At 42.0% G+C, this 115,343-nt stretch carries 103 protein-coding genes and 1 tRNA gene (1 of these 104 running past the window's edge); 52 read left to right on the forward strand and 52 right to left on the reverse strand.

What is annotated here, in order from left to right; all coding sequences use genetic code 11:
- Positions 1-238: 238 nt before the first annotated feature.
- Positions 239-811: a DNA glycosylase gene (locus tag ACTXGH_RS10565; RefSeq protein WP_439263186.1), complete on the reverse strand. Its 573-nt coding sequence runs from the start codon at positions 809-811 to the stop codon at positions 239-241.
- Positions 812-1,168: 357 nt separating this feature from the next.
- Between ACTXGH_RS10565 and upp the strand changes: the two genes are divergently transcribed.
- A complete protein-coding gene (gene upp / locus ACTXGH_RS10570) occupies positions 1,169-1,816 on the forward strand; it encodes a uracil phosphoribosyltransferase (RefSeq protein ID WP_299220918.1) in 648 nt (215 codons plus the stop codon).
- Positions 1,817-1,880: 64 nt separating this feature from the next.
- Positions 1,881-2,633 (forward strand): SDR family NAD(P)-dependent oxidoreductase, encoded by a 753-nt coding sequence (locus ACTXGH_RS10575; RefSeq protein ID WP_439263170.1) that lies wholly within the window; start codon positions 1,881-1,883, stop codon positions 2,631-2,633.
- Positions 2,634-2,658: 25 nt separating this feature from the next.
- Here ACTXGH_RS10575 and ACTXGH_RS10580 read toward each other — a convergent pair whose 3' ends face one another.
- Entirely contained in the window at positions 2,659-3,339 is a 681-nt protein-coding gene (locus tag ACTXGH_RS10580; protein ID WP_439263168.1) for a hypothetical protein, read from the reverse strand.
- Positions 3,340-3,542: 203 nt separating this feature from the next.
- Here ACTXGH_RS10580 and ACTXGH_RS10585 point away from each other — a divergent pair, with 203 nt between their 5' ends.
- Complete coding sequence (locus ACTXGH_RS10585) at positions 3,543-4,499, forward strand: alpha/beta fold hydrolase (protein ID WP_439296521.1); 957 nt, start codon at positions 3,543-3,545, stop codon at positions 4,497-4,499.
- Between the two features lie 244 nt (positions 4,500-4,743).
- The gene (locus tag ACTXGH_RS10590) at positions 4,744-6,084 is read left to right on the forward strand and encodes a hypothetical protein (RefSeq protein ID WP_439296520.1); all 1,341 of its coding nucleotides are present in this window, start codon (positions 4,744-4,746) and stop codon (positions 6,082-6,084) included.
- A gap of 95 nt (positions 6,085-6,179) precedes the next feature.
- Here the strand turns inward: ACTXGH_RS10590 and ACTXGH_RS10595 are convergent, their stop codons facing one another.
- Together ACTXGH_RS10595 and tyrS are read right to left on the reverse strand one after the other, a co-directional pair.
- A complete protein-coding gene (locus ACTXGH_RS10595) occupies positions 6,180-6,407 on the reverse strand; it encodes a DUF1653 domain-containing protein (protein WP_439296519.1) in 228 nt (75 codons plus the stop codon).
- A 127-nt stretch (positions 6,408-6,534) separates the two neighbouring features.
- Positions 6,535-7,746 carry a tyrosine--tRNA ligase gene (gene tyrS / locus ACTXGH_RS10600; RefSeq protein WP_439296518.1) on the reverse strand — a complete coding sequence of 404 codons (1,212 nt, stop codon included), beginning with the start codon at positions 7,744-7,746 and terminating at the stop codon, positions 6,535-6,537.
- A gap of 119 nt (positions 7,747-7,865) precedes the next feature.
- On the opposite strand from tyrS, the gene ACTXGH_RS10605 reads away from it, so the two are divergent.
- The 3 genes from ACTXGH_RS10605 (at position 7,866) to ACTXGH_RS10615 (ending at position 11,752) form a co-directional block, all read left to right on the forward strand.
- Positions 7,866-9,182: an anhydro-N-acetylmuramic acid kinase gene (locus tag ACTXGH_RS10605; RefSeq protein ID WP_439296517.1), complete on the forward strand. Its 1,317-nt coding sequence runs from the start codon at positions 7,866-7,868 to the stop codon at positions 9,180-9,182.
- A gap of 263 nt (positions 9,183-9,445) precedes the next feature.
- Positions 9,446-10,801 (forward strand): beta-ketoacyl-ACP synthase II, encoded by a 1,356-nt coding sequence (fabF, locus tag ACTXGH_RS10610; RefSeq protein ID WP_439263159.1) that lies wholly within the window; start codon positions 9,446-9,448, stop codon positions 10,799-10,801.
- Positions 10,802-10,975: 174 nt separating this feature from the next.
- The gene (locus tag ACTXGH_RS10615) at positions 10,976-11,752 is read left to right on the forward strand and encodes a hypothetical protein (protein ID WP_439263157.1); all 777 of its coding nucleotides are present in this window, start codon (positions 10,976-10,978) and stop codon (positions 11,750-11,752) included.
- A gap of 119 nt (positions 11,753-11,871) precedes the next feature.
- Here the strand turns inward: ACTXGH_RS10615 and ACTXGH_RS10620 are convergent, their stop codons facing one another.
- The 5 genes from ACTXGH_RS10620 to ACTXGH_RS10640 all read right to left on the reverse strand — a co-directional run bounded on the left by ACTXGH_RS10620 (position 11,872) and on the right by ACTXGH_RS10640 (position 19,312).
- On the reverse strand, positions 11,872-13,689 hold the full coding sequence (locus tag ACTXGH_RS10620; RefSeq protein ID WP_439296516.1) for an aminopeptidase P family protein: 1,818 nt from the start codon (positions 13,687-13,689) through the stop codon (positions 11,872-11,874).
- Between the two features lie 353 nt (positions 13,690-14,042).
- Entirely contained in the window at positions 14,043-15,608 is a 1,566-nt protein-coding gene (locus tag ACTXGH_RS10625) for a peptide MFS transporter (RefSeq protein ID WP_439263155.1), read from the reverse strand.
- A gap of 276 nt (positions 15,609-15,884) precedes the next feature.
- On the reverse strand, positions 15,885-16,364 hold the full coding sequence (locus ACTXGH_RS10630; protein ID WP_439296515.1) for a hypothetical protein: 480 nt from the start codon (positions 16,362-16,364) through the stop codon (positions 15,885-15,887).
- A gap of 135 nt (positions 16,365-16,499) precedes the next feature.
- The gene (lnt, locus tag ACTXGH_RS10635; protein ID WP_439296514.1) at positions 16,500-18,074 is read right to left on the reverse strand and encodes an apolipoprotein N-acyltransferase; all 1,575 of its coding nucleotides are present in this window, start codon (positions 18,072-18,074) and stop codon (positions 16,500-16,502) included.
- A 338-nt stretch (positions 18,075-18,412) separates the two neighbouring features.
- Positions 18,413-19,312 (reverse strand): CBS domain-containing protein, encoded by a 900-nt coding sequence (locus ACTXGH_RS10640; protein WP_439263149.1) that lies wholly within the window; start codon positions 19,310-19,312, stop codon positions 18,413-18,415.
- Positions 19,313-19,599: 287 nt separating this feature from the next.
- On the opposite strand from ACTXGH_RS10640, the gene ACTXGH_RS10645 reads away from it, so the two are divergent.
- Entirely contained in the window at positions 19,600-20,874 is a 1,275-nt protein-coding gene (locus ACTXGH_RS10645; protein ID WP_439296513.1) for an Lnb N-terminal periplasmic domain-containing protein, read from the forward strand.
- Positions 20,875-20,919: 45 nt separating this feature from the next.
- Here ACTXGH_RS10645 and ACTXGH_RS10650 read toward each other — a convergent pair whose 3' ends face one another.
- Positions 20,920-21,477, reverse strand: a complete 558-nt coding sequence (locus ACTXGH_RS10650) for a YcgN family cysteine cluster protein (protein WP_439296512.1) — start codon at positions 21,475-21,477, stop codon at positions 20,920-20,922.
- A 165-nt stretch (positions 21,478-21,642) separates the two neighbouring features.
- Here ACTXGH_RS10650 and ACTXGH_RS10655 point away from each other — a divergent pair, with 165 nt between their 5' ends.
- The 4 genes from ACTXGH_RS10655 to mutY all read left to right on the forward strand — a co-directional run bounded on the left by ACTXGH_RS10655 (position 21,643) and on the right by mutY (position 25,760).
- The gene (locus ACTXGH_RS10655) at positions 21,643-22,380 is read left to right on the forward strand and encodes a dienelactone hydrolase family protein (protein WP_439296511.1); all 738 of its coding nucleotides are present in this window, start codon (positions 21,643-21,645) and stop codon (positions 22,378-22,380) included.
- A 295-nt stretch (positions 22,381-22,675) separates the two neighbouring features.
- Complete coding sequence (ylqF, locus tag ACTXGH_RS10660; protein WP_439296510.1) at positions 22,676-23,629, forward strand: ribosome biogenesis GTPase YlqF; 954 nt, start codon at positions 22,676-22,678, stop codon at positions 23,627-23,629.
- A gap of 474 nt (positions 23,630-24,103) precedes the next feature.
- Positions 24,104-24,352 carry a hypothetical protein gene (locus ACTXGH_RS10665; protein WP_439296509.1) on the forward strand — a complete coding sequence of 83 codons (249 nt, stop codon included), beginning with the start codon at positions 24,104-24,106 and terminating at the stop codon, positions 24,350-24,352.
- A 142-nt stretch (positions 24,353-24,494) separates the two neighbouring features.
- Positions 24,495-25,760: an A/G-specific adenine glycosylase gene (gene mutY / locus ACTXGH_RS10670; RefSeq protein ID WP_439296508.1), complete on the forward strand. Its 1,266-nt coding sequence runs from the start codon at positions 24,495-24,497 to the stop codon at positions 25,758-25,760.
- A gap of 106 nt (positions 25,761-25,866) precedes the next feature.
- On the opposite strand, the gene ACTXGH_RS10675 is transcribed toward mutY, so the two are convergent.
- Together ACTXGH_RS10675 and rapA are read right to left on the reverse strand one after the other, a co-directional pair.
- Positions 25,867-26,769 carry an acyl-CoA thioesterase gene (locus ACTXGH_RS10675; protein ID WP_299220966.1) on the reverse strand — a complete coding sequence of 301 codons (903 nt, stop codon included), beginning with the start codon at positions 26,767-26,769 and terminating at the stop codon, positions 25,867-25,869.
- 311 nt (positions 26,770-27,080) lie between these two features.
- Positions 27,081-29,969 carry an RNA polymerase-associated protein RapA gene (rapA, locus tag ACTXGH_RS10680; protein ID WP_439296507.1) on the reverse strand — a complete coding sequence of 963 codons (2,889 nt, stop codon included), beginning with the start codon at positions 29,967-29,969 and terminating at the stop codon, positions 27,081-27,083.
- 561 nt (positions 29,970-30,530) lie between these two features.
- Between rapA and ACTXGH_RS10685 the strand changes: the two genes are divergently transcribed.
- Complete coding sequence (locus ACTXGH_RS10685; protein WP_439263132.1) at positions 30,531-31,475, forward strand: D-2-hydroxyacid dehydrogenase; 945 nt, start codon at positions 30,531-30,533, stop codon at positions 31,473-31,475.
- 4 nt (positions 31,476-31,479) lie between these two features.
- On the opposite strand, the gene ACTXGH_RS10690 is transcribed toward ACTXGH_RS10685, so the two are convergent.
- Together ACTXGH_RS10690 and ACTXGH_RS10695 are read right to left on the reverse strand one after the other, a co-directional pair.
- Positions 31,480-33,018: a flavin-containing monooxygenase gene (locus ACTXGH_RS10690; RefSeq protein WP_439296527.1), complete on the reverse strand. Its 1,539-nt coding sequence runs from the start codon at positions 33,016-33,018 to the stop codon at positions 31,480-31,482.
- 203 nt (positions 33,019-33,221) lie between these two features.
- Positions 33,222-33,935, reverse strand: a complete 714-nt coding sequence (locus tag ACTXGH_RS10695) for an RluA family pseudouridine synthase (RefSeq protein WP_439263130.1) — start codon at positions 33,933-33,935, stop codon at positions 33,222-33,224.
- A gap of 374 nt (positions 33,936-34,309) precedes the next feature.
- Between ACTXGH_RS10695 and trxA the strand changes: the two genes are divergently transcribed.
- The 3 genes from trxA (at position 34,310) to ACTXGH_RS10710 (ending at position 37,001) form a co-directional block, all read left to right on the forward strand.
- Positions 34,310-34,636 (forward strand): thioredoxin, encoded by a 327-nt coding sequence (trxA, locus tag ACTXGH_RS10700; protein WP_439296506.1) that lies wholly within the window; start codon positions 34,310-34,312, stop codon positions 34,634-34,636.
- 513 nt (positions 34,637-35,149) lie between these two features.
- Complete coding sequence (rho, locus tag ACTXGH_RS10705; protein WP_075103494.1) at positions 35,150-36,418, forward strand: transcription termination factor Rho; 1,269 nt, start codon at positions 35,150-35,152, stop codon at positions 36,416-36,418.
- Positions 36,419-36,749: 331 nt separating this feature from the next.
- The gene (locus tag ACTXGH_RS10710) at positions 36,750-37,001 is read left to right on the forward strand and encodes a hypothetical protein (RefSeq protein ID WP_299220979.1); all 252 of its coding nucleotides are present in this window, start codon (positions 36,750-36,752) and stop codon (positions 36,999-37,001) included.
- 163 nt (positions 37,002-37,164) lie between these two features.
- Here the strand turns inward: ACTXGH_RS10710 and ypfJ are convergent, their stop codons facing one another.
- The gene (gene ypfJ / locus ACTXGH_RS10715) at positions 37,165-38,052 is read right to left on the reverse strand and encodes a KPN_02809 family neutral zinc metallopeptidase (protein ID WP_439263126.1); all 888 of its coding nucleotides are present in this window, start codon (positions 38,050-38,052) and stop codon (positions 37,165-37,167) included.
- A 562-nt stretch (positions 38,053-38,614) separates the two neighbouring features.
- Between ypfJ and ACTXGH_RS10720 the strand changes: the two genes are divergently transcribed.
- Entirely contained in the window at positions 38,615-38,980 is a 366-nt protein-coding gene (locus ACTXGH_RS10720) for a hypothetical protein (RefSeq protein WP_439263125.1), read from the forward strand.
- 193 nt (positions 38,981-39,173) lie between these two features.
- Here ACTXGH_RS10720 and ACTXGH_RS10725 read toward each other — a convergent pair whose 3' ends face one another.
- From ACTXGH_RS10725 to rpmI, 5 genes are all read right to left on the reverse strand, one after another.
- Positions 39,174-39,473: an integration host factor subunit alpha gene (locus tag ACTXGH_RS10725; protein ID WP_299220987.1), complete on the reverse strand. Its 300-nt coding sequence runs from the start codon at positions 39,471-39,473 to the stop codon at positions 39,174-39,176.
- A gap of 204 nt (positions 39,474-39,677) precedes the next feature.
- Positions 39,678-42,080: a phenylalanine--tRNA ligase subunit beta gene (gene pheT, locus ACTXGH_RS10730; RefSeq protein WP_439296505.1), complete on the reverse strand. Its 2,403-nt coding sequence runs from the start codon at positions 42,078-42,080 to the stop codon at positions 39,678-39,680.
- A 73-nt stretch (positions 42,081-42,153) separates the two neighbouring features.
- On the reverse strand, positions 42,154-43,209 hold the full coding sequence (gene pheS, locus ACTXGH_RS10735; protein ID WP_439263122.1) for a phenylalanine--tRNA ligase subunit alpha: 1,056 nt from the start codon (positions 43,207-43,209) through the stop codon (positions 42,154-42,156).
- 267 nt (positions 43,210-43,476) lie between these two features.
- Positions 43,477-43,833, reverse strand: coding sequence for a 50S ribosomal protein L20 (rplT, locus tag ACTXGH_RS10740; protein ID WP_299220996.1), 357 nt, complete (start codon positions 43,831-43,833; stop codon positions 43,477-43,479).
- Positions 43,834-43,946: 113 nt separating this feature from the next.
- Positions 43,947-44,144 (reverse strand): 50S ribosomal protein L35, encoded by a 198-nt coding sequence (rpmI, locus tag ACTXGH_RS10745; RefSeq protein WP_058369592.1) that lies wholly within the window; start codon positions 44,142-44,144, stop codon positions 43,947-43,949.
- A 421-nt stretch (positions 44,145-44,565) separates the two neighbouring features.
- On the opposite strand from rpmI, the gene ACTXGH_RS10750 reads away from it, so the two are divergent.
- The 7 genes from ACTXGH_RS10750 (at position 44,566) to ACTXGH_RS10780 (ending at position 50,975) form a co-directional block, all read left to right on the forward strand.
- On the forward strand, positions 44,566-45,012 hold the full coding sequence (locus ACTXGH_RS10750; protein ID WP_299220998.1) for an acyl-CoA thioesterase: 447 nt from the start codon (positions 44,566-44,568) through the stop codon (positions 45,010-45,012).
- Positions 45,013-45,097: 85 nt separating this feature from the next.
- Positions 45,098-45,937: a phosphoribosyl-AMP cyclohydrolase gene (gene hisI, locus ACTXGH_RS10755; protein ID WP_439296504.1), complete on the forward strand. Its 840-nt coding sequence runs from the start codon at positions 45,098-45,100 to the stop codon at positions 45,935-45,937.
- A 177-nt stretch (positions 45,938-46,114) separates the two neighbouring features.
- Complete coding sequence (gene tatA, locus ACTXGH_RS10760; protein ID WP_439296503.1) at positions 46,115-46,402, forward strand: Sec-independent protein translocase subunit TatA; 288 nt, start codon at positions 46,115-46,117, stop codon at positions 46,400-46,402.
- A 59-nt stretch (positions 46,403-46,461) separates the two neighbouring features.
- Entirely contained in the window at positions 46,462-47,358 is an 897-nt protein-coding gene (tatB, locus tag ACTXGH_RS10765) for a Sec-independent protein translocase protein TatB (RefSeq protein ID WP_439296526.1), read from the forward strand.
- Positions 47,355-48,215 (forward strand): twin-arginine translocase subunit TatC, encoded by an 861-nt coding sequence (gene tatC, locus ACTXGH_RS10770; RefSeq protein ID WP_439296502.1) that lies wholly within the window; start codon positions 47,355-47,357, stop codon positions 48,213-48,215. Before tatB ends, tatC begins: the two co-directional genes overlap by 4 nt.
- Positions 48,216-48,493: 278 nt before the next feature.
- Positions 48,494-49,990: a UvrD-helicase domain-containing protein gene (locus tag ACTXGH_RS10775; protein WP_299221011.1), complete on the forward strand. Its 1,497-nt coding sequence runs from the start codon at positions 48,494-48,496 to the stop codon at positions 49,988-49,990.
- Positions 49,980-50,975 carry a tRNA dihydrouridine synthase gene (locus ACTXGH_RS10780; RefSeq protein ID WP_439296501.1) on the forward strand — a complete coding sequence of 332 codons (996 nt, stop codon included), beginning with the start codon at positions 49,980-49,982 and terminating at the stop codon, positions 50,973-50,975. Before ACTXGH_RS10775 ends, ACTXGH_RS10780 begins: the two co-directional genes overlap by 11 nt.
- Positions 50,976-51,065: 90 nt before the next feature.
- On the opposite strand, the gene ACTXGH_RS10785 is transcribed toward ACTXGH_RS10780, so the two are convergent.
- Together ACTXGH_RS10785 and ACTXGH_RS10790 are read right to left on the reverse strand one after the other, a co-directional pair.
- Complete coding sequence (locus ACTXGH_RS10785; RefSeq protein WP_439296500.1) at positions 51,066-51,491, reverse strand: MAPEG family protein; 426 nt, start codon at positions 51,489-51,491, stop codon at positions 51,066-51,068.
- Between the two features lie 14 nt (positions 51,492-51,505).
- Entirely contained in the window at positions 51,506-51,919 is a 414-nt protein-coding gene (locus ACTXGH_RS10790) for an OsmC family protein (RefSeq protein WP_439296499.1), read from the reverse strand.
- A 432-nt stretch (positions 51,920-52,351) separates the two neighbouring features.
- Between ACTXGH_RS10790 and ACTXGH_RS10795 the strand changes: the two genes are divergently transcribed.
- Positions 52,352-52,873, forward strand: coding sequence for an RNA pyrophosphohydrolase (locus tag ACTXGH_RS10795; RefSeq protein ID WP_068038310.1), 522 nt, complete (start codon positions 52,352-52,354; stop codon positions 52,871-52,873).
- Positions 52,874-52,951: 78 nt separating this feature from the next.
- Here the strand turns inward: ACTXGH_RS10795 and ACTXGH_RS10800 are convergent, their stop codons facing one another.
- Both ACTXGH_RS10800 and ACTXGH_RS10805 read right to left on the reverse strand, forming a co-directional pair.
- Positions 52,952-53,770 carry an NRDE family protein gene (locus tag ACTXGH_RS10800; protein ID WP_439296498.1) on the reverse strand — a complete coding sequence of 273 codons (819 nt, stop codon included), beginning with the start codon at positions 53,768-53,770 and terminating at the stop codon, positions 52,952-52,954.
- A 79-nt stretch (positions 53,771-53,849) separates the two neighbouring features.
- A complete protein-coding gene (locus ACTXGH_RS10805; protein ID WP_439296497.1) occupies positions 53,850-55,385 on the reverse strand; it encodes a DUF4139 domain-containing protein in 1,536 nt (511 codons plus the stop codon).
- Between the two features lie 432 nt (positions 55,386-55,817).
- Here ACTXGH_RS10805 and lgt point away from each other — a divergent pair, with 432 nt between their 5' ends.
- The 3 genes from lgt (at position 55,818) to ACTXGH_RS10820 (ending at position 58,252) form a co-directional block, all read left to right on the forward strand.
- A complete protein-coding gene (gene lgt, locus ACTXGH_RS10810; protein ID WP_439296496.1) occupies positions 55,818-56,702 on the forward strand; it encodes a prolipoprotein diacylglyceryl transferase in 885 nt (294 codons plus the stop codon).
- Positions 56,703-56,772: 70 nt separating this feature from the next.
- Positions 56,773-57,633, forward strand: coding sequence for a thymidylate synthase (locus tag ACTXGH_RS10815; RefSeq protein WP_439296495.1), 861 nt, complete (start codon positions 56,773-56,775; stop codon positions 57,631-57,633).
- Positions 57,634-57,682: 49 nt separating this feature from the next.
- A complete protein-coding gene (locus tag ACTXGH_RS10820) occupies positions 57,683-58,252 on the forward strand; it encodes a dihydrofolate reductase (RefSeq protein WP_439296494.1) in 570 nt (189 codons plus the stop codon).
- 454 nt (positions 58,253-58,706) lie between these two features.
- Here ACTXGH_RS10820 and uvrC read toward each other — a convergent pair whose 3' ends face one another.
- Both uvrC and ACTXGH_RS10830 read right to left on the reverse strand, forming a co-directional pair.
- Positions 58,707-60,551, reverse strand: a complete 1,845-nt coding sequence (uvrC, locus tag ACTXGH_RS10825; RefSeq protein WP_439263097.1) for an excinuclease ABC subunit UvrC — start codon at positions 60,549-60,551, stop codon at positions 58,707-58,709.
- 142 nt (positions 60,552-60,693) lie between these two features.
- Entirely contained in the window at positions 60,694-62,220 is a 1,527-nt protein-coding gene (locus tag ACTXGH_RS10830; RefSeq protein ID WP_439296493.1) for a DUF3360 family protein, read from the reverse strand.
- 446 nt (positions 62,221-62,666) lie between these two features.
- Here ACTXGH_RS10830 and ACTXGH_RS10835 point away from each other — a divergent pair, with 446 nt between their 5' ends.
- Positions 62,667-63,224: a DUF4442 domain-containing protein gene (locus ACTXGH_RS10835; protein ID WP_439263093.1), complete on the forward strand. Its 558-nt coding sequence runs from the start codon at positions 62,667-62,669 to the stop codon at positions 63,222-63,224.
- 192 nt (positions 63,225-63,416) lie between these two features.
- On the opposite strand, the gene rplS is transcribed toward ACTXGH_RS10835, so the two are convergent.
- The 4 genes from rplS to rpsP all read right to left on the reverse strand — a co-directional run bounded on the left by rplS (position 63,417) and on the right by rpsP (position 65,812).
- The gene (rplS, locus tag ACTXGH_RS10840; protein WP_299221044.1) at positions 63,417-63,839 is read right to left on the reverse strand and encodes a 50S ribosomal protein L19; all 423 of its coding nucleotides are present in this window, start codon (positions 63,837-63,839) and stop codon (positions 63,417-63,419) included.
- Positions 63,840-63,975: 136 nt separating this feature from the next.
- Positions 63,976-64,770: a tRNA (guanosine(37)-N1)-methyltransferase TrmD gene (gene trmD / locus ACTXGH_RS10845; RefSeq protein ID WP_439263180.1), complete on the reverse strand. Its 795-nt coding sequence runs from the start codon at positions 64,768-64,770 to the stop codon at positions 63,976-63,978.
- Positions 64,771-64,845: 75 nt separating this feature from the next.
- Positions 64,846-65,379: a ribosome maturation factor RimM gene (gene rimM, locus ACTXGH_RS10850; RefSeq protein ID WP_439296492.1), complete on the reverse strand. Its 534-nt coding sequence runs from the start codon at positions 65,377-65,379 to the stop codon at positions 64,846-64,848.
- Positions 65,380-65,539: 160 nt separating this feature from the next.
- Positions 65,540-65,812, reverse strand: a complete 273-nt coding sequence (gene rpsP, locus ACTXGH_RS10855) for a 30S ribosomal protein S16 (RefSeq protein ID WP_299221048.1) — start codon at positions 65,810-65,812, stop codon at positions 65,540-65,542.
- 250 nt (positions 65,813-66,062) lie between these two features.
- Between rpsP and ACTXGH_RS10860 the strand changes: the two genes are divergently transcribed.
- Positions 66,063-67,523 carry an ATP-binding protein gene (locus ACTXGH_RS10860; protein WP_439296491.1) on the forward strand — a complete coding sequence of 487 codons (1,461 nt, stop codon included), beginning with the start codon at positions 66,063-66,065 and terminating at the stop codon, positions 67,521-67,523.
- A 64-nt stretch (positions 67,524-67,587) separates the two neighbouring features.
- Here the strand turns inward: ACTXGH_RS10860 and ACTXGH_RS10865 are convergent, their stop codons facing one another.
- The 13 genes from ACTXGH_RS10865 to ACTXGH_RS10925 form a co-directional block, all read right to left on the reverse strand.
- The gene (locus tag ACTXGH_RS10865) at positions 67,588-67,767 is read right to left on the reverse strand and encodes a hypothetical protein (protein ID WP_299221050.1); all 180 of its coding nucleotides are present in this window, start codon (positions 67,765-67,767) and stop codon (positions 67,588-67,590) included.
- Between the two features lie 196 nt (positions 67,768-67,963).
- Positions 67,964-69,652, reverse strand: a complete 1,689-nt coding sequence (locus ACTXGH_RS10870) for an ATP-binding protein (RefSeq protein WP_439296490.1) — start codon at positions 69,650-69,652, stop codon at positions 67,964-67,966.
- 353 nt (positions 69,653-70,005) lie between these two features.
- Positions 70,006-70,722: a response regulator gene (locus tag ACTXGH_RS10875; protein WP_075103509.1), complete on the reverse strand. Its 717-nt coding sequence runs from the start codon at positions 70,720-70,722 to the stop codon at positions 70,006-70,008.
- 546 nt (positions 70,723-71,268) lie between these two features.
- Positions 71,269-71,685, reverse strand: a complete 417-nt coding sequence (locus tag ACTXGH_RS10880) for a F0F1 ATP synthase subunit epsilon (RefSeq protein WP_021812807.1) — start codon at positions 71,683-71,685, stop codon at positions 71,269-71,271.
- A gap of 93 nt (positions 71,686-71,778) precedes the next feature.
- The gene (gene atpD / locus ACTXGH_RS10885) at positions 71,779-73,212 is read right to left on the reverse strand and encodes a F0F1 ATP synthase subunit beta (RefSeq protein ID WP_299221054.1); all 1,434 of its coding nucleotides are present in this window, start codon (positions 73,210-73,212) and stop codon (positions 71,779-71,781) included.
- Between the two features lie 50 nt (positions 73,213-73,262).
- Positions 73,263-74,144, reverse strand: a complete 882-nt coding sequence (atpG, locus tag ACTXGH_RS10890) for a F0F1 ATP synthase subunit gamma (RefSeq protein WP_439263086.1) — start codon at positions 74,142-74,144, stop codon at positions 73,263-73,265.
- A gap of 206 nt (positions 74,145-74,350) precedes the next feature.
- Positions 74,351-75,895, reverse strand: coding sequence for a F0F1 ATP synthase subunit alpha (gene atpA, locus ACTXGH_RS10895; RefSeq protein WP_439263084.1), 1,545 nt, complete (start codon positions 75,893-75,895; stop codon positions 74,351-74,353).
- A 93-nt stretch (positions 75,896-75,988) separates the two neighbouring features.
- Positions 75,989-76,612 (reverse strand): F0F1 ATP synthase subunit delta, encoded by a 624-nt coding sequence (locus ACTXGH_RS10900; protein ID WP_299221060.1) that lies wholly within the window; start codon positions 76,610-76,612, stop codon positions 75,989-75,991.
- A 13-nt stretch (positions 76,613-76,625) separates the two neighbouring features.
- Positions 76,626-77,096, reverse strand: a complete 471-nt coding sequence (locus ACTXGH_RS10905) for a F0F1 ATP synthase subunit B (RefSeq protein WP_439263083.1) — start codon at positions 77,094-77,096, stop codon at positions 76,626-76,628.
- Between the two features lie 117 nt (positions 77,097-77,213).
- On the reverse strand, positions 77,214-77,462 hold the full coding sequence (gene atpE, locus ACTXGH_RS10910; RefSeq protein WP_010197960.1) for a F0F1 ATP synthase subunit C: 249 nt from the start codon (positions 77,460-77,462) through the stop codon (positions 77,214-77,216).
- Positions 77,463-77,495: 33 nt separating this feature from the next.
- A complete protein-coding gene (atpB, locus tag ACTXGH_RS10915) occupies positions 77,496-78,365 on the reverse strand; it encodes a F0F1 ATP synthase subunit A (RefSeq protein ID WP_058369621.1) in 870 nt (289 codons plus the stop codon).
- A 728-nt stretch (positions 78,366-79,093) separates the two neighbouring features.
- On the reverse strand, positions 79,094-79,492 hold the full coding sequence (locus tag ACTXGH_RS10920) for an ATP synthase subunit I (RefSeq protein ID WP_299221064.1): 399 nt from the start codon (positions 79,490-79,492) through the stop codon (positions 79,094-79,096).
- 283 nt (positions 79,493-79,775) lie between these two features.
- Positions 79,776-80,567, reverse strand: coding sequence for a metal ABC transporter solute-binding protein, Zn/Mn family (locus tag ACTXGH_RS10925; protein WP_439296489.1), 792 nt, complete (start codon positions 80,565-80,567; stop codon positions 79,776-79,778).
- A 355-nt stretch (positions 80,568-80,922) separates the two neighbouring features.
- On the opposite strand from ACTXGH_RS10925, the gene ACTXGH_RS10930 reads away from it, so the two are divergent.
- From ACTXGH_RS10930 to gluQRS, 6 genes are all read left to right on the forward strand, one after another.
- Positions 80,923-81,450, forward strand: a complete 528-nt coding sequence (locus tag ACTXGH_RS10930) for a transcriptional repressor (RefSeq protein ID WP_439263079.1) — start codon at positions 80,923-80,925, stop codon at positions 81,448-81,450.
- A 60-nt stretch (positions 81,451-81,510) separates the two neighbouring features.
- The gene (locus ACTXGH_RS10935; RefSeq protein ID WP_439263078.1) at positions 81,511-82,284 is read left to right on the forward strand and encodes a metal ABC transporter ATP-binding protein; all 774 of its coding nucleotides are present in this window, start codon (positions 81,511-81,513) and stop codon (positions 82,282-82,284) included.
- Positions 82,285-82,373: 89 nt separating this feature from the next.
- A complete protein-coding gene (locus ACTXGH_RS10940) occupies positions 82,374-83,180 on the forward strand; it encodes a metal ABC transporter permease (protein WP_439263076.1) in 807 nt (268 codons plus the stop codon).
- 192 nt (positions 83,181-83,372) lie between these two features.
- Positions 83,373-84,218 carry a metallophosphoesterase gene (locus ACTXGH_RS10945; protein WP_439296488.1) on the forward strand — a complete coding sequence of 282 codons (846 nt, stop codon included), beginning with the start codon at positions 83,373-83,375 and terminating at the stop codon, positions 84,216-84,218.
- A 511-nt stretch (positions 84,219-84,729) separates the two neighbouring features.
- Complete coding sequence (gene dksA / locus ACTXGH_RS10950) at positions 84,730-85,170, forward strand: RNA polymerase-binding protein DksA (protein WP_439263072.1); 441 nt, start codon at positions 84,730-84,732, stop codon at positions 85,168-85,170.
- A gap of 275 nt (positions 85,171-85,445) precedes the next feature.
- Positions 85,446-86,417, forward strand: coding sequence for a tRNA glutamyl-Q(34) synthetase GluQRS (gene gluQRS, locus ACTXGH_RS10955; protein ID WP_439296525.1), 972 nt, complete (start codon positions 85,446-85,448; stop codon positions 86,415-86,417).
- Positions 86,418-86,548: 131 nt separating this feature from the next.
- Here the strand turns inward: gluQRS and ftsW are convergent, their stop codons facing one another.
- Together ftsW and murD are read right to left on the reverse strand one after the other, a co-directional pair.
- Positions 86,549-87,745: a putative lipid II flippase FtsW gene (gene ftsW / locus ACTXGH_RS10960; RefSeq protein ID WP_299221077.1), complete on the reverse strand. Its 1,197-nt coding sequence runs from the start codon at positions 87,743-87,745 to the stop codon at positions 86,549-86,551.
- Positions 87,746-87,986: 241 nt separating this feature from the next.
- On the reverse strand, positions 87,987-89,423 hold the full coding sequence (gene murD / locus ACTXGH_RS10965; RefSeq protein WP_439296487.1) for a UDP-N-acetylmuramoyl-L-alanine--D-glutamate ligase: 1,437 nt from the start codon (positions 89,421-89,423) through the stop codon (positions 87,987-87,989).
- Positions 89,424-90,076: 653 nt separating this feature from the next.
- Between murD and ACTXGH_RS10970 the strand changes: the two genes are divergently transcribed.
- The 4 genes from ACTXGH_RS10970 to ACTXGH_RS10985 all read left to right on the forward strand — a co-directional run bounded on the left by ACTXGH_RS10970 (position 90,077) and on the right by ACTXGH_RS10985 (position 94,909).
- Positions 90,077-91,576: a SulP family inorganic anion transporter gene (locus tag ACTXGH_RS10970; protein WP_439263067.1), complete on the forward strand. Its 1,500-nt coding sequence runs from the start codon at positions 90,077-90,079 to the stop codon at positions 91,574-91,576.
- Between the two features lie 124 nt (positions 91,577-91,700).
- Entirely contained in the window at positions 91,701-92,555 is an 855-nt protein-coding gene (locus ACTXGH_RS10975) for a universal stress protein (RefSeq protein WP_439263065.1), read from the forward strand.
- A gap of 602 nt (positions 92,556-93,157) precedes the next feature.
- Complete coding sequence (locus ACTXGH_RS10980) at positions 93,158-93,496, forward strand: P-II family nitrogen regulator (protein ID WP_058369633.1); 339 nt, start codon at positions 93,158-93,160, stop codon at positions 93,494-93,496.
- A 150-nt stretch (positions 93,497-93,646) separates the two neighbouring features.
- The gene (locus tag ACTXGH_RS10985) at positions 93,647-94,909 is read left to right on the forward strand and encodes an ammonium transporter (RefSeq protein WP_439296486.1); all 1,263 of its coding nucleotides are present in this window, start codon (positions 93,647-93,649) and stop codon (positions 94,907-94,909) included.
- Positions 94,910-95,056: 147 nt separating this feature from the next.
- Here the strand turns inward: ACTXGH_RS10985 and ACTXGH_RS10990 are convergent, their stop codons facing one another.
- From ACTXGH_RS10990 to ACTXGH_RS11000, 3 genes are all read right to left on the reverse strand, one after another.
- Positions 95,057-95,440: a DUF2147 domain-containing protein gene (locus ACTXGH_RS10990; protein ID WP_439263061.1), complete on the reverse strand. Its 384-nt coding sequence runs from the start codon at positions 95,438-95,440 to the stop codon at positions 95,057-95,059.
- A gap of 208 nt (positions 95,441-95,648) precedes the next feature.
- The gene (locus tag ACTXGH_RS10995) at positions 95,649-95,912 is read right to left on the reverse strand and encodes a hypothetical protein (protein WP_439263059.1); all 264 of its coding nucleotides are present in this window, start codon (positions 95,910-95,912) and stop codon (positions 95,649-95,651) included.
- Between the two features lie 75 nt (positions 95,913-95,987).
- Positions 95,988-96,884, reverse strand: a complete 897-nt coding sequence (locus ACTXGH_RS11000; RefSeq protein ID WP_439296485.1) for a DNA/RNA non-specific endonuclease — start codon at positions 96,882-96,884, stop codon at positions 95,988-95,990.
- Between the two features lie 128 nt (positions 96,885-97,012).
- Between ACTXGH_RS11000 and ACTXGH_RS11005 the strand changes: the two genes are divergently transcribed.
- Positions 97,013-97,103 (forward strand) — tRNA-Ser (locus ACTXGH_RS11005).
- Between the two features lie 283 nt (positions 97,104-97,386).
- Positions 97,387-98,763 carry a tyrosine-type recombinase/integrase gene (locus ACTXGH_RS11010; protein WP_299187937.1) on the forward strand — a complete coding sequence of 459 codons (1,377 nt, stop codon included), beginning with the start codon at positions 97,387-97,389 and terminating at the stop codon, positions 98,761-98,763.
- 25 nt (positions 98,764-98,788) lie between these two features.
- Here ACTXGH_RS11010 and ACTXGH_RS11015 read toward each other — a convergent pair whose 3' ends face one another.
- Positions 98,789-99,820 carry a hypothetical protein gene (locus ACTXGH_RS11015; protein WP_299187939.1) on the reverse strand — a complete coding sequence of 344 codons (1,032 nt, stop codon included), beginning with the start codon at positions 99,818-99,820 and terminating at the stop codon, positions 98,789-98,791.
- A gap of 534 nt (positions 99,821-100,354) precedes the next feature.
- Between ACTXGH_RS11015 and ACTXGH_RS11020 the strand changes: the two genes are divergently transcribed.
- From ACTXGH_RS11020 to ACTXGH_RS11045, 6 genes are all read left to right on the forward strand, one after another.
- On the forward strand, positions 100,355-101,239 hold the full coding sequence (locus ACTXGH_RS11020) for a YagK/YfjJ domain-containing protein (RefSeq protein ID WP_299187941.1): 885 nt from the start codon (positions 100,355-100,357) through the stop codon (positions 101,237-101,239).
- 145 nt (positions 101,240-101,384) lie between these two features.
- Positions 101,385-101,666 carry a hypothetical protein gene (locus tag ACTXGH_RS11025; protein WP_299187944.1) on the forward strand — a complete coding sequence of 94 codons (282 nt, stop codon included), beginning with the start codon at positions 101,385-101,387 and terminating at the stop codon, positions 101,664-101,666.
- Between the two features lie 61 nt (positions 101,667-101,727).
- Positions 101,728-102,720: a DUF932 domain-containing protein gene (locus tag ACTXGH_RS11030; protein WP_439296484.1), complete on the forward strand. Its 993-nt coding sequence runs from the start codon at positions 101,728-101,730 to the stop codon at positions 102,718-102,720.
- 95 nt (positions 102,721-102,815) lie between these two features.
- Positions 102,816-103,928, forward strand: coding sequence for a YqaJ viral recombinase family nuclease (locus ACTXGH_RS11035; RefSeq protein ID WP_439296483.1), 1,113 nt, complete (start codon positions 102,816-102,818; stop codon positions 103,926-103,928).
- Positions 103,929-104,047: 119 nt separating this feature from the next.
- Positions 104,048-104,959 carry a recombination directionality factor gene (locus ACTXGH_RS11040; protein WP_439296482.1) on the forward strand — a complete coding sequence of 304 codons (912 nt, stop codon included), beginning with the start codon at positions 104,048-104,050 and terminating at the stop codon, positions 104,957-104,959.
- 151 nt (positions 104,960-105,110) lie between these two features.
- On the forward strand, positions 105,111-105,377 hold the full coding sequence (locus ACTXGH_RS11045) for a helix-turn-helix transcriptional regulator (RefSeq protein WP_439296481.1): 267 nt from the start codon (positions 105,111-105,113) through the stop codon (positions 105,375-105,377).
- An 82-nt stretch (positions 105,378-105,459) separates the two neighbouring features.
- Here ACTXGH_RS11045 and ACTXGH_RS11050 read toward each other — a convergent pair whose 3' ends face one another.
- Complete coding sequence (locus ACTXGH_RS11050) at positions 105,460-106,512, reverse strand: TRAP transporter substrate-binding protein (RefSeq protein WP_299187953.1); 1,053 nt, start codon at positions 106,510-106,512, stop codon at positions 105,460-105,462.
- Between the two features lie 301 nt (positions 106,513-106,813).
- Between ACTXGH_RS11050 and ACTXGH_RS11055 the strand changes: the two genes are divergently transcribed.
- Positions 106,814-107,977 carry an iron-containing alcohol dehydrogenase gene (locus ACTXGH_RS11055; RefSeq protein WP_075103518.1) on the forward strand — a complete coding sequence of 388 codons (1,164 nt, stop codon included), beginning with the start codon at positions 106,814-106,816 and terminating at the stop codon, positions 107,975-107,977.
- A 73-nt stretch (positions 107,978-108,050) separates the two neighbouring features.
- Positions 108,051-108,950: an SMP-30/gluconolactonase/LRE family protein gene (locus ACTXGH_RS11060; RefSeq protein WP_299187959.1), complete on the forward strand. Its 900-nt coding sequence runs from the start codon at positions 108,051-108,053 to the stop codon at positions 108,948-108,950.
- Between the two features lie 91 nt (positions 108,951-109,041).
- Here ACTXGH_RS11060 and ACTXGH_RS11065 read toward each other — a convergent pair whose 3' ends face one another.
- Entirely contained in the window at positions 109,042-110,694 is a 1,653-nt protein-coding gene (locus tag ACTXGH_RS11065) for an RNA-binding domain-containing protein (protein ID WP_439296480.1), read from the reverse strand.
- Between the two features lie 186 nt (positions 110,695-110,880).
- On the opposite strand from ACTXGH_RS11065, the gene ACTXGH_RS11070 reads away from it, so the two are divergent.
- Both ACTXGH_RS11070 and ACTXGH_RS11075 read left to right on the forward strand, forming a co-directional pair.
- Positions 110,881-111,723 (forward strand): hypothetical protein, encoded by an 843-nt coding sequence (locus ACTXGH_RS11070; protein WP_439296479.1) that lies wholly within the window; start codon positions 110,881-110,883, stop codon positions 111,721-111,723.
- Entirely contained in the window at positions 111,701-112,150 is a 450-nt protein-coding gene (locus ACTXGH_RS11075; protein ID WP_439296478.1) for a hypothetical protein, read from the forward strand. The genes ACTXGH_RS11070 and ACTXGH_RS11075 overlap by 23 nt, the downstream gene beginning before the upstream one ends.
- A gap of 203 nt (positions 112,151-112,353) precedes the next feature.
- On the opposite strand, the gene ACTXGH_RS11080 is transcribed toward ACTXGH_RS11075, so the two are convergent.
- Positions 112,354-115,343, reverse strand: the 3' portion of a protein-coding gene (locus ACTXGH_RS11080; protein ID WP_439296477.1) for a type I restriction endonuclease subunit R. 217 nt of this gene lie beyond the right edge of the window; the window shows 2,990 of its 3,207 coding nt (coding positions 218-3,207); its start codon lies off the right edge, out of view; its stop codon occupies positions 112,354-112,356.

Consider the following 115,343-nt stretch of genomic DNA (forward strand, 5'->3'; position numbering starts at 1 on the left):
AAGGACCGATTTGTTCAGTGGTAAACCACTCTCCAATCACCCTTCCCTTTCGACTGGGTGGCATTATACGCGCTTTTAATAGGGGGTCAAGAAGATTATATATTGTTTTTATTATTATTCGATAATACAACCAATATCTTATTCTTATCAATAAGTTAGCAATAAAAATATTTTTATTCTACTTTATATACGATTTTATCAAAGGATATTCTTCTTACAACCTTCGTAATAGAGCACTTTATACTTTACCTACCTTTTCAAAAAACGCTTTATAGGCAGCAATTTTTTTATCTAATGCTAATGGATAAGCGCGTGAAGTAGAAGGTAGTCGATATAAGGTTAAGTCATCCACTGTAGTCGCTGTTAGATCAGAATTTTCGCTTTGCCCCTTATAAGGGTAAGCCATACTTTGATTGGTCTTTGGATGTTTCGACTTTGGTAATGAGCTATCCAGTAAATCAATTAAAACTTCTGTGGCTTTGCCGCCTGTTGTAAACAGCGCCTGCACTTTGGGAACTCTTGGCAAAATGTCATCTAAATTAACGGGAGTGACGACGGTTAAATTTTTGTCAGAAGCATTACCCGTTTCTCGAATCGCTTGCTTGACCGTTGGGCACGAAGCAATGCCACGTTCAAACAAAAAGTTGCGAATACGCTCAGGATCAAAACGCTTTTCATCCCCTACTCTAAAATAGTTTACATCGTCAAAAAATACGCCACCATAAATGCGCCACATATCATTATAGAAGTTGGGATAATGAAAGCGCATAGCCCATTTGTCAGCGGTAGGCGGAAATGTCCCCATCATCATGACCGTAGCATTGGGTGGCAAGACAGGCTCGAAAGGGTGGGTTTCTATCGGTGTTGCTATTGATTTTGTCGATATTGGGCTAGGATTTGACTGGTTTTGGATACCAGATGGTTGTTTGGTCATAAGATTCTTCATCGGAAAAGTGGTTTTTTTGCTATCATAACAGGCCTAAACACGACTTCACTTGTCATAGCGCTATATAGCCGAATAGGTTTGGCTTAAAACTGGTTATTTAAGCCTCAATCTTACTATTTCTACGCTTGGTATAGCGTTAAGTGCGGTAAGTGTTTGTATCTTTTATACTAATAGCAATCGCAGTAACTGCGTGTGCATCAGCCTACAACCAAGAGAGTATTTATGAGTGACTTAAAAATTACTGTAATTGATCATCCGTTAGTCCGTCATAAACTCAGCCTAATGCGTGAAAAAGACTGTAGTACTTATAAATTTCGTACATTGACCAAAGAGCTTGCTCGTTTAATGGCTTATGAGGCAAGTCGCGATTTTGAAATTGAAACTTTTCCTATGCAGGGTTGGTGCGGTGAGATAGAGGGTGAGCAAATCATCGGCAAAACGGCAACCATCGTTCCTATATTACGTGCTGGTATTGGCATGCTTGATGGCGTACTTGACTTAATCCCTACTGCAAAAATCTCTGTCGTAGGTTTACAGCGCGATGAAGAGACCTTACAACCAGTGCCATTTTTTGAAAAGTTCGTCAGCCATATGGACAAACGCCCAGCGCTTATCGTTGATCCCATGCTTGCCACTGGCGGTTCGATGGTTGCTACTATTGATATGTTAAAAAGAAATGGCTGTAAGAGTATCAAGGCTCTCGTATTGGTTGCGGCACCTGAAGGCGTACGTTTGGTGAATGAAGCTCATCCTGACGTGACTATCTATACGGCTGCATTGGATAGTCATTTGGATGAACACGGTTATATCATCCCGGGTCTTGGTGATGCAGGCGATAAAATCTTTGGTAAGCAGTTATTTAACAAATAATCCAAAAAGTAGTCGTTATAAGAATCGTGACTACAGCTTACGACAGCAATGATAAGGATATAAAATGAACGTATTGATTACAGGCGCAAGTGCTGGTTTTGGTAAAGCGCTGGCTGAACGTTTGGTTGCCGAAGGTCATCACGTAATTGGCTGTGCCAGACGACTTGATAAACTAACTGCAATGGCTGAAACGTTAGGCGATTTATTTTTACCGGTCGTCATGGATGTCGATGATACGGCCTCTATTCCAAAAATTATTGCGGATTTGCCCGATGGCTTTAATCAGCTAGATGTCTTGGTCAATAATGCAGGTCTAGCACTTGGTACAGAGCCTGCCCAAAGTGCCAATCTTGATGATTGGATGAGAATGGTCGATACCAATGTTAAAGGATTAATAGCTCTGACCCATGCGGTGTTGCCAGCGATGGTCGCACGCGATAGTGGCTATATTATCAACGTCGGCTCTATAGCTGGTAGCTGGCCTTACCTTGGTGGGAACGTCTACGGCGCGACCAAAGCATTTGTAAAACAGTTCAGCTTAAACTTACGCGCGGATCTGATTGGCACCCAAGTACGCGTAACCAATCTTGAACCAGGCAATGTAGCAGGTACGGAGTTTTCAAACGTCCGCTATCATGGCGATGACGATAAAGCGGCCAAGGTCTATGACGGCTTTACAACCATGACGGGTGAAGATATTGGCGATATTTTACTATGGCTGATTGAGTCGCCTGCGCACATTAATATCAACCGTTTAGAAGTCATGCCAGTCGCGCAAACTTTTAATGGTTTAACGATAGCTAAGCAAAACTCTTAGTCTATAAAGTTTTATATATAAACCATCAACGCAATTCATAATAACGCAGTACTACGGCGGTGTCATTTAGCATCGCCGTAGTAGTTGGCGTCTCATTATCTAAAACTTGCTCATCAACCAAACGCAAATCATTAAAATCCAGGATAAGTACTTCATTGCGGGTGCGCTCACTGGTACGCTTATTATGACGTATTGGAAACCCGACCACTTGCTTACCAATGACCTTTATCTGATTTATGATCAAGGTTTGACTGTCTTGTTGTCCTAATTTTAGCGCATTCTGCTTGGCTTTTTGAGCACCCAAGACGGCGGTAGCAGGATTAACAGTGGTGGTAAATAACTTATCGAGTCGTGCGCTTTTTGGCATAGTACCTGCGATAAATAATACTTGTTCTAACGGTAGATACTGCGCATGACGTAACAGCTCAGCGCGAAACAGCGCTGGCATATCCATATTAAAGCTGTCTTCAGTTTGACGATAAAATGCTTCAAAACTACGCTGAATATAGCGCCCAAATACGGTAGCATTAATCCAATCTTGATACGTATCATTTGCCAGTAATCGTTTGGTAAAGTCGTTGGGTTCTAACGCCAGATCACCCGTCAAAAGCGCCATTAATAAACCATGTGGATCCGTAAAAGTCAGCTGGCTCCAGACCTGAGGATAAAGGCTACTATCAAGACTGGATAAGGTCGCTCTACTCATAAATTTTTATTTCCTTCTTACATTGAATTATTATTTTGACGACATGGCTCTAATAGATATTTTTATACTTATATTATTGTTAAATAGGCTTTTTTTACTATAACACGCCTTACTAATATAAAAATGTTTTGTGCTGAGCATTTTAATATTAAAATTATAAAATGAACCTCCATAAATGAAATGAAAATAAGAAGCTGCCGCCCATGATAAAAGACTGGCTAAAAATACCGTCACAATACCAATTACAGACTTTGAGCATCATCAAGACTGACGATACCATTATTCCTGTCTCTGTGATTGGCAAAGGCAGACCTGTCATTTTGCTCCATGCGTATGGCATGGATGCGCGCGAGTTTTTACCTTTTATATTGCCGCTTACTGGCAAATACAGGTTTTATCTTCCGCATTTTAGAGGCTTTGGAGAAGCGAAGTCTATTCATTTGACGCAATTTGATTTTGTACGCCAGTATGCTGACGATATCAACACCGTGATTGAGCAAATTTGTCACGACCTTAAAATAGAATCTTTACCGGTTGCTGCTATCTCTATGGGCGCGCAAGTAATGTGGGGATATTTTGAGCGTTTTGGTATGTCACGGGTCAGCCGTTATATGAATATCGACCAAAGTCCTGCGATTCATAATCAGGCTGATTGGCAAGGCGGCTTATTTGGTGAGCGGCAGCAAGAAGTGTTTGATATATTTCATGAAGTGGTAGATATGACACTGCCTTATGCTAATGTTGACAGCTTTACGCACCTACCATTTACGATTAAACGTCAGGTCACAGATATTGAGCGGCTATTTTCTTTACTATCAGTAAATCGTACACGCTCAAAAGCCATCGTCCAGCTTTTAACGCATCAAAATGATCATAAGCTGGTGTTTTATAACCACAGTACTTGGCAACATAAGATGCGCTGCTTACAAGCGTATTTAAAGTTAGAGTACGATTTTCGAGCCGTTATAGAAAAAGTTACCATTCCAGTGGTGAACTTAGTTGGAGGTCGCTCAACGCTCTATGATTCTAAGTGGCAGCAAGAAGTGACCCGTATGCTACCTAATGCAACTGAAATCGTTTTGCCGCGCTCTGGTCATGCGGTGCCGATGGATGAGCCGATTGCCTTTTATCAGGCATTAAAGGTGTTTTTAGAGAGTTAGTTCTGAATATATAAAGTCATATTTTTATTGTAAGATGGCAAATTAATTAAAAGTATTTGACTAATGTTCAACTTAATGTTTAAATACTATTATCTTCTGAAAAGAAGGTTGAGAAGTACTGGATAGTACACAAGTGTAAAATGTATGAATAAATGGCTGCTACTTTCAGGCCATATCTAATCAACGCGTCTACTGCTTTCTATTCAGCTTCTTATAATTAACTTTAATTATATGAGGCAGTCCTATGATAAATCATAATTCACAAGTTCTTAAAACAGTCAATAGCGCTGATTTTAGTTTTAATGGTATAAATAAAACTTTATGTACCATCGATCCTAAAAATATGGCTGAACTTTTAGATCATCTTGACCTTACGGCTAATCCACGCAGTGCCACAAAAAATCAAATAGTTAAATCTATTGGTGATTCTCTAAAAAACTCTCCTGAATACATGGTCTTTAAAACAAAAGGTCTTCTTATTGCTTGTCAAAATTTCGAAATATTGCAAAGAGGAAGGTATCGCCTAAACTTTGATGAGAATTCAGTTACAGATGGTCTTTTAGATGGAGGGCATAATGTACTTGCGATCGGCATCTTTATTCTAGAAGAGTACTTCGCACAGAAAGATAAACCTATCCCTAAAGATGTTAGAAAGATAAAAAGATGGGTTGATTTTGTCGAAGTCTGGCAGAAATACAAAAACGATTTAACTGATTTTATATCTACCTTAGAGTTCCAAATACCAGTGGAAATAATATATCCGCAACACGGCTCTGAAGATGTATTTGCAGACAAAGTTTTCGAGATTTCAGATGCTAGAAACAATAACAACTCACTAACCGATGGAACTATGGCTGATCATCGTGGTTATTATGACATATTAAAGAAATTTGTTGATCCAGTAATTAATGATTGTATCGAATGGAAGGACGGCGAAGCAGGAAAATATATTAAGAGAGATGATATTGTTGCATTATCCTTGATTCCTTTCATAGCTCTTCAGCGTGCTGGAAAACTAGATCACATAAACGTTGGGAATATCAATCCTATAAGTATTTATAGTAGTAAAGGAAGTTGTACTGCAACCTTCTCAAAACTTATTGAAGAGTTAAAATTAAATGATGATATCGTCGATGACTTGGAATTACCTCCTTTAATAGAAAGTGCCTTCTCTCTTATGAAGGATATTCCTTATCTTTATGACTTAATATATTCAAAATTTCCTAACGCTTATAATGATGTATCTCCAGGATTTGGTCGGATTTCGAAAGTGAAAGAGACTAAAGAGAAAAAATCAAAGACTAAATACTATAAGTCTGATAGTGATTATCGCTATCCTGATGGCTTTATAGTACCGATTGTAGTGGCTTTGCATACTTTAATCGGTATTGATGGTGATAAAGTATATTGGAAAGTCGAAAATATAAGAGAGTTTGTTGAGAAAAACCTAAAAGGTAATTGTGAGATGTTAGTCAGTACCATTAAAGATAACTCCTACGATCCTCAAAATGTAGGTAAGAGTGCTGCTTCTTATAAAGGTATGGAAATGCAGTTCAACTTTGCTGTAATGAAAAGCAAATATTGAAAACATGAAAGTAAAGTATTAACTAAAGGCAGGGCTTTTAAACAAGCCCTGCCTTTATTCATTTAGAAAATTAAAAATATTTTTTGAGCTATAAACTAATCTGCTAGAGTCTTAATCAGCTCAAATCTTGGTATGGTCTTACCATCGCGAGTGATGGTTTCGCTAAACATCGAAAGTGGTCGTACCCATACGCCATACTCACCATATAGACAGCGATAAACCACTAGCCTTTCTTCCGTTTCGGAATGCTGCGCGGTATGCAACACTTGGTATAGGTTACCTTTGTAGTGGCGGTAGATGCCTTGTGGAATAGATTGGTTCATAAGTAACTCTTAGCCTTCCCTATAAATGTATGAGCTAAATACTGTCTCGTTATGTTCAAATAATAGAAATAGATAAGGCCGACAATCAATGTCGACCTTATTTATGCTCTTGATATTAAAAGCCCTATTATTCTACCGTTACTTTTGCATAGGCCTTTTTGCCTGCTTGAATAACAGCCGTCTGACCTGATGTTAAGCTAAAGCTAGCATCGACTACGTCACCATCTACTTTTACCGCACCACGTTTTACCATATCTTTGGCTGCTGAGTTGTTTTTGGCAAGTGCTGCCTGGTTTAAGACTTGGGTGATAAATAGCGCATCTTGCCCTTCTAGATCTAGCATAATTTCTGGCAGGTCGACTGGTAATTCGCCATCAGCTAAAACGTTGCCTGCAGATTTGTGCGCATTAGCTGCCGCATCAGCATCGTGGAAACGCTCGATTAATTCTTCGGCAAGGATACGTTTGATTTCTTGGGGATTGCGCCCGTTTTCCATCTCTGACATCAACGCTTCGACTTCTTCCATCGGCTTAAAGCTTAAAAACTCAAAGTAGCGACGAATTAAGGTGTCTGGCATAGATAGCAGTTTTTGGTACATGGTACCTGGTGCATCATAGATACCGACGTAATTGTTCAAGGATTTAGACATTTTATTAACGCCGTCTAACCCTTCTAAGATTGGCACTGTGATACAAACTTGCGGCTCTTGTCCATAACGACCTTGCAAAGTACGCCCCATGAGGATATTAAAGGTCTGATCAGTACCGCCAAGCTCAATGTCAGCCTTAAGCGCGATAGAATCATAGCCTTGTACCAATGGGTATAAAAACTCATGAATAGCAATGGGCGTTTGGGCGGCATAACGTTTAGAGAAATCATCACGCTCAAGCATACGCGAGACGGTAAGCTGGCTTGACAGCTGAATCATATCTCCTGCTGACATATCATTAAACCATTCAGAGTTAAAAACAATCTTGGTTTTTTCTTTATCCAAGATTTTAAAGACTTGCTCGGCATAGGTCTGAGCATTGGTTTTGATTTGCTCATCAGTCAATGGCGGGCGCGTGCTGTTCTTACCAGAAGGATCGCCAATCTTGGCCGTATAATCACCGATCAAAAAGTAAATCTCATGACCCAAATCTTGAAAATGCTTAAGCTTATTAATCAATACCGTATGACCCAAATGCAGGTCAGGCGCGGTAGGATCAAAGCCTGCCTTGATACGTAGCGGACGGCCCAGTTTGAGTTTCGCAACCAAATCCTCTTCTGATAAGATTTCTTGCGTACCGCGTTGCACAAGGGCAATTTGTTCTTCTAGGGTGTATGAATGGTCTGTCATGATGCTCTCTTTATTGTCTTTATTAAAAGGGTAACGCGTTTAGGCTATTTAAGACTTCGTAGCCTGTAAAAGATGTTAGAATTTGACGGATATACTAGCGTTTTTTAAGGTAAATTGCCATGACCAACCCTGCTCAGACCACGAATGATCCTGAAAACACCGAATTTTTAGCTGACTCATCTGATTCAGTAGGTAGTGACGACGATACAAACTACGCTGCACTGACTGAGGCGCTGGAGCAAACAGTGTTTGAAAGCTTTGACGACGGTCTATATATCGGTATGATGTCAGGCACTAGCTTGGACGGTATGGATGCAGTGCTTTGTCAGTTTAATAATGCAGGCAATACTCAACCACCGATGCAACTGTTGGCAACTTATAATCAAGATTTTCCGCCGCGACTGCGTGAGGTGCTCTTAGCGTTGTGCCAACCTAACGGTATCCAAGAGTTAACGTCAACCGCTGATGAACCAAACAGCGAATTGGACTGGTTTGGCTGGGTAAGTAAAGAATATGCTGAATTTGCAAGCGACGTGGTTAATACATTATTGAAGCAGTCAAATACTGATGGTGAGTCGGTGCTGGCAATTGGTTGTCATGGGCAGACGGTACGTCATCGTCCGCAATTGGGCTTTAGCTTACAACTACTCGATGCCAATGTCATCGCTGAGCGCACTGGCATTAGCGTGGTCAGCGACTTTCGTCGCCGTGATATGGCAGTCGGTGGACAAGGCGCGCCTTTGGTTCCTGCTTTTCATCAAGCATTGTTTGCCGCACCTGATAGCACACGCGTGTTATTAAATTTGGGCGGTATTGCCAATATAACCGTCTTGCCAGCCAATGATAGCCCTGTTGTTGGTTATGATACTGGCCCTGCCAATTTATTACTTGATGCGTGGACCGCGCTACATACCGATCACAGCTATGACGCGGGCGGCGCATGGGCGCAGTCTGGACAGGTCATTGAACCGCTACTCAATCAATTATTAGAGTACCCGTTTTTTGCGAAACCTTATCCCAAAAGTACAGGGCGTGAGGACTTTAACCTAGCGTGGCTACAAAGCGAGCTACAACACTTTGATCAGATTTCTGCCTCTACTCGCTACTCATCAGCAGATGTACAAGCGACCTTGACGGAGCTTACGGCTATCAGTGCTAGCATGCAAATTAACATGTTTATTAATGCACATGTAGATGGTTCGGTATATGTCTGCGGGGGCGGTGCATTGAATAATTACTTAATGACCCGCTTGCAAGCGCATCTGCCCCATTGCACAGTAGAGACTACGGCAAGTCTAGGACTTGAGCCAACTTGGTTAGAGTCTGTGGCCTTCGCTTGGCTGGCACGCCAAACTTTGATGGGTGAAACAGGTAACTTGCCAGCAGTAACAGGCGCAAGTAAAAGCGTGGTATTAGGGCAAGTATGTTTTGCCTAATAAGTAAATAAGTTGTTAGATTTAAAGAATATTTAAACGCGCAATGACTAGTAATTCAACAATATTGTGCTAACTTTTTGTTTTATCTTACTCTTGCGTCATCATTCTATGAATTATTAAGTTTACAGACGTGCACTTATGTGCTTTATAATAGTTGCTAAAGTAGCGGGATAACGCTATAAATAATATTGCGTAATTTTAGAATATTTACAATAAAACAAGTAGTCTCACCCTTTTAGGATCGCAAGTACAGGATATATCACATGAGCCAAAACAGCAGTTCACCGATACCGCAACATACCAACGCTGAATCAAAACGGCGTCGTAAGCCTCCTCATCATGAACGTCCTGATGAGATGCGTGTCGTCGTTACTGGTATGGGGGCTGTTACCCCGCTAGGTGTGGATGTTGAGAGCACATGGACACGGTTGCTCAATGGCGAAAGTGGTATTTCAACCATTTCACACTTTGATGCGACTGATTACCGTGCCCAAATCGCAGGTGTGATCAAAGACTTTGATACTACGCCATATATGAGCCCTAAAGATGCACGCCGTTATGATGCATTCATGCACTATGGTGTCGCGGCTACTGCAATGGCATTAAAAGAGGCTGGCTTTATTGAAGAAGTTAGCGCTAATGATACGCCAGTACAAAATGTCGATCAGGAGCGTTTCGGTGTCATATTAGGCTCTGGTATCGGTGGTATTCAGACTATTGAAGACAGCTGCGCTATGCTAACTGAAAAAGGCGCTAAAAAAGTATCACCATTTATCGTACCGGGTTCTATTGCCAATATGGCAGCTGGACTGGTAGCTATCAAACACAAACTTAAAGGTCCCAATCTTGCTACTGCAACTGCGTGTACGACAGGGACGCACGCTATCGGTTTGGCTGCACGTCTAATCGCTTACGGCGATGCTGATGTCATGATTGCTGGCGGTAGCGAGAGGGGTTCAAGCCCATTAGGTATGGCAGGTTTTGCGGCGATGCATGCGCTCTCTACCCGTAATGATGAGCCTACCAAAGCATCACGCCCATTCGATAAAGATCGTGATGGTTTTGTGATGGGTGATGGCGCAGGCGTATTGGTACTTGAAAGCCTTGCCCATGCTAAAGAACGCGGTGCAACTATCCTTGCTGAAGTCGTCGGCTTCGGTATGAGTGACGATGCCAGCCACATTACGGCACCTCCTGAAGATGGTAATGGTGCTGCTCGCGCCATGCAAAGTGCCCTTGATGATGCTGGTATCGAACCGTCAAGCGTCGGTTATGTCAATGCTCATGGTACTAGTACCCCTGCTGGTGACGTCGCTGAATCGATCGCTATTGAAACTGTTTTTGCATCCGTTAAAGACAGCATCTTGGTTAGCTCCACCAAATCTATGACTGGACACTTACTGGGCGCAGCTGGTGGTGTTGAAGCTATCTTTACGATATTGGCTTTGCAAAATCAGCACGTACCGCCAACGATTAATTTAGATAATGTCGAGGATAACTGTAATCTAGACTACGTGGCCAATCAATCACGTAAGGTTGATAATCTCAATTATGCAGTATCCAATAGCTTTGGCTTTGGCGGTACCAATGGCTCAGTGATTTTTGCACGTTGGTCATAATTAACGTAGTTGTTACAGTTATTGGGTCTTAGATGCATCCTATAATATCCATAAAAGCGAATAGGGCCATTGATGTAACGTCGGTAGCAGTTTTGCTACGTTTGTCCGCTTGCAACCCCTTATCATAGTTGCGTATGATAAGGGGTAATTTTTAGAAAATTTATGGAAGAGTCTATGTCAAGCTATTCGTTTTCGCATCAATTCTATCAGCGTTGGACGCGCGCGCCAGAGCAGATACGGGCCGCCATCGTCCAAGAGTTAACGGATATCACGACTCTGCTGCAAACAGACACCCCCTACGAAAGCTTTACCTTTAGTTTGCCAGACTTAGATGCACACCTTGATGAGCTATATAGTGCGCATAAAGCTGAGCAAGCGGCTGCAAAAGCGCTTGCTGATAAGCAAGCAGAACAACGTGCCGCTGCGGAACAACAACGCTTAGCTGAAGAAAAAAAGCTTGAAGAAGAAAAAGCACGTGATGTTGCAAAAATTGAACAAGAAGAAGCTAAAAAAGAAAAACAACAAGCAGAACAAGCTCAGAAAGAAGCGGATGAACAAAGCGGTGCTGAGCAAGAGAAGAGCGATACCGAAGCCGCTACGAACGACAAGCAAACTACGAGCGATGCACACAGTCCTACCAACAACGAAAAAAACGGTGTCAATGATCACTCTTATACGGTCAGTCAGACTGAAAACACTATCGTAAAACCTCAAAAAGGCGCAGCAATTGATTTGTCTTTTAAAAACCCAGAACTGACTGCTGCCCACGAGAGCTTAATTCAAGAGCTAGAGATGCATGTAGATGACTATCTGAGTGAGCAAATGATGCAAATATCTGAGGACTTAAAATCATGGTTACGAGCGGAAGTGGGTCAGCAGCTTGCCGGAATCACAGAAAAAAACCAAGCGGTTGAAGATATTGTTCAAGAAAATATGGCTAAAAAACACTAGTCTATTAACTGATTTATCGACAGCTTTTAGATATCCGTTAAAGAGCTCCATTAAAAAAGCCCCGTAAATATTTTTACGGGGCTTTTTGTATTTCAATCAAGCATTAACCAGTCTTTATTTTAAATAGCTTGTGTACGTTCGGTCAGCCATTCAAGTGCTGCACCTTCAACACGATCCTTTAGCTCAGCATAGACTTGGCTGTGATAATCATTGAGCCAATCGACCTCTACTTGGTTGAGCAAAGTTGTATCGAGCAAACGGGTATCAATCGGGCAATAGGTAATGGTTTCAAAGTTTAAAAATTCACCAAACTCAGTCTCAGTAGCATTTGCCACCGGCATATTGACTACTAAGTTTTCAATACGAATGCCCCACTTACCTTCACGGTATAATCCTGGCTCATTACTAGAAATCATCCCCTCTTTCATCGCACGCTCTTTTGGCGTACTGGCACTATAAGCGATGACTTGCGGGCCTTCGTGGACGTTTAAGAAGTAACCAACGCCGTGACCGGTACCATGACCGTAGTCCATTTGTGCCTGCCATAATGGTGCACGGCAGATTGCATCAATGAATGGCGAGGCAATACCATCAGGGAAGCTTGCACGCGCCAAAGCAATATGGGCTTTGAGCACCGTAGTAAAGTCGCGTTTGTGCTCATTGGTGACTGTACCAATGCCGACCACACGAGTGATATCAGTAGTGCCGTTTTGGTACTGAGCGCCCGAATCAATCAGTAGTAAGCCGCCCTCGCCCTCACTTACATCAAGGTAGCTAAACTTCTCTGGCGTCGCACGGTAATGCGGCAATGCACCATTTTCATTGAAGCCTGCAATCGTTGGAAAGCTTGGCGAGACATAATGCGGCTGCTGACTACGTACCTCAATCAGCATGCTATCCACGTCCAGCTCACTTAAACGTTCACCGTCTGCTAGACGCTGCTCAAAAGCAGCAAAAAACTCACTCAATGCTGCGCCATCTTGACGCATTGCCTCACGTACATGCTCAATATCAGCATCAGACTTAACAGATTTGAGTAATGTACTTGGTGCCATTTGCTCGATAAAGCCCACATCATCCGCCATTTTTGATAGCGTACCCACAGCAACTTTGCTTGGATCTAATAACAGTAGGTCTTCTGGTGTCATCTCGCTCAATGCGCCTTGTACGGCATCATAATCAGCTAACATGATACCACTATCTTTTAGGGATTTTTCAATATCGCTGCTGACTTTGTTATTATCAACGAATAGCGTCGCCTTATCGTCACTGATGAGCATATGTGATAAAAATACGGGGTTATAATCGACGTCAGCGCCGCGCAAATTGGTGAGCCAAGCTATATCATCTAGGCTTGATAGCAAATGATGCGTCGCGCCTGCCTCAGCCATACCTTCACGCACTGCAGCAAGTTTTGAGCTAGCGGACTGTGCAACGAACTGCGCACTATGCTGATATAAATCTGCTGATGGTAGCGCTGGACGATCTGTCCATATCTCTGTCAACACATCACGCTCGGTGATTAAGGTAATGTCGTTAGCATCGAATGCATTTAATAGCTTATCTTGCTCAGCGATAGACAGCACATTGCCATCCACGGCCACGCTATCACCCTCTGCCAAATGCGTAGCTAACCAGTCGATATGGTTTGGCTGACCAGGAGCAAGCTTTTCTAAGCTAATACCAGTACCTTCTAGCTGGTCAGCGGCGTGTACCCAATAGCGACTATCAGTCCATAGACCTGCAAAATCGGCCGTGACAACGAGTGTACCAACTGAGCCTGTAAACCCTGACAACCATAACCGCGCTTGCCAATATTCCGGTAAATACTCAGATAAATGCGGATCGGCTGACGGTACAATAATGGCGGTAAGGTCTTGTGCGACTAAAGTTTTACGTAAGCTATCGATACGATCATGTATGGCTTGTTTATTCATCGAATGTTTCCTTATTGATTTTAGAGAGGTTTTATCGTGAGGCGACTATGGTTAGTCGTCTTATTCGAGCGGGTAAATCTTGAGCATTAAGTAAACGATCAGTATTTAGATCATTTATATCTAGCACTAAGTTTTCATAAAAATTCAAATAAACGAGGCTAACTGCTACAAAGAGTAGTATAGTATTTTAGTAGAACATCATTAGATGTTTGGGCACAGCGCAGGCTTTCAATAGCTTAGACAAATATCTTAACAAGTAAACCAATAAGACGCGTTCCCACAACTGGTAACACGTCTTAAATTTGTCTTTTATTGAGCGTATAGCCTGTACAAAAGTAACGTTAAAGCGCTATTTATTGGACAGCCTTATCAGCATGCTCGCTCTTTTTGAGCATATTATTGATAGGCTTTGCTAATATTAACAAGATGGCAGCCGTCACCACCAAAAAGACGGTCATTGTAGTAAATAATGTTGGTAGACCTTCAATTTTATCAGCTGACACATTGCCGCCGAAGAATGCCGCAACCAAATTACCCATCGCTAAAGATGCAAAGAAAAGCCCCATCATCTGTCCTTGCATGCCCTTTGGTGCAAGTTTCGTCATTGACGACAGACCTACAGGACTAAGTGCCAACTCGCCAAGTGTCAAGAGCAGCAAGCTACCAACTAGCCATAAAGGCGATGCTAGGCCCGTATCATTGGTCAAAATACTTTTTGAGGCGATAATCATCAGACCAAAGCCTGCCGCAGCGAGTAACATCCCAAGGGCAAACTTCACCATACTACTTGGCTCAAGACCTCGGTTACCAAGCTTGACCCAAACAATACTAATGATGGGTGCTAAAAGAAGAATAAATAAAGGGTTAAGTGACTGGAACCAAATGCTTGGTATCTCAAAACCCAAAACGTTTAGATCAGTATAGCGATCAGCAAATAGATTAAATGATGTTGGCTGCTGCTCAAAACTTGACCAAAACAGCGTTGAGCCGATAATCAAAATGAAGCAAATCAGCAAACGCAGCTTATCGGTTTTATCCAGCCTTGGTGAAATAAACATAATCGCAAAATACAGTATCACCACACTTGCGATGATATAGGTCATATACTCTGCCACCATTTGCGGCTCAAACGGCATTATACCAGACGCGACCAGCACAACGACTGCGACCAGTAAAGCCACAAATCCTATGACCCAGCGACCGATGTTGTTAAAACGGTCATTTGAGCGCTCCCACTCAGCAGCGATGCCTTTTGCTTGTGCATAGCGTGTCAATGTCTTTTGAGCAGAAAAACGATAGATGAGTAGCGAGACCAACATACCCAGTCCACCAACCCCAAAGCCGACATGCCACATGCCTTGCTCTTTAAATACCCCAACGATAAGGGCAGCTAATAAAGCGCCGATATTGATACCCATATAAAATAGAGTAAAGCCACTGTCACGGCGCACATCACCCTTAGAGTATAACGCCCCAACCATCACCGAAATACAGGTTTTAAATAACCCCGACCCCAACACGATACAGATGAGACCAACGAAGAATAATGTCATACCGAACATTGCGGAGAGCGCGATACATAAATGGCCAAGCGCGATAATAATACTGCCCCACCATAATGCACGCTCTTGACCAAGCCAGTTATCAGCAAGCCAGCCACCTGGTACCGCTGCCAAGTACAAAGAGCCTGCAAAAATACCATAGATAGCAGAAGCGGTAACTTCATCGAAACCAAAGCCACCGCTTCCCACCGTCGCCACCATAAATAATACCAACAGCGGACGGATACTATAGTAAGAGAACCGCTCCCACATCTCAGTAAAGAATAAAGGGCGCAGCGGTTTGGGATGGCCCATAAACCCATTATCTAGTGCTTCTAGCTCAGTAGCACTAACCTCTGATTTTACTTCCGTGCTCATAAGTTTATTCCTTTGCGATACTACGATAGAGATGACCAAGTCCATCGCTAGTAAGACAGACAGTCATAAATGCGCGTTATTGTTTCATCAGATTACAAATATGTAAAGGAAAAGAATGTTCATTAATTGAACAGTCACTTACGAAAACATGAGACAAAAAAGCACCGAGCTATTAAAAATAATAGCTCGGTGCTTTTTAAAAACGCTACTACTTAACTATCTATCATGAAATACTAACGATAGTATTTAACCATTTTATCAAACAGTCTCATTAGTTTATTGAGCAGTAGTCGTATCTTCAGTTGTACCAGCCTCCAGATCACCGTCAGCTTGTTCTGCGGTGAGTTCGGTATCTTCAACCGCAGCTTGGCTCACTGTGCCAGAAGCAGTGGCTGTACCAGCTTCAGCGCTAACCACTGCACCGCTTGTGTCTTCAGCAGGCGTAACCGTAGCATCAGCGGCAGCTTCAGTCGCACTCTCGCCAGCACCTACTGCTGCATCGGTATCAGTGTCTGCTGACGCGGCTTCTGCAGTAGCAACAGCAGTATCAGTCACTACTGGCTCTTCAACAGCGATCGCTTCTGCTTCATCAGCCGCTGCCGAGGCTTCAGTCGTTTCAGCTGTGATGTGCTCACCTGCTGGACGCAAGAATGCTGAGATACCAATAAGTAAGACAATACCCAAGAACAAGGCAATGCCGCCCAAAGCATATATAAACTCTTTTTTTGGATTGTTGTTGACGATATCTTCTGACATACCTTATCCACCTTGCGCAAAATATTTGAAATTTTAGCCTATTATATCGCAATTTGTACCAATGTGTTAAAACCCTTAACTATTTGAAGGAATTATTATTTAGTACCTGCTTATAAGCCATTGACGATGTCCTTTTTATTTACCAAGACGAGCACGAGCGGCGGCGCGTTTGCCAAGGTAGCTCAGCAGTAATAATAGCGCAATGATGAATAAAATTGGATAATTACCAAAACGCATAAATGGTGTATTGCCAACCCGCGCTTGCACATCACCTCGTAATACGGTGCGCTCAAACTGCGGTGCGCGCTCAACGATACGGCCTTTATGATCGATGATAGCAGTCACACCTGTGTTGGTGGCTCGCATAAACCAGCGGCCATTTTCTAACGCCCGCATTTGTACCATTTGTAGATGCTGCAATGGACCTGCCGACGTACCAAACCAAGCATCGTTTGAGATGGTCAATAAAAAGTCGGTACTGATGGCGTTTTTACGAGTGGTATCAGGGTAAGCAACCTCGTAACAAACCGCCGCGCCTAGATTGTGTCCGCGTACCTGTAACGGTAATTGCTCATCACTACCGCGACTATAGCTCATGATGTCTTGGCTACCTGCCAAATTGGGTAGTATATCTAATAACCCCTCAAATGGAATATACTCACCAAACGGCACTAAACGCTGTTTTTTATACAAGCCTTCTGCATCCGCACCTAACGCAACGACACTATTATAAAATGGTGGGTACTTATCTTGAGTTGCATCAAACGCCGCCTCATCCTTATAAGGAATTCCTGTCACCCATGTAGTATCAGTGGCTTTGGCCATCTTTACCATCTCGCTGATAAAACCAACGGCCTCTGTCTGAAACATTGGAATCGATGATTCAGGCCAAAGGATAAGATCGCGTCCCCATTCCGTGCTGGTTAATTTGGCATAAATATTGAGCGTTTCTACTTGATATTCGGTCAACCATTTGAGATCTTGCGGAATATTGCCTTGAATTAATGATACGGACAAATCAGGCGTGCCTTTAGGCTTTGTCCACTGCGGGTTAATCAGCCACAATGACGTACTGATGATTAACAAGGCGATGGCAGCCACCATGTAACCGCCGCGACGGCGCAGCAGCTCAACGATACTTGCTGCCAATAGGATGGCGACAAAGGAGATGGCAAATACCCCAGCGATGGGTGCAAGTGACGACAACCAATACTGTTCAGTAAAGGCATAGCCGACGAACAACCACGGAAACCCTGTAAATAGCCATGTTTTCGTCCATTCTTGTAGTACCCAAAGCGCGGCAAACGATAAAGGCTGCTTACCGACTACACGATTAAACAACAACGCTAAAAAGCCATGGAACAACCCCATGCCTAGGCCCATAAGCGCAATCATAATGAGTGCAAGCCATGCAGGCGTCGCTCCATAAACGTGAATGGAGGTATACAGCCAAAATGCGCCGACGCACCAAAGCCCCGTACCGTATGCTTGTCCGATAATAAACGCACGTTTGCCAGTCATCGCTGGTAACAATAGACCATATAAGATAGCAGGTGACACTAGCGCTAGTGGCCAAATATCATAAGGTGCAAGTGCAAATATAAATATCGCACCTGCGAGCCAAGCTATCAAAATAGACAACCCAAGCGATAGTTGCTTGGGCTTAGTGGGGTTCAAACGCTTTTGTAAATCAACAGTAGACAGGCGCATAGCTATTATCCGAAACCTTATTATTCAAAACGTTAAATCTGAGATTATTTGTCCGACAACGGCTGTTTTTGACAGTGGTTGGCTGTCAATTCTCAAAATTAAGAATGCTTAAAATTAAATGCGCCCATGATACCAGTCTGTATTCATTAATGGGTAAATTTGCGTAGCAAAAAAAGCATAGGCTAAAAAGCAAAAAACACGACCGAAGTCGTGCTGTTGTCATATAAGCTCAATATAAATGCTCATGGCGTTTATCAGATATCAGATATTATATTGACTATCTAATAGTCGTCTACCTTAATAAACGTCTATCTCATCATCATACTATCATCGATACACTAATGGCTACCTATTAACAGGCGCTGAGTGTCGGTGGTCTTGGTCAGCTCTAGATTTTGAATAAAGCGTCCTTCTGCATCGATTACTTTGATTTCCCAATCATCTATTTGTACGCTCTCACCTTCTAGATCACCCACATAGCCAAGTGTTTGCATGACAAGACCGCCCATCGTATCGACATCGGTATCATCAAAATGGCTGCCCAGCTCATCGTTACAGTCTTCAATCACCGTAGACGCTTGTACTCGCCAAGTGTTAGGCTTTTCAGGATCGGCGATAATATTATTAATATCACTGTCTTCATCAAAGTCATCGTGCTCATCGACGATGTCACCGACGATTTCTTCTAACAAGTCCTCCATCGTGACTACGCCTGCAAAATTTCCAAACTCATCGACCACAATCGCCATGTGTACTTGAGTGCGCTGTAATGAGCGCAGTAACGTATCAGAGCGCGCAGTTTCACTAATATAGAGAGGTTGACGTACCAAGTCTTTTAGACGTTTGCTGTCGATTTTATCTTCTTGATCGCGCACCATATGAACAAGAATAGGAATCAAATCTTTGGCAAGTAAAATACCAATAACGGCATCATCGTCTTGACTGTCAAAAACAGGATAGCGTGAATGCGTGGTATCAAGGATAATGTCCATCACATCAGCAAGGTTGTTGCTTTCGTGCAAGCCAATCACTTGCGGACGCGGTGTCATAATTTCACGTACTTGTGTGGCTGGCAAGTCCAGTACACCTTCGAGCATATCAACTGTGTCTGGCTCTAAGAACTGACGGGAGTCTTGTACCAAACGAATCAATTCATCACGGGTTTCAGGGGCGGTCGATAGCCAGCGTTTTAAGCCGCGCATCGACCAACTACTCGGGCTTGGAGCGTCGTCAGACATGGCGATATGAGTTAACCTCTTTAGTTTAGTATAATTAATATATTAATAGATTGCGTCGTGAAGAGTAAAATAAACAAGCCTAGGTATCATTAATTACAAGTATCGTTAGTCACAAATATCACTAATAATAGGTAACATTGATCATTAAGGATAAATAGACCAGTCTAAATTAGCTTCACTTTATCGCAAGCCAATCAGACATTCAACGACAAATTTATCCAAATTGTATTGTCAGTGTGTTATAAACTTTGCTATCGTCAACGACTTTACTTACCTAGCCCACACTTATGTCGCTTCGCTCTCTTTTTTCTCGGCTTCGATCATCACGAAAAACCCCTCTTGACGCTTTTAAAGACAAGCACAACCTTGCACGTCAGACAAACGACTGGCGATACTATCTTGTTTCTTTTTTGGTCATTCTTGGTCTGTTGTTATCAGCATTATGGTTGCTGATGTTAATCTGGTATCAGCTTGGCGCATATAATCCTATAACTTGGGTGGCGTATGCGTTAGTTATCGGTTTGCTTACATCGCTACTGCTTGTAAAGACCAAACCAAGGCTTCCAAGTAAAGTTATTAACAACACGTTTAATCAGTCCTTTAAACAAAGAACCATCGTTACTTGGCTAGGTGGACTGTATGCGGCTGTCTGGCTGCTGGGTCTTGGGTGGTTTTTTTCTATTGAAGCCAAACAAAACCGCGACTGGATGCCTGAGGTTAGTCAAAGGGTCGCCTATAAGCGCGATGCGGCCAATCCTAATTTGATTACCTTTACCAATGTGCGTAATTTTGATTGGCATACTGACGAGGACGCGACTGCGCACTGGGAGACGCGTACAGTTGATATGTCTAAATTGTCCGGAGTCGATGTCATTAACTCTTATTGGATGGGACCTCTCATTGCTCATACCTTAGTCAGTTTTCGTTTTGAAGATGATCGCCCGCTTGCCTTTTCTTTTGAGATTCGTAAAGAAGATGGTGAATCGTTTTCGGCACTAGCGGGCTTTTTTAGACGTTACGAGCTTAGCCTCATTGCCTCTGAAGAGCGCGATATTATTTATACTCGTAGCAATGCGCGCGGTGAGCAAGTGTATTTGTTGCCTGTTAGCCATTTGCAGCAGTCGGAAGTCAGATCATTGTTTGAGTCGTACTTGATTGCAGCCGATGAGCTCAATGCTAAGCCCGCTTGGTATAATACCTTAACCAGTAACTGCACCAATATTATTTTTTATATGGCGCGCATCGTTAGCGGCGAACGTCTGCCATGGGATTATCGAATTTGGGTATCTGGCTGGTTACCAAACTATCTGTATGATGTCGGTATGCTAGATGCCAATCCCAAGAACAGTGGCCAGCCTTGGTCAATGGCTACCTGGTATGAGCATGCCCATATTAACCCAAAGGTTAGAGGTTTTGACAATCAGGCCGATCTAGACACTCAGGCTAATGGTAGCAGGTTTTCAGCTCAGATTCGCCAAGGTATTCCCATACCGCCGCTAGCAGACTCACAAGCCAAAGCTGACGCAGAAGCTAAGTCTGCTGCCAAGGCTTCTAATGATTAATGTTTTTGATAGCTAAAGATTTTGACAAACAAGGCGTCAAGACAACTAAGGCGTAACCCAGTTAACCACTCGCGTCTCCATCTCCTCATCAGAGATACCAATCTCAGAGATGCAGCGCCCTGCTACCCCGACATTGACCGCGCGCATTTGCTGCTGCGTTATGACGGCATCTTGAGTTAATAGTAGATGCCAGTCTGGTAGCGTTTGACCTTTATACAAACGTTTGTACGCGCAGTGCGCTGGCAACCACATCATATTGGGCAAATTCTCAATCGTCAGTTGAATACAATCAGGTACGTACTCTTGGCGCGTATCATAATGTCTACAATAGCCTGTCGCACAGTCCATGAGCTGACAGGTCACATCCGTATATTCGACCAGTTCTTCCTCATCATCATCGTCCATATATTTAATCAAACAACAACTGCCACAACCATCACACAATGCTTCCCATTCACTATGATTTAATTCATCTAGATTAAATCGGGTCCAAAACTGTGGACGTAGCGTTGCACTATCGGCCTCGTCGGGCTTTGTATTGGATGTTTTATCAGATACTTTTTTTGAAAATGAACTTGATGGATCTAACAAGTTTGGCCTCATGGAGTCATAGTAGGGTTTTATAAAGTCACAGTATCATTTTGATAAAGAGCGTTACAGTATTATAGCTGTTTTTGTTGGTCGTGGGCGTTAAGGTAGGACGAGTCAAACAATTGAACATGTACAAACCCCCTAAATAAAACTCACAATATAAAAAAGGATAATAATATGTCTATTCAAACTTATGAATTAGTCAGCACGACAGACAATGGCGTTGAGCTTATTAGCTATATTGCACTGCCAGAAGATGCTTCTGATACCAATCCAGCGCCTGGTATTATGGTCGCACCAGAGTGGTGGGGTGTGGTTGACCATCCTAAGACCATCACCGAAAATTTGGCTAAGGCTGGTTATGCAGCGGTGGCAATGGATGTCTACGGTGAAGGCAAACTGACTGCAGATGCTGCTATGGCCAATATGTGGATGGAACAAGTACTTGCAGACCAAAATATGCTAATGGCACGCTGCCGCTTAATCCTTAATGACTTTAGTAGCCAACTGGCAGTCAATGGCGATAACCTAGGCGCGATTGGTTATTGCTTCGGTGGTAAAGTCGTTCTTGATATGGCACGCGAGGGCATGCCATTAAAAGCAGTCGCTACTTTCCACGGTAACCCAGCAGCGAAACAACCTGCAGACAGTAACTTTAAAGCCAAAGTACTGGTTGCCCATGGTCGTGATGATTCTATGGTATCAATGGATGCAATAGAAGATCTAAAATCTGAATTGGACGCAGCTGACGTAGACTATACGGTTGATGTCTATGATAATGCTAAGCACGGCTTTACCAATCCAAATGCAGATGAGCGTGCCGCTAAAAATGATATCGATTTAGGCTACAACGAAAGCGCAGCTAAGCAAAGTTGGGAAAATATGCTCGAGTTTATGAAAGCAAATTTAGGGTAATTATTTAACAGTTTCAACTGATTACAGTGATCATAAAATTCAAAGCGGAGCATGATATTCATGCTTCGCTTTTTTTGTATAAAAAGCCCTTTATTAAGCGTGTAAATTCTTACCTGATCAAAGCTTTTTTTAAGACGCACTTTTGCAATAATACGTTTAGGCAAATTAAAATAAAGCGAGCAATCTACTTTAGGCGCATTCAACCCCTCATTGTGTAGTAAACTTGACCTCATCACAAAAGTAAAAATTTATTGTTCTACTTTTGGCACTCCATTTAAAGAAGGTTGTGATATCAATGAGTAACGCTAGTATCCAGTGGTTCCCTGGACATATGAACAAAGCCCGTAACGAGATTAAAGAAATTATGCCAGAGATGGATGTCGTCATCGAGGTCATCGATGCACGCATTCCATACAGTAGCGAAAACCCTATGGTCGCAGCGCTACGTGGACAAAAACCCGTCATCAAAATACTCAATAAAGCAGACCTCGCCGACCCTGATCAAACGCAAGCGTGGATTGAGTATTTAGAAAGTCAGGATCAAGTAAAAGCCATCGCTTTTGATGATAACAAAACCAACGACGTACATAAAATTGTCGAGCTGTGTAAGCGGCTAATCCCCAATAAAGTCGGCACTGGTAGGCAAATCAAGGTGCTTATCATGGGCATACCAAACGTTGGCAAATCGACTTTGATTAACAGCTTGGCTGGACGTAGCATCGCTAAAACAGGCGATGAACCTGCCGTGACTAAATCTCAACAGCTGATCAAAATCGATAACGACATCATGCTTTATGATACCCCTGGTATGCTTTGGCCAAAGATTGAAAACCCAAATTCAGGCTATCGCTTGGCGGCTACAGGTGGTATCAAAGACACCGCATTTGATTTCGCTGATGTGGCTGGTTACACCGCTGAATATTTAATTGAAGCTTATCCTGAGCTGCTTAAAGAACGCTATAAAATCGAAGATTTGCCCCAAACTGATTGGGAGCTTTTCGAAGTTGCTGGACGTAACCGAGGCCTGCTAAAAAGAGGCGGCATCGTTGATACTTACCGTATGTCTGAGATTTTGGTCAATGAGCTGCGCAGTGGCACCCTAGGGCGCATTACGTTAGAGACACCAAAAATGCGTGAAGTGGAGCTATTATTAGTAGAAGAGATACGCGCACAAGCGGAAGCGAAAAAAGAAGCCAAACTAGAAGAAAAGCGCTTACGCAAAAAACGGGCAAGAAAGAATCGGAAGTAATTCTTAAGATTATTTATCAGCGCGCTGGGTTCATCCTACAAAAATTTGAGTTTAGATATGACTTACGAGCTTAAGTGGTGGTTCCATGAAAATAGATTTTCATTAACTTATTATGGACTTAGTTTGGGTTTATTTCTAATTTTGAGAAGTGTTTTTTATAATACTGCATTGTATACAACTCTGTTCTTAACCTTTATTCCACCATTTATTATGTATTTCGTCGCAAAAAATGAGTCAGATGTTGGGAAAACAGTTTTTTATACTTGGCTGCTCACTTTACTATTTTTTATAACTATTCTTGTTTTAGTAGTCAAATTTCTTTACATGATGTTTGTTATAGCGTTGATAGTTGCTCAGGACATTGCATACAAAATAGTGCATTATCTCAAATTTAGGGAGTTATTCAAAGTTTATGAGTCACACCCTATTAGCGATTATATTTTATACTCGATCCCCCTTTTAAGTATCGTAGCAATGGCTGCATTCAATTACCCAAGTGATATTATCGAACAAATAAATATAACTTCATTAAGTGAAATTGTTATTAATAACTTTGAAATTGAAGCATTATCTGATTTAGCCAATGTTGTTCATAAGTATGGTATAGATAACCTTAAATCTTTACGAGAGAATATTCTTAAAATTTCTGGTTACGCAGCATTAATAAGCGTTTTGACGTATGGCTTCAAATTCATCAATCCTTTTGAAAACTTTAGTATGTAAGCTGCATAGAGAGCATGGTGCTTTACTAATAACAGTACAGTATTTAATCATTAATTCTCATAGTAAATCATACAAACCCAACTCATAGAATATGTAGTGGTAAAATAGGATTAATAACCTCAAGTGATAATTAAAAAATCCTATGACTCAGACAACCGTTAACTCAGAACCTAATTTCAACTATGCATCCAAATCACTAAACTCCTTCGCCCCACGCTTATTAGATTGGTTTGCCGAAAACGGTCGCCACGATTTACCTTGGCAACAACATCAGACCGATACGCCCAATCCTTATGTCGTTTGGTTATCGGAAGTCATGCTCCAGCAAACACAAGTAACGACTGTACTGCCCTACTTTGCGCGTTTTATGAACTCGTTTCCGACGGTGCAGGATTTAGCAGCAGCGGATTGGGATACTATCGCTGAGCATTGGGCGGGCATGGGCTATTACGCTCGCGCACGGAATTTGCATAAAGGCGCAAAGCAATTGATCGACATAATTGATGAGACTGGCGACTTTCCTCAAACTTTAGAGGGTTGGGAAGCGATATCTGGCGTTGGCCCTTCTACCGCTGGGGCGATTATGGCAATGGGGCTGCATCGATATGGCGTCATCTGTGATGGTAACGTCAAACGCGTGCTGACACGCTGGGCAGCGATTGATGGTGATATTACCAAGTCTGCGACGACTAAAGAGCTATGGGCATTGGCTGAACGTTTGACCCCTAGAGAGAGTTCAGGGCTGTTTGCACAAGCTATGATGGATATGGGCGCAACCTTATGTACGCGTAGCAAGCCTGCTTGCTTATTGTGTCCACTACAAGATGATTGCTTGGCACATGCACAAGGTCGCGAAACGGATTATCCCGTCAAAGCAAAAAAACAGCCCAAACCAAGCAAGTTTAGCAATGCTCTACTAATTAAAGATGCAGGTGGCAGCATCTTATGGCTACAGCGCCCTGATAACGGTATTTGGGGCGGATTATGGAGTTTGCCTTTGCGGTTTGTAGAAAAAATTGAAGGCAAAGCCAGTGTTAAGACGACTGATAAAAAGCAAGTTGCGAACGATGATAAGTTATCAAACGTAGCAAATGATGTCCGTAGTAAAGAAAAAATATACGAAGCAGAGTTTACTACCGCTGAGCAGATTATCAATGAATGGCTAATAAAAAACGACTTGGTAACGGAATCATTCAGTAATTCTTTATTGAATGACGCACCGATTAAACACTCACTGACGCATTTTCATTGGTATTTGCAGCCGCATTCATTGACTTTAGACGCCAAACAAAAGGCTGAAATAAGCAAAGCCTTACAAGCAGCTGATGTTAATATTAATTGGTTAAATACTGATGATGCGCGGGCAACGCTTGGATTGCCACGAGCGATGATCAAAGTTTTAGAATAAACCTTCATACTTGACTGTCTAAAAAACTACATATGCCATAAAAAAAGCGACTCACAATTAATCATGAGTCGCTTTTTTTTGATGATTATAACAAAGATATATAGTGCTAAGACTTTGGCACGCGCAGACGCATCAAGCCCTCTTGCTGCACGGTGGCAACCAGCTTGCCATCTTGCCAAAACTGTCCGTGGTTTAGCCCCATCGCATTGGATGTCGTATCACTCCACATGTCATATAACAGCCAATCATTTATATCAAAACTGCGATGAAAATGCATTGAATGATCAATGCTAGCCGCTTGTAGTCCACTGGTCATAAAGCTGATGCCATGAGACATAAGCCCCGTTCCTACTAAATAAAAATCAGAAGAAAACGCCAAGAGTGCTTGCTGAATCGCAACTGGCTGCGAGCCCAGTTCACGGATGCGTAACCAATTGGCTTGCTTCGGTTTCGTTGGCTCTGGATGTATAGGATCGCGCGGCTTGACAGGCTTAATCTCCACATGACGACGACGCATAAAACGACCCTTAAGCGCATCTGGTACTTTACCCACGTAGCTCTCTTTTAGGTCTTGCTCAGTCTGTAAATCTTCAGGTGGTGGATAAACAGGCATATTTTCTTGATATTCTAAACCCTCTTCCATCGGTGCAAATGAAGCAATCATCGAAAATATCACTTGTTCAACAGGCGGCTTACCACGGACTTGTTTATACTGAATCGCCGTCACTTCGCGTGCTGACAAACTACGACCGTCCCGTAAGCGCCTTACTTGATAAATCACCGGTTGATTGATATCGCCACCGCGCAAAAAATAACCATGTAGCGAGTGACAAGGCTTATCTGTATCCAGTGTATGAGCTGCAGCCATCATAGCTTGAGCCAGTACTTGCCCGCCAAATATACGCTTACCAACGTAGTCATGGCTTTTGCCTTCAAATACATCAGGACTGACTTCAATAAGTGCCACCGTAGCGAGCAGCTCATCAATCAGTTGTGGATAATCAGACATGGCAGTAATTTTCCTTATTTTTGAGCGACTATTACTGAAAAGCCGTACTAATGCGTTAACGCTTAAAACCGCTTGTTTGGCACCTAAAAATGATACTAGATCTTTAAAATAGAAAACATCTTAACCAATATTGTAAGCTTTGACCAGTTGCTACAGACTTACTTGCCCGCATTAACTTGACTACTTAGGTTAGATTTTATTTATACGAATATAGGAATAACCAAATGTTGTTTTAAACTTAAACGACCAAATGATTAATTGTGTAAAAAAGAGGCGTTATATAACACCTCTTTTAGCAATACTGGTGATAGCTACGGCTTTACCGTGACGAGCACACGGATAGAATCCGGTACCAATGATAAGTTCGCTAATGCTTGCTCACCTTGCGCTTGCAATTGCTCTAGGCGCTCAACTTCTTCTGGGCGCACATTTGGATTAATGGTTTGCAAATGCTTGAGGCGTTTAATCTCACGTGACCATTGCTGATTAAAGCGCGCCCTTGCTTGCTCACCAATGTCAGCCAGCTGTGCTCGTGCAATCTCCTCGGCCTCGTAATAACGACTCTCAATCACATCACTACGCACTTTAACCACCTGACGCGCGCGGGTTTTGTCCAAACGATCAATATGCGGCATAATCATCTCGCTACTGATACGTGCGGATAAATCACTTCCTTGCTCACTGATAAAGACACGAATGTTTTGAGTCGGTAGAGTCGCTGGCAGGTTAAGTAGCTTTGGCGCGATCGCTTCGACCCTAAAATGAACCTCAAGCATAATCATACCTTGAGGAATGGCATTGCTCTTGAGCATTGCCACCGTCGTATTACCAAAGGTACTCGTGCTCGCAAGCTCGTAGATCGATCGCATCAATGGATGTTCATGGGTGACAAAATCGATGTCCTCACGCTGCAGTGCAAGCTCGCGATCAAAGGTCAACGTCATACCTTCTTCATCGCCAAGTGGCAGCCCCTCAATATACTCACTAACTTCAGTGCTATCGAGTGGCGCAAGCACCCAAGAACCATCACGCTGAATACTATAATCGACATTTGCTGATGCCAAAAAGCGCTCAATAAAGGGCGGTAGCACATTATTATCATCAAAATCACGCATCGCATCTGCAATACGCCCAGCGACGCGTGGACGGCATGAGTTGTATTCAAGTAGACGATCACGTCCTGCCTGTAGCTGTGCTTCTAGCGCCAAGCGCATTTGTAACGCCTCAGCGATGAGAGCTTTTAACTCATCGCGACTCTCTGCAGTATCGGCACCTTCAAGTAGCGGTTTGAGCGTTTGAATATACTGTTCTTGCACACTTTGGGCCGTGGGAGATATCTGATTGAACATATTTAGGGCGCTGTTATACCAGTGATATAAGCGTTCTTGTGCGGTCTTTTGTACATAAGGGACATGCAGTGTGATTTGCTGCGTCTGCCCAATACGATCTAGACGACCGATACGCTGCTCTAGCGTATCTGGATTGGCCGGCAGGTCCCACAGTATCAGCTGACTTGCAAACTGAAAATTACGACCCTCAGAGCCAATTTCTGAACATAGTAATATCTGCGCGCCTTCACTATCGGCGAAGAATGCGGCTGCTTGGTCACGTTCAAGCAACGTCATTTGCTCGGTAAAGATAGCAGTCTTAATACCAGCATGTAAGCGTAATACCGCCTCTAAACTCTCTACGGTTGCCCCACTACGAGCGATCAGTAAGACTTTTTCTTGTTTAAGCTCACTTTTTAAGATATCAATCAACCATGGGACACGTGGATCATCTTCTAACCAGCCGCCATCAGGCTGATTTTCCTCGCTCCACAGCTGTTCGCGCAGCTTGCCCTTGGTTTGATAGCTGTCCTGCCACGCTTCAGGTAATGGCAATGGATACGCCTGACTGCTACGTCCATAGAACCCCTGAACACTCTCACGGGTATTACGGAATAACACCCGCCCTGTGCCATGACGATCCAATAGCTCATTAAGGGCATACGTACGTAGTTTATCATCTTCATTAATCGTTGCCAGCTCATCGTCATTTAAATTCAACAGGGCAGTTAGAGCAGCGATTTGTCCGTCATTTAACGACTTATCTTCTATCAATACACCAGCCACGGCCGCAGTTTCCGCAAAGGCTTCTTGACCGGCAATAAACTCATCCAAATCATCAAAGCGATCAGAGTCGAGCAAACGCAAGCGCGCAAAATGGCTTTGAACACCCAGCTGTTCAGGCGTAGCCGTTAGTAACATCACCCCAGGCGTCTCTTCAGCGAAGTCAGCCACTAAGTCATATTTTTCGTTGCCGCCCGCTGCTTCATCCCAATGCAAATGATGCGCTTCATCGACGACTAACAAATCAAAACCTGCTTCTATCGCTTGATCATATAAGTCAGGATGGTCAAGTAGCAGATCCATACCAGCGATAATACATTGCTCAGTAGCAAACACATTTTGCTCAGGATCATGCTCTTTAATCGCCGCAGTACGGACCAGATCAAACAAAGCAAAGTTTAGGTTAAAGCGACGGCGTAACTCAACCATCCATTGGTATTGCAAACTATCAGGCACCAATACTAAGACGCGCTCAGCTTTACCGGTTAAGAGCTGCTGATGAATAATAAGACCTGCCTCGATGGTTTTACCCAGACCGACTTCATCAGCAAGCAGTACACGCGGCGCAATACGTTTGCCAACTTCGTGGGCAATATACAGCTGATGCTCGATGATATCGACACGCGCTCCCATGAGACCCTTCAGTGGATGTCCTGCCAGCGCTGATTGCATACGCAATATATCTTGACGCAGCTCGTACCAGTCTCCGCGTTCAATACGACCCGCCAACAGTCTTTCAAGCGGCTTTGCCAAGGTAATATTTGCTGCAAGACGCGTTTCCATAATGCCTTTTTCGTGCTCATCGACACTATACTTGAGCACGCCCATCACCTCATCAACCGCAGTGACCGTATAGCTATTTCCTTGTTGGTCACTGATACTATCACCAACCTTAAACACGACACGTGACAACGGTGCAGAGTTTTTTGCATACACGCGCGTCTCCTCGCTTTGCGGGAATAAAATATGTACACAGCGGTCGTCGACATCGATAACCACACCCAAGCCAAGCTCGGACTCGGTGTCAGATAAATGGCGTTGACCAACGGCGAATTCGGTACTATGCAATGAGGCGATGGAGATAGTCATAAGGCGATGTCTTTTGTACTCAGATGATAAGAAAATGGGCGACAACAACATCGTACTACTCTTAAGTAAAGCACAATGAAGTTGTTACGATAGTCAGCACTATCGTTTAAAGATGCATATATTAACTTAGTTAAGCGACTTTTTAGCAAAACCAGTCAAGTGCACTATTATATAACGTTACCGGCTAAATGCGTGCAATAAGTTGGTTTTTCAAGAGCAGATCGATGAGGAATACAGATAATAAAATGAGCGGCGTTTTATGAAACTTATAGTGAAGACCATACCTAAAGTAATAAGTTGCCAATAGTTGGTAGTATCTGTAACTATTAGAGCAACTAATATCTTTACGCTTACTGACGTATTTTTCAATTTTTGCTCAAAGCATGCTACATTGAGTCGATACTAGCAAGAACAGCAAACAGCTGGCTTGATACCCAAACTTGACGCCCGAAGTAGTATGCTTCGTTTTATGAAAAAACGTCCAAGCATCTATTCTACTTACCTTAATAAAAACAAGATAAAAACTTTCTAAATCAAAATTTTTATAAATAAGGATTAATTATGCAAGCGGTTTTTTTAGATAAAGGAACATTTTCTGATGGCGTAGATTTGTCAGTACCTGCAGGCGTGACTGACTATATCACTTACGATGATACACCTGCAGATTCCGACCTTATTATTGAGCGCTGCCAAGAAGCTGACATTATATTTACCAATAAAGTTCAGATTAACGCAGAGGTGATTGCTAAGCTCCCTAAGCTCAAACTTATTCAACTGACCGCCACTGGTATGAACAACGTTGATCAAGAAGCTTGCAAGACGCACAACGTTGCTTTATATAACGTGGCAGGTTACGCGGTCAAAAGCGTGCCTGAACATACCTTTATGCTAATGCTCAATGCAATGCGTGCTGGCATTTATTATCATCAAAAAGTAGCGGATGGTACGTGGCGAGACAACGGTAACTTTTGTCTGCTTGATACGTCTCTTGTAGATTTAGAAGATAAGACCCTAGGTATCATTGGTGTCGGTACTATCGGTAAGCGTGTGACCGAGATAGCCCGTGCGTTCGGTATGACGGTATTGTGGGCGGATCACCAAGGTCATACACCGCGTAACGATGACTATACGGCTTTTGATGAGGTACTTGATCGATCTGATGTCATAAGCTTGCACTGTCCATTAAATGAGCAGACTAAACACCTTATCAATCGAAACACCTTAGCCAAAATGAGCAAACAACCTTTACTGGTGAATGTCGCTCGCGGCGGTATTGTCGATAGCCAGGCCCTGGCAGATGCTATCCATAATCAACAAATCCTTGGTTATGCCACGGATGTCTTTGAACAAGAACCTATTACAGCAGATGACCCCCTATTGAGCTTGAGCGATCATCCACGCGTAATATTTAGCCCGCATAATGCTTGGGGTAGCAAAAGTGCGCAAGAGACTTTATGGCAAATGTTGAGTAAACAAGTGGCAGATTTCGTCAACGATTCTCAATAAATATCTAGCGAGTAAAATGTAGCCAGTTGTCTTCTATTTTACGGTATTTGAGCATAATACGGTCACTTAGGTAATTGTTCGTCACACGCCATGGATAGCGATCGCCCTGCTTGGGTAGCTTATCTTTTGCACGGCGTACATAGCCTGCTGATAGCGCACCAAGTACCGTATCTGGCTGCATTTGCACCTGCTCTTGCTCCGTTGTAGCCTGCGGAAAAACTACACTATAACGGTGCTTTTTCATATAGTTAAGCATTCTGACTACATATTGACACGCTAGATCTATTTTTAGCGTCCATGAAGCATTGGTGTAGCCAAACATCATGGCAATATTGGGTACGCCCTCAAGCATCACAGCTTTATAAGTCATGCGCGCACCGACATCGATAAGCTCACCATCGACATATAGCGCAGCTCCGCCTAGTATCTGGAGCTTAAGCCCTGTTGCAGTCACAATAATATCTGCTTCTATATGCTTGCCAGATGTTAAGGCGATACCAGTCTTGGTAAAATGACTGATTTGATCGGTCACAACCTCTGCTCTTTTGCCATGCAATGCAGTAAATAAGTCGCTATCAGGTACCGCACATAGACGCTCATCCCATGGATTATAAGTAGGCATAAAATGAGCAACATCGACACCGCTGCCTTTTAACTCTTTTTTGACGCCATGCTTTAATGCTGCTTTTAGGACATTGGGCGCATGGGTGGCAAATTGATACAGACCTTGTTGCATCAGAACATTGCGTGTACGTAGTAAGGTATATGCCTGATGCTTTGATAAAGGTGAAAACTTACCCGCTAGCCAGTCAAGTGCATAATCATCGCCCGGCACACTGGCTACATAAGTCGGTGAGCGCTGTAGCATGGTTACATGACGCGCACATTGCTCACCATTTTCATCGACTAGCGCTGGTACTAAGGTCATCGCAGTCGCACCACTACCAATCACTACGATATTTTTATCGTTATAATCCACATCTTGCCAATACTGTGGATGCACGATATCACCTTGGAATTGCTCTTCACTTTCAAAATGTGGTCGATATCCTGCATCATAGTCATAATAACCAGTTGCACCAACGATAAATTTCGCTGTCATCGTATATACTTCACCGCTAGCATGGTTTTTGACCACGACAGTCCACTGTTTAGCAATACTTGACCAAGATAGTTGCTGCACGTCATGTTGATAGCGTATATGTTTTTCAACCTCAAACTCGCGCGCAGTCTCTGCTATGTAGCTTTTGATGTCATCACCTTTGGCTAACATCTTATGATCTAACCATGGACGAAAACTATAACCAAAAGTCAAAGCATCAGAGTCCGAACGAATACCAGGGTAAGTAAACAAATCCCATGTACCGCCCAAGTCTGCACGCTTCTCTAATATAATAAATGGCTTGGTAGCTTTATCTTTATTGCGCTTCTTTGCCTTCAAATAATGATTGAACAGCTTTTGATAGTTTTGCTGCAAGCGACATGCCATACCAATTCCAGAGATACCAGCGCCAATGATTAAGACCTCATAATCCGCCGTCACGTTCGGTTGAGATTTTGAGCGCATCAGGGAGTGCGTCAGGCGAGCTTTGGTCATATTTTTTATAGAATCAACACCGATCATCATCTCATCCTATGTTAGTAACTGATTACCCTCGATTTATACTTCGTTTGTATAGCTGCTACTCTCTACACGACTAAATTTAGGCATTAAGCTTGGTTTGTTATTTTTAAAATGTGCCACGTCTAAAACGGTACCGCGCTTTCCCAGTCCATCCAAGCGCCAAGTACAGGATGCTTTAGACGTAGCTGCTGGGCATGCAAATTTAGACGCGGTGCCATCTGCAATGCCAGTCCTTCTGCATAAATAGGATCACCGATAATGACGTGCCCTGCATGTACCATATGCACGCGCAACTGATGGCTACGTCCTGTCACCGGTTTTAGCGCAACACGAGTGGCTGCTTGACCGTTACATTGTTCATAAGCGAGTACCTCATACAAGGTCAAGGCGTTCTTACTCCAATCATGGTCAACGATATGCCGCGGCTTGGTTGTCGGCTCATATCTTACGGGCACAGATATTTTCCCCGTGGCTCCTATTGTCTCCCAAGTACCAAAAACCCGTGCTTGATAAGTCTTTTGCGGCAATCTGTCAATGAATTGTTTACTAATATTGGTCTGAGCGGCCGCATTTTTTGCAAAGATAAGCAGGCCTGAGGTATCCATATCCAACCGATGAATGAGTTTTACGTCAGGATTTGCGCGTTCAAGTCGTGCCAATAGACTGACCTTTAAAGTCTTACCATCGACACTTAATAACCCTGCAGGTTTGTCTACTACCCAAATATCGTCATCTTCATAAACGGTAATCTCGCGCGCAAATTTTTGAAAAAACTCTACTGGATACTGAGTTTCTTGTAAATTCATGGCAGCGATGTCTTCATCGGTAAAAGGCATAAAAAATAGCTACTTCTGTAAATGGGTTTAAATACGGCAAAAAAGCATAGTAGGTTATGTATACGTTTTTACCAGGCGAATTATAAAGACAATCTACTACCAAGATATAGCCTGTGTTAATTTGTGTTTCGATTTATTGTACTAATACTAGTTGTTAAGCATTTTAACCACCCTTTGTCTGTCAAGACGTGGCAAACATGCTAATATAATGGCACATTTTCACTTTCATTCCATACTTCTTAGGCTGTAACTGGGTAATTTGTTAGACAGATAAATAGGACTGGCTCATATAGCAGATATATGTTTCCACCCAATTTATCAAACTATTTTTATCTATTACTAGCCAAAAGATGATACAACAAGAGAGAATAATTATGTCAGACCTTATTGTTAATACCACCGATGCAGACTTTGACCAAGACGTACTACAATCTGATGTCCCAGTCCTAGTAGACTTTTGGGCGACTTGGTGTGGTCCTTGTAAGTCGATAGCGCCTATCTTAGAAGATTTAGCCAACGACTATAAAGGCAAAGTAAAAATCGTCAAAGTCGATGTAGACAACAATCCACAGGCAGCAAGCCGCTTTGGTATTCGTAACATACCAACTTTATTCGTCTTTAAAGACGGCGAAAAAGTAGACTCAGTAATGGGTTTACAGCCAAAATCTGAACTTGCTAAAGTACTTGATAAGCATTTATAAATTATATATCAATACCCTCGATTGTTTGAATAAATGATCAAAATTGGCCATTATCTGTACAAGATGATGGCTTTTTTGCATTTTTATTGGTCAAAAAGCAAATTATGCAAATTTTTTAACAAAAATAATTGACAAGCCTGACTTTAAAACCGTATAGTCTGCTGTCAAGAGAAACATAAAATTTCCTGATGCGTCTTAACGCTATTCTCCTCGTGTTTATCAACACAAAACACAATTGTATACTGAACGAAACTACTAACTATAATTATTGATATAGAGCTTTCATTGCAAGCTTTTATATCCCAAACTCTTATATAGTCCTCTTTATATTCACATTTGTCATCCTGACACAGTTTTGCGCAGCTGATGATAATCTGATACATAAAAATCAATGCTATATAAATCTTAACTCTGTGCACACATCCTATCGCTACACTATCGTTGTTTTAATCAATGTCGTGGGTTGTGCTGCTAATGGCAGTTCTCACCCGATAAATCGTTAATGACCTACCTATGAATTTAACTGAATTAAAGAAAAAATCAATCACTGAGCTATTGGCTATTGCTAAAGAAATGGGTCTTGATAATATGGCACGTAGCCGTAAACAAGACATAATCTTTGCCATATTAAAAACGCATGCTCGTAACGGCGAAGCTATCTATGGTGATGGCGTACTAGAAGTCCTACCAGATGGTTTTGGCTTTTTACGCTCATCAGAAGGCTCTTATTTGGCTGGCCCTGACGATATTTATGTCAGCCCAAGTCAAATCAGACGCTTTAGCCTAAAAACAGGCGATAGTATCGCTGGTACCATTCGCCCACCAAAAGACTCTGAACGTTATTTTGCTTTACTAAAAGTAGGTGAAGTCAACTTCGATACGCCAGATCGTTCGCGCCATAAGCTCATTTTTGAAAATCTAACCCCGCTATTTCCTACCGAGCATCTTAAGCTTGAGCTTGGCAACGGCACAACAGAAGACTTAACTGGACGTATCATTGATCTGATTGCGCCGATTGGTAAGGGTCAACGCTCTATTATTGTCGCTCCACCAAAAGCAGGTAAAACCGTACTGTTACAGACGATTGCACAGTCCATTACGCGTAACAACCCTGAATGTTATCTGATTGTTTTACTGATTGATGAGCGTCCAGAAGAAGTGACAGAGATGGTACGCACAGTGCGCGGTGAAGTGGTTGCCTCAACGTTTGATGAGCCGCCGCAGCGCCATGTACAAGTCGCTGAGATGGTCATCGAAAAAGCCAAGCGTTTGGTTGAACACAAACAAGATGTTGTCGTTCTGCTGGACTCTATCACGCGCCTTGCTCGCGCTTATAACACAGTTATCCCTTCATCCGGTAAAGTATTGACTGGTGGTCTTGATGCTACTGCTCTTGAGCGCCCAAAACGTTTTTTTGGTGCAGCACGTAACGTTGAAGAAGGAGGGAGCTTGACGATTATTGCTAGTGCCCTTATCGATACTGGTAGCAAGATGGATAGCGTCATTTTTGAAGAGTTTAAAGGTACTGGTAACCAAGAAATCACTCTTGAACGTGATTTGGCCGAAAAACGCGTCTTTCCAGCCATCAATATCAAAAAGTCAGGCACTCGTCGTGAAGAGCGTATTCTTGATGAAGATAAGCTACGTAAAGTTTGGATATTACGTAAGTTATTACAACCAATGGATGGTGTTCAAGCAACTGAGTTTTTATTAGATCGTTTAAAAGAAGCTAAGACGAACGATGAGTTTTTTGAACAAATGAAACGTAAATCTCAAAACTAAGCAATTATTATTTATCAATTTGACTTCTATTATTTCATTTATTTTATACAAGATAGTTCTATCAGATATTAATAGTTAAAGTTTAATGAGTTCTATTATCTTTAACCTGATAAAAAAGTCCAAAAGTGTTAGCTTAATAGTTTAATAAATACAAGAATTATAAGTAAAAGCACTACCAATGACACAGTGGGGCAACATAAATTACAAAGTGTTTGTAAAGCTTAGCCAATCTACTACGACTATATAAATATTATGAGTATATTATTAACTACAGTATAAATAAGCTTTACATAATATACTTTTTAATTTTGATTATTTAATAGGTGATAATATGAAATTTGCTAAATCTATCGCGATGACTGCTATTGCAAGTTCAGCTTTGATCATGACTGGTTGCAACTCAACTGGTGGATATGGTGGATATAATAGCGGTGTCAGTAATACCGCTAAAGGTGCAGCTGCAGGCGCTGCGGCTGGTGCACTTATTAGAAGTGGTGGTGATAGTAAAGATATCGCTCGTGGTGCACTTGGTGGTGCAGCTGTTGGTGGTGCTGGTGCGTATATCCTTGAAAACAGCAGATAATAAATAAGTCGTTATTTTCTCTATTCTATGTTTTGAATATTTTTTATTTAAAATGTATTTAATTTATAAGATATGAGTTAATTTTATAAAAGGCCTGCAATTGATATTGCAGGCCTTTTATTGTTTGTTGTCTATTATAAATAAGCTTTTACATTGTCATTAATTATAAAGCACCACTAAAGGTATCACATGATTGTACATTACCACTCTCCAAACCGCGCGTGAACCATTGCACACGTTGTTGACTGGTGCCATGAGTAAAGCTGTCTGGTGTCACTGCACGACCGCTTGCACGCGCAAGACGATCATCACCGATTTGACTTGCAGCGTTGATTGCTTCATCAATATCACCTGACTCCAAAAATTGTACACGCTGTTGGTTGCGCTGCGCCCAAACCCCTGCAAAGCAATCGGCCTGCAATTCTTGTAATACAGAAAGCTTGTTAGCCTGCGTGCGAGTCACCTGACGACTTGCTTCATTGACTTGCTGAGTGATACCAAGCAATGTCTGTACGTGATGACCTACTTCATGCGATATGACATAAGCCTGTGCAAAATCGCCAGCTCTACCTTGGTTTTCATCATCACCTGAGCCTTGCTGATCTCCAGAGATGCCAAGATTTTGGCGCATTTCTGCAAAAAATGATGTATCTAAATAGACAGTCTGGTCGCTTGGGCAGTAGAAAGGACCTGTAGCAGCAGTAGCACTACCACAAGCTGAGCTTACTTGACCATTAAAGAGGATAAGTGAAGGCTCTTGGTAAGTTTGACCACCTTCATTAAATACTTGATGCCAAACCTCTTCTGTGTCAGCCAGTACTACCTTAACAAACTGTGTATCACGATCGTCACTTGTGGCTGGTTCAGTTGAGGTACTGGTACCACCACCTGTTATCACTTGACCAGTCTGTAGAGCAGTCATTGGATTTACGCCAAAAACTAACCACAAGATACCAGCTATAATGATGCCGCCAATACCGCCACCGATCATTTTTCCACCGCCACTACTGGTACGAACGTTAGAGCTCCCTCGTCTGCCTCGCCATTTCATAATACATCCCCTAAATTTATGATAAATATTGTTATGATTACAACTATCACTATTGATAAGTCAAAAATTATACTTCTTTCAGAACCTATCTTTTAGATAATTAATATTATTACCTAATTATTAATATAGATTTTATTAAAAATATTCTTTCTTGATATGATTTTTTCACTGTTTGTCTGCCCATCTCTTGAATAATCGAACAACGAATAATATATGTAAAACCAGTCTGTTACATTCTTTTATCGCTAACAAAGAATTTTACGACTCCTTAACCTTAGTTACAAAATTTATCTATTAGTTGTTTATTATTCTATGTTTCAATTAATTATACGGAAAACACTTTTGTAAGTTGTATTAAAAATTATATCAAAGTGACATTGCCCAAGTTTCTTCACTATTTTATTGTTACTTAATTGTACATTCTCTTCTCATTTGAAAAGAAAACATATAGAATGCGTGAAAGCTGAGTAGCTGCACTTAGTATTAGTTGACTTTCGAAATAATTCGAACGTTCAACCTTTTGTTGTGGCTACTGCTCATTTTATTTTACGGAGATTATCTTATGAAACTTAAATTACTTGCTCTTGCTGGTATCATGACTGCTTCTATGGGCTTAACTGCTTGCGACAGCAGCACAGAAAACGCTGCTGAAGACTTATCTGATGCACAAGAAGAAGTTCAAGACGCACAAGAAGAGCTTAACGAAGCTGATGCTGAAGGCGAAGCTGTTCCTGCTGATGCCGAAGCTGCTGCTGCCGATGCCGAAGCTGACATTGCTGAAGCACAAGCTGCAACTGCTACTGACGAAATGGACGCTGAAGTTCCTGTAGACGGCGATACTACTAGCATGGACGTAGCTAGCGAAACTGATACTGCTGCTGTTGATGCTGCTGACGAAGTTGTAGTTGTTGAAGAGCCAGCTCAGTAATTTTTGCTACTCATATAATAGAATATACTAATAAAAAAAGAGAGCCGATGCTCTCTTTTTTTATGCATGATATTTATACTTTTCAATAATAAATTAATTAAAATTATAAATATTTAACCTTCAGTATGACCACATAAGAGTGACTATCCACTCTTTCACTCATCATCCTCAAACTCAGTCATTAAACTTAATATTATTGATCAAATAGATGCTGATCAACTTGTTGACGGAATTTTTGCCCAGTTTTAAACGTCACTACACGGCGCGCAGATACTGCAACAGGCTCTCCAGTTTTAGGGTTACGACCTGGACGGCTGTTTTTATCTTTAAGCTCAAAATTGCCAAAGCCTGAAAGCTTGACTTCTTTGCCTTCAATCAAACTATCTGACAACTCATCAAAAAAGTTCTCAACCAGACAGCGTCCTTCTTGTCTTGTCAAGTTAAGATGATTCATCAAATGCTCGATCATGTCAGATTTGGTTAAGGTACTCACAAGTACGACTCCTATGCTATGTCGAGATATCGGGTATCATGGTTTAGCGGTATGACTACTATATAAAGATAAATGACTCACTGATTACAATCATTAAATCACCGAGTCTTTAATTCAAGTGTAGGTATTATAAAGTATTTTTACTCTATTTTTAACAAATCTCGAAATAAATCTCTTTATTAATAGTCACTTAGCTAAATATAGTTAACTATCGCGTAATTGAGCACTATGTTGTTGAACTAATGATTCAATAACTTTATCCGTTGCTATTTTTACTACTTCATCAGATAGAGTCTGAATATTATCTTGCCATACTAAAGCAAAGGCTAACGAACGCTGACCTGCTGGCACTTTGTCCCCTTGATAAACATCAAACAACCATAGATTAGTCAGTAACGTACCTGCAGCTTTACGTATTGTCGACTCTAGCGTTTGCAAGCTGATGTCACTATCTACCAAAATAGCAATATCACGGCGCACTTGTGGAAATTTACTTGGGGTAGCGATAACTTGCTGCTCACGAGCCAAGTCTAACAATGGTGCAAGCGATAATTGTGCAACCCAAGTCATAGGCATGTCTAACTGTTTAGCAGTGCTAGGATGCAGCTGACCCAACCAGCCGATATAAATATCGTCGATATAGAGTTTGGCGCTTTGACCTGGGTGCAAAAAGGCCAGCGCGCTACGCTCATAGCGAACACGCGCAGGATCAATCTGAGCTGGTAACAGCTGTTCGATATCATGCTTGAGATCATAAAAGTCTAAGGCGCGGTTTTGGTAGGCTTGTTCATCCCAGATATCACCGACTGCTACCAAAGCGATACTTGGCGTCTGCACCAAGTCATTGATGCTTTGCCCAACAAAGCTAAGACCTGTCTCAAAAAAACGTACACGCGGCTGCTGACGGTTTAGGTTATATTGTACACAAGGCAACAAGCTTGAGAGCAACGTACGGCGCATCACTGCCAAATCACTAGAGATGGGATTGGCCAGTGCTAATACCTCCCCTAACGCCTCATCATCAAGTAGCGTCTCAAGCTTAGCATCGCTAAAGCTAAAGCTAATTGCTTCCATATAGCCATTATCGACTAATGCTAGCTTCATCTCATGCGTCAAATCGGCAGTATCATCATAATCCATACTGACTTGCAAATGAGGTAGGACACTTGGAATATTATCATAGCCATAGATACGCGCGATCTCTTCGATGAGGTCCTCTTTAATGCTCATATCGAAGCGATACGATGGCGGCGTACAAACAAGTGCGTCTGCTTGCTGCTCTACCCAAAACCCTAACTGAGTTAAGATACGTACCATTACCGCAGGTTCAATGTCGATACCGATGACATCAAAAATCTTTGTCAGCGGTAGCGTAATAGGTGCACGGGCTGGCAAGTGCTCGCTACTTTCTGTTTTTATAACTTGACCGGCCTGCGAGCCTGTGACACTGGTAAGCAAGTCACAAGCACGGGCCAATGCCAACTCTGGCAGCGCAAAGTCTACACCGCGCTCAAAACGCTGTGAGGCATCGGTATGTAAGCCAAAACGGCGCGCACGAGCAGCGATGGCGAGTGGATTAAAAAACGCACTCTCTAATACGATATTGGTTGTGCTGTCGGTCACACTACTACGCTTACCGCCCATAATCCCAGCAAGAGCCAGCACGCCTTCATTATCAGCAATGACTAACTCATCGCCCGTTAAGGTAATGGTTTGCTCGTTAAGCAATATCAGCGTTTCTTTAGGCTGTGCCAAACGCACTACAATATCACCTTTGATGGTATCGGCATCAAATGCATGTAACGGCTGGCCAAGCTCCATCAACACATAGTTGGTGACGTCCACCAAAAAGTTATGCGAACGTAAGCCTGACTGAATCAAGGCATCCTGCATCCACTTTGGCGTATCGATACTGCGATCGATATTGCTAATCGCCTGCAATAAATAACGCGGGCAAGCCTCTACTGCTTCTACACTTGCCGCAACGTTTGCGCCATCATCAGTTACAGCGTTGGTCGCAATCTCTGGCTGCTGCATCGGCAAGTCGTTGATGACTGATATCTCACGAGCAATGCCGCGTACGCTAAAGCAATCGCCACGGTTTGGCGTGATAGAGATATCTAGTATTTGATTGTCTAAACCTAGATAGTCGCGGATATCAGTGCCGATTGGTGCATCAGCTGGCAGTTCAAGCAAACCATCGATGCTATCAGTCAAATCAATCTCGGAGGCACCGCAAAGCATGCCGTTTGAGGCAACACCGCGAAGGTTGCCGTTTTTAATTTTAAAGCCTTTTGAGTCATCACTAGGTAACACAGCACCAACGGTTGCCACGGGCGCTTTCATACCGACTGTGACATTGGGCGCACCGCAGACGATTTGTAACGGTTCAGCTTCACCGATATTGACCTGTGTGACGCGTAGTTTGTCGGCATCAGGATGTTGCTCGACACTGATGACTTCACCAACCACCACACCACTAAAGGCGCGCGCAACTGCAAAACGATCATCAATCTCAAGCCCTGCCATGGTCAACTGTTCAGCCAATTGCTCACTGGTATTGTTGGGGTTCACCCATTGACGTAGCCACTGTTCGCTAATTTTCATAAATATCTCGGATCAAAATTTCATAGTAAAGATTTTAGAATAAAGGTAGGCGTATTTTTATTACAATCCAAATCTAGCCAAACTGTTTTAAGAAGCGTACGTCGTTTTGGAAAAATAGGCGCAAATCATCGATACCGTAATACAACATCGCAAAGCGCTCAATACCCATGCCAAAAGCAAAGCCCGTGTATTTATCGCTATCAATACCGCAGTTGGTCAGCACTTGTGGATGCACCATGCCGCAGCCCATGACCTCAAGCCATTTGCCATTATCATCAAGGATATCTACTTCAGCAGAAGGCTCAGTAAATGGGAAGAATGACGGACGAAAACGAACGGTCAACTCTTTGGCAAAGAACGCTTCTAAGAACTCACTAATCAAGCCTTTTAGCTCAGCGAAGGTGCTTGACTCGGTAACCATAAGCCCTTCTAACTGATGAAACATCGGCGAATGGGTTTGGTCCGAGTCATTACGATACACGCGACCTGGACAAATGATACGAATCGGTGGCGCACTTTTTTCCATGGTACGAATTTGCACGGGACTGGTATGTGTACGTAATAGATAGTGCGCATCAAAGTAGAACGTATCATGCATCGCACGTGCAGGGTGATGTGATGGAATATTGAGCGCTTCAAAATTATAGTAGTCGCTCTCAACTTCAGGTCCGGTCGCCACGTTAAAACCTGCTTGCACAAAATACTGTTGCATGCGCTGAGTAATCATCGTCACTGGATGTAGATGGCCTTTTTGACCACCACGTGCTGGCAAGGTAATATCGATACTTTCACTTGCAAGTTTAGCGTTAAGCGCCGCCACCTCTAACTGCTGCTGCTGATCCGTCAATGCTTGCCCGATACGGCTACGCACGCTGTGTAACCAGGCGCCATAGGTTTTTTTGTCATCGGGGCCAAGCTTACCCATCTGCTTTGACCAACCTGTCAGCGCGCTTTTTTTGCCCGTTAGCTGAACACGTAAGTCTTGTAAGGTACGCGCATCGGTTACTTGTAGAATTAAGGCTTCAGCAGCACTGGTAAACTCATGTAGCTGAGTCTCATTTAGCTCGCTAAGCTCTGAGGACAAGGTCGGTAGCGCCGACAAATCGTTGGTGGCAGCAGGGGTAGTCATAAGACGTATTATTCCTGATTTAAACGGATTATTGATGGTATGTAATTGTAGGGGTTTGACCAAATATTGCAAATCATTTACCTAGTATTTTCAATACCAAGGCTCGTTATATAAATGGCTTGAATATGTAGACAGTTAAAATAGTTAATATAAAAAAAGCCACCGACCAGCGGTAGCTTTTATTAATATCGTACTATTAATTGATATTAGTCCTATCCATATAGATATTTGCTTAAAAAAGCGTCAAACCTAAAGGATGACTAATACTTAGGCCAATTCCGCTTTTGCTTTTTCAACCAAGGCTGTGAAAGCGACTGCATCATGCATAGCGATGTCAGCAAGTACGCGACGATCGATTGCGATGTTTGCTTTTTTCAAGCCATTGATAAGACGGCTATAGCTCAAACCGTTTAAGCGTGCACCAGCATTGATACGTGCAATCCAAAGACGACGGAAAGTACGTTTTTTGTTGCGACGGTCACGATAAGCGTATTGACCAGCTTTGGTCACTGCTTGTACCGCTACGCGATAAACACGTGAACGGGCACCGTAGTAGCCTTTAGCACGCTTTAAGATTTTTTTGTGACGGCGATTTGCCTGTACACCACGTTTTACACGGGCCATAAATTACTCCAAGATTTTAATCATTATTAAACGAATCACGATGTCTATAAATGATAGACATCGCTGTCAAATTGCAAAGTCAAATATTTAATAAAACAGATGACAATAGGCTATTAGATGTATGGGCACATACGACGAACTGCTGCTTCGTCAGACTTGTCCACCATCTTTAGACCACGCAGTTGGCGAATACGCTTAGCTGATTTCTTGGTCAAGATATGGCTTTTGAAGGCTTGCTTACGCTTAAAGCCGTTCGCTGTTCTTTTGAAGCGTTTAGCGGCACCGCTTCTGGTTTTCATCTTAACTTTCATGATGAGTTGCCTCTTTGTCTTTAATAGAACCTGGTCGTCAAATAGTCGGTTATATATAGTGGTTTCAAAAACAACCACTAAACCTTTATTTGCCTCGAGGTGGGAGGCGCTATTTTAGCAGAAGTGTCACGATTTTGCCAAATAAAGTTTTAACAGCATGATTCAACCTATCGTTTGCAAAGGTTACCTCTTTATAGATCCATCAGCTTTGCAACAATAAGTAACGTTATAAGACCAGCATAAGATGTCAAGCATCGCTTTGGTGAAAAGGCCTTTAAATGTTCAATCTTGCTCATAATTAAAGCAGTTAGTAAAATAATACTACCGCTTATTCCTAAATTGATTGAATGTCTGCTTAAGCTATGTTTTATTGATGACAATGGCGTCTCAGACGTTATGAAAACTTATGTAGGAGATAACGTTGATAGACCGTGAGTTAGAGTTTGATGATAGAGTATTCGTCTTTGAGACAGTTATGCGTGTCCGTAACACAGAGATTGATGTTGGGCAGCATCTAACGTTAGAATCACTCATCGCATTATTGGCCGAGGCAAGGGCGAGGTTTTTGTACTCTAAAGGTATCAAAGAGATCAATGCAGAATGCCAAGGTTTGATTGTTAGCAATTTACAGCTGAACGTTATTAGTCGTGTACGCGCTCGTGAAGAGCTACTATTTGAAGTCGGTATAGAGCACATATCTGATAAGGATGGCGAGATGGCTATCAAAGTGACACGTATGTATGATGGCTCACTAGTAGCAAAAGCCCGCAAATCTTTTGTTCAGTATGATTATCGCTCCAATAGAAGTATAGTTTTTAATAATGATATTAAAGAGGCACTAAACCAACAAGCATCATTTGAGCTATAATGGCGTCGATTACGTGAGCCTTATAACCCTTATGCTTGCCATTTCTCTATCAACCTAAACGTCTATAACTATAAGAAGATAGATTATGACCACACCTAACTGGCTAACCTCTATAAAATTCAATACTGATGGCCTGATTCCTGCAATCGCTCAAGATTATGAGACAGGACGCATCCTAATGATGGCGTGGATGAACGCTGAGTCCTTACAGCTGACGGCAAAAACGCAAACTGCAGTCTATTTTTCGCGCTCGCGTAATCAGCTGTGGCATAAAGGTGAAACGTCAGGGCACACTCAGCAGGTACACGATATTCGCTTGGACTGTGATGCCGATGTCATCGTGTTAAGCGTCACTCAAATCGGTGGTATCGCTTGTCATACTGGACGTGAGTCTTGTTTTTATCAGCGTTTAGACATGACAGGTGCAGAGCCCGTCTGGCAAACAGTCGATGCTGTATTAAAGGATCCTGCTGATATTTATCAGTCAAATAAAAATACTAATAGCAATGTAAAAAGCACTGCTCATAAAAATACTGTTTCTAATATGAATGGTTTATCAAGCCAAGAGACTCAGACTGCAATATTGCGCCAGCTTGATCGTGTGTTAGCTGAACGTAAACAAGCATCTGCAGACAGCTCTTATGTAGCAAGTTTATATGCTCGCGGACTTAACAAGATACTAGAAAAAGTGGGTGAAGAGACGACTGAGAGTATCATTGCTGCCAAGGACTTCGCTAATTGTGATCAGCTTACAGATGAGACACAGTACAACGCTGCGCGACATGAGCTTATTTATGAAGTGGCTGATGTGTGGTTTCATACATTAGTAGGACTGGCGTGGTTCGATATCGAATCTGATGCTGTATTGAACGAGCTGGGACGACGTTTTGGACTTTCGGGTATTGATGAGAAAGCAGCAAGATAGCTTTAATTGAAATAAGCTTGTGTAATTATTGTTGTTTTCAACTTTTTATTGTCAGTGCGCGTTATAATGTATCTTTAATAACTTGCTTCTTATTTGGCAATAACAGTTTATTGTGCAAGTAATAAATGTAAGACAATACAAGATATATTGGTCTCATTAAGATATAAGGATACCGTTATGGGCAGTTTTTCCATCACCCATTGGCTAATTTTGTTGGTTGTAGTGGTTGTCGTATTTGGCACCTCCAAGCTTAGAAACGCTGGTAAAGATCTGGGCGGCGCAGTAAAGGGCTTTAAAGAAGCTGTCAAGGACGAAGAGACAGAACAGGCGCGTAAACGCCGTGTACTCGATCACGATGCCAGCTCAAATACTCAATCGACTACTTCAGCAAATTCACAGACTGGTACTAAGGTTGATGATGTAGAAATCAGCCCTACCACCTCTAATGATGAACATAAAGTATAAGAGATGTTATTTATAAATAACGTCACTGAATAGTATATTTATGACTATATTTGACAATTATGTTTGATATTGGATTTTCTGAACTACTCTTGTTTGGTGTCATTGCCTTAATCGTGCTTGGCCCTGAAAAGTTACCTCAGGCTGCACGTACTGCTGGACAATGGTACGCTAAGCTGCGCCGTACAGTCTCAACCCTGCAGTCTGAAATTGAAGCTGAGCTTGACTTGGCTGAGACACGCAAACAAATGCAGGATGAACTTGCTAAAATCCGCCAAACTGAAGCGGACATGAAGCGCGAAATGGCAGAATTGCGTGGTAGTATGCAAGATTTTGAATATTCGCAGCACCAAAGCATGGATGCTATCAATAATCCAAATAGCTACAACTCAAATGATGAGTCCTTCGAAGACGACTATGATGAACATATGATGCATATGTCGGAGGAAGGCTTGTTCTCAGACTCAGACATGCCAGCTGAATTTGCTTATGACTATGAGCAAGATCGTTTGTCAAACTACTCATCTGATGTGTCTTCATCTGATCCATACAAAGTTACAGAGTCGGTTGATGGAAGCTTTGATCAGACTGCTAACAACACTAAAGACTCCTTAGACGCTTCTAGCAATACACCGCCGCGCTTTATTACCAAACCATGGGAAAAGATGTGGTTTCGTCTTAGTGATTATGATCAGTCACGTCGCCTACCTGCACCGCCCTATCTACCGAACTATGAAGCAGACCATCTGTTGCATGACGACTTTTCACATTCGAGTTTTTCACATCATGATTTAGATGAAAAAATGCCACCTATTGATGAGTATTGGGAGTCTGAATTTGATGAGGATGAATTTGAGCAATCAGAAAGGCATGCGTCACAAAACTCTTCTGCCTATAATACAGATCAAGACGGTTCAACTACTCCCCTCTCGTTATCAAAACGCGAGGCACCCAAATGAGTTTGTTTAAACGACAAAAGAGTCGCAAAGAGAAAATAGCGGCAATTGAAGACAGCTCATTAGATCAGCCAAATGAATCGCTCGATGACAATCCTGATGATATAGTGAGCAAGCTTGTCGATATGCCCATCACAGAGCATTTGATAGAGCTGCGTCGCCATTTAATCAAAATCTGCGTGGCGATATTAGTTATATTTTTGGCATTGGTTGGGTTTTCACGCGAGCTATATAACTTTCTATCAGATCCATTGGTCGCGCAGCTACCAGTTAATTCGACCATGATTGCGACAGATATCACTTCCAACTTTATGGCGCCGATACGCCTAACTGTGTTCGTTGCCGCCTTCGTAGCGATGCCTTATATTCTTTATCAAATTTGGTCGTTTGTCGCTCCAGGTTTGTATAAAAAAGAGAAAAGAATCGCTATACCAGTGCTGACATCGTCTATCTTTTTATTTTATGCTGGTGTCGCCTTCTCTTACTTCATTGTGCTTAAAGGTGTTTTAAAGTTCTTTATCGTGTTTGCGCCGCAAAACGTATTACCGATGACTGATATCGACAGTTATTTGAGTTTTGCGCTCAAACTATTCATGGTATTTGGCTTAACGTTTGAGATTCCTGTAGTCACCTTGCTATTGATATTGGTTGGCATTGTCTCCATTCAGGGTTTAGAAGATAAGCGCCGCTATATCATCGTTGGTTGCTTTGCCATTGCAGCAGTGGTAACACCGCCGGATGGGGTGTCTATGCTGATGTTAGCAATCCCCATGTGGTTGCTGTTTGAGCTTGGTTTATTGTTGGCCAAAATATTGATTAAAGAAGACAAAAACGCGGCCCTAACATCTGATAATGACTAGCTTGGCAGTGTTATTTTTAAAGGCGTACCGTTTAAAACATATGTCTTTAGATTCGATAATATACGTCTTTAAACACGACAGTTAGCAAACTGAGTAAATCTGGCAGCGTGTCTGACTTAAATTAAACCGACACTACCTCAGTTATCCATTTTCCCTTCATACGTAGCTCTTTTCATTTGTTATGATCACTAAATTGCCAGCCAGCCATTGGTAATATCCAGTGGTTTTTTTTACCCCAGTTGTTCTTAATCATTTTTTGCATTTTAGGTAGCCTTTTTATGTCCGCATCTATGCCAGCTTATATGAGCGATCCCACTGATGAGCAGCTCAGCGCGCTTAATATGGCGATGGATCACAAGTCATTTAAAGTAGTCGCCTATGCAGGTGCTGGTAAAACCACCACGTTAAAGCTTATCGGTGAGCGCCTGCGGGGACGCGGCTTATACCTAGCATTCAATAAAGCCATTGCCAATGATGCACGGCAAAAATTCCCAGGTCATGTGGACTGCCGCACCTTTCATTCGCTTGCTTATCGGCATGTTGCTCGTGATATAACAGCCAAGCTATCTTTACCGCGCTTTTCACCCAAACGCCTCGGTGACGATTTGGGTTTGCAGCCAGTACAGGTACGGCGCCAAATGGATGGGATTAATAAATATATTACACTAACGCCCGCCAGATTAGCGCGTTTCGTGAGTGACGCGATCAGCAATTTTTGTAGTACTCATGCAAGCTACCCGGCGCCAAGACATATTTTATTTCCAAGCTGGCTCGATGAGTCTGACGCCGAACAGCTGCGTGAGATGCTCTACCCTGCTGTCGAACAACGCTGGTTACAGTCTATCGATGCGCGCCATCCTGCCGGTATCGGTCATGATATCTATCTAAAATTATGGGCGTTGTCTAAGCCAAGCATACCTGCTGACTTCATTTTATTCGATGAAGCGCAAGATGCCGACCCATTGATGATGGGCATTTTGACTCAGCAATCAAAGCAAGTCATTTATGTTGGTGACGCCCATCAGCAGATTTATGAGTGGCGCGGTGCAGTCAATGCGATGAAAAAGCTACCATTACCGCAAACGTTGTTGACCCAATCCTTTCGCTTTGGTGAACCGATTGCAGAAGTGGCCAATACCTTATTAAAGGCACTACAAGAAGATGTGCCTCTCAAGGGCAACCCAGACAAACACTCATCTACTGAAAAAGGCATGGTACACAGTAAAAAAGATGCCATCCTTTGCCGGACCAACGCCGCCGCTATGGCGCAACTACTAACTGGGCTTAAACTCGGACATCGCGTTGCGCTACAGGCTGATACTGACCGTATGCTCAAGTTCTGCCAAGCTGCCGAAAATCTAAAAAACGGTAAATCAGCTTATGGTGTCCCTGAACTGGCTTATTTTTATCATTGGGGCGACGTGCAAGAGTACTCTGAAACCAACGAAGGTAGCGATCTTAAAACTTTGGTGAAACTGGTCGATGATCACGGCACCAATGTTTTAAGTCAAGCAGTCAATAGCTTGACCAGTATTGAAAATGCTGATTATGTGATCTCAACCGCGCACAAAGCGAAGGGACTTGAGTGGTCGCGCGTTCAGCTCGATGATGACTTTTATTATGATGTCACAACCAATGGCGTGAAAATTAATCCTGAAGAATTGCGTTTACTTTACGTCGCTTGTACGCGCGCGCAGGCCAACTTAGATGTACATAATATTCAAGATTTAATATCAGGATTACAGACTGGCAAAAAAGTAATTTATGGAAATTAAGCAGCAATTTTTTAAACAACCCGTCCGCCTCCTTGCGCCTATGGAAGGGCTGACCGATCCGTTAATGCGGCAAATCTTAACTCAAATTGCGTCAGATTTGGGTCGTCCTTATGATTGGTCAGTCAGTGAGTTTATTCGCATCACCCAGCATCTCTTGCCAGCGCACGTGTTTTATAAATATGTCCCAGAATTGCATCATAATGCCAAGACCGCCTCGGGTACCCCTATCCATGTACAACTATTAGGTAGTGAAGCACAGCTGATGGCTGAGAATGCAGCGTTTGCCTGCACGCTTGGCGCACCTGCTATCGATATCAACTTTGGTTGTCCTGCCAAGACGGTCAACAATCACCGAGGCGGCTCTGTGCTATTGGATGAGCCAGAAGTCATGTATGAGATTATCAGTGCGGTACGGCGGGCAGTGCCTACTCACATTCCAGTCTCTGCCAAGATTCGATTGGGCTATACTGATACCAGTCGTATGGATGATATTCGCGGGGCGATTAGCGATAGCGGTGCAGACTGGCTTACTATTCACGCGCGTACCAAAACTCAAGGTTATAAGCCACCTGCTTATTGGGACAAGATTAAAGCATTTAATAAACTTAGTATTCCAGTCATTGCCAATGGCGAGATTTGGAACGTGGAACAATCGCAACGCTGTATGGTGCAGTCAGGGACAACACATCTTATGTTAGGACGCGGCGCTGTTACTCGTCCAGATCTGATTGCACAGATTGATCATGGCCATCAGCAGAATCTAGAAAGTAGCACAACCTTATTGTGGGAAGATTTAATTACGAATCAGATTCAGTTTTTGAAAGGTCAAGCCAAAAACGACCTTGTATTAGTTGGCCGTTATAAGCAGTGGCTTGGTATGCTCACTAAAGGCTATAGTGAAGCACAGACACTGTGGGAAAAGGTCAAACGAGAAAAAAGTAAAGCTGCTATTATAGCTGCGTTACAGTCGAGTACGCAGTCATAATTAGCCATTTATCTGTTCAATAACTGTATAACTTTTTACAAAGATAAAACAGCTTAGATAACTGCATAGCTAATAGAAATTGGCTAAAAATTAAATGCTAATTCGGATTGCAAGATAAAATAACATCAAACAGCATATTATTGACAATACCCAAAGCACTGAACGAAACATTGATAAATTGGCAACATAAGCCATGCCATAACCAATACGAATCAGCACGTAAAGCCATGCTAAGGTATTGATAATCGATTGCGGCACAAAGAATAACATCGCAACCAAGACTGCTGCCAAAAAGACAGGTAAGGTCTCATAGCTGTTTTGCTGGGCTGCATTGGCACGTGCTGCTGCTCCTGTCGTACGTTGCAAAAAATCACGTGGATGTGCATTGTCAGCCAATTTAAAGCCACCAACAGCTTTTGCTATCAGCGCCATGGCTAGTGGAAGCAAACTTGCAACCACCATTGCCCAAATTGCAGCGGCAGCGGTATCAGGTATTAACCCAAATAATGCACTCATAATTGTCTCTACCTTTACCCTGCAATGACTTCAAAATCATGAGTAACATTTACCCCGCCCTGTACCAACATTCGACTGGCAGAGCAGTACTTCTCTGCTGACAATTGAATGGCCTTTTCAACTTGCTTATCTTTGATATCTTGACCCGTGACCACAAAATGCATATGAATGTCAGTATATACTGCTGGTACAGTCTCAGCACGTTGTGCCGTCAACTCACAGCGCACGTCCGTCACGTCTTGGCGAGACTTTTGCAAAATTGCAACAACGTCATAACTGGCACAACCTCCTAACCCTAATAGTATCAACTCCATTGGGCTGGCACCTTTTTCTTTATCGGCATCAATTTGGACGTTATGCCCCGATGGCGACACACCCATAAATGCTTTGTTTTCTTGCCAGGTAACGCTCGCTTTTGACTCTGTCATTGTTTGCTATCCTTTCATAAACTTTGGTTAAAACGCTTAGATATTTTTATATTTGAGAATACTAACAGTACAAGGTTAGTTTAGCATAGGATAAAACAAGGTTTTATAGACGATCTGTCATATAACTTAAGTCATTTTATTACTTTAACGATATCACTAAATCTTACTGTACTTTTCCTCTTGGCTCATGAAAGTGAAGGTTTTATAAAACCTATAAAACCCTTTGCATAAGTGACTGATTTTTAACGTTTAAATTCACGAAACATTTTATAGCAAAATACTGTTACACATTTGGTCTATTTCTTGGTTTAATGATGGTAATAAAGCTTGTTTTACTAGTATGAATATACCGTTCACCTAACAATAATTATGATTGCTGTATTTTTATGCTATTGAGATAAGCTATTTTTAAACAACTTTAAGGGTTTGTTCATGATAGATGCAGACGGCTTTCGCGCCAATGTCGGTATCATCTTGGCAAATACACAGGGGCAAGTACTGTGGGCGAAACGTATTGGTCACAACGCTTGGCAGTTCCCTCAAGGCGGTATCGACCGCGGGGAGACGCCGATGGATGCAATGTATCGGGAGCTCTGGGAAGAGGTCGGATTATATCCTCGTCACGTAGATTTATTGGCAGTAACGCAAGATTGGTTACGTTACCGTCTGCCAAAGCGCTACGTGCGCCATGGGCAATATCCACTGTGTATTGGGCAAAAACAAAAATGGTTTTTGCTGCGCTTAGATGAGCCGAACGCGCAACACATCCGCTTTGATGCGGGTAAACCTGAATTTGATCACTGGCAGTGGGTCAGTTACTGGTATCCACTAGGACAAGTGATTCATTTTAAACGCGGGGTATACCGCCGTGCTTTGCAAGAGCTGGCACGCGAATTACCTCTTAGACAAGAGTTAATTATTCCTGAACAGGACAACCATTTGTTGATGGAATAATTAGACAATTTAATGCAAAGCGCATTACGGATGCTCACATTGATATCTAGAAACTTTAGATATGAATGTGAGCATTTTTTATTGCAGATTTGAATGATAATCAAATTCGCGACTAATAATATTCGCAGTAACTTTTGTATTTTTGGCATCATTACGTAGCGTCAAAATACTTTGCGTGCGAGTCCCATAAGTTGGTACATTTTTTTCTGTATCATCAAAAGCAACAGGCTTGATATAAACAGAAGACAGCATCTGCTCAATCTCTGCAGCCATACCAGTATTTGGTAGCTTATCTGCTGGCGCTGGAGTATTGTCTGACAACACACTGAGAGCAGCATCTCGCCAGTACTCAAACGAGTTATCTTCTGCAATTAGCGGCAGTACTTCTTGACGTAGCCGACCACGCAAGCGCTCAGTCTTAAACCAGCTATCTTCTGGCTGACCATTAGAAAGAACATGCAAGCCTGCATACAAGGGTGTTGGTGCATGGCCGCGATTATTAACAATGACGGCCTGCGCTGCATCACCAATAATGAGGTTAAAACCCGCGTAGTCTTGCAAGCTGATTTGCCGTGCAAAATCCATTGGACTTATATTGCTGGTCAAAAAATCTGTGACGAGTGCACCACGTGAGCGTTCATCCAAGCTTCCCTGCACACCATCGCGAAAATTCAGTACGGCGGCCCAGCGTCCGTTTTGCTCATAAAAACCGGTATGCTGCTCTTGATGAATACCCAGCCAAGTACCACCACTTTGGCTATCCCGTCCAGCATAGATAGGTTTATCAGACCACTGATGCAGCGGCTCAGTTGGACGCTGCAAAAACTCATCGCGATTAGACAGTAGTACTAATGGCAACTCATCAAATAGTTGCCAAGCGATGGCCACGATGCACATAAAATTCCTTTATATTTTAAAAATTATAGTTGTTAAGAGCCTGTCATTTAGCGCGACTGTTATTTTATATTTTTAATAATTAATTAGTGTTTAGCTTCTTATCGGCAGGGTAGCTAATTTGATAAGTAGACTGTACCACTCGCGATTGCCTACTTGGCAAATCAAATTCCCAAGCGACCATGCCCTTATTGTCATTCCAATCCTGCTCAGTAACTGCTGGTGTATGGGTCGCTGTAACGTTGATATCCTCATCGCGGCTGATAGGCTCAGCGCTTAAAACTTGCAAATGCACGCTGCGATTGTGCTGATTGGTAAATTGATAGGCCTGTTTAGTCGTCAAGGTTTGCAAACGATTGAACACCCCTTTATCGCCTTGTTTGTCTTCATCGGTCAGCTGCTTTACTAACACGTTAGGATCAATCCCAAAACCAATGCCCTGCTCTTTTAGCGATTGATAGCTATAGCGCGACTGTCCGACATAGTTATCATCGCGATATAACTGTAATGAGCCATCGATCCAAGCTGGGGTCAAAAAAGGCGCTGATGCGTACCAATAGGCGGCTTGCTCGACACTTGGTGTACTGCGTAGCCACAGCTTACTGTTACCAGATTGCTCATCAATGACCGTCCGTACCCGTCTACCATCACTTGGGATGCTGACGCGCTGCGGCAAACGATACTCAGTAATACCATTTTTGTTTTGGCTACTAACAGTAAAACTTGGCAGCGGTGCCATGTTCGCAGCAGACTCGGCGCCGCCATAGTTATCGCTTGCAGAAACAACCACAGGGACAGCTTCCATAGCAGCTGGCGCATACCTAGCGCGTTTAGCTTGCAGCGCTTCATATAAAGATAAACGCTGTACTTTTGGCAGCTGACTAGTAGTATTTTGATTGGGATTAGCAGTGCTCAAAGTAACGGGTATATTTGACCAGTTCTCTCCCGTTTGTTGGGCGATGACGGCAGAAGCTGTGATGCTAAGCTCTTTACTCTCAGTATTTAAGCGTGCCTGATAGGTTGGCTCCCAACCTGCGCCGCGTACTTGATAATGCAGTTTCACTGAGCTTGGGGAACGGCTAGCCGTACGCACACTCACTTGCGTCACTCTATTACGTGTTGAGGTCGCACTACCTACCATCATCTGATTAAGGGCATCTTGCGCGCGAGCTTGGCGCTGCCGAATATCCAGGATTCTTTTATTAATGCTTGCCGCTTGCGTTTCTAAATCACGCGCATTGTTCGCCAATGTACCATCCGTACTTATTTGCGTGACTTTGGTCAAATTTTGCAAGTATGCTTTGGCTAAGCGTGCCGCTTCTAACTCTGCAGTAATATCAGCCAAGTTATTCTGCTGCGTTTGTACTTTTGCATCACCTTGGTACTGACATTGCGCGGCTTGCTCACCGCTCAAGGTTTCAATACTGACTTCGCCGACATTTACAGTGCCAAGTGCCTGCACGCTGACACTATCTTGATCAATAGACGGCGATAAACATGAAAATATCAGCGTCTGCTCGCCGGTACCATTTATTGGTAATGCACGGGTCACACTTGCTAAGCCTTGATAAATGGTCACTTGTTCAACGCTACTCATGGCAGCTTGGACAGAAGACACACTTAAAGCTGCTAGGCTAACTAGACTTAGCGGTATCATGAACCGTTTTAATACCAACCTGCTCGGTTTCTTTGAATCATTGTGATCAGTAAAAACTGATGCTATTAAAAAGTAAGCGCGCATAATAATCCTCAAAAATAATATTAATCCGTTAATATCGCTGGTTAGCGCAAGCTTACGTGATCTGACGCTATATAAAATGACTTATTGATCTGCTTATTGTTGTTGTACAGTATTTTTATCCGGTATTCTTTATGGTACTTATTCTAAACCCAGCTTTATATCTTAGCGGTTTTCTGTCTTTCTTTCTAGATGTTGCCAGCGGCAGATAAGTTGTTACGATGAACCTAACCTGACAGTAATTTGGTATGCCTAAGTAGCTATTTTTGCTATTATGACCAGCATTCTATTATCAATAATTATGACACCCTTATGATGATTCATCCTCAGTATGATCCCGTGGCACTGTCCTTGGGTCCAGTAGAAGTGCATTGGTATGGTCTAATGTATTTATTGGCCTTTGCCGCCGCTTATGGTTTGGCTTGGTATCGCAGTACTAAGCGTGATAGCTGGTCAAGTGACATGGTCTCAGACTTAGTGTTTTTCGGTGCGCTCGGGGTTATTTTAGGTGGCCGTATCGGCTACGTCTTGTTCTATCAGTTCGGTGAATTACTACAAAACCCAGCCTATCTCTTTAAAGTCTGGGAAGGCGGAATGTCGTTTCATGGCGGCCTGATCGGTGTTGGGCTTGGTATGCTGTATTTTGCCCGTAAATATAAAAAGACGCCTTTTCAAGTGCTCGACTTCATTGTGCCTTGTGTGCCAACAGGGCTGTTATTTGGACGTATCGGCAACTACATTAATGGCGAGCTATGGGGACGCGTATCTGATGGCGGCTATAATTGGCTGACTTACTTTCCACAAGCCGCCGCCTTTGATATGCAGCAATTGCAAGCCAACCCTCAGTTGCAAGAGTTGATGATGGAAATAAATGGACAGTACTTACTGCCCCGTCACCCTTCACAGCTTTATCAAGCGCTTACTGAAGGTCTGCTATTATTTTTGTTATTGTGGTGGTATTCGTCCAAGCCGCGTCCACGTATGGCAGTCACTGGCGTCTTCATGCTGGGTTATGGGTTTGGTCGCTTCATCGTCGAGTTCTTCCGTCAGCCAGATGCCGATCAAGGCTTTATATTATTGGGCTGGGTCACTAAAGGGCAGATACTAAGCGCACCAATGATTCTTATCGGTATTTTCTTAATCATTTATGCTTACAAGCGCGATATTTATGATTGGGGTCGTCAATCTGCTTATTAAGACGTATGAAAGTTGAGAGACATTAAAATTGATATACATTAAAACCAAAGACTATGGAATCTAAAAAGTCATGATTACTACTAAGAACGAAGCGGCTTATCTTGATTTATTAAAACTAGTATTGGCTGATGGTACTGAAAAAGGTGATCGTACTGGTACTGGTACGTTAAGTCATTTTGGTGCGCAGCTGCGTTTTGATTTGGCGTCAGGATTTCCGTTGTTAACCACTAAAAAAGTTCACTTTAAATCGATCGTTTATGAGCTATTATGGTTTTTAAGCGGTAGTACCCACGTTGATTACTTGCAAGAGAATGGCGTACGTATTTGGAATGAATGGGCAACGAGCGAACAAACAGCGCGCTTTAATCGTTCTGCTGGCGATTTAGGGCCAGTTTATGGTCATCAATGGCGCAATTATAGCGCGACAAAGAACGAAGAAGGCGGCTACAATAAAGATGGCATTGATCAAATTACCCAAGTCATAGAGCAAATAAAGACCAATCCCAATTCGCGACGTTTAATCGTCTCGGGCTGGAATCCAGGTGAAGCCGAGCAAGTGGCCCTGCCGCCTTGTCACACCTTGTTTCAGTTTTTTGTCGCGGATAATAAGCTATCCTGTCAGCTTTACCAGCGCTCAGCAGATTTATTCTTAGGTGTGCCGTTTAATATCGCCAGCTATGCACTGCTAACCCATATGGTCGCGCAAGTTTGCGGGTTGGACGTTGGTGAGTTTATCTGGACAGGCGGTGATTGTCATATTTATCAAAACCATCGTGAGCAAGTTGAGCTGCAACTAACGCGCGAGCTTTATACACTACCGACATTAACGCTTAACCCTGATATTGATGATATTTTTGCGTTTAACTATGAAGATATTAGCGTTGATGGTTATGAATCTCATCCTGCTATTAAAGCTAAAGTCGCGGTATAAAAATCTGTTTTTTACTTCATATTTCTGATGAAAACAATAAGGATACATTATGAGTTATGCCCATACTGAAGTTGCCCAAATCGTCGCTATCGGTAGCAATCGCTGTATCGGTAAAGATAACGAGCTGCCATGGCATATCTCAGCAGATTTGCAGCACTTTAAAAAAATGACGACTAAAGCAAATAATGGCGAGGTTCAAGGTATCGTCATAATGGGGCGTAAGACTTTTGAGTCGATGAACAGTAAGCCATTGCCAAAGCGTGTTAGCTTTATCATTACGACGCAACTAGATTATGCCGAGAAAAAAGGCCTCAAAGGTCGTAACGACGCTCATGTCGTACATAATTTAGATGACGCATTAACACAAGCAGCCAGTCTCGCACACGGTGCGCATCTTGATACGATTTGCGTGATTGGTGGCGAGCGCGTCTTTAGAGAAGCATTCATGTATACCGATCGTATTGAGCTAACGTATGTAGACACAGAAATAATTGACTGCGATGCCTTTTATCCAGAGCTACCAAGCGAATTTGAAGTCGCAGAAGAGTCTGAGCAGATGCATGATGAGAAAAGTGGGTTAAATTTTAGATTTGCGACTTATGTAAAAAAAGAAGGCTAATATCATTGATGTGACATTTATTGTTTACTACTGCAAAGGAGAAACCAAGTATGAAAAATTAAAAAAGCTCAGCAAAATTAATTGCTGAGCTTAAAAAACTTTTATATAAGATAATCGTGAAAATATATTCAACGTTTAGCTTACTTATGAGTTTGTTTACCTTGGGGAAGGTCTACATACTTTATAGTAATTGCTAATAGATGTCTATGTCTGCACGGTTATGAATTTTCTATCATAATTATGGAGATCATTATGATCATTCAATGTAATTATCCTAAAGCTGTGCATGTTCGTTGGTATTGGCGCTATCGATTTGATCGTTGGGAGCGCGTTTGCGAACACTGTCGCAGTTATCCAAATCAACAATTGAGTTTTGATTTTTAGCAGTTATAGAATTTAACTTTAGAATGACAACAGTCTTAGGCTGTTGTCATTTTTTTTGTAAAAACCACAACTACTCATGCAGCACTTTATAAACCGTTTTTGCTAATACCGGACCAATTCCTTGCACGCCTGCCAGCTCTTGTTGGGAAGCACCTAGCAACTGCTGCAGTCCGCCAAAATGATTCAGCAAGTCACGACGGCGCTTCTCCCCCAGCCCTGGTATAACCTCTAGTACTGACGATGAACGGCGCTTATCACGCTTCTTACGGTGCGCTGTGATGGCAAAACGGTGCGCCTCATCACGAATGTGCATCAATAAATGTAGCGCCTTGCTATCCATCGGCAAATCAAGCGGCTCATGATCGATAAAGTGCAATACTTCAAGTCCGGCCTTGCGCCCCTCACCTTTTGCCACACTGATGAGCAATGTATCATTAAGAATACCCAGCTCTGTTAATACTTCTTTAGCGATGCCCAGCTGTCCTTTACCGCCATCAATAAGCAATAAGTCAGGTAATGGCTGCTTTTTATAGCGCCGTGTCAACACTTGCTTCATTGCAGCATAGTCATCACCGCCTTGAATATCATGGATGGCATATTGACGGTAATCACGGCGGCGTGAGCCTCCTTGATCAAAGACCACGCAGCTGCCGATGGTCGCCTCACCCATGGTATGGGAAATATCAAAGCATTCGATTCGATCAATCGTTCGATCGGTGACATCAGACAATACGTCTTTGAGAGCGCCAAAGCGCGAATGCAGCTCTAGATAATCACCCAGCTTAGTTTTAAGCGCATTGTTGGTATTCAGTTTGGCTAAGTCCAGCCACTCTGAGCGATGTTCACGTACGTTGGTTTTGATAACGACTTTGCTATCAAAATGCGTTGCTAGTGCTTCGCTGATTGCTGTCTGATCAGGCAGTTTATGACTTAATATAATCTCGCTCGGCAAGTCATCGGTCACCTGAAAATAAAATGAGGTAATGAAGGCGGATAAATTATCAGCGAGCGACTCACTGCTATCGACATCAGGGAAGTAGTTTTTACCACCAAGTACGCGCCCGCCGCGTACCGTCAACACGTTAACACAAGTCATGCCTGCCTGACTGGCAATCGCAATCACATCAGCCTCACCCTGCACGGTATATACTGCTTGCCGCGCTTGCACTTCGCGTAGCATAGACAGCTGGTCACGATAAAAAACCGCCTTTTCAAAGTCTAATTCTTCAGCCGCACCTTCCATTTTTTCAATTAACGCACTATGAATGTCGCTTGAGTCACCCTTTAGGAACCGAATGGTGTTATTCACATCCTCTGCATATTCTTCTGGCGATACCAAACCGACACAGGGCGCACGGCAACGCTTAATCTGATACTCAAGGCATGGACGCTTACGCTGCTTAAAAAAGGTATTGGTACATTGTCGCATCTGAAACATTTTTTGCATCAAAACCAATGTCTCTTTTGCCGCGTGAGCAGATGGAAAAGGACCAAAGAAGCGCCCCTTTTGATGATTGCCTTTGCCGCGTCCATAAGCCAATCTCGGATAAGGTTTATCAGCTGAAATAAACACATATAGATAAGACTTATCATCACGCAATAATACGTTATAGGGGGGACGATATTCTTTAATCAGGTTTTGCTCAAGCAGCAGTGCCTCGGTTTCACTACGGGTAATGATGGTCTCGATATCGTGAATCCGTGCCACCAATGCTCGCGTCTTTGGATGGTCAATGGTCTTAGCGAAGTAGCTATTGACGCGACTTTTTAGCGACTTCGCTTTACCCACATATAAAATATCGCCGTTTTTTCCCAGCATTTTATAGACTCCTGGCAGATTTGGCAGGCGTTTGATAAGATGCTTAAGACGGGCTTTTTTATCATCTGCGGGACTTGTTTCTGAGACGTTAACCATAAATTTGCTGCTCTTAAGATACTGATATACAGCTAATTATGGGGCGATAGCCTGAGTTTTACAAGCTATCGCTTACTATAGGTTTATGCACAAAAAAACCAGCATGAAGCTGGCTTTTATTTTTTTGGGGTAGGCAAAATTTCTAATGACGGAAGTTCGGTAATAGTGCTGGAATACCTGGCAACATACCAACGACCGCCATAACACCTGTTAATATCACAAAGGTAATCACAGGTATAATCCAGCGACTCATTTTTGATAAACTCGCACTTCGCTCTTTAGAGCCTATTAGTCCAAGGTTATCAAGTACTAAGGTTATCGACCAACCAAAGGCTGGGTTTACCAGTGCTGATGCAAATACCACAATGGCAGCTGACTGCGTGGTTTTACCTTCGCGCGTCATCTCCATGCCAGCCTCGAGCAGTGGGATAAAGACACCGACGATCAACGCCACACACATTACCGGCTCCCAAATAGCCAGATCCATTGGGTAGCCCCAGATACCAGCGATCAGACAAAACAGTCCAGTTAGTACCGCACCTGCTGGAATCGGACGCTTAGCGATCGCTGCTGGCACGATATAGGTACCCCATGATGAGGCAAAGTTTGCGCCGCCCAATACAGAGCCTGCCACCTGACGAATAGAAGCGCTGGTCATCGTATCATCGATATCCATCAAGACACGCTCAGTACGCTTTGGATAGCTGATTTTTTGAAAGACTTGATGACCTAAAAAGTCGGGCGACCACATAGCGACGGCCAATACCGCAAACGGCAATACCACAACGAAGCTTTCAACCGTTGGCAGACCTAGCATCCAACCAGTGTTTTCACCCCACCAATACATTGGATTCATATTTGGCAAGCCAGGTGCAGTTTCGAAAGCAAAGGGCGCACCCATCGCAAAAGCTACGCCACCACCTAATAAGCAGCTAAGCGGCACAGCAAGCCAACGCTTTTGAAAATTTTCTAATACGGCATACAGTATGATAGTCAGCAAAATCACCACAAAGGCAATATGTGCCATGCCAATCCCCTCTGCCCAAGCAAACAGATTTTTGACTTGTGAGATGGTACCAATAAAGCCTAAATACAGCAGCAGACCACCGCACACGCCTTTACTGGTCAGGTTCGCCAGCAGACTACCACCCTTACTAATAGCCAATAGTAGACCAAAGGCACCGATTAGCAGACCAAAGGCCATCGGGTGACCACCAGCTGCCACTACAATAGGAATAAGAGGAATAAGCGGGCCATGCGTACCCGCAAGGTTGGCAGTCGGTAGCAAAAAGCCTGAGAATAAGATCACAAAGAACGCGACGATTAATAGCTCATAACGGACGTTTTCTAACACAAAGGCATCACTGAGACCAAGCGGCCCTGCAAACGTAGCGGCAATAGCGCCCACCATTACTACTTTACCGATTGTCGCGGCCATTGCTGGAATGGTATCTTCATATTCAAAACGATAATCACGAAATGGCAAATTTATGCGCCAGCGCTTGGGCTGCATAATCTGTAGTTCATGATTTAAATAGGCGTCACGACTGTCAAAGCTTGAGCTTGGCTGATGCAAATCAGTATAGCTACCTTGCAATTCATCATCGTAGTGAGCTGAATTTGACTGCTGCGGATTGGTGCTTGAAACGGGGGTCTCGTTACTACTCATCACATCTCCTTATGCCAACTGAGGATTCGTTTTTTATCTATAACGACTTTTTGCCCAAAATTGTACAAAAAATAAGCTGCTCAACACAAATTGGCAGCCATTGTATGCTATCAAGACTAAGATTGCGAGTTTTGCCGTCACAACTCTTGACCTTTTCTTCGCATTTTGATGTATGACTAGCACCGCTCTTAAAGACCATTTAGTCCTAATAAACAGACATCTTCTACATTGATAACAGGATAAACGTTTATTATAGTATTGATATTGTTGAATAATTAATATTCGTTACGCTTTAAAACTGGTAGCAGTTTTTATTTTTGACTATGATAGGTGTTTTTTGTTCAGTTTATAATTAGCTCAGGCCATCATTAATAAAAATGATGGTTATCAATATACGAGCATCTTTACGTACCGTAAAAGATAGAGAAATATAAAGGAATAATAATATGAGCTTCCTACCCAAGAATCTAGAAAATTTAAAACGTAAAACTAAAAAGAACGTCATGCCTCTTTTAACGCCTCACTTACTTAAATTGCGTATTAATACCTACGCTCCTTATGTCGGCGCTGGTATCAAGGTCGAGCATGTTGATTTAGATCAAGGCTTGTGTGTGGTCAGTATGGGTCTTAATAGTCTGAATAAAAATATCGTCGGCACACAATTTGGTGGTAGCTTATACTCGATGGTTGATCCTTTTTATATGCTTATGCTCATGCATCAACTTGGCAGTACCTATGTAGTATGGGATAAAAGCTCGCATATTGAGTTCGTTGCCCCTGGTAATAGCAAAGTGACAACGCGCATGAAAATTCCTAGTACAGAAATTGCCACTATTCAGGAGCTGGCAAAAGACGGCGAACCTGTATTTCGTGAATATCAAACAGATATCGTGGATAGTCAGCAAAAAGTTATCGCTACGGTCACTAAGACCATTTATATCCGTTTGCGTAAGTACAGCAAGTCCAAGGAACAAAGCAATCGTATAGATAATGTTGACTCCTAGGTTTGAATTTAAGGCCATACATACAAAAACCCCAATCTGGCGTGTGCTCAGATTGGGGTTTTGTCTTTTTGGTATGGCCCGCTTATTTATAAATAAACCTATGAATAAGGGCTTGTATCTACTGTTGCTTTACTCCTAAGCGGCATATTAACAGCTAAGGCGCTTTGGCAAGCTTAAACGTAATGCTTAAACTTAGATACCAGGTGCAGTTTCAACTGCATCAGGTACACCAGCATCAGTCTTTTTCTGAGCAGCTGGACGACCACCAAGCTTTTCGCGAATACGAGCTGATTTACCAGAACGCTCACGTAAGTAGTACAGTTTCGCACGGCGAACAGCACCGCGGCGTTTCACTTCAATGCTATCAATGATTGGTGAATGCAATTGAAATGCACGCTCAACACCAACGCCACTTGACATTTTACGGACAGTAAACGCTGAGTTCAGACCGCGGTTACGCTTAGCGATAACCACACCTTCAAAGGCCTGTAAACGCTCACGCTCACCTTCACGTACTTTTACTTGAACCACGATAGTATCACCTGGTGCAAAATTTGGGCGTTCAAGTAGTTGTTCGTTTTCGATGACCTGAACCAATGGATGCTTGTTGCTCATGAGAGTTATCTCCTCACATTAGATAATAGAGGCTTTACGCATATCACCTGTTTGTAATAATTAATCGTATCACGCATTTACGAGATACAACATAAATGGGGTCTAACAAACGGCCATTGTCGTATGACCTGTTTCATTATTGATCAAAATCTTCGTTGTTAACTGTGTTTAAACTATTTTGTTTTGCCAATGCTTTTAGCCAAGCAACTTGCTGCGTATTTGGGGTAAATGCTTGCCACAAATCTGGACGTCGTACTTTGGTACGCTCGACCTGTTGACTAAAACGCCATTTAGCAATATTGGCGTGATGTCCAGAGAGCAATACTTTAGGCACTTCCATACCAGCAAACACATGCGGTTTAGTATAATGTGGACAATCAAGCAAACCATCGACGAACGAATCTTGCTCAGCTGACTTGTCATCACCCATTATATTGGGTAGACGACGTATCACACTATCCATGAGTACCATTGCTGGTAGCTCGCCGCCAGTCAGTACATAATCACCAAGTGACACTTCCATATCAACATACTGTGATAATAAACGCTCATCAATCCCTTCATAACGACCGCATAATAGAATCATGCCATCATAATCAGTCATGCTGACCACGTTGTTCTCACTTAGCACTTGTCCTTGCGGTGACATGTAAATCACTGGACAATGTGCTTTGTCAATACGGCAACCATACTGGCTGGCACGCAGGCGCGCATCTTCAATTGCTTTTGATAATGGCTCAGCCATCATCACCATACCAGGACCCCCACCGTAGGGACGTTCATCAATACGGCGATAATTATCCGTAGTATAATCGCGTGGATTGATGCACTCAATTGTGACTTGCTCCTGAGTCACTGCTCGTCCCGTGATACCAAACTCACGAATCGTGGCAAACATCTCAGGAAAAATACTAATCACAGCAAAATACATCAGACCTCTGTTTAAATAATGCTCGTTAAATGACACCTACATGAACATATAATTGCTTCAATCGTAAAGATCGAATCAATAATCGCTTGGCCAAGCCACATAAACTGCTTTATTGGTCATATCGACTTCAATTACAGTTTGAGCATGCCACGGTATCAAGCGCTCTTCGTTATCTAGGCTGTCTGAATGTGCTGCTACCCGCATAATGTCATGCGCGCCAGTTTCAAACATCTCAGTAATATCACCAAGATACTCATCCTGCTCATTCAAAACTCTAAGTCCAACCAGTTCAGACCAGTAAAACTCGTCCTCTTCAGGTTCAGGTAATGAGTCTTTTGCAACCCAGATAGCAACACCATTCATAGTTTCAGCAATATTACGATCAGGAACTTGCTCAAATTGAGCCACAAGCCCTGTACCCTGCTGACGCCACTTACTTACTGTCAATGGCTTAATACCAGTGGCAGTTTTTATCCACCACGGCTGCATACCAAAGATATCCGAACGATCATCTGTATCGCTAAACACCCATAACCAGCCTTTGATACCATAAGGTTTCTTAAGCTGACCAATTTTCATAAGTGTACTAGCGTCTGGTACAGATGACATAACGTCTAACCTAACAATAAATAAAACAGAGATTGCTAATAAAAAAGCAATTAAATAATAAAAACAGTTAACCGCGTATACTGATCAAATCAGCTACGCTATCTATTTTAAACATACTAAATAGTCTAAAAACTGACTATAAGTACTCAACGCTAAGCATTTAAGCAGTTGCTTCAGTGCTTGTTGTCGCTGATTTGTTGTAAGCTTTCGCTAATGAAGCAACGCGATCTGAAGGCTGTGCGCCTTTTGCGATCCACGCATTATACGCTTCCATGTTTAAGCGTACTGCTTCTTCAGACTCTTTGGCAAGTGGGTTAAAAAAGCCAATGTTTTCAATGTAGCGACCGTCACGCGCGCGGCGTTGATCAGCAACAACTACTTGATAAAATGGGCGTTTCTTGGCACCGCCCCGTGCTAAACGAATAACAACCATGTGAATTCTCTCTTTCGCAGGTATACCAAAAGGGCATAATTATATCACAGTCTTGATTTGTTGAAAACATAAACTGTGTTTATTTAATGACTATTATAACAATGGTTTAAAAGCAATCAAGGGCCACAAATATCGCAACCTATTTACTGATCAAAGTCTAATATTCAACGATAACTTTTAGCCAGCTCATAGCGCCTACTGCAGTATTGCACTATACTTTATTGCAATACTGTAAGAGCGTTAGATCCCTATGTTTATTCCAACTCCTCGTCGCACTGCTTGGCTGCCACGTTCGTACTCTAGTACTTGGCTTACAACCTTAATGGTAGCCTTTATTGTTATAATCAGCGTCGGTTTGTCTATTTGGTTTTTTTGGCGCAGTTTGTATTTGCCAGAGCTTAAAAACCATGCGCGTTATTTAACCAGCGAGCTGCGTTTGATGAATAGTGCGAGAATAGACTGGCAGGACAATCCAAAGATACAACAATGGCTGTATCGCAACTCACACGTGGTAGTCGTTGATAATCCTAGTGACTTTCCACAAGTTGAAAACAAAGTTTTTGTGGGGGTATTTACTGACGTTTTACAACGTGAAATTGGAGCACAATTAGGACGACCAGTTGAAGTATATTTTAAATTTAAGCCCACACCTCAGCTATGGGTACAAGACAGCCGCGACCAAAGCTTTTGGATTCGTGAGCCCGTTGTCTATTATTCACAATATAGCCCAACATTATTGGCGTTATTCTTGTTAGGTTTGCCAATTTTGACTTTGTTAACGATCATCTTACTAGCACGTCAGCTAAACCGCCCGCTTCGTTACTTACAACGTGCTGCAACCAATTACATTCGTCTCGGTCATGCGACTACTTTGCCAACGCGTACAGGACCTACCGAGATACGCCAGGTCAATACGGCGTTCAATCGTCTATTTACAACGCTTAGTCAAGCGCAAAAAGAACGCACGATCATGCTGGCTGGTATCTCACATGATCTACGCACACCGCTAACACGCATGCGTTTAACCGCTGAGATGTTGCCTGATGACTTTTTCCGTGAGGGATTGATTTATGATATTGAAGACATGGATGCAATTTTAGAGCAGTTTATCTCTTTTATGAAAGATGGATCTGATGAGCCTGTACGCCTTACCAATTTAGACACGATATTTAATGAGATTATTGTACAGTTTGCGCCTATGCCGTTTATTTACCAATCAGAGCTTCAAAAAGCTGTACCAATACGTCCCTTGTCCATAAAGCGCTTAGTTATAAACCTTGTGAACAATGCAAATCGTTACGGTAAGCCGCCGATTTATTTGTCTGCCAGTATCGTACCGACCTTTATTGAAACGGTTGTTACAGAAGATACTGATATTGTGACCGAAAGCGAGGTAAATCAAGAAGCTCAAGAGCAATTGATGATATGTGTACGTGACTGCGGTGAAGGAGTCGCGGAGGATCAGTTAGAGCGAATCATGCAACCATTTGAGCGTGGCGAGACAGCACGTACCACGCAAGGAAGTGGACTTGGCTTGGCTATCGTCAATCGTATCGCAGGTCTGCATCATGGTACTGTAGAAGCTATCAATCATCCTGAGGGCGGACTACAGGTTTGTGTACGCCTACCTCTGATATCTAAGGTTACCGATGAAACGGTCATTGAGGACAACTTGACTACACCAGATAATGCAATCGATGGCGGGGGCTAAAAAAAGAACAAATATGAGACAATTCATCGAAAAACCATCATAAAGAGATGGTTTGAAAGGCGGGCTATTCTTTAGTCCCAATCAACGGTGGTACATGTTTGGCACTATTCGTAAACGTTATTGGCTGCGTAAGCTCCGCTTGTGCAACCTGTAAACTTGCAGTCGGAGTAGGTTGCTGTATAAACAAGTAGTAGCCAAGCATTAAAGCATTTAGTAATACTAAACCGCCAAATAAATAAGGCATCTTATCTCTCCTATACAGCCTCAAACTCAAAAGAACGGTAAACCTAATATTACCGTGGATAAAACTATAATTCATCAAAATGTGACCTACTACTCTTATAGTAGGTCACATAGTCGATTCTATCAACAATTCTAAATAATTCTAGTTGATAAAGTCTTATCATACGAATCAATTAGTGGTTAATTATATCTTTGGTTTACTCCCCACTAATGTCACGATCACTTTTTTCTTGGGTCAACTCGTCAGCAGCAAGCACTTGTGTTAACGGTTTAATGGGCCAAGTCATGACAAATCTGGCCCCGCCAAGACTGTTACTTTCATCTACCTTCATACTGCCATTAAACCAAAACGCGATACGCGAGACAATAGATAGCCCAAGCCCATACCCTCCTGAAGCTCTGGTACGACTATCATCTAAACGAGAAAATGGAATAAACACCTTTTCACGATCTTCCTCCGGTATACCGTGTCCATCATCTTCAACACTCACAAAAGCATTACCTTTTTTGACACCAGCACTGATAACTATGGTTGTTTCTGCATAGCGCAGTGCATTACCAGCAAGGTTTTGAATAACGCGGTGAAGATAGCGACGATCTGCTATTGCAGTGACTTTTGCATTTGGAAGTTGTCCAACGACCTTGATAGATTTTCCTAATGCATTGGTCTCGCGTACCACCTGCTCAACCAGCTCTCGAAGGTTTACTGGCTCTAAGTCTAGCTTAGGAGAGCCTTCCTCAAGCTTTGCATAGGTCAAAATCTCATCAATTAATCCATTTAGTGCTTCGATATCTTCGTCGATATAATCACGCTGCATAAAGCGCGAGTCCTCGTCATCGGTATCGGCCAGCATATCGACCGCAAAGCGAATACGCGCAACAGGCGTACGCAGCTCATGCGAGACCGCGCGCGTCAGCTCGCGCTGTGATTCAATCAGACGTTTAATATGCTCTGTCATTGCATTAAATGTGGCAGATAAACGCGCGATCTCATCTTGTCCAATGACTTGTACTTGAATATCCAAATTGCCTTGACTAACTTCGTTAACCCCTACTTGAATCAGCTGTAATTTACGCTCAAGTGGAAAAATTAGCGCGTAAACACCTAAGCTAATTAAGAACATACTTATCAGTACCATACTGATAATTAAATTTAATGGAAACCAGTTAAATAAGGAAACAGGACCCATTACAACAGCCATATCATTGATTTCAGAAGGCACAATTATTCTGATGGCAGAGTTGCCGCGGCTGGTGCTACTATCTTGAAACAATATAACGACTTCATCGCGACGTAGGCGCGCCATCTGATCAGTGTCTAAGCCTAAAGCATTTACGCCCTTAAGCTCTAGCGGAAAAAAGAATTTCTCTTCTAACTCCTTTAGACGCGTACGCTTAGCAGACAACGTCGTATAGTAAGACAAATCATCTAACAAAAATACGGCCATTGCTCGTACTTGTTGCTCTGTGACTTGTGATATTCTAACAGTTAATACGCTTTTGGCATCTGACAGACGATGATACACATCAGCATAAGTAGGCTGACTGTTATAGCGCACGACAGTATTCCCATTATCAAAACGACGCAGCTCACTTGAGCTAAAGTCGATGTCGGTAACAGGTACAATACGAAAGGTTGAACCAAACAAACTACTGGCATCTGATAACCAATAGTCGCGCTGGGTGTCACTTATCTGCCGGCCCACACCTTCACTAACTAAATAAAAGGCTCCTGTAGCCATATCTTCACGATAGGTTTGTACACGTTCCTTATTAATAGTATCCATTAATAATTGGGCAAATAAGGCCACGCATAGACAGACTATTAATAGACCGGCATAAATTCGAACAAAAATACTGTGTTTTAAAGAAGAAACTAATGACATACGTGCCGTGACCAAACTGTTGAGTAATAATCGCTAGTATCGCTTTGACCAAAACCTCTCCATCGCAAACGATATCAAGCACTGTTAGATAAAGATGAAAGATTGAAGACCGTATTTTATCATTATATATAAACAACCTAACCATAATACAATGACCGACTTAAAACCATATCTATATAATGTGTATTGAGCTGGCGTCCATAATTACTGCTCAATAATTACCGCTCAATTAAACCACATAACACCTGTCTTAAGTTCAAAAACTTAAACTTTAGCCACAAAAAAACCAGCAAGGAGCTGGTTTCTTGTGAAGAAAATGATAATTACTGACTATGACTGTCATTAAGACAAGATCAATTGCCCTCTTTAACGAATAAATAACCTTTACTACGTACTGTTTTAATACGTTTAGGGTTTTCTGGATCATCACCAATCTTAGGACGAATACGTGAGATACGCACATCAATAGAACGATCTTGACCATCATATTCAATGCCGCGTAGGCGCTCAAAAATGTCTTCGCGCGATAAGATACGACCAGCATTAGAAGCAAGTAGCCATAGTAGGTCATATTCAGCGCTGGTAAAGTCGACTAACTCGTCGCTCAATGTCACAGATCGACCGCCATTGTCGATGACCAGCTCACCAAATTCTAGGCGTTGTGGCACATCTTCTGATGGCGCATTTTCAGAACGACGTAGTAACGCACGAATACGTGCCAACAATACACGTGGTTGAGCAGGCTTGGCGACATAATCGTCAGCGCCCATCTCAAGACCCAATACTTGATCCATATCTTCTGTACGCGCCGTCAGCATCAAAATTGGATTTTGATAATGGGGACGCACTTCACGACAAACAGTCAAACCATCACTACCAGGAAGCATAACATCAAGTACTACTAAATCTGGTTGTTCATTAACGATGCGGCGAATGGCGCGATTGCCATCAGTCTCGATCGCTACTTCTAAGCCATTCTTAACCAGATAATCTTGAGTTAACATAGCTAAACGTTCATCATCTTCAACAATCAAAATTCGGAGTGTGTTGTCTTCTTCAGTCGTTGTCATTGGTGTGTCCTATAATGTATAAAAATTAATAGCAGGTAATTAGTAGCACAATAAAATGGAACAATTGATGTTCTTATGAATGATGCAATTGTGGTAACACAGTATACTATCAAATAGTCAGCTTCCTATACTATAGCTTATTGTCGTTAACAAAACCTATAAAGAACATATCCTATAAGTTTAGTTAACGTCCAGTACTTTTAACTATTTAGTTATTTGCTCAATGAAGAGTAGCATTAATCGACTAGCAGTGAAACATGATAAAAAAAGCGTTTTCATTGTAGGCTAACACCATTCTTTACAATATCACCAAAAGAGCTTATTTTTATCGTCGATACCGCTATTATTAACCTAACAGAGAATATGAAATACCTACTTATGCCAACCAAATATACTGATTGGGTAGAAGTATTTTATTAAATCCTTAATTATATTTACCAACACTCTGCACACCATAAAAAAAAACAGCCCATTATGGACTGTTTTTTTACTATTTTATTGTCAAATACTGAATAAAAACTACCATTCAATACTGTAGACAACAAATTAAGCGCGGTTTTTGTATTTACGAATCGTTTGCAGCTGGGCTACTGATTCTGCTAATGAAGCCAAGGCCGCATTAGTTTGTACGGTATCAGATTGGTTGACCAGCATTTGTTCCGCTTTTTTACGTGCTTCAACGATTTTACTTTCGTCAAGGTTATGTGCACGCATAGCAGTATCTGCTAATACAGTGACCATCTTTGGCTGTACTTCTAACACGCCGCCTGATACGTAAATCACTTCTTCTTCACCATTTGGTGTTTGCACTCGCATCGCACCTGGTTTTAGCAAAGTAATAAGCGGTGTGTGACCTGGCAATACACCAATCTCGCCTTCGGTACCCGTAGCTATTAACATGCTGATTTCGCCCGAATACAACTCTTCACGAGCACTTACGACGCGACATTGTAACGTTGCCATATTTAACTCCTTACGATCAAAACTGCGATGCGTTATCTACTTGCGAGTAGACTGGCGTCAGCCTACTCGCAGTTTAGCAAATGCTAATACAACTTACGCTGCAGTAGATTTCATTTTTTCCGCTTTGGCGACTACTTCATCAATACCGCCAGCCATATAAAACGCTTGCTCTGGTAAATCATCGTATTCGCCAGCAATAATTGCTTTAAAGCTAGCAATAGTATCGCGCAGTGGTACATATTTACCAGGTGCACCAGTGAATACTTCTGCTACGTGGAATGGCTGTGATAAGAAACGCTGGATCTTACGAGCGCGATAAACAACCAATTTATCTTCTTCTGACAGCTCATCCATACCTAGAATAGCGATGATGTCTTTTAGCTCTTTATAGCGCTGTAGAACTTCCTGAACACCGCGAGCAACATTGTAGTGCTCCTCGCCGATTACTTGTGGATCTAGCTGACGTGACGTTGAATCTAGTGGATCAACCGCAGGATAGATACCTTGTGACGCGATATCACGGCTTAGTACAACAGTCGCATCCAAGTGAGCAAACGTTGTTGCTGGTGATGGATCCGTCAAGTCATCCGCAGGTACATAGACGGCTTGAACTGAAGTAATAGATCCTGACTGAGTTGAGGTAATACGCTCTTGCAGCATACCCATCTCTTCAGCAAGTGTTGGTTGATAACCAACCGCTGATGGCATACGACCTAGTAGTGCTGATACTTCAGTACCGGCTAGTGTATAGCGGTAGATGTTATCAACAAATAGCAATACGTCACGACCTTTACCAGTGGCAGGATCTTTGGTATCACGGAAGTACTCAGCCATAGTCAAACCAGACAATGCAACACGTAGACGGTTACCTGGTGGCTCATTCATCTGACCATATACCATCGCAACTTTAGATTTACTAAAGTCTTCAGTATTTACAACGCCCGCTTCTTGCATTTCGTGATAGAAATCATTACCTTCACGCGTACGCTCACCAACACCAGCAAATACTGATAGGCCTTCATGCTTAAGGGCGATGTTATTGATCAGCTCCATCATGTTGACGGTTTTACCAACCCCAGCACCACCAAATAGACCAACTTTACCACCTTTAGCAAACGGGCAAAGCAAATCGATGACCTTGATACCAGTCTCTAGCAGCTCAGTGCTGTTTGACTGATCCGCATAGCTTGGTGCATCACGGTGGATCGACCATTTTTCGTCAGCGACAACTGGACCTTCTTCATCAATAGGACGACCAAGGACATCCATAATACGACCGAGCGTACCTGTACCAACTGGCACAGAAATAGCCGCGCCAGTATTGGTCACTGGTAGGTTACGCTTTAGGCCTTCAGTTGAACCCATTGCAATAGTACGTACGATACCATCACCTAGCTGTTGCTGTACTTCTAGGGTGGTTTCGGTACCGTCTACTTGCAAGGCATCAAAAATTTGAGGAACTTCGTTACGGTCAAACTCAACGTCAAGAACCGCGCCAATAATCTGTACAATACGACCGCTACTCATTGCGTTCTCCTTGAACTTCTGTATATAGTAGGTTTTATAAAGGGTTTCAATTATGAAACAGCAGCAGCACCGCCGACGATCTCCGAGATTTCTCGGGTAATCGCCGCTTGACGCAGCTTGTTATAAACCAACTGTAAATCATTAATAAGGTCACCAGCATTATCTGTTGCCGCTTTCATCGCAACCATACGTGAAGACTGCTCAGAAGCAATATTTTCCATTACCGCTTGATAAACAATCGACTCAATATAGCGACCAAGCAATTCATCAATCAATGTCTTGATATCAGGCTCATAGATATAGTCCCAGCTAAGCTCTGTCTGTATGCCACTTTCTTCATCATCAAACGAGTGCTCTGGCAGAGGAACCAATTGATTAACGGTTGGCTTTTGAGTCATGGCATTAACGAACTGGTTATATACCACGTAAATACGGTCAATATTGCCGTTACTATAATCTTCAAGCATGGCTTGAACGGGTGCGTTTATTTGCTCAAACGTTGGTTTATCGCCATAGTCAGTCACCGCTGACGTCACTTTACCACCAAAGTTTTTGAAAAAACTCACACCCTTAGCGCCAATAACTGCAAACTCAGTTTGCACAGACTGGTCTTGATAATCTTGGATACTTTTGGATAAAGCTTTGAATAGGTTAATATTCAAACCTCCCGCCAAACCACGATCAGAGGTAATGACGATATAGCCAACCTTGTTGACCGGACGCGTTACCATATATGGATGTTTGTAGTCTGATGAAGCATGCACCAAATGTGAAATAACCCGGCGCATACTATCAGCATACGGGCGACCCACTTCCATGCGCTCTTGAGCACGGCGCATCTTACTTGCCGCTACCATTTGCATAGCGCGAGTAATTTTTTGGGTGCTTTTAATACTGGTGACTTTGGCACGTATCTCTTTTAAGCTTGCCATAATGATTCCAATATAAGAGGGTTAAAAAGCATTTGCGCATGCAACATATAATCAAGATATAGTATCACTTTATCAGAATAATCATTATCTGTTTTGCATAACGCGACTAATACCGTTAATGGTTAGAATAGTGGCGCAAGTATCTGTTTAAACAACGCGCCACTTTTAACGACTAAATTATAACCAATCCGGCCTAACCCATTAAATTAATAACTGTGATTTTGTTTGAAAGTCTGTACTGCTGACTTCAAACGACCTGCGATATCATCGTTGTAATTCGCAGTATCATCAATCTCGCGCATCAATTCACTTTGCTCATCATGCATGTAGCGTAAGTAAGCTTCTTCGAAAGCACCGATCTTTTCTACTGGCACATCAGCTAAGAACCCTTCGTTTGAAGCATAGATAACCGCTGCTTGCTCAGAAACAGACATTGGCTGATACTGTTTTTGCTTCATAAGTTCAGTGACACGCTCACCATGATCAAGCTGTTCACGAGTGGCATCATCAAGGTCAGAGGCGAACTGAGCAAACGCAGCCAATTCACGATACTGTGCTAGCGCGGTACGAATACCACCAGAGAGCTTTTTGATAATCTTTGTCTGAGCAGCACCACCAACACGAGAAACTGAGATACCAGCGTTAACAGCAGGACGAATACCTGAGTTAAATAGGCTTGACTCTAAGAATATCTGACCGTCAGTGATCGAGATCACGTTAGTCGGTACAAATGCTGATACGTCACCTGCTTGGGTTTCGATAATAGGTAGTGCAGTTAAAGAACCCGTTTTACCTTTTACTTCACCATTGGTAAAGTTTTCTACATAGTCCGCGTTTACGCGTGAGGCACGCTCAAGTAAACGTGAATGTAAATAGAATACGTCACCAGGATACGCTTCACGACCTGGCGGACGACGTAACAATAGTGAAATCTGACGATAAGCGACTGCTTGCTTTGATAAATCGTCAAATACAATCAATGCATCTTCACCGCGGTCACGGAAATATTCGCCCATCGTACAACCTGAGTACGGTGCGATATACTGAAGTGCTGCTGGCTCTGACGCTGAAGCGACGACAACTGTCGTGTATTCTAAGGCACCAGTCTGCTCAAGCTTACGTACAACGTTAGCAATCGTAGAACGTTTTTGGCCGATAGCCACGTATACACACTTAATACCAGATGATTTCTGTGCAATGATCGCATCGATAGCCATCGCGGTTTTACCCGTCTGACGGTCACCAATGATAAGCTCACGCTGACCACGACCAATTGGAATCATGGTATCAACAGCTTTATAGCCGGTCATTACTGGCTGGTCGACTGATTGACGATCAATAACGCCTGGGGCGATTTTCTCGACTTTATCAGTCATTTTAGCATTGATAGGACCTTTGCCATCAATAGGATTACCCAAGGCGTCAACAACACGGCCTAGCAGCTCAGGACCTACTGGTACTTCAAGAATACGACCAGTACAATAGGCTTTTTGACCTTCTTGCAGCTGTAGGTAATCACCAAGTACTACCGCGCCGACAGAATCACGCTCTAAGTTAAGCGCCATTCCATAGATTTCGCCTTCAAACTCAATCATTTCGCCGTACATGGCATCTTCAAGACCATGAATCTGCACGATACCGTCAGATACTTTGACAATCGTGCCTTCATTCTTTGCAGTCGCACCCGCATCAAGGTCTTGAATACGCTGCTTAATCAGGTTACTGATTTCCGCTGGATTCAATTGTTGCATTGCCTTGTTTCCTTTAATTTATGATAACCCGCCCACTGACTTAAATGCTCTTATGTTCACGCAGATCTTATAAGATCGCGCCACTGAATGGCATTAGGCAGTTAGCTGTGTTTTTAACTGTTGTAACTTGCCGCGCATTGAATCATCGATAATTTTGTCACCGACTTTGATCGTAGCACCTGCCAATAAACTTGGATCAACTGACTCGTGGATTACTACGCTAGCATTTAGCGATGCAGCAAGACGCGTCTGAATCATGTCACGCTGAGCATCAGTCAATGGATAGGCAGAAGTCACATATGCGTCCAGCTGTTTTAAGCTTATGGCCTTATGACGGCGATAATGCTCATAAACTTCAGGAAGCAGTGCCAGACGTTCTTGTTGTGCCAACTGCTTAATAAAATTATCAAGGGCTGGTGACACTTTAGAATAGCTAATACTATTACCAGAGTGAGAGCCTTTACTCTCGCCTAGTAGCTGTTTAAAAGCAGAGTCGCTATCACCAGCTACTTGTGAGTCATAAAGATCAGTCAGCGCAGCTGACTTATGCTCAGCAGAAACAGCTGGATTTTCCAGCCAAGTACTGAACGACTTGTCATTGACAACGTGACTGGCAATAAACAAGAAGTTTTCCCACTCATTTACTACCCCATTTTCGTTGGCATAGTCAAACGCGGCTTTAGCGTACGGTCGTGCTAAGGTTGATAAGTCAGCCATGATATCCTCACAATTACAGCTTCGCCGCCAGTTGATCTAACATACTGGCATGTTTTTGCTCATCGACTTTGTCTTGCAAAATCTTTTCTGCACCAAGTACAGCCAGTTCAGCTACTTGAGCACGTAATGATTCACGCGCTTGGTTAATTTCTTGCTCGATAGACGCTTGCGCTTGTTGACGAATACGCTCGCCTTCTGCTTGCGCTTGCGTTTTTGCATCTTCGACAAGCTGGTTGGCACTTTTATTAGCTTGCTCGATTAAAGCAGCAGCTTTATTCTTTGCAAGATCAAGTTCCTGCTGGACATCTTGCTCCGCGGTTGCCAAATCTGCTTTTGCTTTTTCTGCGGCGTTTAGGCCTTCAGAGATTTTACGCTGACGCTCGTTAATGGCCCCAATAAGTGGTGGCCACACGAATTTCATGCAAAAAATCACAAATATTGCAAAAGCAATGGCTTGACCGACGAGGGTAAAATTGATATTCACGTGATCACCTCTTTGTTAATGAAAAATCAGTTTCATTGATCATGTTTGGCAGTCAGATCTTGACTATATTTGATAGAAAATATCTAAGTACCAAACATTTACAACTGAGCTTTCGGATTAACCTGCTAGAGGGTTAGCGAACAACAATAGCATAGCAATACCAACACCGATCATCGGAATAGCATCCAAAAGACCTGCTACGATGAACATACGAGTTTGCAATTGTGAGCCAAGCTCTGGTTGACGTGCAACCCCTTCTAAGAACTTACCACCTAGAATAGCAAAACCAATACCTGTGCCAAGTGCACCAAGACCGATAAGTAACGCTACTGCGATAACTGTGTAACCACCTAATACTGGATCCATTGATGTATCCTCATTTACCTATTGAATGTCTAATTAATGTTCAGTTGATGATGCAAGCGATAAGTAAACTATCGTCAACATCATAAATACGAACGCTTGAAGTGTAATAATCAAAATGTGGAAGATAGCCCACGGTACCGATAACGCCCATTGAATCCAAAACGGCATTAGAGCAATCAGTATGAAAATCAATTCCCCAGCATACATGTTACCGAATAAACGCAAACCTAATGAGACAGGCTTTGCAATTAAGGTAACTGCTTCTAAGATGAAGTTGATGGGGATTAAAATAATTTGTAAGATAGGATTCTTGGCACTAAACGGATGTAGTGTTAACTCACCAACGAAACCGCCCACGCCTTTTTCTTTGATGCTATAAAAAAGAATTAACAAAAAGACAGAGAATGACATGCCAAGCGTGATGTTGGGATCAGTTGTTGGCACAATCTTAAAGAACACATGGTGTGGATCATGGCCCATCGCGGCACCAATTTGGCCTGCTAGACTTGGGATAAAGTCGATAGGCAATAAATCCATTAGGTTCATCAAGAAGATCCATACAAAAATGGTCAATGCCAAAGGTGCAATCAACTTTGAGGTACCACTATAAGAATCGCGAACGTTATTATCAACAAACTCAACGATTAGTTCAACTGCCGCTTGAGTTTTGCTTGGCACGCCTGAAGTTACTTTTTTGGCAACCATCCAAAAGATGGCACAAAATAAAATACCCAGACCAATTGACCATAGCATAGAATCAAGGTGGATAGCATTAAAGCCCATTTGTCCCGCTTCTTCAGCAGTATAGGCAACTTTCCAACCTTCGCCTGGCAAATAGCCATACGTCCAGTTCGTTAAGTGGTGAGAGATATATTCTGATGATGTTTGTTGCTCGGCTGCCATAATATAAGCTTCTTATTAATCAACGATTGAATCAACTACCAAAGAATACGGTTGTCATCTGATAAGCATACTAACAACAATGTTTGCATAAACCTAACTGAACTTTTAAGAAGATTAATAACATCTTATCCGTTCATATTATTTACAAATTAATCGTGTTCGCACTCTCATGTAATCAACAACATCCAACCCATACTTCTGGTGCAGTTACTGGTTTTTTGACAGACTTCAATAAAATTTAGTTATCAAAAAAGGGCTTATGAGTATTCATTACTAGCCCTTAGCATCTGCACATAAACGTACTTAAAGTTATCATATTAGTGTTTGCCGATACCTTGATTTGCAAGATATGTGCTTAATACAGCACGTTTAAGCAAAATAATTAGCTGCCTATCTTAATGCAGCGTAGTATTCGTGTAAAGGAAATTATGTGTTTTTTATCTGCTATGTAATCATTATACCAGCTTGTAACGTTTAACAATATGGTCTTGCGCCCTTAATTAAATTGTAAAACATTATTATTAAGCAATCATATTTATAGTAGTTAGTATTTTTTGCAAAATTCCAAAACACATCATTTATCAATTTTCGACTTAGTCGTAGAGAAGTTGGACGGCAGGATGACATTTTTATGCTATGAACAGCATTATATTTATAGAATAAATATGACGTTATATTGGATAAATACAAAAGCTTAGAAAATTATCATAAGCGACTGTCATTTATTATTAACGTATATGCCACAACATCCAACTGTGACTAATCTGCATTACCATAAAACCGATGAAGAGCGCAGGCGCTGACAGGGGTCGTATGGTAATAAAAATTAGTGCGAAACCAAACACAGTCAATAACCATTTGGCCATTTGACCTCGATATAGCTGGCTGACAATGTGCCCGCGCGCGCGATATCCTGTGTACCAAAAGATAAATCCAGCAAATACAGCTTGAGTAACAAAACTTAATAGCGCACCAATGGCAGCGCTTTTTGCTACGACAAGATCACTGCTCAGCCAACTGGCATCTACAATCCAAGCGATGATAATAAGGATAAATAGTATCCACGCTTGGCGTTTAATATAGACGCCGATTTGATCTCTTTGCGTACGTTTGGCAGGTTTGGTCATTAGCTTACCTATAGTATTAGAATAATAACCGTAGCATTTAGATGATAGTAGCGTGTAAATGGCATACTTCTCTATGAACGGTTCACTATATAGATATAACCTTTTAACCAAAATAAAACGCCACTTATTATAAGGAGCAACCAGATAATTAGCAAGTAATATATGGCAAATATCAAACCTTTAATTTGTTATTGTTAATTAACACGTTATAGACATATTAAACAATCCTTAAATACCAAATTGGCCCACTTATCACTTTAGATATTGTAACGTTTTTTAAATATTAAGACATACAGTTACGTATTTCTTGCGCCATATCACTCCAGCCACTCACAAAGTCTTTACTACTACTCATATCCTCGGGCTGCACAGTCGTATCTACTGGCTGAAGCTTAGCAAGCAAGCCTTTAGCCGGAACGCTAGGACTCACCAAACACATTTGCTTGACTGGACGCTGCTCGTTAAGCCAACGTATCTGACTGGCTTTAGGTGCCAAATGATGATCCATGCTTAAACTACCAGCAAGCTGTAATTGCAACGCTTTTTCGATATATTGGTAAGCATCATGATAAGCCCAATAAGGAGAGGCTTTTTGGTCATTCAACTGTGCTGATGCTACAGCTCTATCCAGTCGCTGGGCAAACTTCTTTGCATTGGCTTGATACAAATTCTTGTGCTGAGGGTTTGCATGACTGTGAATCACTGCCAGTGCTCGAGTAATGGCTTTGGCGTTTTCAGGGTCGAGCCAAATGTGCGGGTCTAAAGTGTTTGCGATAAGTTGGCCTTTAACATCACGTAATGGATGACGGTTAAAGGCATCAAAACTAAATAAGGAAATGGCATTCGGTGCGGTGTTTAAGCTTGATGCAAGGTTGTTCTCCAACGGCTCACCAAACCATACAACAAACTTACTCTCTTGAATTGCTTTGATATCACTAGGGCTAATACTGCCATGGTGGCCGACCTCCCCTGCTTGCAATAATCGATTGGCTGACGGTGCTCCCTCAGTGACCGCTTCACTTAATAAAAATAAAGGGTAGTTACTGACGCTGACGGTCGCTGCTTGCACAGTCATTATGAACGAGCTTAAAAGCATCAATACGACTGTCAATATGTATTTGGGTTGACACAAAAACTGTCCTAACCTATAAAAAAAGAAAGGACGCACTCTACCTTGAAAGTACTGACTTTCATTATCTGGTTCTCTAAGGTTTTGGGGATTAGCATTCATCGGATAACTGCCCTATAAGTATGGTCTAAAAAAGTTTGGGTCTGAAAAAACAATTCAATCATCAGCAATACTGATTTTTTAATTTTTATTATGTTATACTATAACAATAAAAATGGCTAACATAATTCATTGTTATTAGTTTTGATCTTTTTAGCTGTAGTATCGTTTTTTGGAGTCTATACTTTTTGGAGTCTACACAATGTCTTCCACTTCATCTGTTTGCGAACACTTGCATGATGTTCAGCACTTTTCGTCACGTGATGTGACTGAACGTTTAGAGACTGCTAAAGCTCAATGCCGATTGCGCGGTGTACGCTTTACTCCGCTGCGTCAGCAGATATATGCTTTGATATTACAAGCCAACAAGCCAATAGGTGCATACGACTTAATCACAGAGCTACAACAAATGCGTACGACGGCGAGTGCTAATAATGAAAAAGAACAGGTCCGAAAAAATGTAGCACCGCCAACTGTTTATCGTAGCTTAGAGTTTTTGTTGGGTGAGGGATTGATTCATCAATTGACTTCGATCAATGCTTACGTCCCTTGTTGCCATCCACGTGACGAGCATACTGCTGCGTTTTTAATCTGTGAAGCGTGCCAGCGAGTACAAGAGTGTAGTAGCCTGCCAGTACAAGAGATGATGAGCTTTGCAGAGCAAGATGCTGGTTTTATGGTTTCTCGTAGTGTCATTGAGATTAGCGGTCGCTGTCAAAGTTGCCAATAAAATATCTCTGTTCTGTATAGACCTTTTGTCTACTTTTATTTAATTTTCGGCTGTTATTCTATGAGCCTTTTAGCGCAATCGTCCAATAAGCAACTCACCTCTGATGGGTTACCTTTACTGAGCCTAAATGGTATTAATTACCATATTGGTCCACAGTGCTTGGTTAAGAACATCAATATCGATATTGCTATTAATGAAACTGTCAGTCTAATCGGTCCAAACGGTGCTGGTAAGTCGACCTTGGTCAAACTTATCTTAGGTCTCATCACGCCTACAGCGGGTAAGATTGTCACTCATCAACCACTACAACTTGGTTATGTGCCGCAGCGTTTTACAGTGCCACCTATTTTGCCATTACGTGTAAAAGATTTATTGGCGCAGGCAGATAAACGTCGTTTAACATCAGAACAACGTCAGTTCATCTTTGATAACTTATCTTTGAATCATCTGTTATCGCGGCAGATGCTGCATCTTTCTGGCGGTGAAACTCAGCGCGTACTACTGGCACGAGCCTTACTAGATAAGCCGAATCTACTCATTTTAGATGAGCCAATGCAAGGGTTAGATCCCGATACTGAGGTTTGGCTTTACCAGTTTATCGATGAGCTGCCAGATTTTTTGCGTTGCGCTATGCTAGTGGTGTCACATGACTTGCACTGGGTTATGAAAGGCAGCCGACGCGTTATTTGCTTAAATAAGCATATTTGCTGCGAAGGTCAACCCAGTGAGCTTGCCATTACTGCTGAATTTCAAAAATTATTTGGTCATCATTATGAGCAGCCTTATGTACATCAGCCGCACGCTTGCGAGCATCATGCGCCCAGCGAGCTTTAATAACCAAAATCAGAACATACTCTATATCGATTAATAGCACCTAATAAACTACTAAAAACTCTATTAACATCTAAACGGATATATCTTTTATGACTGCTTGGTTAGCTATTATTGCCCCTGCTTGGATTGCTGGCAGTATCTTAGGCCTATTATCAGCCCCACTTGGCTGTTTGGTATTATGGCGACGAATGGCTTTTTTCGCTGATGCTTTGGCTCATGGAACACTATTAGGGGTCGCGATTGCAGTTTGGTGGCAATTGCCAACGGGTATCGGTATTGCGATAGTCAGCGTGCTAGTAGTGTTAGGTCTGATATTAATGGAAGATGAACGCTTACCGACCGATGCGGTGCTGGCAGTAGTAGCAGTGTCTTTATTGTGTTTAGGGCTATTAACCTTAACTCAGCTTACTGATCAGCAAGCAAATGTCTTAGGATTTTTGTTTGGCAATTTACTTGAACTTGATTGGGCTGATTTGCCATTAATTGCTGGTAGTGTGTTAGTAGGATTGGTATTTTTGGCCTATATATGGCCTGCTCAAATAAAACTTGCCACTCATGAAGCTCTTGCCCGCATTCAAGGGGTTGATCCGACAAAACAGCGCCTGTTCTTTATGGGTGTATTGGCGGGTTTTTGTGCCATTGCATTACAAGCAGTAGGCAGTTTATTGATCAGTGGCCTGCTAGTGCTGCCCGCTTTAACGGCACGTTTATGGTCAACAGCTCCCAAACAGATGGTCATTTTTGCACTCATCATAGCGCAAGTCGGCGTGACGCTAGGTGTTTGGAGCAGTATTTGGCTTGATATACAGACGGGGCTTGCTATAGTTTTAGTATTGGCGGTCTTGTTTTTTATGGCTCTATTAACCACCAAGATAGCGACCAAAATACGTACTTAGTTTCACTAAATGGTATTAATTTAAAAAGTGGTTTTAAGCAACGGAATTTTTTGACATTATTCGTTAATAACTTATGAACCTTGTCTGGCATTTAAAGCTAGAGATTACATAACTTTTGTGCTATAAGTTTGCATTATTATTCTTTATAGTGGTTTTCTTAGGCTTTAATTGTCTTGACGTAAAGGGGACCTTATGCCAAGTTATCCTGCTCGTGAAATCAGCAGCCCAGATGGTCAGGTAAATGTACTACAGATTACGGATATGCATTTATCTACTGTACAAGCAGTACAAGAAACAACTGACCAACATCCAACTTCTGAATGCTGCTGTACCTACAGTTTTGAAGCAGTATTAGCACAAGCGTTGAGCGAAGATATTCGCTGTGATTTGATTTTAGTCACAGGTGATTTGGTTAATGTGGTCAAGCCCGCTATTTACGATTACATTTTTAGGTTATTGCACGATACTGGTATTCCTTTTGCTTGTATCGCTGGCAATCATGATGTAACAGATGAGCTCGATGGCAAACAGCCCTACTCTCAGCGCCAACTTATCCCTCAGCCTGCAGACGAGCGTCTACTCAGTCGCCATGTGATTCATACAGACTACTGGCAACTTTTGCTACTAAATTCTGCCATTCCTGGCAAGGTTGCAGGTGAGGTGACCGATACAGATATTGACTGGTTATGCGCGCAATTGAGTGCTTGTGATAAAACTGCCCTTATCGCATTGCATCATCATGTAATGCTTATGCACTCAGAATGGATAGATGCTCACATTGCAGACAATGTATCTACTTGTTGGCAACGTATGGCAGCATTTCCACATTTACGCGTGATTATTAGTGGTCATACGCATCAGGATCAAGTTCGCTATCAAAATGGGGTGACCGTGTATACCACTCCATCAACCTGCTATCAGTTTAAGCCTTACGAAGATGACTTCGCTTATGATACAAGTGCATTACCTGGTTACCGTTGGTTGCAATTAGCCAACACTGGGCAGGTTGCAAGCTGGGTCAAAAGATTGGATACTTAGCGGCCAGTTTTAACCGTTCAGTGCGTATCGTTGTTTATAAAACTTTGTCATCTACCGATTGTTGTTATTTGTAGCGCTTAGGCTTTTAGTATAGTGTGTGAGACATTTTATTAAATAGTACTAGGCAATAGTCATAGAATAGACGATACTGCAAATATTGATATAAGCTACATAGACTTTGATTAGACGAATATTAAAATAAGATGGAATAGGAGCGCCTAGCGTTAAGTGTTAGGCAAATGATAATGGCTAGGATAGCTGAGACGACGATTAGCCAAGTAGCCGCAACCTGCTATGTACTCATGAACAGTATTATTTATACCTAGATGATAATGTTCATTATTATTGTTATATCGATATGAGCGTACCTTTAGAGCAGCTGTGTTACTTGCGTTACCCTGTGATAAAGCGTTCTATAAAAGATAAGTAATAATCTTTATTGACACTTATCCAAGTTTTATCCCTTAAAGCGTCGTTTCATTGAATTAATTTGAAAAAGTAGGATACCCATATGAGCACCCTGACTAATAATCCGAGTGATGTCAAATTCACCCCTTACGAGCCTGCCAAAGACGAAGAGTATATGTCTGATGCGCAGTTAGAGCATTTTAAAGCTATTTTATTGGACTGGAAAAATCAACTGATTGGCGAAGCTGACCGTACAAAGACCTATATTCAAGATGAGTCTAGTGCCATGCCAGATATCAATGATCGGGCCACTCAAGAAGAAGAGTTTGCACTAGCATTACGCACGCGTGATCGTGAACGCAAATTGATTCGCAAAATTGACAAATCTATGTCAGAGATCGAAAACGAAGACTATGGGTTTTGTGAAACTTGCGGAGTAGAGATTGGTCTGCGTCGTTTAGAAGCTCGACCAACAGCAACGCAATGTATTGACTGCAAAACGTTGTCTGAGATGAAAGAGCGTCAAAACCAAGGCCATACTTAATACGCTGTTCTTACTTTGTAAGACTGATATCATTGATTAGTTTACTTACTTAATTAATCTAAAATCGGTCGACCTAATAGTATTTGATGTAATAAGCGACCACACAGTTGGTCGCTTATTGTATTTTGTACCCCATCTTAAAGCTCAAAATTAAGTAACAAAACCTCTTAACTTAATAAATATCTTTTCCCCTGTATTTCTTTTACGCTATTCTTATTCTTTTATTATTATAGCGGCTTATTTTGACACCCATTCATACTACTAATACCCATGCAATGACACTATTTAAACCAACGTCTAAACCGACGTCGCTGTCAACGTATCCTATCGGGCGTTTTGCCCCCTCACCTACCGGCGAGCTGCATCTTGGTTCCTTGACTACCGCGCTGGCAAGTTACTGTCATATCAAATCGCTGGGTGGCGACTGGCTCCTACGTATTGAAGATACTGATACTGAGCGCTGTGATCGGCAATTTAGTGAGCAAATATTAATAGATTTAGAGACGTTAAATTTGCATTGGGATGGGGATGTCGTTTATCAGTCTGAGCGCATTGATATTTATGATGAATATCTATCTTCCATACTGGCCCCGCTAACTTATGGTTGCCTATGCTCACGTAAAAGCCTTGAGCGTTATTGGGAGCGAAAAGCTATAATAGAAAGCGCCAACCTGCAAAACGCCACTCAAAAACTTCTTAATAGACAGCGCTACCCACGCTGCTGTATAGAGGCAAATCTTGCTAAAGACCAATATAAACTACGCCTGCAGCTACCAGATTATCTCATAGGTTTTCAAGATGGTATTCAAGGGTTACAATGGGATAATCCGCAGCAAACCTTGGGCGATATGGTCGTTCGTCGTCAAGATGGCATGATCAATTATATTTTGGCAGCAAGCCTTGATGATGGGCTACAAGGAGTCACTCATATCATGCGCGGTTTAGATATCTTACCTATGACGACTGCACAAATCAGCATCATGCGAGCTGCACGCTTACCAGCTATAGATCAGTGGTATCATTTGCCACTAATATGCAACCCTGATGGACAAAAGTTCTCCAAACAAAACCTTGCCCAACCTATAGATACTCGCAAGCCCAGTCAACTGATTGCGATGGCTTTGCAGCTCTTACAGCAGCCTGCTGTCGACATAGATACTCCAGCACGCATGCTTAAGCAAGCTATTGCTCAATGGGATAATACGCCCTTACAAGGTAAAGATACGCTAAATACCCCCACTCATTAACCAGTCGCTTAAAAATAAAAAGCGCCACCCAACGGCGACGCTTTTATTATCTTTATGTTAATAATTACTATAGATTGTTGACGGTTATTCGGTAATACCTACTATTCTATTTTGCTATATTGATGCTCTTCTTAAAAATAACGACATTGGCTTTTTTCTATCTCGGGACTCTCTTTGTAGATCTTGAGGAGCAACGCAACCATCACCAAACTAATCAACATCGATGACCCACCATAACTAAAGAACGGCATCGTCAACCCTTTGGTCGGCATCGCTCCCATATTCATAGCAGCATTAATAATCGTTTGTGCAATAAAAATAATGCCAATACCAAAAGCGGTATAGCTCATACGCATTTGCCGACGTTTTAGGGCATTGTAGCTGATACGCATCGCACTACCGATGATAAGTGCTTCTAATATCAGGATCATAGTCACGCCAACAAAGCCAAGCTCTTCACCAGTGATGGCCAACAAAAAATCTGTATGTGCCTCAGGTAAATGTGATAGTTTTTGGACGCTTTCACCATAACCCACACCGGTAAACTGTCCTCGACCAAAGGCGATTAAGCTGCGTGCCAATTGATAGTCTGTATCTTGAATATCATCAAAGGGATCTAAAAACGACAACACCCTTGTCAGGCGATACTGAACCATAGTGACTGCCAGTACGCCAAGTACACCTACGACAGCCCCTAGCGCGACAAACTGCTTGTAGGGAGCCCCAGCAATATAAAATATGGCAAATACTGTACCGACAATGACCACCAATGAGCCAAAATCAGGCTGCAATAACAGTAAAAAAGTCAGCAGGCCGATCACTAAAGAGATGCGTAAAAACCCATCCCAACCATTACGGACTTCAAACGAGCGCCGCACTACAAAGTCCGCAACGAAGACGATGACCACAAGTTTCGCTAACTCTGCGACCTGAAAGTTAATCACACCCAAGTTTAGCCAGCGTTTTGAACCATTAATGGGCGTACCAAATAGTGTCGCTATCAAGAGCGCACCAGTCACACCCAGCAATATAAACTGTGTTTCAGTCTGGTAGAGCGTTTTTAGTGGTACAAAGTAGTATGGTATCGCTGCAGCGATTAGCCCGATGCCCATGTATAACAGCTGATGTTCAAAAAAATACAGCTCACTCATGCCGCGACTTAATGCGAAAGGAATAGAGGCTGAAGCCACCATCAGTAAACTAAGTACCATCATACAACCAACGCTGGATAACAAGATCGCGCGTGCTGAAGGTAAAGAGAGAACACCATCTGCGCCAGAAGCTGGCTGAGATTTTTGAGAAGAACGAGAAAAAAAAGAGAGGGCCATAATATTCAAGTATATTAATAAACAAAAAAACACGACATCTATCCGACGCCACCGTTTAAACCAAACCAAATAAAAAACAGGCTCAATAGCCATCACAACCAGTAAACGCACCATTACTTTTAGTAGACGTTAGCTGGCGACCACTAAAAGAAAGTTCTCAGTAAACTAGGGCTGGCTAACTGTGTTTGACAGTAGCAGTAATTTATAAGCAAAACAATCATTTATCGTCTTAATAGACGAATTAACCAAGCGTATTATCAGCTTTAGTGTCCGTAACCAATTGCGTTACTAACTCACTAAAGTAATCGCCACGAGCGGCGTAACCACTAAACTGATCAAAGCTTGCACATGCAGGTGATAATAACACTGCTTGTACTTGCGACAAACTGCTACTAGTCACGTGCTGAATAGCAGTAAAAGCATTTTTTAGTGTCTGACATTGCTTAAGTAGCACATCACTACTTAGCTTGGCTGCACGTAAATGCTGCTCAATTTGCTGGCTATCTTCCCCAATCAATAAAACCTGACTGACATATTGATTAATAAAGGGTGCCAACTCACCAAACTGTTGACCTTTGCCTTGACCTCCTAAGATCAAAAGTAGCTTACCATCTTTGGCCGCATACACTGCACCCAAACCTTTGATAGCAGCGATGGTCGAGCCAATATTGGTACCCTTAGAGTCGTTAAAGTAATCAATCCCTCTAACCGTTTCGATATACTGACAACGATGATCAAGCCCTGCAAAGCGTTGTAGGGTAGTAAGCATACTATCGATAGGCAGACCGGCAAGCTCGCCTAGTGCGAGAGCTGCTTGAGCATTGAGTAAATTGTGGCGACCTTTAATAATCAGCTTGTCTGCTGATAACAACCGCTCTGTACCACGAGCCAGATAAATCTGTCCATTAACGTCAGTTATCAAACCATACTGATCTCTATCTGGCGCATGAATACCAATGCTTAAACGTGGCAAATCATCAGCAACCAGTGGCCGAGTAAGCGCATCTTCACGGTTGATTACTACCGACTTGGCACCTTGAAAAATACGGTGCTTGGCCTGATGATAACCCAGCATGTCACCATGACGATCTAAATGATCAGGAGACATATTGAGCACTGTGGCTACTTGAGCACCCAGATTGGTTACTGTTTCTAATTGAAAGCTAGACAATTCAAGGACAGCTAAAGCCATGTCATTATTGGCTAAAAGGTCTAACGCTGGCACACCAATATTCCCCCCCACGCCAACATTGATACCAGCATCTGCAGCCATCTCTCCAACCAGTGTCGTCACGGTGCTTTTGGCATTAGAACCAGTAATCGCAATGATAGGAACATCACAAGCCTCACAAAACAACTGAATATCGCTTACTACCGGAATATTGGCTTGCCGCACCGCTGCCACTGCTTGAGTTTCAAGTGATATACCAGGACTAATAATAATACGTGCGGCTTGTTGCAATAGCTCTGCATCAATAGCGCCAAACTGACGAATTTCGATTGCAGCGGGAAGCTTTTCTGCTAATGCGGGTGCTGATTGGCCATCTGTGATTGCTACTTGATAGCCTTGTTCAGTCAAATAACGTGCTGCCGATAGCCCTGATTGACCCAACCCGACCACCACTTGTAGGCCACTACCTTTATGGATTAACGTTTCTGTTGCAGCAAGGGGCATCATATATCTTCCTTTTTTGAGGCTAGGGTTTGGCTATCAAATGTGGGTGTTGACGATACTATATTGGTTAGATAGGCGATATGATATTTTTTAATCATAATAATGGTAAGCATGATAACGGTATCGTGCATGTTTCGGTACTGCTTTTTCATCACTTTGTGCTATTATGCGCATGTTTTTATATTAAGTTACTAGGGTCTTAACTGATAATTTAGTTTTGTACGCTGATTGAGCGTGTGATGACCTATATTACGGTATTTATCACATGGTTATTAACCCTTAGTAGCGAATCATACTGTCATTAGGTTACGGCAGATGCTTGTTTATAGCTATTTATTTGTTCATAGCTACTCTGTCTATCTTACCTGACAATCTATCTGCTGTGATACATCATCATAGCCATTTGTGTACTATCTTAGGTTTTTATCTTATTTTGCTATTGGCGATACTGCAAATAACTCAGTAGCCAGATGTTGTAGGATATTTATAATCTTTGAGATAGCGAAAGTGCAAGACCGTTTGACAGTTTTAGTCTGTTGAGCGACGCGGTAGCTTTCTTAGCAGCCGACATTATCCGTAGACAGTTGTTATTGACAGATAATATGGCTACTAGCGAATGATTACTTTTTTTGCCTCCAAATCTATGCAGTTTACTTATGACATCTTTTTTTGATAGCTTACGTGATGAGTGGTTTTCTAATGTGCGCGGCGATGTGCTGTCAGGTATCGTCGTTGCATTGGCTCTGATTCCTGAAGCCATTGCTTTTTCTATTATCGCAGGCGTCGATCCAAAGGTTGGTTTGTACGCCTCATTTTGTATTGCAGTGGTCATCAGCTTTGTCGGTGGTCGCCCAGGCATGATCTCAGCTGCCACAGGTGCGATGGCACTCGTTATGGTCGACCTAGTCGCTGAGCATGGATTACAGTACTTGCTTGCCGCAACACTGCTGTGCGGTGGTATCCAAATTATCATGGGTATCTTAAAGCTTGGTAATCTGATGCGCTTTGTCTCTCGCTCAGTGGTGATTGGCTTTGTCAATGCGCTGGCGATTTTGATATTTGCCGCTCAGCTACCAGAGCTCAATCCTGCGACTGAACGCGTTGGATTGACTGTCTATATGATGACAGCAGCCGGCCTAGCCATTATCTATCTGTTTCCGCTTATTCCCAAGATCGGCCGTATTGTACCATCGCCGCTTGTGTGTATCGTTGGCCTGACAGCTGTCGCATTGTATATGAATTTAGACATTCGTAATGTGGGTAGTATGGGCGACCTACCCGATTCGCTACCAGTGTTTTTGCTGCCCGATATTCCACTTAATCTAAATACGTTACTGATTATTGCTCCTTACTCTATTGCGTTAGCCATTGTTGGTTTGCTTGAATCGATGATGACCGCTACGATTGTAGATGAGCTGACTGATACGCCAAGTAATAAAAACCGTGAATGCCGTGGTCAGGGTATTGCCAACGTCGTTTCAGGTTTTTTTGGTGGTATGGCAGGATGTGCGATGATTGGCCAATCCATGATTAATGTAAAATCTGGGGGACGTACGCGTTTATCAACGTTGATGGCGGGTGTAGTCTTATTGATTATGGTGGTCTTTTTAAGCGATTGGGTCAGTCAAATTCCAATGGCGGCTCTCGTTGCTGTTATGATTATGGTATCCATCGGTACATTTAACTGGCAGTCTATTCGAGAATTTAAAACCCATCCTATGTCGTTTAACATTGTCATGCTAGCAACCGTCTTGACCACTGTCTTTACTCACAACTTGGCGTATGGGGTTGGGGTTGGCGTCCTACTATCAGCCTTAGCTTTTGCTAACAAAATTGGTCAGTTCTTAACCATATTTAGTGATTATGACGACAGTAGCAATACCCGTTATTATTATGTCCAAGGACAGGTTTTCTTTGCCTCGACAACGCAATTTTTGCAAAGCTTCGACACTAAAGAAGCTGTAGATAATATTGAGATCGATGTCAGTCACGCGCATTTTTGGGATATCAGTGCGGTCGATACTTTAGATAAGTTGGTCATGCGCTTGCAACGCGAGGGTATTGATGTCAAAGTAGTTGGTTTAAATAACGCCAGTCGCACGTTGATCGATCGTTTCTCTATTCATGATCGCCGCGATATCGGCCTATTGGATTAGCAAATAGGCTCAAACGTTTAGTTTTGCCCTCAGGTTTTGCTTGACAGTGGCTATCAATCATAGCTGCTGTACTCCTTCTGTTTGGCTTAACTGTACTTTTCTTTGAGATGATGTGGTTGCCCTTATGAGTAACTTAAAACCAGATAGTGTTATTGCTTGTCTAGATTGTCCTGACCATGTACAAGCCGTGTTGGATGCTAGTATGTGGGCATCAAAACGTATGCAAACGCCCGTCGGTCTACTACATGCAGTCCCAAGCGTACAGCAAAAGGCGGCTATCAATTATTCAGGCTGCTTAAATATCGACGATGAAAATCTTTTACTTGATCAATTTACAAGCCATGAGCATCTGAGCAACTCAGAGCTTAAAGCTCAAGGCAAGCTTTTGCTACATCAAGCAGCGGCTTATTGTGAGCAAAATTTGCATAAACATAAGGTCTATACGCTGCATCGTCATGAGACCCTAGGCAATAGTATCGATTACGTTGATGAAAAATCACAATTGATAGTTATCGGCCATCATGTTACCTGTAAATCTACCTTGAGTCAGTTGATACGTTTAAGCCACTGCCCCACTTTGGTGACTCATGCACCATTTTCGCCCCCTACTACCGCTTTATTTGCGTTTGATAATCGCGCCACTTCTCATAAAATGCTTAATTGGCTATGTAAAACACCGCTGGTTCGAGCATTAACCATTCATATTGTGATGGTTGGTAAAGACACCTCCGAAAACTGCGATGCACTGCGTGAGGCTTATGCTCGTCTCAAGCAAGCCGGTATCAATTGTAAAAAAACTTTATTGAACTGCCGTGATGTTTGTGCTGCTTTGAACTATTATCAAAGCGAGCATAATATTGGCCTGCTGATGACTGGTGCTTTTGGACAATCGCGGCTACGTGAGCTACTCAAAGGGAGCGAAACTGAGAAGTTATTGGGCACTACTAAAACGCCTTATTTACTTTTTCCTAAAGCTTAAGCTTCTTTATATCTGCTATTACCACACATAGTTTATCATTAGTATAGATGCTAGTTGCGTAGCGCTTAACGTAGGCGGCATCTTACTGACAAGCCAATCTACTGTCTGGCTATCGGACAATTAGACCACAAATCCCGCCCTGGTTTTATTTCTATACACTATTATCTACTGACTTCTACAGCCTCTCATTATCTCCATTGTTGAGTTAGCTGTCTTTATCTTAATTCTGTTTTGACATCTAGACTCCACTCTTTGTAAGATTTTCGCAAATCATCACAGGATACCCTCCCCGTAGGGTATGAAAGTTGGTTATAATAAAGTTCTTGTTGCACCTAACGTCACAGGTAACTCCGCTGTATTTATCCTAAAATTACTAAGTAATTATCAGGACTATCTCGTTTTTATTGCATCATATACGATGAGAATTTAAAGCTTTTTTCCGTTATAGTGGCGGTCATTTTTGAGATAAGTAAGTCCAAACGTTCCTCCCCCTTGAGTACGTCTGGCACATTTTTTGAATGACTTATCACAAGCATGGCAAAGCTATGATGCATTAGAAGTATGCAACGGCCTGCGACATCATTCATATAAGGAAATTTTTTATGAAGTTAATCACTGCGATTTTAAAACCATTTAAGCTTGATGATGTGCGTGAAGCACTGTCTGATATTGGCGTCAAAGGCGTCACTGTCACCGAAGTTAAAGGGTTTGGTCGTCAAAAAGGACATACTGAACTGTATCGCGGTGCAGAGTACGTAGTGGACTTTTTACCGAAAGTAAAAGTCGAGGTCGCGGTTATCGATGAGATGGTTGAGCCAGCTATTGAGGCTATCACACGTATCGCCAGCACTGGCAAAATCGGTGATGGCAAGATATTTGTGACAGCACTCGAACAGGTTATCCGAATTCGTACCAGCGAAACCGGGCCAGATGCGATTTAACTTTTATAGTTAAACCATAAATAAGCAGTTTTGCACACGATTGGTGCAAGTATCTTTTTAACAAACATCATGTCATAAGGACAGCTACTTTGTAATGTACGTCTAAAAGCAAACCAATCTACCGCATTGTCAATTCAAGGGGGAATTAAGATGCAAAGTCAGATTTTTGAGCTGCAATACGCACTCGACACGTTTTATTTTTTGGTATGTGGCGCACTGGTCATGTGGATGGCCGCAGGCTTTACTATGTTGGAAGCTGGACTGGTTCGATCAAAAAATACTGTCGAAATTTTAACCAAGAATATTACTCTTTTTGCAACCGCTTGCACTATGTACATGATATGTGGCTATGCCATTATGTATGGTGGCGACTGGTTTTTAAGTGGTATTGCAGGTGGTGAGACTTTAGTAAAAGACGCTTTAACAACCTCAGCCGAAAATGGCTTTGAAGGTGATTCTGTCTATTCTGCAGCATCTGACTTTTTCTTCCAAGTTGTCTTTGTGGCCACTTGTATGTCGATTGTCTCAGGCGCTGTCGCTGAGCGCATGAAGCTTTGGGCTTTTTTAACGTTTGCAGTAGTAATGACAGGTTTTATCTACCCACTAGAAGGTAGCTGGACATGGGGTGGCAACGATGTCTTTGGACTATTTAGCTTAACTGCTATGGGTTTTTCTGACTTTGCAGGCTCTGGTATCGTTCATATGGCAGGGGCTGCAGCGGCATTATCCGGTGTATTGTTTTTGGGCGCACGTAAAGGCAAATATGGACCCAATGGTGAGATACGAGCGATTCCTGGTGCCAATCTGCCATTAGCAGCACTGGGTACATTGATACTATGGATGGGCTGGTTTGGCTTTAACGGTGGTTCAGTATTGAAACTGGGCGATATCGCTAGTGCTAACTCAGTCGCCATGGTGTTTTTGAATACCAATGCAGCGGCAGCAGGTGGCGCAATTGGCGCTTTATTACTGGCACGTCTCATCTTTGGTAAAGCAGATCTGACCATGCTCTTAAATGGTGCATTGGCAGGTCTAGTAGCCATTACTGCAGAACCCTCTACCCCATCTGCATTGCAAGCGACGCTCTTTGGTCTTATTGCAGGTGTAATTGTTGTATTATCTATTCTCGCTTTAGATAAAATAAAAATCGATGATCCTGTCGGTGCTATCTCTGTCCATGGTGTTGTTGGTCTGTTCGGTCTACTAATCGTCCCTATTACCAATCCTGCTGCTAGCTTGCTGGGGCAGATAGCGGGCGCCGCAACTATCTTTATCTGGGTGTTCGTTGCCAGCTCCATTGTATGGGCAGTTATTAGAGCCACTATCGGTCTGCGTATCTCTGAAGAAGATGAGTACGAAGGCGCTGATATCGCAGAATGTGGTATGGAGGCTTACCCTGAATTTACTAACTAATGGTACTCAACAGCAAGCTTGTTTGAGTAATATAAAAATTTACTAAAAATAGACCCGCATGGCCTATTGGCGATGCGGGTTGTATTATTTTTTGTGCCATACAATCATATAGTAGATATTAAACAGTTGTATAGATACAGATATTACTTATTTCTTTTTCCAAGTTTGACTACGTGAAAATGGTCCTAGGTAGCCTTTTAAATTAAGCGTGTTACCTTCCAAACTGGCAGTCATACGGTAGGTCTTGTTTTTCGCAGGATCAGTGATAGTACCACCACTATACTTACCGCCGCCATCCGCTTTTAAGTCGGAGATAATAGTCATACCGACGTGCTTTTTGCCTTTTTCTGATACGGTACTAATAAGCTTACCTGTTAAAACACCGTTTGACTCAGTGATTTTGACCACACCTTTCGGTTTGCCATCGTCAAAAGTCTGCCAAGTAGTATTGGCCAGTGGATCGGCCGCCATTGCCATGGTGGCCATGCTAATACCAGCAACTGCTAACACAGATTTTGTAAATAGTTTCATAGATCGACTCCATTCGTATGATGATTCAAAAACAACGTTTTTTGTGCTTATCCTAGGTCATTGGTTGTTTGTTGCGCTTTATTAGTCCATCAGACAACACAATCAACTCCAATAACCCCTTCTGCACTCATTATAGACAAAATCCGAACTTTGCCTAGTAGTTTTTTATAGATAATTGTTTCTATAAAATCAAAACTATATCAAATAGTTACATAAAAGGATTGTCTATATCATTGTCTGGCTGGTCATTTTCTTGTTTTGACGAAAGCGTTTTTTTATTGTTTTGATCAGAATTTTCGAAAGCTTGCAATACTTTAGTCGTCAACTCGTGCAACTGTTTCGCTTGCTCATAGCCTGTCTCATCAAACAATAAATCAAGATCTCCATAAATGATAACTTTATCTTTTTGGTTTTCTACGATCAGCTCACCAATTTGCATACTTTGATGATTGTTTGCGAATGGATCAATCATTTTACTCTCCATGGTTGGGTAACATTGGACATTACCTATAGATAAATAATGGACATTATTTAAGCTGACTTTGATTTATGCTTGCAGCTGTGCGACCAACCATTCAAGAATTGCCCATACAAACAGCAGCCAAGTAGGCTCGTCATTTGATGCGTCGCTCGGTGTATCTGTACTTTCGCCAGCCTTTAGTGGCAACTCTAAAGCTTGCGTTTTGGTTTGAATATCAAGCGCTGGTAAAACATCAATGCCTGTCTTGGCTGTTAACTCATCAACGCTGATGATTTCTATACGCTCGGATTCATCGTTGGGAGCATAATATACACCTGCCTGATTGGTTGCTGGAATATAAACCGCCTTAAAAAAATGACTGGGTACCAATACTCGTCCAGCGAGCTGTTTAGTTTTTTTATTGGTAAATGCAACTCCTGTGACCGTATAAACTTCACCATATTGCTGCGTTAAGTAACGCGTAGCAGATTCAATATTGCGCCAAATATAGCGGTTATTGCGTGGTGACTGCGGGGCGATGTTGGCCAAACTAAAGCTGTCGTATTGCTGGCTGCGTGTGGCCATATCGGCATTGGGTGCCAGATGGCCGCGATCGTAACCAGAACCTGAATAATCTGACAGTGAAGCACGCGCTGACTTCGGCACTCGGCTTTCTTCATGAAAGCTGTCTTCGCGGTCGATGTCTTTGGCTTGCTGCAAGCGCTTGCGAGTCAAATGTTCTGCCGACCAAAGTGGTGTACGTGACACCCCTGAATACATGACGGCAAAACCGTCCATACAAAGTGGCTGAGTCTTGGCGCTAAGCTTATCATTAGTAAACTCAGGGTAGATACCGCCATAAAAAGACTGGTTACATTGAGTGAATTCAGCTGCTTGCGCCGATGATAATCCTACTACAATGACAAATATCGCCATCATTGTGCTGTCTTTTAAAATGTCTTTATATTTGCCAAAACTTATCATGCAGCTTTCAACCGTCTATGCTCGCTATTACGTATACGCTATCCTAGCAGGGGTGTAGCAATAAAGAAAGATAAGGCGTAAGTGGTGACATTTTAAATGTTATCCGCTATACTAAGCCGTCTAAAAACGGTGAAGTGGGTGAGTGGCTGAAACCGCACGCCTGGAAAGTGTGTATACGTTCATAGCGTATCGAGGGTTCGAATCCCTCCTTCACCGCCAATCTTATCAAATGCTAGTTTTCCTATCTTGTCCTAAACACTCCTATACACCTCTGCAACCCTTTATAAATAACGCTTATAGCGTTTTTTTTATGTCTAACGTTTTCCTAATCTATCCGAACATGACCTACCTATCCCATAGCTTGTGTTGGTCTATCTGTTGGTCTATGATTTCATTAGACCTCAAAAAGACCAACATTTAAGCTTTATTATTCAGTATTAGACCAACGTATTTGTTGTATCACTTGAATTATATAGCTTATAGCCATAGGGAATAGACCAACATGTTAAGCGATAGTAAGATCCGTAAGCTTAAACCTAGTGAGAAATGCACGCCTGCGCGTCCTGACAAATACAGTGATCAGCAAGGTTTACAGCTATTAGTACGCAATACTGGCACAAAGACATGGATAAGCGCCTATCGCTTTGATGGTAGGCAAACACGAATGACACTTGGCACTTATCCTCTTATGTCGTTGTCTGAAGCAAGGCAGGCTAATACTGAGATCAAGGCACTACTCACCGATGGTATCGATCCAAAAAATAAAAAGCGTCAAGACAAGCTTGCCAATATCCAAGCGCAGAAGTTTAATGACTACGCATTAGATTGGCTTAATGAGCGTCAGCGTAACGTCAAACCGCGTACCTATCAGCAAGACTATAATCGTATGCATAAAGACGTGTTGCCACACTTTAAAGGTATTGCTTTAAAGGACGTGAGCTTTGAAGATTGCCGTTCAATGGCAGATGAGATCGAAAAGCGTGTGAACAAAGACGGTGAGCCACCGCGTGAAGTCACCAGACGTACTATCGATTTGGTTGCTAATGTCCTAAGGCGTGCCAAACGTGAACGTATTATCGAGCAAAACCCAATCGATGATCTAAAAGCGCTCTACCCTAAAGCCAAAAGTCAGCACATGAAGCACGTGGATATTAATGAGCTGCCTGCGCTACTACAAGCTATCGAAGGCTATCATGGTCATGATCAGACTCGTTTAGGTATGAAGTTTTTAGCCTATTCATTTTGTCGTACTATCGAGCTACGTATGATGAAATGGTCACACATCGATTTTGCGAACCGCTTATGGCGTGTTGATATCGATAATCTTAAAATTGCACGTAAGCACGTTGTACCATTGTCAGATCAGATGCTCGCAGTGCTAGAAGAGATGAAAGACATCACAGGGCAGTATGAGTACGTGTTCTACCATACAGGCATGCATCAGCCCTATAGTGAAGAGTTTATTAATAACGCGCTCGATATCTTAGGCTACGCAGGCAAACAGACAGGTCACGGCTTTCGCCATATCGCCTCAACCAACTTAAACGAGCTTGGCTATATGGGCGATGCTATCGAAAAGCAAATGGCCCATGATAAAAAAAGCAGTATTAGAGCGGTATATAATCATGCACAGCATTTGGAAGAGCGTCGTAAAATTATGCAGGTTTGGGCGGATTTTTTAGACCTGCTCAGAGATACAGGTGAAGTTGTAGACTTTCAAACTGCTCGTAAGCAGATTGAAAATACCTTGAAAAATCAACAACCTGAGACGTTACAGAGTGCAAACAAACAAGTGCTTGTTGAAGCCTTACTCAGTAAAGGAGTTACTATTGATGACCTACTATCACTTATTAAGAATGATAAGCTTAATAATAAATAAAGTTATTAGACTAATAGTCTGAACTTCAATCGCTATCCAGATGTTCTTTAATTAAAGAATATTCGTCTTCAATTAATTTATTAACCATCTTATTAAGCGATAGCTTTTGATGTAAACTAAGTTTAATTAATATTTTATAATTTTTTTGAGTGATAGTAACTACTCTTTTAGACTTATCTTCAGCTTTTTTTCGCGTACTCAGAATACTATCCCATGCTCTACGCATTTTATAAATTAAATAACCTCTTGCAGTAAAGAGCAATTCCTTATCTCCATTAGGTACTTTATATTCGAAATCATTATCATCTGCAATATCAATACTAGCTAAAATTAAATTATACTTATCCTTGATCGTCTTAGGAAAAAAAATACTACTTAATACGAGATTTTTACGATCATCTAAATAATTGTATCCCCATTGAATTTGCTCAACATCTTCTAAATTAATCCAATCTATCTTTTTTGAAGGTGTCCTCCGATTCAAATACCTTCTTTTCATCATGTTTAAGTTTCCAATATTTATTTCTTTTAGACTCTGGTCAGTATTAAGGTTCGGTCTAATAGTAATATGTTTTTCCACCTCTAAATTTGATATTTTTATAATTGACTTTATCCAGTATAAAAACTCTATACCTCCATAAAAACAATCTTGAACAAACTCAGTATCCACATAAGCTGAAAAATACAAACCTGCCCTTAAATCACTAGCAAACCAATTTAAAAAAGAGTTCGGGATAGAACTATATGTTTTCAACGATACTAAATAATCAAGTTTTTGGAATGGGCTAGAGTTTGTAAGTAAATGATCAGTTAAAAGGTTATAAGCGTCATCATCATCGAAATCATAGAAGAGTTTTACTCTTCCTATTGATAGATAATCATAAAATAAAAACTGTTTAACAGCTTCTATATCTATCTTTTTAACCTTTTTATAAATATCCTCTCTTGTAATAATTACATGTGGCTGGCTATTCTGATTTATATATTGATGTTGAACATTTTGAAATGGACCAAGCGTTTGCGCCTGTTGTTCTAAAATATGGTGATTGTTACTCATATAGAAAATCCTGATGCTTAGTAAATATGTATATTTTAGTAGTAAATCTATTGCATACTTAGTAATTTTATAGCTGTATATAGTGAAATCATCGCTTCTAGTAGTAAATTTATAGCCATTACCAGTACGAAAACTCTTATATTATGTCACAGATAATGTTGTTTAAAGGTTTTTATATTCGGTTTTTCGATCGTCAACGAGTTTGTAATTTAGTTATTATTAGGATTATTTTTACGATAGAATATAAAAAACCATAGTTTGATGTCGCAAGTATTTTATATGACTTGATATCTAAATCTAATGCTCATGCCTCTCAATGCCTACGTAACTCCCCATCCATAAATCCCCACCTGTATAGGCTTTTTTAAAAATCAAAGTCACACTGTATCGATATATTCATCAGCTTTAAAATCCGGTTATATTAATATTATATGTAACAATCCTAATACTATGTAACTAGCTACCTTCATCAATAGTAATAATAATTTACATACTTACCTAACATTATGAACCAATAATCTTAGGTAAAGTAAAATGATCATTTCAACTTTGAGCCATGAAGTCGTAGTTACTAAAGTAGATAAACTCGTGACCGATATACTTAATTCTAAAACTAGAATTAATATTCAAAAAATAAGTGAACAGTTGAGCTTTTATTGTCAGTCAATGATATTACTTTATGATCACGAATTAGAATATACTAGTTCGATAAAATGGTTTATAGGTAGTGCTTATCTTGTTTGTGACAATTACTATCCCGATGAAATTATTTGGGATGAAGAAAGGACGCAGAGATTCTTGCATACTCTAAATTCTTATCAATATGAATTTGACACTCCTATTAATAACTTTGCTTTGCAAGAACAACGTAATAGCAAATCAATTCATCAATATATGAACTATTTTCTGAGCGAGTATTCGCGTGTACTTATCGTAAGAATAGACCTCAAAATAAAACCTGATTTTACACATCTTGTCGACATTGAAACTTTTCACAGTTTTATAAATGATCTGAGAAAGAAACTAGGACGTAAAAGAGGCTGCTTTAAAAATTTAAGAGGTAACGCTTGGGCTTTAGAGCAAGGAGAAATTAATGGTGGTCTACATTGTCACCTGTTATTAATCTACAACGGTGATAAGCATAGACAGGACTGGTTTCTAGGCGATGCCGTTGGTAATGAATGGGTTGAAATTACAGAGGCCTTAGGTACCTACTACAACTGTAATAACTTTAAGCACAAACAAGCTTACGATCACCAAGGCACTCTTGGCATAGGCATGATCCACAAAGACAATCCTTTAGAGGTCAAGAATGCTATGAACACGGCGTTGTATTTAACTCGACCTAATAAGTATATGCAGCGTCTCAAAGTGTCGCTACCTAATATGCGTAGCTTTGGACATGGAAGTTACTCTTAGGTGTGGAGGATTTTTAGCAATAGCAAACTAATTTCAAATACATACTACCTTTATGAGATCGGGTATAGATCGTTTACTGCTCATCCAATTAATTTAGGTCTGCCTCGTGCAGGCCTTTTTTATGCCCAAAATAAAAGGAGTGTTTATGAAAACCATCTGTCCATGTTGTCAGTCAACTGCGGTCTATGAGATGACTGATGGCATCAGTAACAATTTGATCGACCAGCTGTTGTCTCCTACGGTTCTAGTCAGCCTTGGCGTTAGTCTGTGTAAGACGCTTAGGGTTCATCCTGCTATAGGCGTGGTTGTAGGTACGACAGTCGCAGCACTGATTGAGATGACTCAGTCTCATCAAGCGCCACCGATGCTAGTCAATCAGCAATATCGCTGTGATGAGTGCTTCCATGTGTTCACCTCACTTCATTAACTCTCAACTCAACCCTCTAACTTATTCAGTTATAAACTATCAATAAAAAGGAAATATTATCATGGCACATTTAGTCGAAAGTATGGCGTACGTAGGCGAAACCCCTTGGCATGGTCTTGGCAATAAGCTCTCACCTAAGCAGCCACTTGAGATTTGGGCACGTGAGGCAGGTCTTGATTGGCGTATTGAGTCCTCCGATGTCAGCTATATGGCAAATAATGATAAAGGGCAAAGCTTGATCATGCCCTTTGATAGCAATAAAGTCTTATATCGCTCAGATACGCTTGAGCCGTTATCGGTAGTCAGTCAGCGCTACCAAGAAGTACAACCGCGTGAAATTCTAGAGTTCTATCGTGACTTAACCGAGCTCTCACACTTTGAGCTTGAGACCGCTGGCATTTTAAAGGGTGGTCGTAAGATGTGGGCTCTTGCTCGTACAGGTCAGTCTATGACCCTTAAAGGCGGTGATGTCAGTAATGGCTACCTTTTACTGGCAACCGCTTGTGATGGGACGCTAGCAACCACAGCGCAGTTCACCAATATCCGTGTGGTGTGTAATAACACCTTAGCGGTAAGCCTTGCTGATGGTAGTGGCGGTGTGGTGAAAGTACCGCATAGTACCTCCTTTGATGCTGATCGCGTCAAGCAGCAGCTAGGCGTATCGGTTAAGCAGTGGAATGAGCACATGTATGAGATGAAGCAATTAACCCAACGCCGCGTTACTCAGGCAGAAGCGGCGAACTATCTCAACCGCGTGTTCAACGATCAAGATAACGACATCATCTTGTTTAACAGCGCTAAAAAGGAAAAGGACGCCGTGCCTAATGCTCGCGCCATGAATCAGGTGATGAGTATGTTTAATGGTCAAGGTCGCGGGGCCGATCTCGATTCAGCACGTGATACCGCTTATGGCTTACTGTCTGCTATGACCGAGTATGTGGATCATGAGCGCCGTGCTATGTCTACCGATCACAGACTAGACTCAGCTTGGTTTGGCGCAGGCGCTAAGCTCAAAGACAAGAGCTTAGAGGAAGCCTTTGCACTTATTGCCTAACTGACTAGCAAACTTAACCAATTAAACCACGCCTTAGCGCGTGGTTTTTTTATGCCTGTTATTTCATTTCAATCAATTTATCGAAGGAGTTCATTATGAACATGATCGCATTAAACACCAGCACACCAGTAAGACGCGCTAAGCGTTTAAGCGCTAAGGTTAAAGCGCCTGTAACTGATAAAGCTCAGGTAGAGATTAAACCAGTCGATAGCTCTGCTACTGAGTCTAATACGCCGCTAACCCCTAAGCGCCTGATCAGCACAAAAGACTTAAGCCGTGACGAGTGGCTTGAGGTACGCCGTCAAGGGGTCGGCAGTAGTGATGCCGCCGCTGCTTGCGGTATCCATCCGTACCTATCGATGCTAGAGCTATGGCTGATTAAGACGGGACGCATGAGCTCAGATATCGATGAGAGCATAGAAGGTTATGCGCCACTGTATTGGGGCAATACTTTAGAGCCGATGGTGGCTAAATACTATCAAGAAAAGACAGGCAATAAGGTACGGCGCGTTAATGCTATCTTGCAACACCCTGAGCCTGATAAAGCCTTTATGCTAGCCAATCTCGACTATGCAGTGACAGGTAGCGATGAGGTACAAGTACTGGAATGTAAAACCGCTGGTGAGCATGGCGCGAAATTATGGCGAGATGGCGTACCGCTATACGTCACTTGCCAAGTACAGCATCAGTTAGCGGTCACAGGCAAACAAGCGGCTCATATTTGTGTTCTGCTATGCGGACACGAAGCGAAGATCTATAAGGTTGAGCGCGATGAGCGCTTGATTAAATCGATCATCGAGCAAGAGCGTCTGTTCTGGCAGTACGTGGAAACGGACACCCCACCAATGCCTGATCATAGCGAGTCGGCAGCTAAAGCATTAAAGCTACTTTATCCAACGCCTAAGCCCTCAAGCAAGGTTGATCTACGAGAGGATGAAGGTGCGAATAAGCTGTTTGATAAATTGCTTGGTTATCGTGTGTCAATGGAAGATCTTGAGCATCGCCACGATCAGGTGAAGCATCAATTGCAAACGCTGATCAAAGACAATGAGGTTGCTGTCTTTAACCAAGGCGCGATCTCATGGAAGCGAAGTAAGGACAGTATTGGCCTTGATAGTAAATCGGTGATCAAGGCGCATCCAGAGCTATTAGCCAAGTTTAGTAAAACCAAGCAAGGCAGTCGCCGTTTTGTCGTCTTAACCGACTAAGCACTCATCTCACCAAGTAGTAGACACAACAACCAATCTATTAAGTGCATAAACGCCCACTCTCACAGGTGGGCTTTTTATTTGCTTTATTCAATTTATTAAACACAAGGAATACCACTATGATTAAAGGTCTAACCATAACTCCGCCTGTACTCGGTCGTATCAGCATTGGACGCGTCATCAATAAAGATGGCAAACGTCTGCCAGCTAAAGACGATCAATTCACCATCACCAGCCAAGTGCAAAACAAAGACGGCTGGATCAATCATCCACTAGACGAGAAGCTGCGTAAAAGTAAAACCGATAAGCTCAGACAAATACCCGTGCGTATGCTGTTTAACGATCCTGAGCTAAACCTACGAGCCGAATACACACTGTTCGATCGGCAAACAGGCAGACCGCTATGCGTCGGTGATGGTGAACAGTGCCAACGTCGAACCAACAACGGTGTAGAGCAGCTGCCTTGTCCTTCGCCTGATCGCTGTCCACTCGCACAAGGCGGAGCCTGTAAACCATACGGTCGTCTCTACGTGAATCTAAGTGAAGACGATGAGCTTGGCACCTTTGTCTTTCGTACCACTGGCTTTAATAGTATTAGAACGCTGGCCGCTCGTTTACGCTACTTTGCTGCGGTATCAGGCAACAAGCTGTCCTGCTTGCCGCTGCAACTCACCCTACGTGGTAAAAGCACGACGCAAAGCTATCGTACGCCCATCTACTTTGTGGATTTAACGCTACGCGATGGGGTAACGCTTAAAGAGGCGGTATCAGATGCACAAGCGATTGACAATGAGCTGATCGAACACGGCTTTGATCAATCGGCTCTAGAGACTACAGCAAAGCAAGGCTACGTCGATTCATGCTTTGAGATTGATAGTGAGGAGGCCTATGAGGTAGAAGAGTTTACTATTGGCGACGGTGGCGATCAAAATGCTGATGGTCAACAAGACAACTCATCAAAGCCTTTGCCCATGCATGACGTGACAAGCATAAAGCAGGGGCTGCAACAAAGCGTGACAGCGGTGAGCTAAGTTAAAGCCACAGCATAAAAGGGAGCTGATTCGTTCAGCTCTTTTTTTATGCACTCAATTTAAGCAGGACAACATAGGATGCCGTAAAAAAATATAGGACTCGCTAAGTATATGAGAGGACACGCTCTCATTCACTTATAAGGAGAAAATCATGGATAATTTAACCGTAAGCACACAACAAAACTTATCGACACCAAGCATGCCACAGATACCACGAATGCTACCGCTTAAACAAGTCGTACACTACACGGGACTTAGTAGCACAACTATTTACGATATGCTCGATAAAAGATCAGATCGTTATGATTCGACCTTTCCTGTTCAGGTCAAGCTATCAAAAGGTAGAGTGGCATGGGTTGAGAGCGAAGTCTCTCAGTGGATTGAGAATAAAATAATAGCCAGAACACAGTCACTATAAGCAATAAACCCCAGTTTGATAAATGAACTGGGGTTATATTTTGATATCAGTCATTATAACTGAACCAGTTATTCTAAATAAATTATACCTTACATGCTACGCTGGCTGCTTTAGCTTCCTCATAAACACCATAAGCATCTAGCCCTAAAGCACTAACGTCATCAAGATATTTTTTTGTACCTTTTTCAAGTGGACCTTTCCAATCCGGATCATTGAGTGGGTCTGGAATATTAACTACTTCATCCCCTCTCTCAATCGCTGCTTGTATTTGTGTCGAGTAAGTTTCATCCCACATTGCCCCTACTTTTTTACTAAGCGCCATACCTGAATTGTCATCAACGACTTTTTTCAAGTCTTCTGGCAAACCTTCGTATTTATCTTTATTCATAGTTACCATTAAAGCAGAGCTATAAAATGGCATGTTAGTATGATACTTCGTCAGTTCATTAAGCTTAAAAGTTTCCATGGCTTCCCATGGAAAGCTTAAACCATCAACAACACCTCGCTGTAAGGAGGTATATATATCAGTAGCAGGTAACCCCACAGGTGAAGCGCCCATACTTTCAATGATATCCCCTGCCACTGCCGAAGGTCTACGTATGCGCATACCTTTCATATCTTCAGGAGTTTTTATTATTTTATCTGTACTATGTAAAGTCCCAGGCCCCGTAGCGAACATAAAAAGCAAATGTGAATCTTCGTACTCACTAGAGATAGTCCCATTTTCATAAAGGGTTTGTAACATACAGCCTGTTTGTGTCGACGAGTTAGACAATCCTGGAAGTTCTGCAATCTGGGATAGTGGGAATCGACCACTCGTATAACCTTGCACTTGAGAGCCAATATCAATCGTTCCTTTTACGGCAGACTCATAAGCTGTATCTGCTTTACTAATCGTTGCTGAAGGATATACTTCAACTTTAAGACGACCATTGGAGTCTGCTTCAATTTGCTTGGCCCATGGTTCAAAAATCTGTTCATTAATGTCAGATGTCGCTGGGTAAAAATGTGAAAAACGTAGAACGGTGGTATCTTGTGATGAGGCAACCTCACTACTCTTAACGGTTTCGCCAGAACATCCGATTAAGCTGATAGCTGCAAATGCAGTAATAGAAAATAAAGAGAAAAGTTTCACTATTAATTCCTTTTGATAGTGATTGCAAGTAGGAGATCATTTGACATAACGTATGGTATGAATCGTTTAAAAATAACAGTTATAGTGATACCAGTCAAATCATTTTACGTATGCCTGAATGTGTGTATAATCCGTAGATACTCAAGTTTTATTTTTAAAGGTCGCTAACACTTTCTGCTATTAAACTGAACGTTATCTAGTACGTTAAATGACAAAAATTAATATAAGATAAATTTCTGTTACTAGCACTTCGAACTTAGCGTTATTTTATATAAAATACATCTACACAAGGAAGAACAAAATGACAGGGATTGAGTTTTATACCAATAGTCATATTATCAGTGAAGTTGACAGCATGCGTCAGAAGCTCGGTACATTAGCTAAACAGTATCGTGCGACGTCAGCTATTATTGTTACGGATACTGGAATCTCTAATCTAGGCTATGTCGATATTGCTCAGCAATCTTTAGAAGAAGCTGGTATTAATGTTGTTGTATTCGATAGTGTCATTGCTGATCCACCTATTGAGATCGTCAATGATGCTATTAAAACTGCCAGAGACAGCAATTGTGATCTGGTTATCGGTTTAGGTGGCGGCAGTTCTATCGATACTGCAAAAATCGTCGCCTTACATCCTAACAATTTTGAGTCTATAAATGATATTTTGGATCAAGATGTTAGTGAATTTGATAGACTGCCTTTATTTGCCATTCCCACTACTGCTGGTACTGGAGCAGAATCTACCTTTGTCTCTGTTATCACAGCGCAAGATGGTAGTAAAAAAGCCATTTACACTCCAAACATCTTGCCTGATGTTGCCATTTTAGATGCCACTCTGACACTTAAACTCCCACGTCATATTACCGCGGCAACCGCTTTGGATGCTATGGTTCACTGTGTTGAAGCATATACAAGTCGCACTAAGAAAAACCCTATTTCAGATGCATTAGCTGTTAAAGGACTACAGATGCTCTGGAGTAATTTTGAACAGGTTATGAATCAAGGCGATGATATCGAAGCTCGTTCTAATATGTTATTGGGCTCAACCTTGGCTGGTATTGCTTTCGTCAACTCATCAGTAGCAGCTGTTCATGGACTCTCCTACCCACTTAGTATTAACTTTCATGTACCGCATGGACATGCTAATGCACTTGTCATGTGTGGCGTCTTTTCATTTAATTTATCAACAGCCGCACCACTCTATGCAGAACTGGCTCATGCCGTTATGCCTAGTCAAACCGCTGACCTAACAGACTTAGATGCAGCAGGCTTATTCATTGCTGAACTAAGAAAATTTTTGGAAACAAGCGGTCTCAAGTATCGCTTAAGTGAATTAAATATTACAAAACAGGATATTCCGGTTCTAGCTGATATCGTTACCAATACTTACGCTCGTCTTATTGCGACTAACCCAAAGGATATGTCATTAGAAGAGGTAACAAACATATATAAGGAAATACTTTAATAAAAGCTGTCATTATTTAAAACAGTTGTATTTATTTATCAAGGAAGATAACCACTACTCAAGGGAAATAATCATGTCAGAATATAAATTAGACGTTGTTGTTGATGGCTTTCATTATTTAGAAGGACCGCGCTGGTATAACGATGCTTTATGGTTTGTTGATTTTTATACACGAGGAGTTTATTGCGTTGATGAACAAGGTGTGGCAGAAAAGATCGTCCATATTGAACAGCAACCCTCTGGTTTAGGTTGGCTACCTGACGGGCGTATGCTGGTTGTGTCGATGAAAGACCGTAAAGTCTTACGCTTAGAAGACGATGGTGAATTAGTCGTTCATGCTGATATTTGGGAGCACTGCGATGGTCATGCCAACGATATGGTAGTTGCTCCCAATGGCAATGCTTATGTTGGTAATTTTGGTTTTGACTTGATGGGCGGTGCTGACCATAGCCATGCCGGTCTAGTATTGGTCAAACCAGATGGAAGCTCGCAAGTTGTTGCAGAAGGTCTATCCTTCCCTAATGGTATGGTGATATCGGCCGACGAAAAAACATTAATCGTCAACGAGTTGTTTGGCAATAAAATCACGCAATTTGATATCAAAGAAGATGGTAGCCTCGGAGAAAAGCGTGACTTTGCAAACTTTGGTGAATTGGGTGATGAGCCAAACCTCGGTGTGCGCATAGAAGGCGCAAGTATTTTACCAGATGGCCTTACCTTAGACGCTGAAGGTGCGGTTTGGATTGCAGACACGCTGAATCAACGCGCCGTCCGTATTGCGGAAGGTGGCGAAGTTCTAGAAATTGTCGATACTGCCCCTGATGGTATTTTTGCTGTTGCCCTAGGTGGACAAGAGGGGAAAACACTCTTTATGTGTGCTGCACCTGACTGGGATGAAGCGTCTCGCAAGGTTGAAACCAAAGGTCGGATGTTATCTACACAAGTTAAAGTAGGTCATGCTGGTACGCCATAATTATTTTTTAGCCTGCTAAATCTAGTTGCCTTCAACTAGATCTAGCTACACTTAGCTGCTTTTAGCTGCATCTAGCTACGTTTAGCTGCCTTTAGCTATCTTTAAGATACCATGTTTGGTTTTTGGAAGTCACTAGACCATCACGGCGCATTTTCTGCAATAAATTACGTACTTTGTTCTTACGCTGTTTATCATCTAGCACTTGCGGTAACTTATTAGCCAGCATTTTATCAAAGTCAGCTAGTCTGCCTCGCTCAAACGTCTTAAGATATTCTATAATCAAGCTTTGATAATGCATGTCATCTAAGCCGCGCATTTGCATATACTCTGCTTGCTGCTCAGTATGCTTAGCAACATTAGCGGCAATAATATAGCTGTTTTTACGTCCTTCTATTAATGACTTTTTGCGTAGCGCGTCGGCTTCCTCTTCAGTGATCGACTGCCCTTTTTGAACTTTATCCAGCGCTATTATGTCGTGCAGTGTGAGATTATCGACTGTCGCTAACTGCTTGGCGTACTCTTGATCAAGCACTTTACCTGTAAACTTTACGAGTACTCTTTCACGAGTCAAGTCATAATCTGGCAATGGAAAAAAGCGCTTAGACTGAATCTGATACATTTTTCTGATACCGCTACCGATGGTGTCCATCATATTTAGATTAACCATGGCATTGACTAAGAACGGGTTGCGATAGCTTGTTTCAGGCGCATCCTGTAATAGGACATTTTCAATCGTCTTAGGAATAAACTCACCGCTGTTTTGAAACAATAGCGTTGAGTCCTCTTTTTCGACTACGGTAATGCGACCACCAAGGCGATAGTCTTGATGACCAATAGCATTGCTTAACGCTTCACGAATGATGTAAGGATCGTATTGTTTCACCTCTTCAGGAAATAAAGATCCAGACGCCATGTAGCGATAGTTGAGGTTACGGATTTTTTGATACACGTCGTCTAAGGCTAATAAAAATGGTGGTGAAAAATGCTCATAGTCTTTTTCAATGCCATCGACGCCCTTCAAAATCCAAGTGATGTGTGCTTGAGCTGGGCTTAGAAAATACGTGGACTCTGGAAGACCAAGTAAAATGATTGCGGTGTTGGTGATCTGACCACGAATGGTAATTTTAGCTTTATTTAAAAAAGTGATGTCGTCCCAATCTTGAATATCCTGAGCTAAACGCTTGTTTTTATCAGCAAAGACTTGTCTGGCAACCGCAATGGCATGCTGATCAAGATCTTCAAGCGTTGCCTCATGGCAAATCTCAGCGCTCCAGTCATTGGCTTGGTTTTGCCAAAGCTTACGGCTTTGATCTGGGTAGTGTTTAAGCTGCTTAGTTAAGCTACCTATACGAATATAAGGCTCATGCAAAAAACTGATCGGCGTATCTGTCGCTGAGGGGATTTCAAACAGCACTACGGCTTTACCGTCAATCTGTAGCTCGTGAATAGTAAAGTGAATTTTAGGGCTTAAGCGTTCAACTAGCCAATGCTCTAAGTCCTCATTGCCTTTTGCTTTTTTTGTCTTCGGGTTAAAGCTTGTGCCAACAATATCGTGCGTTTCATCTTCTACGCCAAAAACTAAGTAGCCAAATTTTTTGCCTGTCAAGCACGCGCCATTGGCAAGCGCAGATATTCGCTTACCGATCTCATCTGGACTGTGAAAGTTATGCTTAAACTCAAGCCATTCTTGCTCAGTAGGCTGCTGAGTTAGGTTTAGGACAAGGCTTTGGTAGTGATTAGGCATAGTAAGAGCGCTAGAAATAATTAAGTATGAATGATTTTGTTTTATTTATTATACGCTGCGAATTGTGCAAAAGCAGTGTATCGTCTGGTTTTGTTTATGCTAAGCTATTGACTCTTATACCAGACAATTTTCCATAATAAATATTATTAATTAAAATTTGGTTATTAATTCGCATAAAGGGTGAATATGGCGACTACAGTTGAGTTCTATAAAGTAACTTTTAAAAAAGAAGATCCTCAAAACCCTAAGACCTTAGAGAAGTATTTTACTTCATTAGTGAGTAAGTCTTTTGGGTTTAAGGATCAGTACGACAGAGACTTCTATAACTTCAATCTAGTACAAGCAAAATACTATGGCGGCGTCTTTAGAAAAATAAGAACTGATGAGATCATCGAAACTGGCAAAGTTGGAGCTGCTGGCAAAAAATTAAGCTATACCAAAGGTGAAGGTAAGTTAGAGACCAATCATCTTGTTTTCTTTCCTAAATATAGCATTCTTGGTTATATCAGAAATGTGCATGCCAATCACTATAAACGCCTTGAAAGTTGCTTGTCAGAAGCTTTTGGTAGAGATGTCGTAGTTTCTCCCTTAATAAATGCTGGATCTCTTAACCAAATACTTCAAAACCGAACCGTAGTAAATATAGACTTTTCTGTGCCTATTAGCTCAGCTCAAGCAACGAACAATGGTCAATTATGGTCTGATGAAGCAATGAAAGCTGTTGATAATTCAGGTGGAGACGTCCTAAAAATGCAAATCGGTCTCGATTTGCGTAAAAGCGAGCGTGGGATGATTTCAAAAGCTGCTGAAAATATCAGAAATCTATTATCACATAACCCGACACGAGCTGTCGTAAAGACTCAAGATATCGATGGCAAATACGACTTAATAGACCTTATTGCTGATAAAATAGTATATAAAGATGAAACCTATTCATATACTAAAGATGCTCTTCAACCGAGTAATATATACGATAAGATCGTGACTGCTTATCTAGGGAAGCTAGATGAAATTGAACAAGTATGCTGAGATATTAAAATGGTTAGCTTTGAGCTTAATCATCTCAGTTGCGTTGTGTATTCTCTTGTACAATGAAATTCTTAACACATCTTCTATAATGATCAACGAGGTGTTAAAAACTTTAATCACCCTGTTTGGTACAATGTTAGGGTTTGTTCTTACTTTAATGGCAATTGTTATAAGCTTAATAGACAAGCGTTTGATTAAAAATATGGTGAAATCAGGTCACTATAACAATCTTTTGATGAGTAGTAAGTTGCTGTCATTACTGTATTTCATCAGTATCGCTATCTATCTTGTAGCATTAATGGTAACAGTTCGACAATCCTCTGCATTTTTAATTTCTATTGGTGCTACTTTAATTACTGCCATCTACTCACTTCGAACAGCCTATAAGTTTTTTCAGATTTTTAAGCATATAGAACCTAATAAATAACTAAATTTTGCAAGTAGCAAAATCAATATAAAATACCGTGCCACTGAGCTGTTTAGCGATAAAAAGTTAATTAGTAACTTTTATCGCTAAACAACTTAAAGTTTTTGGCTACAAATCATTTAACATCAAGGCTCTATCTATATCTCTAAAGATAGCTTCTAAGATCAATTTGTTAACATAAATATCTAAACACTCGCTTCGATCTAAGCACTCATCTCATAAACACTATCGTTACCGCCTCTATAGCTAGCGAAGATATGCTGATAAACGTCTACAGCCTTTATATTCACCTCTTCATCACTATATGATTCTTGAGGTAGCCATAGCAGATTGTCATGAATGACTATCTTAATCTGAGCTATTACTTCACGACTTTCTCGCCAGCGCTCAATACTTAACTTTTCAGCCTTTAATACGTCTAGTGTCTTCTTAGCCACTTTCTTCACTTCTTTGACGTCTTTCTTGCTCAGCTCTTTACCTTCAGTCAGTAGATCAAAAATTGCCAATACTTCCTGATCACCTAAGTTTTCTTTTACAGCTCTCTGCTCTTCAGCAGATAAGTCTTTAACGAAATCGTTCAGGTCATCAAAAACCTTCACCGTATTTTCTAGAGATTTACCTGCATTGTAATCGTCTATTATTTCTTTATAACGCTCATAGAACTTAACCCTTGAAGGATTTTCCTTCAGCATTTGCTTTAGCTTATTCTCAATGATTTGTTGCAGGGTGTAGGTGATCGTATTTTTTTGCTCAGACTTAGCAAATGCACCTTTTAATTTATTAAAATCTAAATTGCTTAGGTCAATATAGATACCGTCTACATGATCACTTTGTTTGACACTGATACTATCACTCACCAATATTTGTAGCTTTTGCATGACTTCGGTGATATCAGCAGATTTGACACTTTTATTGAGACGCTTATAAATAGCGTCAATTGCGTTATGGTCTTTGGTATGAGCTTTGGCTTGCGGTTCAGGAAAAAGAGCTTTGTATTTTCTAAAAACATTCCTCGCCATAACCTCGAAGGTAGCGCGAGTATCCTCGTTTAAACACACGCAGTTTTCAGCTTCTTGTATTTTGCTTATCCTCATCATTGGATTAGCATTCTTGAGAGACTCAAGATCAAAGCCTAGTGAGTGAAGATGCTTTGTCGTCTCTTCAATAGCAGCTCTGAGCTCTTCTTCTAGTTCAGATAGATCTTCTATTGGGCTACCAGTGCCCTCTCCCTTGCCTCCGCCACCAGTATTGCCACCTTCACCATATACAGAATATGCTTTTTCTAGCTGCTCGTAGACATTGCCATAATCAACAATTAAGCCATTTTCTTTTTCATCATCATATACACGGTTCGCCCTAGCTATGGTCTGCATCAAAGTATGACCTTTGATTGGCTTGTCTAGGTATACGGTAGAGACAGACTGAGCATCAAACCCTGTGATCCACATGGCACAGACAATCGCGAGACGGAACGGATTATCAGGATCTTTAAATTCTTTTTCTAGGTCACGCTCTACCATTTTTTTACGATGGGTCGCGATATCTAGTCCCAGTTTTTTAAACTTATCAACTTCATTTTGCTCACCACTGACTACAACGCAAACCTCAGTTTCAGCAACTCTTTTGTATTTGCGGCGTAGCTCTTGAGCTTCTTGCAGATCCTCAGCGTCATCGATACGTTTTTTCAGCTCGACCAGATATTCATCCCAATAGCTTTTGATCAGATCATACATACGAACCGCAGTCGGCTTATCAAGAGTCACTAGCATGCCTTTACCCTGATAGCCACGCTCATTAAAGTGCCATACCAAGTCTTTAGCAATGGTCTCCAGTCGTGACTGTGCGGTTAATATGGGGTAATTTTTACTGAATTTATAGATGAGCTTTTGTCTTTGCTCCTCATCTAAGTTCTCGTCTTCTAGCGCTTCAGCCATCTTTTCATCGAGCTCTGGGTTATCAATCTCGAGTAGCTCGCCTTTATTTAGATAATGTAGTGGTAGCGTCGCCCCATCTTCAACCGCACGTTTAAAGTCATAAACGGATACGTAATCACCAAATATATTTTTGGTAAGCTCTTCTTCATCCTTGATAATAGGCGTACCTGTAAAGCCTAGGTATGAAGCATTAGGTAAGCCATAAAAACGCATGTTACGCGCGTAGATGCCACCTTGTGTACGGTGGGCTTCATCTGAGATAACGATGACATTTTTTCGATTGGTAATGAGTGGATATTCGCTCTCTTTCTTGGGGTCTATAGAAAACTTATGAATCAAGGTAAATATATAGCGATGGTTTTCTGATAACAGCTCACGCAAGTGCTCGCGTCCCGTTATACCAGATTTGTTACCTGCAATTAGATGCTTTTCGTTTACTACGCCAACACCTGAGAACGTGTCATAAAGCTGACTTTCCAGCTCACTTCTATCGACTACTAACAGGAAGGTATAAGAGCCGCCCATCGTCCGATGGATTTTTTCGCATAAAAAAACCATCGAATAAGACTTACCGCTACCTTGGGTATGCCAAAACACGCCAAGCTTGCCTTGTAAGTCTTCAATGTCATCTACTTGATCGATAACTTTATTAACGCCAATATATTGATGGTTTTTTGCCATTATTTTGACAACCTCACCGTATGAGGTATCAAACAATAAAAAGTTCTCAAAAATATCCATTAGGCGCTTGGGATCGCATGTACCACGAATCATGGTATCTAGGCTAACTACACCTTCTGCGTTTTCTTCTATACGCTTCCAATCAAGGAAGTACTTATAAGGACTGGTTATCGTACCGACTTTGGTATCTATACCATTGCTTAGAATGACAAAGCCATTACAATGAAAAATAGTAGGAATGGTGTCTTTATAATCAGTAAAGTTATCATCATAAGCGTGACGTAAATCTTTATGATGGGCTTTTAGCTCAAAGAACACCAATGGAATACCATTGACGAAACCCACCATGTCAGGACGACGGTTATAAAGATCGCCTATGACCTCTAATTGCCTGACTGCTAAAAAGCTATTATTGGTATAGTCATTATAATCAAAGACTTTTAGATGACGCTCTTCAAGCTCATTATCGCTATTAGTGAACTTAACGGGGACGCCATCTTTGAGCAGCTTATACTTTTCTTGATTGATCCTACCTAGAGTTTTATCAGCCGACTTTTGGATAATAGTATCAATGGCTT

It is taken from the genome of Psychrobacter sp. 1Y10 (assembly GCF_052259005.1).
Taxonomy (GTDB): domain Bacteria; phylum Pseudomonadota; class Gammaproteobacteria; order Pseudomonadales; family Moraxellaceae; genus Psychrobacter; species Psychrobacter saeujeotis.

What these genes read in the sequence shown, in the direction of transcription:
- ACTXGH_RS10565 (WP_439263186.1), bottom strand. Translation starts at nt 811, where the DNA reads ATGATGATGGGGACATTTCCGCCTACCGCTGACAAATGGGCTATGCGC.
- upp (WP_299220918.1), top strand. Translation starts at nt 1,169, where the DNA reads ATGAGTGACTTAAAAATTACTGTAATTGATCATCCGTTAGTCCGTCAT.
- ACTXGH_RS10575 (WP_439263170.1), top strand. Translation starts at nt 1,881, where the DNA reads ATGAACGTATTGATTACAGGCGCAAGTGCTGGTTTTGGTAAAGCGCTG.
- ACTXGH_RS10580 (WP_439263168.1), bottom strand. Translation starts at nt 3,339, where the DNA reads ATGAGTAGAGCGACCTTATCCAGTCTTGATAGTAGCCTTTATCCTCAG.
- ACTXGH_RS10585 (WP_439296521.1), top strand. Translation starts at nt 3,543, where the DNA reads ATGATAAAAGACTGGCTAAAAATACCGTCACAATACCAATTACAGACT.
- ACTXGH_RS10590 (WP_439296520.1), top strand. Translation starts at nt 4,744, where the DNA reads ATGATAAATCATAATTCACAAGTTCTTAAAACAGTCAATAGCGCTGAT.
- ACTXGH_RS10595 (WP_439296519.1), bottom strand. Translation starts at nt 6,407, where the DNA reads ATGAACCAATCTATTCCACAAGGCATCTACCGCCACTACAAAGGTAAC.
- tyrS (WP_439296518.1), bottom strand. Translation starts at nt 7,746, where the DNA reads ATGACAGACCATTCATACACCCTAGAAGAACAAATTGCCCTTGTGCAA.
- ACTXGH_RS10605 (WP_439296517.1), top strand. Translation starts at nt 7,866, where the DNA reads ATGACCAACCCTGCTCAGACCACGAATGATCCTGAAAACACCGAATTT.
- fabF (WP_439263159.1), top strand. Translation starts at nt 9,446, where the DNA reads ATGAGCCAAAACAGCAGTTCACCGATACCGCAACATACCAACGCTGAA.
- ACTXGH_RS10615 (WP_439263157.1), top strand. Translation starts at nt 10,976, where the DNA reads ATGTCAAGCTATTCGTTTTCGCATCAATTCTATCAGCGTTGGACGCGC.
- ACTXGH_RS10620 (WP_439296516.1), bottom strand. Translation starts at nt 13,689, where the DNA reads ATGAATAAACAAGCCATACATGATCGTATCGATAGCTTACGTAAAACT.
- ACTXGH_RS10625 (WP_439263155.1), bottom strand. Translation starts at nt 15,608, where the DNA reads ATGAGCACGGAAGTAAAATCAGAGGTTAGTGCTACTGAGCTAGAAGCA.
- ACTXGH_RS10630 (WP_439296515.1), bottom strand. Translation starts at nt 16,364, where the DNA reads ATGTCAGAAGATATCGTCAACAACAATCCAAAAAAAGAGTTTATATAT.
- lnt (WP_439296514.1), bottom strand. Translation starts at nt 18,074, where the DNA reads ATGCGCCTGTCTACTGTTGATTTACAAAAGCGTTTGAACCCCACTAAG.
- ACTXGH_RS10640 (WP_439263149.1), bottom strand. Translation starts at nt 19,312, where the DNA reads ATGTCTGACGACGCTCCAAGCCCGAGTAGTTGGTCGATGCGCGGCTTA.
- ACTXGH_RS10645 (WP_439296513.1), top strand. Translation starts at nt 19,600, where the DNA reads ATGTCGCTTCGCTCTCTTTTTTCTCGGCTTCGATCATCACGAAAAACC.
- ACTXGH_RS10650 (WP_439296512.1), bottom strand. Translation starts at nt 21,477, where the DNA reads ATGAGGCCAAACTTGTTAGATCCATCAAGTTCATTTTCAAAAAAAGTA.
- ACTXGH_RS10655 (WP_439296511.1), top strand. Translation starts at nt 21,643, where the DNA reads ATGTCTATTCAAACTTATGAATTAGTCAGCACGACAGACAATGGCGTT.
- ylqF (WP_439296510.1), top strand. Translation starts at nt 22,676, where the DNA reads ATGAGTAACGCTAGTATCCAGTGGTTCCCTGGACATATGAACAAAGCC.
- ACTXGH_RS10665 (WP_439296509.1), top strand. Translation starts at nt 24,104, where the DNA reads ATGGCTGCATTCAATTACCCAAGTGATATTATCGAACAAATAAATATA.
- mutY (WP_439296508.1), top strand. Translation starts at nt 24,495, where the DNA reads ATGACTCAGACAACCGTTAACTCAGAACCTAATTTCAACTATGCATCC.
- ACTXGH_RS10675 (WP_299220966.1), bottom strand. Translation starts at nt 26,769, where the DNA reads ATGTCTGATTATCCACAACTGATTGATGAGCTGCTCGCTACGGTGGCA.
- rapA (WP_439296507.1), bottom strand. Translation starts at nt 29,969, where the DNA reads ATGACTATCTCCATCGCCTCATTGCATAGTACCGAATTCGCCGTTGGT.
- ACTXGH_RS10685 (WP_439263132.1), top strand. Translation starts at nt 30,531, where the DNA reads ATGCAAGCGGTTTTTTTAGATAAAGGAACATTTTCTGATGGCGTAGAT.
- ACTXGH_RS10695 (WP_439263130.1), bottom strand. Translation starts at nt 33,935, where the DNA reads ATGCCTTTTACCGATGAAGACATCGCTGCCATGAATTTACAAGAAACT.
- trxA (WP_439296506.1), top strand. Translation starts at nt 34,310, where the DNA reads ATGTCAGACCTTATTGTTAATACCACCGATGCAGACTTTGACCAAGAC.
- rho (WP_075103494.1), top strand. Translation starts at nt 35,150, where the DNA reads ATGAATTTAACTGAATTAAAGAAAAAATCAATCACTGAGCTATTGGCT.
- ACTXGH_RS10710 (WP_299220979.1), top strand. Translation starts at nt 36,750, where the DNA reads ATGAAATTTGCTAAATCTATCGCGATGACTGCTATTGCAAGTTCAGCT.
- ypfJ (WP_439263126.1), bottom strand. Translation starts at nt 38,052, where the DNA reads ATGAAATGGCGAGGCAGACGAGGGAGCTCTAACGTTCGTACCAGTAGT.
- ACTXGH_RS10720 (WP_439263125.1), top strand. Translation starts at nt 38,615, where the DNA reads ATGAAACTTAAATTACTTGCTCTTGCTGGTATCATGACTGCTTCTATG.
- pheT (WP_439296505.1), bottom strand. Translation starts at nt 42,080, where the DNA reads ATGAAAATTAGCGAACAGTGGCTACGTCAATGGGTGAACCCCAACAAT.
- pheS (WP_439263122.1), bottom strand. Translation starts at nt 43,209, where the DNA reads ATGACTACCCCTGCTGCCACCAACGATTTGTCGGCGCTACCGACCTTG.
- rplT (WP_299220996.1), bottom strand. Translation starts at nt 43,833, where the DNA reads ATGGCCCGTGTAAAACGTGGTGTACAGGCAAATCGCCGTCACAAAAAA.
- rpmI (WP_058369592.1), bottom strand. Translation starts at nt 44,144, where the DNA reads ATGAAAGTTAAGATGAAAACCAGAAGCGGTGCCGCTAAACGCTTCAAA.
- hisI (WP_439296504.1), top strand. Translation starts at nt 45,098, where the DNA reads ATGACCACACCTAACTGGCTAACCTCTATAAAATTCAATACTGATGGC.
- tatA (WP_439296503.1), top strand. Translation starts at nt 46,115, where the DNA reads ATGGGCAGTTTTTCCATCACCCATTGGCTAATTTTGTTGGTTGTAGTG.
- tatB (WP_439296526.1), top strand. Translation starts at nt 46,462, where the DNA reads ATGTTTGATATTGGATTTTCTGAACTACTCTTGTTTGGTGTCATTGCC.
- tatC (WP_439296502.1), top strand. Translation starts at nt 47,355, where the DNA reads ATGAGTTTGTTTAAACGACAAAAGAGTCGCAAAGAGAAAATAGCGGCA.
- ACTXGH_RS10775 (WP_299221011.1), top strand. Translation starts at nt 48,494, where the DNA reads ATGTCCGCATCTATGCCAGCTTATATGAGCGATCCCACTGATGAGCAG.
- ACTXGH_RS10780 (WP_439296501.1), top strand. Translation starts at nt 49,980, where the DNA reads ATGGAAATTAAGCAGCAATTTTTTAAACAACCCGTCCGCCTCCTTGCG.
- ACTXGH_RS10785 (WP_439296500.1), bottom strand. Translation starts at nt 51,491, where the DNA reads ATGAGTGCATTATTTGGGTTAATACCTGATACCGCTGCCGCTGCAATT.
- ACTXGH_RS10790 (WP_439296499.1), bottom strand. Translation starts at nt 51,919, where the DNA reads ATGACAGAGTCAAAAGCGAGCGTTACCTGGCAAGAAAACAAAGCATTT.
- ACTXGH_RS10795 (WP_068038310.1), top strand. Translation starts at nt 52,352, where the DNA reads ATGATAGATGCAGACGGCTTTCGCGCCAATGTCGGTATCATCTTGGCA.
- ACTXGH_RS10800 (WP_439296498.1), bottom strand. Translation starts at nt 53,770, where the DNA reads ATGTGCATCGTGGCCATCGCTTGGCAACTATTTGATGAGTTGCCATTA.
- lgt (WP_439296496.1), top strand. Translation starts at nt 55,818, where the DNA reads ATGATGATTCATCCTCAGTATGATCCCGTGGCACTGTCCTTGGGTCCA.
- ACTXGH_RS10815 (WP_439296495.1), top strand. Translation starts at nt 56,773, where the DNA reads ATGATTACTACTAAGAACGAAGCGGCTTATCTTGATTTATTAAAACTA.
- ACTXGH_RS10820 (WP_439296494.1), top strand. Translation starts at nt 57,683, where the DNA reads ATGAGTTATGCCCATACTGAAGTTGCCCAAATCGTCGCTATCGGTAGC.
- uvrC (WP_439263097.1), bottom strand. Translation starts at nt 60,551, where the DNA reads ATGGTTAACGTCTCAGAAACAAGTCCCGCAGATGATAAAAAAGCCCGT.
- ACTXGH_RS10830 (WP_439296493.1), bottom strand. Translation starts at nt 62,220, where the DNA reads ATGAGTAGTAACGAGACCCCCGTTTCAAGCACCAATCCGCAGCAGTCA.
- ACTXGH_RS10835 (WP_439263093.1), top strand. Translation starts at nt 62,667, where the DNA reads ATGAGCTTCCTACCCAAGAATCTAGAAAATTTAAAACGTAAAACTAAA.
- rplS (WP_299221044.1), bottom strand. Translation starts at nt 63,839, where the DNA reads ATGAGCAACAAGCATCCATTGGTTCAGGTCATCGAAAACGAACAACTA.
- trmD (WP_439263180.1), bottom strand. Translation starts at nt 64,770, where the DNA reads ATGTATTTTGCTGTGATTAGTATTTTTCCTGAGATGTTTGCCACGATT.
- rimM (WP_439296492.1), bottom strand. Translation starts at nt 65,379, where the DNA reads ATGTCATCTGTACCAGACGCTAGTACACTTATGAAAATTGGTCAGCTT.
- rpsP (WP_299221048.1), bottom strand. Translation starts at nt 65,812, where the DNA reads ATGGTTGTTATTCGTTTAGCACGGGGCGGTGCCAAGAAACGCCCATTT.
- ACTXGH_RS10860 (WP_439296491.1), top strand. Translation starts at nt 66,063, where the DNA reads ATGTTTATTCCAACTCCTCGTCGCACTGCTTGGCTGCCACGTTCGTAC.
- ACTXGH_RS10865 (WP_299221050.1), bottom strand. Translation starts at nt 67,767, where the DNA reads ATGCCTTATTTATTTGGCGGTTTAGTATTACTAAATGCTTTAATGCTT.
- ACTXGH_RS10870 (WP_439296490.1), bottom strand. Translation starts at nt 69,652, where the DNA reads ATGTCATTAGTTTCTTCTTTAAAACACAGTATTTTTGTTCGAATTTAT.
- ACTXGH_RS10875 (WP_075103509.1), bottom strand. Translation starts at nt 70,722, where the DNA reads ATGACAACGACTGAAGAAGACAACACACTCCGAATTTTGATTGTTGAA.
- ACTXGH_RS10880 (WP_021812807.1), bottom strand. Translation starts at nt 71,685, where the DNA reads ATGGCAACGTTACAATGTCGCGTCGTAAGTGCTCGTGAAGAGTTGTAT.
- atpD (WP_299221054.1), bottom strand. Translation starts at nt 73,212, where the DNA reads ATGAGTAGCGGTCGTATTGTACAGATTATTGGCGCGGTTCTTGACGTT.
- atpG (WP_439263086.1), bottom strand. Translation starts at nt 74,144, where the DNA reads ATGGCAAGCTTAAAAGAGATACGTGCCAAAGTCACCAGTATTAAAAGC.
- atpA (WP_439263084.1), bottom strand. Translation starts at nt 75,895, where the DNA reads ATGCAACAATTGAATCCAGCGGAAATCAGTAACCTGATTAAGCAGCGT.
- ACTXGH_RS10900 (WP_299221060.1), bottom strand. Translation starts at nt 76,612, where the DNA reads ATGGCTGACTTATCAACCTTAGCACGACCGTACGCTAAAGCCGCGTTT.
- atpE (WP_010197960.1), bottom strand. Translation starts at nt 77,462, where the DNA reads ATGGATCCAGTATTAGGTGGTTACACAGTTATCGCAGTAGCGTTACTT.
- atpB (WP_058369621.1), bottom strand. Translation starts at nt 78,365, where the DNA reads ATGGCAGCCGAGCAACAAACATCATCAGAATATATCTCTCACCACTTA.
- ACTXGH_RS10920 (WP_299221064.1), bottom strand. Translation starts at nt 79,492, where the DNA reads ATGACCAAACCTGCCAAACGTACGCAAAGAGATCAAATCGGCGTCTAT.
- ACTXGH_RS10925 (WP_439296489.1), bottom strand. Translation starts at nt 80,567, where the DNA reads ATGACTGTGCAAGCAGCGACCGTCAGCGTCAGTAACTACCCTTTATTT.
- ACTXGH_RS10930 (WP_439263079.1), top strand. Translation starts at nt 80,923, where the DNA reads ATGTCTTCCACTTCATCTGTTTGCGAACACTTGCATGATGTTCAGCAC.
- ACTXGH_RS10935 (WP_439263078.1), top strand. Translation starts at nt 81,511, where the DNA reads ATGAGCCTTTTAGCGCAATCGTCCAATAAGCAACTCACCTCTGATGGG.
- ACTXGH_RS10940 (WP_439263076.1), top strand. Translation starts at nt 82,374, where the DNA reads ATGACTGCTTGGTTAGCTATTATTGCCCCTGCTTGGATTGCTGGCAGT.
- ACTXGH_RS10945 (WP_439296488.1), top strand. Translation starts at nt 83,373, where the DNA reads ATGCCAAGTTATCCTGCTCGTGAAATCAGCAGCCCAGATGGTCAGGTA.
- dksA (WP_439263072.1), top strand. Translation starts at nt 84,730, where the DNA reads ATGAGCACCCTGACTAATAATCCGAGTGATGTCAAATTCACCCCTTAC.
- gluQRS (WP_439296525.1), top strand. Translation starts at nt 85,446, where the DNA reads ATGACACTATTTAAACCAACGTCTAAACCGACGTCGCTGTCAACGTAT.
- ftsW (WP_299221077.1), bottom strand. Translation starts at nt 87,745, where the DNA reads ATGGCCCTCTCTTTTTTTTCTCGTTCTTCTCAAAAATCTCAGCCAGCT.
- murD (WP_439296487.1), bottom strand. Translation starts at nt 89,423, where the DNA reads ATGATGCCCCTTGCTGCAACAGAAACGTTAATCCATAAAGGTAGTGGC.
- ACTXGH_RS10970 (WP_439263067.1), top strand. Translation starts at nt 90,077, where the DNA reads ATGACATCTTTTTTTGATAGCTTACGTGATGAGTGGTTTTCTAATGTG.
- ACTXGH_RS10975 (WP_439263065.1), top strand. Translation starts at nt 91,701, where the DNA reads ATGAGTAACTTAAAACCAGATAGTGTTATTGCTTGTCTAGATTGTCCT.
- ACTXGH_RS10980 (WP_058369633.1), top strand. Translation starts at nt 93,158, where the DNA reads ATGAAGTTAATCACTGCGATTTTAAAACCATTTAAGCTTGATGATGTG.
- ACTXGH_RS10985 (WP_439296486.1), top strand. Translation starts at nt 93,647, where the DNA reads ATGCAAAGTCAGATTTTTGAGCTGCAATACGCACTCGACACGTTTTAT.
- ACTXGH_RS10990 (WP_439263061.1), bottom strand. Translation starts at nt 95,440, where the DNA reads ATGAAACTATTTACAAAATCTGTGTTAGCAGTTGCTGGTATTAGCATG.
- ACTXGH_RS10995 (WP_439263059.1), bottom strand. Translation starts at nt 95,912, where the DNA reads ATGATTGATCCATTCGCAAACAATCATCAAAGTATGCAAATTGGTGAG.
- ACTXGH_RS11000 (WP_439296485.1), bottom strand. Translation starts at nt 96,884, where the DNA reads ATGATAAGTTTTGGCAAATATAAAGACATTTTAAAAGACAGCACAATG.
- ACTXGH_RS11010 (WP_299187937.1), top strand. Translation starts at nt 97,387, where the DNA reads ATGTTAAGCGATAGTAAGATCCGTAAGCTTAAACCTAGTGAGAAATGC.
- ACTXGH_RS11015 (WP_299187939.1), bottom strand. Translation starts at nt 99,820, where the DNA reads ATGAGTAACAATCACCATATTTTAGAACAACAGGCGCAAACGCTTGGT.
- ACTXGH_RS11020 (WP_299187941.1), top strand. Translation starts at nt 100,355, where the DNA reads ATGATCATTTCAACTTTGAGCCATGAAGTCGTAGTTACTAAAGTAGAT.
- ACTXGH_RS11025 (WP_299187944.1), top strand. Translation starts at nt 101,385, where the DNA reads ATGAAAACCATCTGTCCATGTTGTCAGTCAACTGCGGTCTATGAGATG.
- ACTXGH_RS11030 (WP_439296484.1), top strand. Translation starts at nt 101,728, where the DNA reads ATGGCACATTTAGTCGAAAGTATGGCGTACGTAGGCGAAACCCCTTGG.
- ACTXGH_RS11035 (WP_439296483.1), top strand. Translation starts at nt 102,816, where the DNA reads ATGAACATGATCGCATTAAACACCAGCACACCAGTAAGACGCGCTAAG.
- ACTXGH_RS11040 (WP_439296482.1), top strand. Translation starts at nt 104,048, where the DNA reads ATGATTAAAGGTCTAACCATAACTCCGCCTGTACTCGGTCGTATCAGC.
- ACTXGH_RS11045 (WP_439296481.1), top strand. Translation starts at nt 105,111, where the DNA reads ATGGATAATTTAACCGTAAGCACACAACAAAACTTATCGACACCAAGC.
- ACTXGH_RS11055 (WP_075103518.1), top strand. Translation starts at nt 106,814, where the DNA reads ATGACAGGGATTGAGTTTTATACCAATAGTCATATTATCAGTGAAGTT.
- ACTXGH_RS11060 (WP_299187959.1), top strand. Translation starts at nt 108,051, where the DNA reads ATGTCAGAATATAAATTAGACGTTGTTGTTGATGGCTTTCATTATTTA.
- ACTXGH_RS11065 (WP_439296480.1), bottom strand. Translation starts at nt 110,694, where the DNA reads ATGCCTAATCACTACCAAAGCCTTGTCCTAAACCTAACTCAGCAGCCT.
- ACTXGH_RS11070 (WP_439296479.1), top strand. Translation starts at nt 110,881, where the DNA reads ATGGCGACTACAGTTGAGTTCTATAAAGTAACTTTTAAAAAAGAAGAT.
- ACTXGH_RS11075 (WP_439296478.1), top strand. Translation starts at nt 111,701, where the DNA reads ATGAAATTGAACAAGTATGCTGAGATATTAAAATGGTTAGCTTTGAGC.